A 113081-nucleotide genomic window follows, 5' to 3' on the forward strand; every position below is an offset into this window, starting at 1 on the left:
CACGGCTGCGGCGTGACGCCTCCGCCGATCAGACGCTTGCTTGCGCGGCTGATTCACGGCTGCGGCGTGACGCCTCCGCCGATCAGACGCTTGCTTGCGCGGCTGATTCACGGCTGCGGCGTGACGCCTCCGCCGATCAGACGCTTGCTTGCGCGGCTGATTCACGGCTGCGGCGTGACGCCTCCGCCGATCAGACGCTTGCTTACGCGGCTGATTCACGGCTGCGGCGTGACGCCTCCGCCGATCAGACGCGGGCTACGCCGCCCGGAAGGCCGTGGGCGGCGCCTTGTTCAGCAGCGGGTTTTCCGCCGCCGGGCCGTCATGCAGGTGGCAGGCGGCCAGGTGCCCCGTGCCGTCATCCTTCAGCGCCGGCACCTCCTTGCGGCAGCGGTCGAAGGCATAGGGGCAGCGCGTGTGGAAGCGGCAGCCCGGCGGCGGCTTGATGGGGCTCGGCACGTCGCCCTGCAGCACGATGCGCTCGCGCAGGGCGCCGGGCACGGGCACCGGCACGGCCGAGAGAAGCGCCTCGGTGTAGGGGTGGCGCGGCGTGCCGAAGAGCGACTTGCGGTCCGCCACCTCCACGATCTGGCCGAGATACATGACGGCGACCCGGTGCGTCATGTGCTCCACGATGGCGAGGTCGTGGCTGATGAACAGCATGGCGAGGCCGAGTTCCGCCTGCAGATCCTGCAGCAGGTTCACGATCTGCGCCTTCACCGACACGTCGAGGGCGGACACCGCCTCGTCGCAAACGATGATGTCGGGCTCGGCGGCGAGTGCCCGCGCGATGCAGATGCGCTGCCGCTGCCCGCCGGAGAATTCATGCGGCCAGCGGTTCACCGCGTCGCGCGGCAGCCGCACCTTGTCCATGAGCTGGCCGACCTTCTCGTCAATTTCGGCCTCACTGTTGGCCAGGCCGAAATTGCGGATGGGCTCGGCCAGGATTTCCCGCACCCGCAGGCGCGGGTTCAGCGAGGAGAAGGGGTCCTGGAACACCACCTGGATCTGCCGGCGCAGCGGCCGCAGCGAGCCGCTCGGCATGTCGTCAATCCGCTTGCCGTTCAGCACCACCTGGCCGGAGGTGAGCGGAAACAGCCGCAGCACCGACTTGCCGACGGTGGACTTGCCGCAGCCGCTCTCACCCACCAGGGACAGCGTCTCGCCCTGGTTGATGTGGAAGGAGACACCGTCCACCGCATAGACATACCCCACCGTGCCGCCCAGCAGGCCGCCGCGGATGGGGAAATGCTTCTTGAGGTCCGAGACTTCGAGAATCCGCTTGGTCATGCCGCGGCAACCCCTTCCACTTCGGCGTAATGGCAGGCGGCGATGTGGCCCGGCGCCTTTTCCTGGAGCGCGGGCGGCACCGCCCGGCAGAGTTCCGTCACCTTCGGGCAGCGCGTGGCAAACACGCAGCCCGGGATGCGCTGCTTGAGGCTGGGCACCAGGCCCGGGATTTCCGCGAGCCGCGTGGTCTCGCCCGTGAGCGAGGAACCGAGCTTGGGCACGGAACCCAGCAGCCCCTGCGTGTAGGGGTGGCGCGGCGTGCGGAAGAGGTCGCCCACGCGGGCTTCCTCCACCTTGCGGCCGGCATACATGACCACCACCCGCTCGGCCACCTCGGCCACCACGCCGAGGTCATGCGTGATGAGCACGATGGCCGCCCCCACCGTGGTCTTGAGGTCCTTCATCAGGTCCAGGATCTGCGCCTGGATGGTGACGTCGAGTGCCGTGGTCGGCTCGTCCGCGATCAGCAGCTTCGGGTTGCAGGCGAGCGCGATCGCGATCATCACGCGCTGGCGCATGCCGCCCGAGAGCTGGTGCGGGTATTCGCGCACGCGCCGCTCGGGCTCGGGGATGCCCACCAGCTTGAGCATCTCGACCGCACGCGCCTCGGCCTGCTGGGCGTTGAGGCCCTGGTGCAGCCGCAGCGTCTCGCCGATCTGCTGGCCATTGGTCAGCACCGGGTTGAGGCTGGTCATCGGCTCCTGGAAGATCATGCTGATGTCGTTGCCGCGGATGGCGCGCATCTCGCGGTCGGACAGCTTCAGCAGGTCCTTCCCCTGGAACTTGATGCTGCCCGCGATCTTGCCGGGCGGCTCCGGGATCAGCCGCAGGATGGACATGGCGGTGACGGATTTGCCGCAGCCGCTCTCGCCCACGATGGCCAGCGTCTCGCCGGAGCGCACATGGAAGGAGACGCCATCCACCGCGCGGTTGACGCCGTCCATGGTGCGGAAATGCGTCTGGAGGTTGTCCACCTCCAGCAGCATGGGCCGGTTGTCCATTTCGCTCATCGGCTCAGATCCTCTTGGCGAGGCGCGGGTCGATCGCGTCGCGCAGCCCGTCGCCGAGCAGGTTGACGGCGAGCACCGTGATGGAGAGGAACACCGCCGGGAAGAAGACGATGTAGGGCTTCACCTGCCACAGCGCGCGACCTTCCGCCATGATGTTCCCCCAGGAGGGAATGATGGGCGGCGTGCCTGCGCCGATGAAGGAGAGGATGGCCTCCGTGATCATGGCCGCGGCACAGATGTAGGTGGCCTGCACCGTCAGTGGCGCCAGCGTGTTGGGCAGGATGTGCTTGAAGATGATCTTCCAGGTGCGTGTGCCCGAGGCGACCGCCGCCTCCACATAGGGCTGCTCACGCAGGCTCAGCACCACGCCGCGCACCAGGCGCGACACGCGCGGGATTTCCGCCACCGTGATGGCCAGGATCACGTTCTGCACCGAGCCCCGCGTCAGCGCCATCAGCGCGATGGCGAGCAGGATGGGCGGGATGCTCATCATGCCGTCCATCACGCGCATGATGATGCTGTCCGCAATGCGGTTGAACCCCGAGAGCAGGCCGATGATCAGCCCGATCAGCGAGGCGAAGAAGGCGACCGAGAAGCCCACGATGAGCGAGACACGCGCCCCATACAGCACGCGCGAATAGACATCGCGCCCCAGCATGTCCGAGCCGAACCAGAACTGGGCCGAGGGCTCGCGCGTGCGCAGCGCGGGTGCCAGCGCCGTCGGGTCCTTGGTGAAGAGGAAGGGCGCGAAGACCGCCACGAAGACCATGATGAACAGCAGCGAACCGCCGATCGCGATGGCCGGGTAGCGCCCGAGGAAGCCCCATATGCCGCGGCGCGGCTTCACGTCCGAGAGGATGTCGGGCGGGAGCTTGGCGATGGCCAGGCCCGGCGGAATGCTCACGCCGGGGGGGAGGCCCCCAGGGGAGCCAGGAGGGAGTGCGGTGGCGCTCAATACCGGATCCTCGGGTCAAACAGGGTGTAGAGGAGGTCAATCACGAGGTTGACCAGCACGTAGACGAAGCTGAACAGCAGCACGACGCCCTGGATCACCGGGTAGTCGCGCCGCAGGATGGCATCCACCGTCAGCCGCCCGAGGCCCGGGATGGCGAAGACGCTCTCGGTCACCACCGCGCCGCCGATCAGCAGCGCGATGCCGATGCCGATGACGGTGACGATGGGCACGGCCGCGTTCTTCAGCGCATGCAGGAACAGGATGGCGCGCTGGCCGACACCTTTCGCCCGCGCGGTGCGGATGTAGTCCTGGCTCAGCACCTCCAGCATGGTGGCCCGCGTGATGCGCGCGATCAGCGCAATATAGACGGTGCCGAGCGCGATCGAGGGCAGAATCAAATTCTCGAACCACGGCCAAAGCCCCTGGCTCAGCGGTGTGTAGCCCTGCACCGGCAGCCAATCGAGTTCCAGCGCGAACACATAGGCCAGCACATAGCCCACCACGAAGACGGGCACCGAGAAGCCCAGCACGGCGAAGGCCATCACGGCGCGGTCCGCATGCGTGCCCTGCTTCCAGGCGGCCACCACGCCCATGGGCACGGCGATGGTGACCGAGAGCACCAGCGTCACCACCATCAGCGACAGCGTGGGTTCCACGCGCTGCATGATCATGTGGCTGACGGGCAGGTTGGTGAAGATGGAGGTGCCGAGGTCACCGCGCAGGATGTTGAACACCCACTCGCCGAAGCGCACCAGGTAGGGCCGGTCGAGCCCGAGCGAGGCGCGGATGCGCTCCACATCATCGGGCGAGGCCTGGTCGCCCGCGATCACCGCCGCCGGATCACCCGGGGCGAGATACAGCAGCGAAAACACGAACAGCGCGACGATGGCCATGACCGGGATGGTCGCGAGCACGCGCCGGAAGATATAGGCCCACATACTAGGTCGCCTCCGGCGACGCCGGCCGATTCACGCCGAGGCGCCGATTGGCGCCTCGACGATCGGACGGCGGCACCCTTAGGGGTTAATGACCGCCGGTCAGGACTTGGACACGCCCCAGAACCAGGGCAGCGGGCCGGCGGTGACGCCGGAGACATTGCTCCGCCAGGACTGGTAGGCACGGTAGAAGCCCGTCGGCACGAAGGGGAAGCTCTGGCAGGCGGCGCGGTTGATTTCCTCGCAGGCGGCCTTTTCCTCGGCGGCGTTGGCGGCGGCGAACCACTTGTCGCGGCCGGCCTCGATCGCGGGGTCGGAGGGCCAGCCGAACCAGGCGCCATCGCCATGGGCGCGCAGGCCGAGGTAGCTCGCGGGGTTGGTGCAGTCCGCACCCGCGAACCAGGTGAAGAAGATGTTCCACCCACCACGCGCCACCGGCTCACGGCTCGCGCGGCGCGCACCCACCGTGCCCCAGTCGGTCGCCACGAAGTCCACATTCATGCCGATGGAGCGCAGCGCCGCATTGGCCACCTGGCCCATGGCGGACAGGGCCGCGATATCCTGCGCCACCAGCATGGTCACGGGCTGGCCGTTGTAGCCGCCTTCCTGCAGCAGGCGGCGCGCGTCCGCCACGCTGCGGGGGCGCGAGAGGATTTCGCCGCCGGCCTCGGTGTAGTTGGGCGTCTCGGGCGTGAAGAAGCCGTTCATCTGCTTCCACAGCGCGGCGTCGCCGCCCACCACGGCACCCATGAAGTCGGGCTGGTTCACCACCCAGGCCACCGCCTGGCGCACGCGCGGGTCATTGAAGGGCGCGTGCAGGTGGTTGAAGCGCAGGCAGCCCACATTGCCCAGCGGGTCCGCGACATCAATGCGGATGTTGCGGTTGCGGCGCAGCACCGGGATCAGGTCGTTGAGCGGGGTTTCCCACCAATCCACCTCACCCTGCTGCAACGCGGCCGAGGCCGTGGCGGGGTCGGGCTGGATGATCCACTCGACACGGTCCACCATCATGCGCTTGCCGCCCGAGAGCCAGTTGGGCGCCTCGTCGCGCGGCACATACTGGTCGAACTTCGTCCAGGTCGCGCGCGCGCCGGGCACCCACTCGTTGCGGTTGAACCGCATGGGGCCGGAGCCGACATATTCCGTGATCTGCTGGAAGGGGTCGGTGCGGGCGATGCGCTCGGGCATCATGAAGGCGATGGGCGTGTTGTTCTTGCCCAGCGCCAGCAGCATCTTCGGGTAGGGCGCGGACAGGCGCAGGCGGAAGGTGCGGTCGTCGGTCGCGACCAGCTCCTGCTTCAGGGCGCGGATCATCTGGCCCATGCCGTCGCGGACCATCCAGCGCTCGAGGCTGACCACGCAGTCCTGCGCGCGCACCGGCTCGCCATCATGCCAGCGCAGGCCGGAGCGGAGGCGGAAGGTCCAGGTCAGGCCGTCGCTGCTGACTTCCTCGCTCTCCACCATCTGGCGGCGAGGGGTGAAGGTGTTGTCGATGCCATACAGCGTGTCCCACACCAGCATCGAGGCGTTGCGGACGACGAACTGCGTGCCCCAGATCGGGTCGTAATTGGCCAGGTTCGCCTGCGGCACGAAGCGCAGCGTGCGCGCGGCGGCACCCTGGCTCAGCGCGGGGGCGGCCAGCGCCCCGCTGGCGGCGACCACGGCGCCCGTCTGAAGAAAACTCCTGCGATCCATCTACTCTCTCCCTGTTCCAGGCCGGTTGCTTCCGGCTTGGGCGAAGCGTGCAACACACATGGGCAAAGCGCCACCAAAGAAGGGCCCATCGCTCCGCGCATTCGGGTGGAATGCACGGAACGTGCCAGAGCGGCGCATCAGGCCCGGCGAATGCCCCAAAACTGCGCGAAGCCGGGCACGCGGCCCGTCAGGTTGCGCCGGTGCGCGGTGATGGAGGCCACCGCCCCCACCGGCACGAAGGGCAGCTCCTGCATGGCGATGCCCTGCATCCGCCGCGCGATGGCCTGCTGGGCGGGCACGTCGGGCGCGTCGAACCAGCTGTCGCGGAGCGTCTCCAGCTCCGGCACATTGGGCCAGCCGAACCAGGCGCCATTGCCATTGCCGCGCAGGGGGAAGTGGCTGACGGGGTCCATCACCTCGAAGCCCGCGAAGGTGGTGCAGGTGATGGACCAGCCGCCGCGATCGAGCGGCTCGCGGCTCGCGCGGCGCTGCACCACGGTGCCCCAGTCGGTCAGCACCACGTCGAGGTTCACCTGCAGGCGGCGGAACAGATCGGCCGCCACCTGGGTGAGGGCCGCGGGGTTCAGGATGTCGGTGGGGCCCAGGATGCGGATGGGCTCGTTGTTGTAGCCGGCCTCGCGCAGGAGCTGGCGGGCGCGCTCGATGCTGCGCGGACCCTTCAGCGGGTCCAGCCCCTCGTCATTGGCGAAGGGCGAGCCGGGGGTGAAGCAGCCCACGCCGTCGCGCCAGTTCTCGGGCTCCGGCCCCTGCGCCGCGATCATGAAGTCCGATTGCTGCACCGCGGGCAGGATGGCGCGGCGGATGGCCGGGTTGTCGAAGGGCGGATGCAAATGGTTGAACCGCATGATGCCCACGGACATGAAGGGCGTCAGCATCTCCACCACCACGTTGCGGTTGCGGCGCAGCAGAAGCTGGTTCTCGGGCGTGGGCTGCTCGAACCAGTCCATCTCGCCGCGGATCAGCGCGGAGGTGGAGGTCGAGGTGTCGGTGATGATGTGCCACTCGACCCGGTCGAAATGCACTTCCTTGGGGCCCGCCGTCAGCGAGACGGGGCCGGCATTGGGGTTGGGCACATAGCGCGGGTTGCGCTCATAGACCGCGAGGCTGCCCGAGTTGAACTCGTTCTGCACGAAGCGGAAGGGGCCGCTGCCGATGGTCTCGCGGATCTGGGTGAAGGCGTCGGTCTGGGCCAGGCGCTCGGGCATGATGAAGGGGGTGGGGGTGGCCACCGAGCCCAGCGCGTTCAGCAGCAGCGGGAAGGGCCGCTTGAGGCGGAAGCGCAGGCGGCGGTCATCCAGCGCCACCAGCTCATCCGTGTATTCGTTCAGCTTCTGGCCGATGGGGCTGCGGCGCATCCAGCGCTTGAGGCTCGCCACCGCGTCCGCCGCGCGCACCGCCTCGCCATCATGGAAAAACAGGCCCGGGCGCAGCGTGATGGTGGCGGTGCGGTTGTCGTTTTCGAAGGACGTGCCCTCGGCCATCTGCGGGAAGGGGCGGAACTGGTCGTCGAGGCCGTAGAGGCAGTCAAAGACCATGTAGCCGTGGTTGCGGGTGACGGTGGCCGTGGTCCAGACCGGGTCCACGCTGGTCAGATTCGCCTGGGGGACGAATTTCAGCACGCGGTTCTGCGCCGGCTGCGCGAAGGCGGGCGCGGCCAAGGGGGCAGAGACCAGGGCCGCGCCGCCCCCCAGCACGAGGTCACGACGTTTCATATGTTGTCTCCCGTCACGTTGACGCGACCGACCCGCCTCCCCTGGCGTTGCGCGGATAGAAGCCAGAGCGTGCTCCGGTTGTCCAGCGGATCAGGGCAGGTGCCCGAAGCCCGCCGGTGCTGCCTGCCGCGTTTCCACCCAGACGGCCTTGGCCTGTGTGTATTCCGCCAGCACCTCCGCCCCCGAGGACCGCCCGTGCCCCGAGGCGCCGAAGCCCCCGAAGGGCACGCTGACATGGATGGTGCGGTAGCCGTTCACCCAGACGGTGCCGGCGCGGAGCCCCGCAGCGACCCGGTGCGCGCGGCCGACATCGCGCGTCCAGACGGCGCCGGCCAGGCCGAAGCGCGTGCCGTTCGCGAGCGTGATGGCCTCCGCCTCATCCGCGAAGCGCTGCACGGCGACCACGGGGCCGAAGATTTCCTCCTGCACGGCGCGCGCCTGGGGCGGGAGGCCATCCAGCACGGTCGGCGGCACGAAACAGGCGCCCTCATTCAAGGTCAAGGGATTTGGCGCGGCGGTGAGCACCTGCCCCCCCTCGGCCGTGGCGGCGTCCAGCAGGGATTGCACATGGGCGTGCTGGCGGGGGTGGGCGACGGGGCCCATCTCGGTCGCCTCGTCCAGCGGGTCGCCCAGCCTGATCTTCGCCATGCCCGCGCGCAGACGGGCTAGGAAGGCGTCGGCGATGGAGGCCTCCAGCAACAGCCGCGACCCGGCCACGCAGGATTGCCCGGCACCGGCGAAGATGGCCTGCTGCGCGCCCAGCAGCGCCGCGTCCAGGTCCGAATCGGCGAAGACGATGTTGGCGCTCTTGCCGCCCAGCTCCAGCACATGCGGCAGGGTGCGCGCGGCGCACAGCGCCGCGATCCGTGCCCCCACGGCCGGGCTGCCCACGAAGCAGAGCTTGCCCACCTCGGGGGCCGCCACCAGCGCCTCCACCGCCGCCGGCCAGCCCGCCACCACCATCAGCGGCACATCGAGGCCCTGCGCCAGTTGCCCGAGCCGCAGCGAGGTCAGCGGCGTCATCTCGCTGGGCTTCAGCACCACCGCATTGCCGGCGGCGAGTGCCGGGAAGGCGTTCCAGCCCGCGGTGAACAGCGGCGCATTCCAGGGGGTGATGGCGAGGATCACGCCATAGGGCTCCGGCCGCACCGTCACGAAATGGCCGGAGGGGACCGCCACGACGCGCCCCTCGATCTTGTCGCACCAGCCGGCGAAGTATTCGGCCATCTCGGCCACGCGGGCCATTTCGGCGCGGGCGTCGCGCAGGGGCTTGCCGGTGTTGGCGCATTCGGCGCGGGCGAGAGGTTCGGCCTCCGCACGGATGGCCGCCCCCAGCGCCCAGAGGCGGCGGCCGCGCTCGGCGCCCGGAAGGGCGGCCCAGGCGGGGGCCGCGCGGGCGGCGGCGGCGGCGGCCTCGGCGGCCAGGGCGGCATCGGCGATGGGGTAGGAGAACAGCGGCTTGCCGGTCACGGGGTCGGTGAGCGGCAGGGCCTCGCCGGCGCCGGGGTGGGTCGTGCCGTCCAGCACGGCCCCCGGCACGGCGCCGCCGAACCAGGCCTTGATATGGGTGGCGGCCTCGGCGGCGGCGCGGGAGGGGTCAGCCATGGGAACGGTCCTGGAAGAGGGCGGCGGGCACGCGGTTGAATTCCTCGGCATCGGGCACGGGGCTCGCTTCCCACAGGCTCGCGGCGGCGGCGCAGACGGGCAGCGGCGTGCCCGCGGCCTCGGCCAGTTCCAGCGCCAGCCGCACATCCTTGCGCATCAGCCCCGCCGCGAAGCCGCTGTCGAAGCCGCCGGGCAGGATCCAGCGCGGCCAGTTCACCTCGGTGGCGGCCGAACGGCCGGAGGCGGCGTTCAGCACCGGCAGCAGGGCGGCCGGGTCCACGCCGGCCGCATCGGCCATCCGCAGCGCCTCGGCCGCCGCCATCAAATGCGTGGCCACCAGCAAATTGTTGGCGAGCTTGGCCACCTGCCCCGCCCCCGGCCCGCCCACATGGGTGATGCGGGTGGCGACCAGTTCCAGCACCGGCCGCGCGGCCGCGATGGCCTCGGGCGCACCGCCCAGCATCATGGCCAGCGTCCCCGCCGCCGCCCCGGCCGGCCCGCCCGAGACTGGCGCATCGAGGTAGCCCACGCCCGCCATCGCGGTCTGTTCCGCGAATCGCCGCGCGGCGCCCGGCGCGATGGTGGAGGTGTCCACGACCACGCCGGCCTTCGGCATGGCCGGCAACAGCGCGGCCAGGACGGCCTCCACCGCCGCCTCATGCGGGAGGGACAGGATCACCACCGGCGCCGCGCAGTCGGCCACGGACGCCACTCCACCCGCGCGCGTCCGCAGCCCCGCATCCTGGTCGAAAGCCGCCACATCCTGGCCCTGGTCGCGCAGCCGCCCCAGCATCGCGCCGCCCATGCGGCCCAACCCCACCAACCCGATCACGAATCGCCCTCCTGCGCTGCGGGGAAAGCATAGGTGGGCGCCGCAATTGCGCCATCCGGGACGCCTAAGCGCCGCCGATGCCCCCGATCCTCCTGCAATTCTTCCGTTTCGGCGTGGTGGGGACGCTGGGCTTCCTGCTGGACTACGCGGTGCTGAGCGCCGCCGTGGCCCTGGGCACGGGGCCCTATTGGGGGCGTGTCATCTCCTATGTGGTCGCCGCCACCGGCGTCTATGCGCTGAACCGCGCCTGGACCTTCCGCGACCGGCAGGGCGGCGGCGGCATCGGGCGGCAATGGGGGTTGTATCTCGCGCTGAACCTGGTCGGTTTCGCGGTGAACTACGGCACCTATGCCGCCATCACCGCCTGGACCGAACTGGGCGCGCGGCACCTGGTGCTGGGGGTGGCGGCGGGGTCCATCGCGGGCATGTTCGTGAACTTCGCGCTCAACCGGCAGGTCGTGTTCCGGGCTCGGTAGAGCGGGATGCGTTGAGGTGGAATCACCGAAAACGCTGAATTCCGCCCTCAACACAGGTTGGAGCAGGCGGCGCGAGCGCATGTGAACGCCGCATGCGCTAAGCCCGCCGAACCAACTTCACGTTTCGTTAAGCGCCTGCCCGCACAGTCATGTGGCCGGGGCGGCGCGCCAAGAATTGGCGGTCGTCCCGGCGATGCGGCGCTCCTGCGGGCGTCGTCCCAAAATGGGACAGGGACTGACATGATGGCGGCAAGGACGGAGACCACCCCCTTGGGCGAGGCGCTGGCGGCCAGCCGCTGGCAATTCGCCAGCGTGGGCGCCTTCTCGGGCGTCGCCAACCTGCTGCAGCTCACCGTGCCGCTCTACATGATGATGGTGTTCGACCGCGTGCTGGCCGCGCGGAGCGGCGACACGCTGTTCTTCCTCACCGCCATCGCCCTCTTCGCCCTGCTGGTGCTGGCGCTGCTGGAGGGGGTCCGCAGCCTGGTCATGCAGCGCGTGGCGGCCTGGATGGAGATGCGCGCGGCCCCCGAGACCTTCCATCGCGGCCTGGAAGCCCAGCTGCGCGGCCTGCCCTACCGGATGGAGGCGCTGCGCGACCTCGCCGCCTGCCGCTCCTACCTCGGTTCGGGGGGCGCGCTCGCCCTCTATGACCTGCCCTGGGTGCCCGTCTACCTCGCGGTCATCTTCCTGCTGCACCCTCTGCTGGGGCTGGTGGCCTTGGCCGGCGCCCTGCTGCTCTTCGGCCTGACCGTGCTGAGCGAACTCGTCACCTCCCGCCTGCTGCGCGAGGCCGCCACCGCCGCCCAGCGCACCCAGTCGCGCACCGAGGCGATGGCGCGCAACGCCGAAGTCATTGACAGCATGGGCATGGCGCCCGCCGTGCTGGCCCGCTGGCGCGCCGGCATCAACGAGGTGCTGCCCGCCCAGACCCGGGCGGGCGACCGCGCGGCCGTCATCCTGGCCGCCACCAAGTTCTGCCGCCTGGCCGTGCAGCTGGCGGTGCTGGGGGTGGGCGCCTGGCTCACCCTGCGCCAGCAGGTGACGCCGGGGGCCTCCATCGCGGCCTCCATCGTCATGGGCCGCGCGCTGGCCCCGGTCGAGCAGGTGATCGGCGGCTGGCGGCAGCTCGTCCAGGCACGGCAGAGCTTCCAGCGGTTGCAGGCCTTCCTCCGCATGCCGCCCGGACGGCCCGCCGGCACCGCCCCGCCCCCGCCCCGGGGCCGCCTGGAGCTAGAGCGCGTGACCTACGGCTTCCCCGGCACCGCCGCCCCCCTGATCAAGGGCATCAGCCTGCAACTGGAGCCAGGCGAGGCGCTGGCCGTGATCGGCCCCTCGGCCGCGGGCAAGACGACGCTGATCCGCCTCATCATGGGCACGCTGCCGCCCAATGCCGGCACGGCACGGCTGGATGGCGCCGATGTCTTCCTCTGGCCGCGCGAGGATTTCGGCCGCCATGTGGGCTACCTGCCCCAGGCCGTCGAACTCTTCGACGGCAGTGTGTTCCAGAACATCGCCCGCATGGGCGCGGCCGCGCCCGAACAGGTCTTCGAGGCCGCGCGCCTCGCCGGCTGCCACGAGATGATCCTGCGCCTGCCCCGCGGCTACGACACCGAGATCGGCGAGGGCGGGCAGCACCTCTCGGGCGGGCAACGGCAGATGATCGGCCTCGCGCGTGCCCTCTTCGGCAACCCGAAGCTGATCGTGCTGGATGAGCCGAATTCCAACCTGGATGGCGAGAGCGAGGCCATCCTTCTTCATTCGCTGGCGCGGGCGAAGCAGGCGGGGGCGACGCTGATCCTGGTCTCGCACCGGCCCGGCCTCGTGCAGGTGGCCGACAAGGTGCTGGTGCTGCGCGACGGCGCGGCCGAGCTCTACGGCCCCCGCGCCGAGGTGATGAAGCGGCTCATGGCCCCGCCCCGCCCCACCGAGATGCCACCCCCGGGCGCCAAGCCCGCCCTGACCGGGACGCTCTGACATGTCCATGCAGCCTGCCAGCCCCACCGCCATGTTGGAGGCGCCCCACCCGCCCACGCGCGGCGTGATCCTCTGCGGCATGTTCGTCATGCTGGGCTGCTTCGGCGGCTTCATGGCCTGGGCCACCCTCGCACCCCTGGCCGAGGCCACGGTGGCATCCGGCGTCATCACCGTGGAGGGCACGCGCCGCACCGTGCAGCACCTGGAGGGCGGCGTCGTCCGCGCCATCCTGGTCCGCGACGGCGACCGCGTGCGGGCCGGCCAGGTGGTGCTGCGGCTGGACGATGTGCAGGCCGGCACGGCGCGCGAGACGCTGCGGGCGCAGCAGGCCTCGCTGCTGGCCCATGCGGCGCGGCTCTCGGCCGAGGCCGCGGGCCATGGCGCGCTGTCCTTCCCCGCCGCGCTGCAGCACATGGGCAACCCCCGCGCGCGCGAGGCCATGGCGGGGCAGGTGGCTCTCTTCACCGCCCGGCGCGCGGCGCTGGACGGCCAGCTCGCCATCGTCGCGACGCGCGAGGCGCAGGGGCGCGCCAGCCTCGAATCCGCGCAGGGGCAGCTTCGTGCCACCGAACGGCAGCGCGACCTGATCGTGCAGGAGGAGGCGATGCGCCGGGGCCTGGTGAACCAGGGCCTCTCCCGCCTGCCCGAATTGCTGGCCGTGCAGCGCGGCCGCGCGGCGGTGGAGGGCAGCATGGACGAGTTGCAGGGCCAGGTCGCCCGCGCCCGCGCCACCATCGAGGAGGCGGAGCGCCAGGCGCAATCCCTGCTGAGCCAGCGCAGCCAGGAGGTGAACGCCGAGGCGCGGGAGGTGGCCACGCGCCTCGCCGAGGTCGAGGAACGGCTAATGGCCGCCGATGACGTGGCGCTGCGCCGGGACATCCTGGCCCCCGCCGACGGCACCGTGGTGAATTCCCGCGTCTTCACCCTGGGCGGCGTGGTCCGCCCGGGCGAGTCGCTGCTGGACATCGTGCCCAGCGCCGACCGGCTGGTGGCCGAGGTGAACATCAGCCCCACCGACATCGACGCCGTGCGGACGGGGTTGCCGGCGCAGCTGCGCCTGCCCGCCTTCCGCCAGAATATGGTGCCCTACCTCTCGGGCGAGGTGATCTTCGTGGCGGCCGACGTCACCACCGACCCGCAGACGCGCATGAGCCACTACCGCGCCCGCATCGCGCTGGACGAGGCGGCGCTGGCGCGCATGCCCGGCGTCTTCCTCTCGCCCGGCATGCCGGTGGAGGCGCATGTCATCACCGGCGCGCGCAGCTTCTGGCGCTACATGACCCAGCCCCTGCGCGAGAGCCTGCGCCGCGCCTTCACCGAACCCTGAGCCAAGGTCTCATTCGTCGTTCAATCTGGCGTTCAGACGCAAATATGTTACATCGGCGCCAAATCTGTTGGGGGGACAGGTCATGCCGCTGCAGTTCGTCAGTCGCCGGGACGCGGTCACGATTTATCGCGTCGAGGCCGCTACGGGGGCGGAGCGGTCGCCGCGGGTGCTCCTGGGCAGCGTCTCCCGCCATGACTTTCAGCTTCGCCCTTCCGCCAAGGTCACGATGACGCAGGCGGAGCGGGAGGAGGTGGAAAGCCGTCGTCTCTACCTGCAATTGCGTGATGGTATCCGCCAGAAGCTCGCCGCGCATGAGATCGAGGACACGGTCAGCGATGTGCTGGCTTATTTCACCAGCGTGACCGACGAGGCCGAGCGGGACATCCTGCGCCGGGCCATGACGGAGGCCGCGCGCCGGTTGCAGTGCGCCGCGCGGGCCGCCTGAGGCCGGCGCCGAACACAGGCCTTTCTTCCGCCGCGCCGCCATGGCATCCAGGGGGCATGACGTGTTTTCCGCATCGCGTGGCTTTGGCCGCCCTGCTTCTTGCCGTGCCCTCCTTGGCCCAGGCCCAGGGGCCGACGCGGCTTCCCGGCAGCCAGCCCGGCGCGCCCGTTCAGCAGCGCGAGGCCCCGCCCGCCCTGCCGGGGCTGCAAGGCCGCCAGGGCGCGGTGGCGCCGTCCGAGGTGCCGCCCTCGGCCATGAACCCCAATGACGCGCTGTTCGACGGCATCGCCCGCGGCGACCTGCCGGCGGTGCGCGACGCGGTGAACCGCGGCGCGGACCTGCGCGCGCGCAACGCGCTGGGCCTGACCCCGGTCGAAGCCGCGGTGGACCGCGCGCGGGCGGATGTCACCTTCTACCTGCTCTCGGTGCGGGGTGGGGCGGGCATGGCCTCCTCCGGCCCGCCGCGCGAGGCCGCGCCCGCGCCGCGCGCCCGTCCGCAGCCCGCGCCCCGCCCGGTGCGCGCGGCGCCGACGCCCGCCCTGCGGCCGGGTCCCACCCTGCGCGCCGATCCCGGCCAGCCCATCCCTTCGCTGGGCTTCCTGGGCTTCGCCCCGCGGGGCTGAGCCGCCGCCCGCGGATCAGGCGCGAGCGACACGACGCCCGCGCCAAGTCCGGTCAGGCCCTGCCACGAATCCCGGCCCATGCGACGGCGAGACGGTCCATCCCGCCACGATGGACCGCCTGCCCGCGCGCGAGCCGCCGCAAATCCCGCCGCGCCAGCACCAGCGGCAGCGCGGCCGCGACGGAATCGCGCGGCAGGCCCGACAGGTCGGGCACGGGCGGGGCCTCGGCGGCGAGGCGGCGGATGGCGGGGGCGGCCACGGCCGGGTCGTGTAGCACCGCGTGCGGGTCCACGAGATCGGCGGGCAGCAGGCAACGCCCCTGCGCGGCCAGCGCGGGCACCGCGCGCAGCACGCCGGTCAGCCCGTAGAGCGCGCCGGCCTGCTGCAAGGCCGGCATGACGGCGGGCGGCGCCCCCAAGAGCCTCCCCGCCGCCACCGCGAAGCCGCCCGCCGTGCCGCGCAGATAGGCGTGGAAGGCGCCGGTGGAGAGGATGGGGTCCTCCTCCATCTCGGGCTCGCGCGCCTCGGTCATGGCGATGAGGTCGGCAGGGGAGAGCGCACCTTCGCGGATGGCGGCGTGCAGCGGGGCCGCGACCTCATGCGCGCGCGGGGCGGCGCCGGCCGCCGCCTGCTCCACCGCCTCGCGCCACCAGGTCAGGCGCATCAGCGCCAGCATGGGGTTGGTGGCGGCCTCTCGCGCGCGGGCGAGTTCGTGGTTGAAGGCGATCAGGGTGAACAGCGCCTCGCGCCGCGCGGGCGGCGCGAAGAGGGCGCAGAGGAAACGGTCCGGGTCATGGCGGCGGGCCAGCGCGCCGCAGGGGCTGAGTTCGGGCATGGACCGCACCTCCATGGGGGTGAACCCTGTGCTTCGCAAGCGGTTGACGCCTTGCGGGCGCGGACCTTAGCTGCGCCCCAGTCCCCGCAGCCATTTCGGAGAAGCCCCCATGGCCTTCAGCCTCCCCCCCCTGCCCTACAGCACCAACGCCCTCGCCGGCCAGGGCATGTGCCAGGAAACCCTGGAACTGCACCACGGCAAGCACCACAACGCCTATGTCACGGCGCTGAACGGGCTGGTCGAGAGCAAGGGCCTCGCCGGCAAGTCGCTGGAAACCATCGTGGCCGAGGCGGGTGCCGCCGGCGCCGATGGCCTGCCCGTGCTGAACCAGGCCGGCCAGCACTGGAACCACATCCTGTTCTGGCAGGTGATGAGCCCCAATGGCGGCGGCGACAAGCTGCCGGGCAAGCTGGCGGCCAAGATCGACAGCGACCTGGGTGGCCTCGCGGCCTTCAAGGAGGCCTTCAAGCAGGCCGGCGTGACCCAGTTCGGCTCGGGCTGGGCCTGGCTGATCCTGAAGTCCGACGGCAAGCTGGCCGTGACCAAGACGCCCAATGGCGCCAACCCCGTCTCGACCGGCGAAGGCACGCCCATCCTGGGCGTGGACGTGTGGGAGCACGCCTACTACCTGGACTTCCGCAACGTCCGCCCGAACTACCTCGACAACTTCCTGAACAAGCTGGTGGATTGGTCGGTGGTGGAGAGCCTGATGGAGCAGGGCGGGCTGAAGAGCGGCCAGAGCGCGTAATTACGCGCGCACGAAGGCTTCGCCTTCGTGCCCCTCAGTTGCCGGGCGCCGCGCATCCGCGCGGCTTGGCTTCGCGGCATAAGCCGCGGGCCGCGTTCGCGGCCTCGGCCCTTCGGGCCGCTTTATGGGTGGCTCGCGTGAGGGAACCCCCCTCACGCATCCACCAACTCCGCATCCAGCCCCGCCGCATTGTCCTGGATGAACTTGAAGCGCAGCTCGGGCTTGCGGCCCATCAGCGCCTCCATCAGCTCCGCCGTCGCGGCGCGCTCCTCGGGCGGCAGCACCACCTGCAGCAGGGTGCGCTTGCCGGGCGCCATGGTGGTCTCGCGCAGCAAGGCGGGCGGCATCTCGCCCAATCCCTTGAAGCGGCTGACTTCCACCTTCTGGTTCGGCTTGAAGTGGCGCTTCATCTGGCGCTCACGGTCGGCGTCGTCCATCGCATAGACGCTCTTTCCCCCGTGCTGGAGGCGGTAGAGCGGCGGCTGGGCCAGGAAGACCCTCCCCGCCCGCACCATCTCCGGCAATTCCTTGTAGAAGAAGGTCATCAGCAGGGCGGCGATATGGGCGCCGTCCACATCGGCGTCCGTCATGATGACGACGCGGCCATAGCGCAGGCGGGCCAGGTCGAAGCGGTCGCCCACCCCGCAGCCCAGCGCCTCGATCAGGTCCTTCAGTTCCTGGTTGCCGCGCAGCTTCTCCGCGCTGGCGCTGGCCACGTTCAGGATCTTGCCGCGGAGCGGCAGCACGGCCTGGGTCTCGCGGTCCCGCGCCTGCTTGGCGCTGCCGCCGGCGCTGTCGCCCTCCACCAGGAAGATTTCGGTGCCCTGGGCGCTTTCACGCGAGCAGTCGGCCAGCTTGCCGGGCAGGCGCAGCTTGCGCGTGGCCGTCTTGCGGGGCGTGTCCTTGTCGGCGCGGCGACGCAGGCGTTCCTCCGCGCGCTCGATGGCGAAGGCCAGCAGGTTGTCGGCCATGGCCGGATGGCCGGCCAGCCAATGGTCGAAGCGGTCGCGCAGGGCGGTTTCCACCAGGCGCTGCGCGTCGGCGTTGGTCAGCTTCTCCTTGGTCTGGCCCTGGAATTGCGGCTCGCGGATGAAGACGCTGAGCATGCCGGCGAGGCCCGTGAACACGTCCTCGGCCGTGATGGTGGCGGCGCGCTTTTCCTTCTTGAGCTCGCCATAGCCGCGCAGGCCCTTCACCAGGGCCGCGCGCAGCCCAGCCTCATGGGTGCCGCCCTGCGGGGTCGGGATGGTGTTGGCGTAGGTGGAGAGGAAGCCGTCGCCCTGTTCCAGCCAGGTCAGCGCCACCTCGCAGCGGCCGGCACCGGCGGGGAAATCCAGCAGGGCGGCGAAGGGCTCGGGCACCACCGTCCCCCGCCCCTCGATGGCGGCGGAGAGGAAGTCCGCGAGGCCGCCCGGGAAGTGCAGCGTGGCCTCGGGCGGCGTGTCGGTGCCGGCGACGAGCTTGGGCTCGCAGCGCCAGCGGATTTCGACGCCGCGATAGAGATAGGCCTTGGACCGGCAAAGCTTGAACAGCCGCTCGGCGCGGAAGGCGAGCTGGCCGAAGATCTCGGGGTCGGGCTTGAAGCGGATGAGGGTGCCGCGGCGGTTGCGGACCTCGCCCTCGCGCTTGAGCTTGGTGACGGGCTTGCCGCGGGCGTAGCCCTGGCGGAACAGCTCGCCGCCGCGCGCGACCTCCACCTCCAGCGATTCGGAGAGGGCGTTCACCACCGAACTGCCCACGCCGTGCAGGCCGCCCGAGGTGTCATAGGCCTTGCCCGAGAACTTCCCGCCGGAATGGAGGGTGGTGAAGATCACCTCGAGTGCCGACAGCTTGGGGAATTTCGGGTGCGGGTCCACCGGGATGCCGCGGCCATTGTCCCGCACGGAGAGCAGGTTGCCGGCCTCCAGCACCACCTCGATGCGGTCGGCGTGGCCCGCCACCGCCTCGTCCATGGCGTTGTCCAGGATCTCGGCGGCGAGGTGGTGCAGGGCGTTGTCATCCGTGCCGCCGATATACATGCCGGGGCGGCGGCGGACGGGCTCCAGCCCCTCCAGCACCTCGATGTCGGCGGCGGTGTAGGCGGTGCCGGGCTTGGCCGGGCCGGGCTTTCCGAAAAGGTCGCTCATGGGGCGGGCATAGAGGAAAAGCGGGGGCGAGGGTATGGCGGCCGAGCAACCCTCACAGGATCAGGCGCGCGCACCTAGAATCCGGCCGCAAAGCGGCCGGCGCCGCCCACCCGCGCGCCGGGCCAGCGCACCCGCCGCGCGGCGTAGCCAAGCCGCCGGAGGCGGCGCCCGGCGCTTGAGGGCGCAAAAAAGCCCGCGCCCGGCGCCTGAGGCCGTTAACATCCCAGAATCCGGCCGCACAGCGGCCGGCGCCGCCCAACTGACCGCGCGGCCAGCGCCCCCGCCGCGCGGCGTAGCCAAGCGCGCGGAGCGCGCGCCCGGCGCCTGAGGGCTAAGAAATATGCGCCTCCAGCATCCACAGCGCCTTGTCCAACATGCGCGAGGTGCCGGTCAGCAGATCGGCCGTGTCGGCATCGCCCGCCTCGGCGGCGGCGTCCACGGCGGCGCGGGTGGTGCGGGCCAGGGCCGCGTAGCGCTCGGTCAGCGCGGCCACATGGTCCAGCCCGTCGCGCGTCGTCTCGGAATAGGGAGCGAGGCGCGTGCGGCTGGCGGCGAGCTGCGTCGTGCCATCGGGCGTGCCGCCGAGCTGCACCACGCGCTCGGCCACGTCGTCCACCGTCTCGCTCAGCTGTTCGTAGAAGGTGCCGAACTGCGCGTGCAGGGCGGCGAAATGCGGGCCGCGCACGGTCCAATGCGCCATGCGGACGGCGTTGGTCAGGTCCATCAGGTCCACCAGCGCGGCGTTGAGCAGGCCCACGCTGGTCAGCCGGGCATTCTCGCCCAGGTCGTTGCGGGTGGCGGCGAGCTTGGCCATGGTCTTGTCCTTCCTTCGGTTCTCCACGTCAGATAGGCAGGCTGGGCCGCCGCTTCACCGCATATTGGCGCATTGCTGCCCTCACACCGGAACATTCACATAACGCGCCGCCTCCGGCCCCTGCCCGCCGCCCTCGTGGAAGGTGGCGGCGTGGCGCAGCACGGCGTGGTCCTGCTCGGTCATGCGGGCGGCCTCGCGCAGGTGCTCGGCCCAGTTCTCGATGGTCCAGAGTTCGACCCAGCGCTCGGGGTGGGCCACGTCCTCGTAGAGGCGCCACAGCGCCGCCCCCCCGCGCAGGCGCGCGCGCCGCACCTCGCGCATGGCGGCCAGGAAGGCGGCGCGGCGGGCGGGCGGCACGCGGTAGCGCACCACCTCCAGCACGCGGTTGTCGCCGCCGGCCAGCAGGGCCTGGAGTTCGGCGGATTCGGGCTCGGGCATCACGAAGGGCGGGGTGGCGGCGGGGGCCTCGCGCAGCGCCTCGCCATCAATCCGCGCGCCGCGCACCAGCACCGCGGCCGCGGCACCGCCGAGCGCGAAGAGGCCGAGCGTGGTCGGCACGCCGATCAGCCCCGCGATCCAGCCCGCGCCGGCCGCACCCCCGGCCAGCGCGCCGAAGAAGCACATCTGGTAGATGCCGATGGCCCGCGCCCGCACCCAGGCCGGGGCCGCGATCTGCGCCGCCGCCTGCAGGGTGGAGGCCGCGGAAATCCAGGCCACGCCGTAGATCACCATGGCCAGCGCGGCAAAGACCCAGTGGTGCAGCGTGGCCATCATGGCCATGGCGAGCGCGCCGAGCAGCGAGCCCACGAAGACCATTCCCGACCGGTCCAGCCGCCGCCGCGCCATGGGGAGCAGGAAGCCCGCGGCCACGGCGCCCGCGCCCATGCAGCCCAGCAGCAGGCCGAAGGCCTCGGGGCCGAGGCCCAGCTCCTCGCGCACCAAGAGCGGCAGCAGCCCCCAGACGGCCGAGGTGAACAGGAAGAACACCACCGCGCGGAGGATGGCCGCGTGCATGGCGGGCGAGGCCGCGACATAGCGCGCCCCGGCCCGCACGGCGGAGAGGAATGGCTCCGGCGCCGGACGGTTCACCGCCACCGGCCGCTTCCAGCGCCACAACGCCCCCACCAGCACCAGCACGCAGAGCGCGTTCAGCAGGAAGGCCGCCCCCACCCCGGCCCAGGCGATGGCCAGCCCGCCAATGGCGGGGCCGATCGCGCGGGTGATGTTGAAGCCGATGCCGTTCAGCGCGATGGCGCCCATCAGGTCCTCGCGCGGGACCAGCTCCGGCGTGGTGGCGGCCCAGCCGGGGAAGCTCATGGCGAGGCCCGCCCCCAGCCCGAACGTCAGCGCCACCAGCCCCCAGGGGCCCAGCATGCCCGTCCAGGACAGGATGCAGAGCAGCAGGGCCACGAAGGTCATCCAGAGCTGCGCGCCGATGAGGAAGTGGCGGCGGTCAATGATGTCGGCCAGCGCGCCGGCCGGCAGGGCCAGCAGGAAGACGGGCACCATGGAGGCGGCCTGCACCAGGCTCACCATCATGGGCGAGGGGTCGAGGCCGGTCATCATCCAGCCGGCGGCCGTGTTCTGGATGAACAGCCCGATGTTGGAGACGAGGTTGGCGAGCCAGAGGGTGCGGAAATCGGCGTGGCGCAGCGGCGCCAGGGCAGCGGGTCTTTGCATCGCGGCGCACAATGCCCGGGAAAAGGCTACCCGGGTGTTACCCTTCGTTCACGGGAGGGGCAGCAAGGCCTCCGCCTCCGTCCACCAGCGCGCCACCAGTTCCGCGGCCGGCTCCGCCCGCGCCAGCGCCGCCCCCTGCCCCGCCCAGGCCTGCATGCGCGACACATCGCCCGCCGCCACGGCCTCGGCCCGCATCGGCGCGCTGAGGGTCCGCTGCACGGGATAGGGCGCGGCCGGCAGGTGCGCGAAGGCCTCGGTGGCGGAATTGCGGATGCCCCGCCCGGCGCGGCCCGAGAAGGCGCGGGTCAGCACCGTGTCCTCGGGGGCGGTGCGGGCCAGGGCATCGGCCCAGGCGGGCGCGATGGCCGCCTCGGGCGTGCGGAGGAAGGCCGTGCCCATCTGCACGGCGCTCGCGCCCAGGGTGAGCGCGGCGGCGATGCCGCGCCCGTCCATGATGCCGCCCGCCGCCACCACGGGCACCCGCAGCGCATCGGCCAGGCGGGGGATGAGGGCAAAGAGGGGGATGGCCTGGGCCTCGCCCCGCGCCGGGTCGAAGCTGCCGCGATGCCCGCCCGCCTCGGCGCCCTGGGCCACCACGGCGTCGGCGCCGGCGGCCTGGGCTGCCAATGCTTCGTCCAGCGTGGTGGCGTTGGCGATCCAGAGGATGCCGGCCGCCTTCAGCGCTGCCACGAAAGCTGCGTCCCACAACCCCATGATGGTCGAGACCACGCCAGCGCGCACCGCCAGCAGGGCTTCGCACTGCGCGGCGAAGTCCGGCAGGAAGGGGCCCTCGCCCGGCGCGGGCGGCAGGGGGCCGAGCGTGCCCAGCGCCTGGCGCGCGGCCTCCTCCCGCGCCGCGTCGCGCGGGGGCGGCGGGTCGGGCGTCCAGAGGTTCACCTGGAAGGCGCCGTTGCTGGAGGCGCGGAAGGACGCCGCCCAGGCCGCGATCTCGGCCGGCGAGGATTGCAGCGCGCCGAAGCCGCCCATGCCGCCGGCATTTGCGACGGCGGCGGCCAGCGCGGGTGGCGCGGCGCCGGCCATGGGCGCCTGCAGGATGGGGACCCGCAGGCCGAAGCGGGCGCAGAAGGCATCGGCACGGGCGCGGGCGGACATCATGCGGCCAGGGTGCGCCGCCCGGCTGGCCCGTCAAGATGGACGCGCGAACAAGCCGGCGGTAGCACTTACCCAGTTACAGCGGCCAGATAGGAATGCCATGAGTCCCGACAGCCTGCCGCCCGCACGCCCGCGCAAACTCTTCGGCACCGATGGAATCCGTGGCGTGGCCAACCGCCCGCCCATGGATGCCGGCACGGCGCTGCGCCTGGGCCAGGCGGCGGGGCGGTTCTTCAACCGAGGCACGCACCGGCATCGCGTGGTCATCGGCAAGGACACGCGGCTGTCGGGCTACATGCTGGAACCGGCGCTGACGGCGGGGTTCATCGGCGCGGGCATGGATGTGGTGCTGGTGGGGCCGCTGCCCACGCCCGCCATCGCGCTGCTGACGCGTTCGCTCCGCGCGGACCTGGGCGTCATGATCAGCGCCTCGCACAACCCGCACGAGGACAACGGCATCAAGCTCTTCGGCCCGGACGGCCTCAAGCTGTCCGATGAGCAGGAGGGCGAGATCGAGGCGCTGATGGGTGGCGACCTGAGCGCGGCACTCGTCTCGCCGGAGAAACTCGGCCGCGCCTCGCGCCTGGAGGATGCGCCTGGCCGCTACATCGAGGCCGCGAAGGCGAGCTTCCCGCGCGGCCTGACGCTGGAGGGGCTGCGCGTCATCGTGGATTGCGCGCATGGCGCCGCCTACAAGGTGGCCCCCACCGTGCTGTGGGAATTGGGCGCCGAGGTGGTCTCGGTCGGCGTGCAGCCCGATGGCTTCAACATCAACCGCGGCGTCGGCTCCACCTCGCCCAAGCAACTGGCCGAGATCGTGCGGGAACGCCGCGCCGATATCGGCATCGCGCTCGATGGCGACGCGGACCGGCTGGTGCTGGTGGACGAGGCCGGCGCGCCGGTGGATGGCGACCAGATCCTGGCGCTGATCGCGGAATCCTGGGCGCGCGAGGGAAGGCTCAAGGGGGGCGCGGTGGTGGCCACCGTCATGAGCAACATGGGGCTGGAACGCTTCCTGGGCCGCAAGGGCATCACCCTGCACCGCACCCCGGTGGGCGACCGCTATGTGGGCGAACGCATGCGCGAACTGGGCTGCAACCTCGGCGGGGAGCAATCCGGCCACATGATCATGAACGACTTCGGCACCACGGGCGACGGGCTGGTGGCCGCCCTCCAGGTCCTGGCCGTGCTGGTCGAGGAGAAGCGCCCCGCGAGCCAGGCCTGCAACCGCTTCACCCCCCTGCCCCAGCGCCTGGTGAACATCCGCTTCGCCGGCCCCTCGCCGCTGAAGGACGCCGGCGTGCAGGCGCTGATCGCGGAGGAGGAGGAGCGGCTGGGCACCCAGGGCCGCGTGCTGATCCGCGCCTCAGGCACCGAGCCCTTGATCCGCGTGATGGTGGAGGCCGAGGAGGAAAGCTTGCTGAACGAATCCCTGGACCGGCTCTGCGGCCCCATCCGCGTCAAGGCGGGTGCGGCATGAAGGGCCGCGTCCTCATCTGCGCGGGCTCCGATTCCGGGGGTGGCGCGGGCATCCAGGCCGACATCAAGGCGGTCACCGCGCTGGGCGGCTTCGCCATGACGGCCATCACGGCGCTGACGGCGCAGAACACGCTGGGCGTGCAGGGCGTGTTTCCCGTCCCCACGGATTTCATCGCGGCGCAGATCGCCTCCGTGATGGATGACCTGGGTGCCGACGCCATCAAGACCGGCATGCTGCACGACACGCCCACCATCAACCTGGTCTGCGACGAGCTGCTGGCGCGCGCCCCCGGCGTGCCCCTGGTGGCGGACCCCGTGATGGTGGCCAAGGGCGGCCACCGCCTGCTGGACCCCGAGGCGGTGGAGACGCTGATGCGCCGCCTGATGCCGATGGTGACGGTGCTGACGCCGAACATCCCCGAGGCCGAGGTGCTGGCGGGCATGGACATCCGGACCGAGGCCGACATGCTGCGCGCGGCCGAGGCGCTGCTGACGCTGGGCGTGCCCGCGGTGCTGCTCAAGGGCGGGCACATGGAGGGCGAGGTGCTGGTGGATTTGCTGGCCACGCCCGACGGCGTCACCCGCTTCGAAGAGCTGCGGATTGATACGCCGCACACCCATGGCACGGGCTGCACCCTCGCCTCCGCCATCGCCACCGGCCTCGCCCAGGGGATGCCGCTGCTGCCGGCGGTGGAGCGCGCGCGGCGCTATGTGCGCGCGGCCATCCAGTCGGCGCCGGGCTTCGGCGCGGGGCATGGGCCGCTGGACCATGGGGTGACGGTGGACCCGGCGCGGATCACCGCCGGCGGGGTCTGACCGGGGCGGTGCAACTGCGTCACCTGCCTTTGCCGCTGCTCGCCATGCCGATTGGGCTGGGCGGGCTTGGCCTCACCTGGCGCGACGCGGCGCGCAACCACGGCGCCTCGGCCCTGGTGGGCGAGGCGGTGATGGTGCTCGCCGTGCTGGCCTGGGGGCTGCTGATCGGCCTGCATCTGCTGCGCGCGCTGCGCCACCCCGATGCGGTGGCCGAGGATTGGCGCCACCCGGTGCGCGCCAGCTTCTTCGCCGCGGGCAGCATCGGCGCCATGGAGGTGGCGGCCGCCTTCATCCCCTGGGCGCCGGGCCTCGCGCGCTGGCTGCTGCTGCTGGCCATCGCCGCGCATGTGGGCGTGGCGCTGGCGTTGCTGGCGCGCTGCATCCGCGGCCATGGCCATGTGGACATGCTGGCCCCGCCCTTGCTGCTGCCGCTGGTGGGGCATGTGGTGGGGGCGATGTTCTGCGCGGCACTCGGCATGCAGGTGCTGGGCTGGATGCTGCTGGGGGTGGGGGGGCTGCTGTGGCTGCTGGTGATGCCGCTGCTGCTGTGGCGGCTGATCGCGCGGCCCGACCTGCCGCCGGCGCTGCGCCCCTCGCTGGCCATGTTCCTGGCGCCGCCCACGGTGGGCAGCCTGGCCGTGGCCTCGCTCGCGGGGGTGGGGCCATGGGTGCTGGCCCTGTTCGGGCTGTCCTGCTTCCTGCTGGCGCTGCTGGTGCTGGGGCTGCCCTACATGCTGGCGGCGGGCTTCACCCCGGCGCTGTGGTCCTTCACCTTCCCGCTGGCCAATTTCGCGGCGGTGATGGCGCTGGTGGCGCCGGGCGCCCCGGCCTGGGCGGCGCTGCTGGTGGTGACGGGCGTGATCGGGGTGATCCTGGCGCTGACCTTGCGCGCGGCCTGGGACGGGCGGCTGCTGGCGCCGCCTTGAGCGCACCTCAGCGCAGCTCCACCGCATAGCGCAGCGCGTCCGTCCGCAGCAGGGTGTGACGGTGCTCCACCCGCCGGTCCAGCACATCGAAGGCGACGCGCGAGATGGCGAGCAGCGGCGTGCCTTCCGGCACATCCAGACGCGCGGCGGCCTCGGCGGGGGCGGCGATGGCCGTCAGCCGTTCCTCCACGCGCAGCACCGTCACGCCGTGGTGACGCTGGTAGTGGACATAGAGCTCATCCTCCAGCACCTGGCCGAGCGGCAGGGCGAAGCCCGCGAAGAGCGTCGCCGGCAGGGCGATGGCCTCCAGCACCACGGGCCGGCCTTCCACCAGGCGCAGGCGTTCCATGGCCACCACGCGGGCGCGGGGCGCGAGGGAGAGCGCGGCCGCCTCCGCCCCGCGCGCGGGGCGGGTTTCCAGGAGATGCGCGATGGAGGTGGGCACGGGGCGCGCGCCGCCCGGCGTCTCCACGCGGAAGAAATGGAACAGGGCGCGGGCGGAGGTGGCCTCGGCCACATAGGTGCCCGCCCCCTGGCGGCGCTCGATGACGTGCTGCGCCTCAAGTGCCGCCAAGGCGCGGCGCAGCGTGCCCTGGCTGATGCCGTATTCGGCGGCGAGCACGGGCTCGGTCGGCAGCGCCGCCCCCGGCGCCCATTCGCCCGCGGCGATGCGCGCGCGCAGCGCGGCCTCGATACGGGCGTAGAGGGGCGCCGGCTGGGCCTTCAAGCAGGGCGACGCAGCCCGGGGGCGGGCTGCCCTTCGATCAGCACGTTCACCACCGCGGGCTTGCCGCTGGCGAAGGCGCGCTCCAGCGCGGGGTGGAGTTCCTCGAAGCGCGTCACGAACTCCCCATGGCCGCCGAGTGCCGCCGCCACCAGGTCGTAGCGCGTGGCCTTCCCCAGGTCGCAGCCATGGGCGCGGTCGGCGCCATAGTCGCGCTTCTGGATCTGGTATTCCGCGTTCCACACGCCGTCATTGCCGACGACGCAGACGAAGGGGAGGTTGTGGCGCACGGCGGTGTCGAACTCGGCCATGTGGAAGCCGAAGGTGCCATCGCCCATGCAGGCCACGACCTTGCCTTCCGGCCGCGCCGCGCGGGCGGCGATGGCGAAGCAGGTGACGGCACCGATGGCGCCCGCCACGCCATTCGTGATGCGCTCCCGCCCCTTCAGGATGGCCTGCATCCACTGCCCCACCTCGCCGCCATCGAGCATGAGGGAGGTGTCGTCGCCCAGGTGCTGTTGCAGCGCCATGGCCAGCGTGGCGGGGTGGATGGGGCCCTCCGCGCGGTCCTGATATTGCGCCCAGCCGGGTGGGCGATACGCCAGCACCTCGCGCGTGAAATCACCCCAGGCCGCGTTGGGGTGCGCGGTGGCGGCGGCGGCGAGTGCCGTGCAGGCCTCGATGGGCGAGGCCATGGCCACCAGGGCCAGCCTCTCACCCAGCCCCTTCTGCGCGCGGGTGACCAGCGCGGCATCGGGCTCGATGGCGATGAAGCGGGCCTTCGGCGCCGCGTTGCCGAACTTCAGCGTGAAGTCGAGCGGCTTGCCCAGCAGCACCAGCAGGTCCGCCTGTTCCAGCGCCTCGGCGATGGAGCCGAGCGAGGGGTCGTTCAGCCCGCGCGGGCTTTCCATCATGATGCTGGGCAGGCCGGTGGCCTTCTCCAGCGCGGCGCGGGCCTTGCTGCCCTCGGGGTTGTTCAGCGCGGAACCCACCACGATCAGCGGCTTTTGCGCGGCATTGATGACCCCCAGCACGGCGGCGCGGCTTTCGGGCGCGAGCGGCATGGCGGGTGCCGCATAGGCGGCCTCGTCGGGGAGGATGGGCTTGGCCTTGCCCTCCAGCACATCGGTGGGCAGCGAGATATGCACGGGACCGGGCCGCCCGCCGCGCGCGATGGAGAAGGCGCGCGCCACGTCCTGCGCCAGGCCCGCCGTGCTCTCGGCGAGCCAGGCGGCCTTGGTCAGCGGCGCGGCCATGGCCACCTGCGGCGTCTCCTGGAAGGCGCCCATGCCCAGCTGGTCCGTCGGCGCATGGCCGGACAGCAGCAGCACCGGCACCTCGCCCGCCATGGCCGTCGGCAGGGCCGCGCAGGCGTTGGAATGGCCCTGGCCGCCGGTGACCAGCGCCACGCCCACCTCGCCCGTCAGCCGCGCCCAGGCCTCGGCCATGTGGACGGCGGCGGCCTCGTGGCGGACATGGATGATGCTGATGTTGTCGCCGAAGGCCGCGTCATAGACCTCCATGATGTGGTTGCCGGAGAGGCTGAACACGCGGGTCACGCCGCCGCGCTTCAGTGCCCCCCAGAGGATGTCCGCGCCGCGGAGTTCGTGCTGCATCTTGGCTTTCCCCTTCGTCGAGGGGCGCAGCCTGCCCCGGTCTTGTATAAGACTCAAGCCCGGGGCAGAGTGCGGGGATGGAAACGGTCCCGAAGGGCGAAAATGCCCAAACTTCCCTGAAAGTCAGGGTCTGGCGCGGGGATGCGGCGGGCGGCGAGTTCCGCGAATACGCCGTCCCCGCGCGCGAGAACCAGACGGTGCTGGACGTGGTGACGCAGATCCAGCGCGAGATCGAGCCCGACCTCGCCTACCGCTTCGCCTGCCGCGTGGGCATGTGCGGAAGCTGCGCCATGGAGGTGAATGGCCGCGCCCGCTGGACCTGCCGGACCCATGTGAAGCGGGTCGCGGCACCCGGCGAGGCATTGGAAATCCGCCCGCTCGCGAACCTGCCCGTGATCCGTGACCTCGCCACCGACATGGCGCCCTTCTTCGACAAATGGGCAAGGGCGGGCGGCACCTTCCAGCCCAAGGACGCGCCCGATGGCGCGGTGCCGGCGGAGTTTTCCGTGGTGCCGCCGGAGAGCAAGCAACGGCGCGAGGCCGATGCCGGCATCGAGTGCATCGGCTGCGGCGTCTGCTACGCCTCCTGCGACATCGTGGCCTGGAACCCGGACTATCTCGGCCCCGCCGCCATGAACCGCGCCTGGACGCTGGTGAACGATGTGCGCGACGGCGCGCGGCGTGAGCGGCTGGAGGCCGTCAGCGGCGATGCGGGGTGCCATTCCTGCCACTCCACGCAATCCTGCACGGAGCGGTGCCCCAAGAACCTCGACCCCTCCTCGGCCATCGCGGGGCTGAAGCGCACGCTGTTCTGGGACAGCCTGTGGGGCCGGCTGCGATGAGCGCGCGGGCGGGGCGGCACCTGTGGGTGGCGCAGCGCGTCACGGCCATGTTCCTGGGCGTGGCGGTGCTGGTGCACCTGGTCACCATCATGGTGGCGGTGCGAGGCGGGCTGACCGCCACGGAAATCCTGGCCCGCACGCAAGGGGCCACGCTGTGGTTCGCCTTCTATGCCGCCTTCGCATTGGCCGCGGGGCTGCATGGCGCCATCGGGCTGCGCAACATCGCGATGGAGTGGCTGGGCTGGCGCGGGCGCGGCTTCGACTTCGCGTGGCTGGGCATCGGCGTCGTCACCGCGCTCTTCGGCGTGCGCGCCGCCTGGGGGCTTTATGTCTCCTGACATGCGCGGCCGCTCGCACCCCACCTACATCGCCTTCATCCTGCACCGGGTCTCGGGCCTGCTGCTGGCGCTGTTCCTGCCGCTGCATTTCTGGGCGCTGGGCCAGGCCATCCAGGGCGAGGCCGCGCTGGACGGCTTCCTGCGCTGGGCCGACAACCCGCTGGTCAAATTCGCCGAATGGGGGCTGGTGGTGCTGCTGGCGCTGCACCTGGCGGGCGGCCTGCGCGTGATGGCGCTGGAATTTCTCGGCTGGCGCGCGCGGCAGAAGGACATGGTGGCGATCAGCGCCGGCGTGGCCTTCGCGGCCGGCGTGCTCTTCCTGCTCAATGTGGGCTGAGATCCTCCTCGTCTCGGCGGGCGGGTTTCTCGCCGCCTTCTGCGCGAGCATCGCAGGCTTCGCCTTCGTGCTGGTGGGAGCGGCCGTGCTGCTGCAATTCATGGCGCCGGCGCTGGTGGCGCCCATCCTCGTCATCGGCAGCCTGATCGTGCAGGGCATCGGGACTATCGCCGTGTGGCGGGACATCCCGTGGCCGCGCATGTGGCTCTATGTGGGCACGGCGACGCTGGGCATCCCGATCGGGCTGGCGGTTCTGGCGCTGGGGCCGGCGCGCTGGATCGTGGCGGGTGTCGGTGTGCTGCTGGTGGTCTATGCGGGCTATACGCTGGCGCGCATCGCGCTGCGGATGGCGCCGCCCGCGCTGCGCGCCACGCGCGGGCATGATGTGGCGGTGGGCTTCGCGTCCGGCATATTGGGCGGCATCGGCGGCTATGTGGGCGCGCTGGTGGGCATGTGGGCCGACATGCAGGCCATGCCACCGCGCGACACGCGCGCGCTGATGCAGCCCTTCATCGCCATCATGCAGGCCATCACCATCCTGGGCCTCGCCTTCACCGGCTTCTTCACGCGCGAGGCCGCCATCCTGACCGCGACCGCCGTGCCCGCCTTGCTGCTGGGCACCTGGCTTGGCCTGCGCGCGGGCAAGCGCCTGCCCGCGCAGGGCTTTCGGCTGGTGCTGCTGAGCCTTCTGCTCGTCTCCGGCATCTTTCTGCTTTTGTGAGGGAAACGCCCATGTCCGTGATCACGACCCCCGACAAGCTGCGCGTCACCCCCGATGCCATCGAGGAGGCGGCCAAGCTTCTCTACATCCGCGCGCTGAAGATCTTGCCCGACGACATCAAGCAGGGCTTCTTCCGGCTGGACTCCACAGAAACCGATGGGCTGGCCAAGTCCGTGCTGGCCACCATGATCGAGAACATCGCGGTGGCCGAGCGTACGGAAAACCTGCTCTGCCAGGACACGGGCATTCCCATCTTCAACGTGCAGATCGGCCGCGACGTCGAGGTGGATGGCTGGGCGCTGAAGCAGGCCATCGCGCGCGGCACCGAGCGCGCGACGCGCGAACACCCGCTGCGCAGTTCCGTGGTGCACCCCATCACGCGGGTGAACGCGCACACCTCCTGCGGGGCGCATGTGCCGGTGATCCATGTTGATTTCGTGGAGACGCCGCGCACGCTGCGGCTGGAGATGATCCCGAAGGGCAGCGGGTCCGAAAACGGCTCCTTCCTGCAGATGCTGATCCCGGCCGATGGGCTGTCTGGCGTGAAGCGCTTCGTGGTGGATGCGGCGATCAAGGCCGGCGGGAAGGTATGTCCGCCCACCATCCTGGGCGTGGGCGTGGGCGGCACCAGCGACCTGTGCATGCACCTGGCGAAGGTAGCGGCGACGCGGCCGCTGGGCTCGGTCTGCGCCGATGCGGAAGGGGCGAAGCTGGAGGTGGAATTGTCGGAGGCGGTGAACTCGCTCGGCATCGGCCCGCAAGGCCTGGGCGGCGACAGCACCGCCTTCGCCGTGCATGTGGAGGTGGCGGCGACGCACATCACCATGAACCCTGTCGCCGTGAACGTGCAGTGCCATTCGGCGCGGCGGGCGTCGGCGACCTTCACGCCCGAGGGCGTGGTGGTGGGGTTCTGACGCCATGGCCCACCACATCCTCCACATGCCGGCAACCGAGGCCGACATCCGCAAGCTGCGCGTGGGTGACACCGTCACCTTGCAGGACACGCTCTTCGGCATCCGCGACGCCACGCAGATCCACATGTTCGACCGCGGCCGCCGCACGCGCTTCGACCTCAACGGTCATGCCGTGATCCACACCGCGCCCAACGTGCGAAAAGTGGACCCGAACCCTTCCGCTTCGCTGGCTCAAGAGCCAGCTACGCGCGGCACCAACCACTCCGGCTACGAAGCCGTCTGCATCGGCACCACCACCAGTGACCGCATGGAGCGCTTCACCCGCCCGCTGATGGAACGCGAGGGCGTGCGCATCATCATCGGCAAGGGCGGGCTGCGCGAGGACAGCGCGCGCGCCTTCCAGGAGCTGGGCGGCTGTTATCTCGCCGTCATCGGGGGTGCCGCGGCGCTCGAGACCACCTGGATCACGGCCATCGAGGACGTGGACATGGACGACCTCAACCCCGAAAGCCTCTGGCGCTTCGCCATCCGCGACTTCGGCCCGCTGATCGTGGGCATGGATAGCCATGGCGGCAGCCTCTACCGCGACGTGCAGGCGAGCGTGGAGGCGAAGCGCGCGGCCGTGCTGGCGAAGCTGGGGGCGGGGTGATGCTCCGCGCCACGCTGCTGTTGCTGGCCCTCGCCCTTCCCGCCGCCGCGCAACCCGCGCCCGCCCCGCCCGCCGCCGAGGATTGCGGCTGCGGCGTCCCCACCAATCCGCGAGGCCCGCGATGACCCACATCACCCGCCGCAGCACCGACATCCTCATCCTCGGCTCCGGCGGCGCCGGGCTGCTCGCGGCACTCCACGCGAAATCCGCGAACCCGGAGCTGCAGGTCACCGTCGCCGTGAAGGGGTTGCTCGGCAAATCCGGCTGCACGCGCATGGTGCAGGGCGGCTACAACGTGGCCCTCGCGGCCGGCGATTCCGCCGAGCGCCACTTCATGGACACGCTCGACGGCGGGAAATGGCTGAACGACCAGGACCTGGCCTGGACGCTGGTCACCGAGGCGCAGACCCGCATCCGCGAACTCGAAAACCGCTGGGGCTGCTTCTTCGACCGCAACCCGGACGGCACCATCCACCAGAAGGCCTTCGCCGGGCAGACCTTCGACCGCACCGTCCACAAGGGCGACCTGACCGGCATCGAGATCATCAACCGCCTGGCCGAACAGGTCTGGGCGCGGGGTATCGAGCGGCTGGAGGAACACCGGGCGCTCGCCCTCATCCGCAGCGCGGATGGCACGCGGATCAGCGGCGTGCTGCTGCTGGACATCCGGCGCGGTGGCTTCGTCTTCGTGCAGGCCAAGGCGGTGCTGCTCGGCACCGGCGGCGGGCCCACCATGTACAAGTACCACACCCCCTCGGGCGACAAGTCCTGCGACGGGATGGCGATGGCACTCCGCGCCGGCCTCGAACTGCGTGACATGGAGATGGTGCAGTTCCACCCCACGGGCGTGCTGGCCGGCCCTGGCACGCGCATGACGGGCACCATCATCGAGGAAGGCCTGCGCGGCGCCGGCGGCTATCTGCTGGACGGCAGCGGCCAGCGCTTCATGCACAACTACGACCCGCGCGGCGAGCGCGCGACGCGCGACATCGTCTCCCGTTCCATGGAGCGCGAGATCCAGGCCGGGCGCGTGAACGAGGCGGGCGGGCTGTGGCTGGAGATGAAGCATCTCGGCCCAGAGAAGGTCGCCAAGATGTTCAAGGGCATGGTGGAACGCTGCGCCGACATGGGCTTCGACCTGGCGGGTGACCGCGTGCCCGTCGTCCCCACCGCCCACTACATGATGGGCGGCGTGGTGTTCCGCGCCGATGGGTCCACCGCTCTGCCAGGCCTGTTCGCCGCGGGCGAGGACACGGGCGGGGTGCATGGCGCGAACCGCCTGGGCGGCAATGGCGTGGCCAATTCCACGGTCTTCGGCGGGCTGGCGGGCGATGCCATGGCGCGCTTCATCCCCCGCGACGGCGAACTCGCCCCCCCGGACGAGGCCGCGCTGGACGCCGCCATGGGCACCGCACTTGCCCCCTTCGGCCGCCGGCCCCAGCCGCTGGGCCCGCTGCGCGACGCGCTGGCAGCGCTGATGTGGGACAAGGCCGGCATCCTGCGTGACGCGGGCGGCCTGGCCGAAGCGCGCAGCGGCCTGGATGCGCTGGAGGCCGAACTCCAGGCGGCCGGCGTGGCGGACGGGATGCGCGGCTTCAACCTCTCCTGGGCCGACTGGCTGAACCTGGAAAGCCTCATCCTCATCAGCCGCGCCATCGTGGCGGCGGCCGAGGCGCGCGAGGAAAGCCGCGGCGCCCATTGGCGCGAGGATTTCCCGCAGACGAATGACGACGCGGCGGGCCTGAGCCACACCCTGGTCACGCTGGACGGCGGCGAGGTGCGGCTCGGCTGGCGCGACGTGGCCTTCACGCGCGTGCGCCCGGGGCAAAGCCTGCTCACCCCCCAAGCGGCGGAGTAGCCTTGCCCCGTGCGGGAAGGTCGGGCCAGATACCGCCATGCCCGACACCCACCTGCCCGCCGAGGCCCCGCCCCTTCCGACCTTCGGCGAGGCGCTGCGCGTCTGGGCGCGCATCGGCCTGCTCTCCTTCGGCGGGCCGGCCTCGCAGATCGCGCTCATGCAGCGCGAGGTGGTGGACCAGCGCCGCTGGGTCAGTGACGCTCGTTTCCTGCACGCGCTGAACTTCTGCATGCTGCTGCCGGGGCCCGAGGCCATGCAGCTCGCCACCTATCTCGGCTGGCTGATGCATGGGGTGAAGGGCGGCATCGCGGCGGGGCTGCTGTTCATCCTGCCCGGTGCGGCCGTGATCCTGGCACTCTCCTTCATCTATGCCTGGGCGGGCGAGGTGCCCATCGTGGCCGGCCTCTTCTTCGGGCTGAAATGCGCGGTGCTGGTGGTGGTGCTGGAGGCGCTGCTGAAGGTGGCCCGCCGCGCCCTGCATGGCGCCATCCCCTGGGCGGTGGCGGCGGCGGCCTTCACGGCGCTCTTCGTCTTCGGCGTGCCCTTCCCCGTGGTGGTGCTGCTGGCCGCCGGCATCGGCGCGGCCCTGCCCCAGGCCTTCGCGGGCGGCGGGCATGGGGGCGGGCGCGGCGGGGCCTCGGCGCTCGATGCCGCGCTGGCGGCCGACCCCGGGCGCATCGGGCTGATGGCGGCGGCCGCGCGGCGGGCCGGGCTGGTGTGCCTCGCCATGTGGATCTGGCCCGTGGCGCTGCTCTGGGTGCAGGGGGGCGTCTTCGCCGACATCGCGGGATTCTTCTCCGTGATGGCCGTGGTCACCTTCGGCGGCGCCTATGCGGTGCTGGCCTATGTCGCGCAGCAGGCGGTGGAGAACTACCAATGGCTCACCGCCAGCGACATGCTGGTGGGGCTGGGGCTCGCGGAGACCACCCCCGGCCCGCTCATCCTCGTGCTGCAATTCGTGGGCTTCCTGGCGGGGTTCCAGGCGGGCGGCGGCCTCTGGGCGGTGCTGGGCACGGTGCTGACGCTCTATATCACCTTCCTGCCCTGCTTCGCCTGGATCTTCCTGGGCGCCCCCTATGTGGAACGCCTGCACGACCAGCCGCGCCTCAAGGGCGCGCTGGCGGGTGTCACGGCCGCGGTGGTGGGCGTCATCGCGAACCTCGCCCTCTGGTTCGCGCTGCGCGTCCTCTTCGCGCGGATGGAGCCAGGCCCCTTCGCGCTCAGCCTGCCGGACCCGACCTCGCTGCAGCCCCTGGCGCTGGCGCTGGTGGTGGTGTCGGGTGTCGCGCTGTTTGTCCTGAAGCTGGGGCTGGTGCGGACGCTGGCGGTCTCGGCGGGGCTGGGCCTCGTGCTCAGCCTCCTCGTGGGGCTCTGAGCGCCCGCCAGACCTCGCGCAGCCCCTCGCCCTGCTGGCGCAGCCAGCCGCCGCTGACATAGGCGGCGGGTGCGCCGGGGTCGCCGGTGCGGGGGTAGTGGTCGCGCTTGAAATCCGCCGTGCCGAAGAGCCAGTCCCAGACGGGCAGCAGCACGCCGTAGTTCTTGCCGGAATTGCCCACGCTCAGCACGCCATGGTGCAGCCGGTGGAAGCGGGGCGAGACCAGCAGCCTCTCCCCCACCCGCCCGAAATCGAGCCGCACATTGGCGTGGCTCAGGCTTTCCGCGAGGCGCAGCACCAGCAGGATGACGGGGAACTGCGCCGGTGGCACGCCGATGGCGACCGCGATGATGCCGATCCAGGCGGCCGCGATGACGTCGTCCAGCACATGGTTGCGGTCATCGGTCCAGAAGGTCATCTGCGTCTGGGCGTGGTGAATGGAATGCAGCGCCCACCACCAGCGGAACTGGTGCTGGAAGCGGTGGCGCCAGTATTCGCCGAAATCCAGGATCACGATGTAGAGGGCCAGGGCCAGCAGCGGCCATTCGCGCAGGCCGGGGAGCAGCGTCTCCAGCGTGGGGGGCACGAAGCCGCTGTCCGCGATGGCGCCCTCGATGGCCACCGCCGCCCCCGAGAAGACCACGAATCCCAGCAACGGCAGCAGCCCGAGGCGCGCCAGCAGCGTGTAGGTGATGTCCGTCCAGACCACCCGGCGCGAGTCCCAGCGCTCCACCGGCCGCCAGCGTTCCAGCGGCAGGCAGACCAGGGCCACCACCAGCACCTGCACCACGCCGAACAGAAAAAAGCCCACCCAGTCGAAGGCATCATCCGCCCAGGCCATGAGGCCCAGTTCATACATCACCGGCTGGACCCAGGCGTGGAAGATCCAGGCCGTGACCTGGTCGTAGAGATCCTCGATGGCGGCGATCATGTGGGAATGCCCCCAATGGAAATGCCCCCAGGTGGGATGGGGGCGAAGCGGAAGCCGCGGGCGAGGAGGCCCTCGACCAGCGCGTCGAAGATGCCGGCGAAGGGTTCGCGGCGGGAGCGCACGCCCCAATGCATCACCAGCACCTCGCCATCGCGGATATTGGCGAGGTTGCGGCGCAGCAGGGCAGCGTTGGGGTGGGCGTCGGCGGGCAATTCGTCGCCCAGGAAGCCGCGCGGCGTCCAGCCCTGGTGGCGCAGCCCGCAGGCTTCGGCCATGCGGCGGGCGTTGGGGGTCAGGATGCCACCCGGCGCGCGCCACAGCGGCAGCACCTCGGCGCCGGGGGCCAGGGCGCGCAGGGCCGCGATCGGCCGCGCCAATTCGTCGCAGAGCGCCGCCTCGTTCAGCACCTCGCTGCCCTCGTTCTGGCGCGAGGTGTAGGTCACGCGCCCCGGCCCCGGGTCGCCCCGGAAATACCAGTGGCGCCAGGTGTGGCTGGCGAAGACGTGGCCCTCATTCACCCGGGCGCGCCAGAAGGGCGCCCAGCTTTCTTCCAGCTGCCGGTCGCCGCGATGGGTGCGTTCATTGGCGACGAAGAGCGTGGCGCGGATGGCGTGGCGGCGCAGCGTGGCGGCGATCTGCTCGGCCTCGCGCGACCAGCCGGTGTCGATGGTGAGGTAGAGCGTGCCACCCGAGGTCTGCGCCCGCGCGAGGGCCGGCGCGGCCAGCAGCGCCGCAAGCGCCCGGCGCCTCACCTGGGCGGGGCCGCGTTCACGCGGGTGGTGGGGGCGGGCTGCTCGGCCAGGGCCAGCTCCATCGGGCGTGGGCCGCTGGCCGCACCCGGCATGCGAAGGGCGAAATCCGCCCCCACGCCGGGCCGGCGCGGCATGACGAAGATCCCGTGCGGGCTGCGCCCCACCCGGATTTGCGCGTGGTCGCCGGTCGCGGGGTCCAGGATCAGCACGCGGCCGATCCAGCGCAGCGTGGCATAGATGCGCCCGTCGGGGTCGAAGGCGATGCAGTCCGGCCCGCCCGGCACCTCGAAGATGCGCCGGACCTCCAGCGTCTCGGCATCAATTTCCGCGATGCGGCTTTCCACGCGCGAGGTCGCGTAGAGGAAGCGCCCATCGGGCGAGGGAAAGACGTTGTGCGCGCCCCGCCCCACCCGGAAGGCGGTGGTGACGGCACGCGTCTCGGGGTCCAGCGCCACGAAGTCATCGCGGCCCATCAGCCCCACCAGCAGCCGCCCGCGGTGCCAGATGATGCCCGCGGGCTCCGGCCCCACATCCTGGATCCAGGCGGTGGTCATGCTGGCCATCTCGATCGCCGCCACCTGCCCGCGCCCCTGCAGCGTCACATAGGCCCAGCGGCTGTCGGGGCTGAAGGCGATGTGGCTCGGCATGCCCGGGTGGCGCAGCCGCTGCTGGAGCTCCAGCGTGGCGGCGTCATAGATGTCCACCTGGTTGCGGCGCAGGCTGGCCACGACGAAGTGCCTGCCATCGGGGCTGAATTCCAGGTGGTAGGGGTTGCTGATGCGCAGCCGCCGCAGCACCTCGCCGCCCACGGGGTCGAGGAAGAGCAGCTCGTTCCCCCCGGAATCGCCCACCACCACCTCACGCCCATCAGGGGTGACGACCAGGTGGTGCACCTCCCGCAGCACGGGGATACGGCGGATTTCCTCGCGCGCCACGGCGTCGATCACCGAGATGGAGGCATCGCCCGAATTCAGCACGAAGATGGTGTCCGCCCGGGCCGGCAGAAAGGCCGCGCCGAGGAACAGGAAGGCAAGGAACAGGTGCCGCATGGGCAAGGCTTTCAACGGGCGGGAGTGGCACCCATCCATAGCATGGCGCGCGCCATGTCACACCGGCTTGAATTCCAGCGCGGCGCCATTGATGCAGTAGCGCAGCCCCGTGGGTTCCGGGCCATCGGGGAAGACATGGCCCAGATGCCCGCCGCAGGCGGCGCAATGCACCTCGGTGCGGCGCATGAAGAAGCTGTTGTCCTCCGTCTCGCCCACATTGCCCTCGATGCGCGAATGGAAGGAGGGCCAGCCCGTGCCGCTCTCGAACTTGGTGTCGCTCTCGAACAGCGGCGTGCCGCAGCCGGCGCAGTGGAACACGCCCTCCCGCTTCTCGGCGTTGAGCGGCGAGGTGCCGGCGCGTTCGGTCGCGTGCTGGCGCAGCACGCGGAAGGCCATGGGGTCCAGCGCCGCGCGCCATTCCTCCTCGCTGCGCTGGATGGGGAAATCCGTGGTGGCGGGCTTGGATTTGAAGAACATGGCTCAGGCCCCCACCGGGTTGAGGCGCGCGGCGAAGCTCTTGCGGAACTTGGCCACCTTGGGCGCGATGACGGCGCGGCAATAGCCGGACCAGGGGTTCAGGCGGAAATAGTCCTGGTGCTCGGGCTCGGCCGGCCAGAAGGCGCCGGCGGGGACGAGTTCCGTGACCAGCGGCGCGCCCCAGATGCCGGCGGCCTCGATCTCGGCCATCACGGCGCGGGCGGTTTCCATCTGGGCCTCATCCTCGGCCAGGATGATGGAGCGGTATTGCGGGCCCACATCCGCCCCCTGGCGGTCCTTCGTCGTGGGGTCGTGCAGGGTGAAGAACATCCGCAGCAGGTCGGAATAGGAGACGACCTCGGGGTCGAATCCCACGCGCACCACCTCGGCATGGCCGGTCTTCTTGCCGCAGACCTGCTCATAGGTCGGGTTCTGGGCATGGCCCCCGGCATAGCCGGACACCACCTGCCGCACCCCGGAGACGTCGCGATAGGCGGCGTCCAGGCACCAGAAGCACCCCCCGCCCAGCGTCGCGTATTCCATGATGCCCTCCTTCCTGCTCAAGCCCTTTAGATGGGGAAGAGGGGCCATGCGCGTAAGGCCCCCCACAAGACCCTGGACGGATCGCGCGCGCTCTTCCACATGGCGATGCATGACGACCGACGACCTCTCTCCTTCCCAGGCTCACGACATCCTCGTCATCGGCGGCGGGGTGAATGGCGCGGGCATCGCGCGGGACCTGGCCGGGCGCGGCTATTCCGTGCTGCTGGCCGAGCGGGGGGATCTGGCGGGCGCCACCTCCTCCAACTCGTCCAAGCTGATCCATGGCGGGCTGCGCTACCTGGAGCATTACGAATTCCGCCTGGTGCGCGAGGCGCTGGCCGAACGCGAAGTGCTGCTGCGCGTGGCCCCCCACATCATCTGGCCGCTGCGCTTCGTCCTGCCCCACCGGCCCGAGATGCGCCCGCGCTGGATGATCCGCGCGGGGCTGTTCCTCTATGACCACCTGGCGCGGCGCGTCTCCCTGCCGGCCGCGGAGGGCTTCCGCACCGACGCGAACCCGCTGGGCGCCGCGCTGAAGCCCGCCATCACCCACGCCTTCGCCTATTCGGACGCCTGGGTGGAGGACAGCCGCCTCGTGCTTCTGCTGGCGCGCGACGCCGCGCTGCGCGGGGCCGACATCCGCACCCGCACCGAATTCGAGGGCGCCACCCGCCATGAAGGCCATTGGGAGGTGCGGCTGCGCGGCTCCGACGCCCAAGGGCAGCGCTTCCGCGTCCGCGCCATCGTCAACGCCGCCGGCCCCTGGGTGCAGGAGGCGCTGGATTCCACCGCCGTGCCCCGCCCCGGCGCGGTGCGCCTGATCCGCGGCAGCCACATCATCGTGCCGCGCCTCTACGAAGGGGAGCACGCCTTCATCCTGCAGAATGACGACCGGCGCGTGGTCTTCGTCATCCCCTATGAGGGGGAGTTCTCCCTCATCGGCACCACCGACGTGCCGCATGAGGGCGGCCCCGCCCTCTGCACGCCGGAGGAGACGGCCTATCTCTGCACCGCCGTCTCGCGCCAGCTCCGCCGCCCCGTCTCGCCGGTGGATGTGGTGCACAGCTATTCGGGCGTGCGCCCCCTCTATGATGACGGTGCCACGGACCCCTCGGCCGTCACGCGCGACTATGTGCTGAAGCTGGACACCAAGGCGGCGCCGCTGCTCAGCGTCTATGGCGGCAAGATCACGACCTTCCGGCGCCTGGCGGAGGAGGCGGCGGGCCAGGTGGGCGCCGCCCTCGGCCGGGCCGGCACGCCCTGGACCGCCACGGCCACCCTGCCCGGCGGCGACATCACCGACCGCGCGGCTTTCGCGGCCGAGATGGCGCGTGCCCTGCCCTTCCTCGATGCGCGCCATCTGCCCCGCCTGATCCGCACCCATGGCAGCCTGCTGCCCGAGGTCTTCGCGGGGGGCAGCGCGGGGGCCGATCTCGGCGCGGGGCTGACCGAGGCGGAACTGGACTGGATGCTGCGCCACGAATGGGCGCGCACGGCCGAGGACGTGCTGTGGCGCCGCACCAAGCTCGGCCTGCACATGACGCGGGCCGCGCAGGACCGGCTGGCCCAGCGCCTCACGCCCGTGACGGCCGCCTGAGCCTCAGTCCGGCCGCACCAGCGCGCCGATCTGGAACAGCAGCCCGCATTCGTCGATGCTGTTCCACTCCTCGGCCACCTTGCCGTTCTCGAAGCGGTAGATGTCGGTCGCGCTGAAGGTGACCGGCCGGTGCGTGGCCGCATAGGTGCGCGAGGGGTCCGTCAGGTCGGTGAAGGGGCCCTCATGGCTGCCCACCGCGCTCCAGCGGCAGACGACGCGGTCGCCGTCGCCCAGCAGGTGCTCGACCGTGTAGCGGGCGGGGAAGGCCGTGAGGAAGCCGCCGATGGCCGCCTTGCAGGCCGCGAAGCCGATGATGGGCGGCAGGCCCGGGAAGCGGCAGACGTAGTTCTCGGCAAAGACCTCGTCCATGATGTCGATGTCGCCGGCGGTGAAGCCGACCTCATAGACCTTGCGGATCAAGGCCATGTTCCGCTGGGTCTCTTGCATTCTGGTACACCTGAAGTGGGAAGTGTGACCTACACCCGAAGTGGTTATGTTTCCATGAGGGAATGAGTCCGCGCTTGAGGCCGGGCGGATGACCCGGCCGCCGATCCGCGCTATCGCTCATCCAGGCAACAAGGGCGGAGGATGCGCGATGGACGGCATGACGGATGAGGCGACCACGCCGATCCTGACGGTGGAGGGCGCCATCGCCACCATCCGCCTCAACCGCCCCCGCGTCCACAACCGCATCGAACCCGCGGACCTGCTGGCGCTGTCCGGGCACCTGGCCGCCATCGAGGCCGACGCTGGCATCCGCGTCGCCATCCTGACGGGCACGGGCAAGTCCTTTTCCTCGGGCTACCACCTGGGCGACCTGGCCGCCCGGCCGGGGGCGGAGGTGACGGCGCGGGCGGATGGCCCCTCCTTCGAGGGGGTGGCCACGCAGTTGGAAAACCTGCGCGTGCCCGTGATCTGCCGGCTGAATGGCGGGGTCTATGGCGGCTCGACCGACCTGGCCCTGTGCTGCGACTTCCGCATCGGCGTGGACACGGCCGAGATGATGATGCCGGCGGCCAAGCTGGGGGTGCATTACTACCCCTCGGGCATGCTGCGCTATGTCAGCCGCCTCGGGCTGAACGCCGCAAAGAAGCTGTTCCTGACGGCCGAGACCATCAAGGCGCCCGAGATGCTGGCCATCGGCTATCTCACCGAGATGCTGCCGGCCGAGGCGCTGGACGCGCGGGTGCGGGCGCTGGCCGAGCGGATCGCGGCCATGGCGCCGCTGGCCGTGCAGGGCATCAAGCGCAGCCTGAACGAGATCGCCCGGCAGGATTTCGACGAGGCGGGGGCGCTGGCGCGGGCCAATGCCAGCCAGGCGAGCGAGGATCTGAAGGAAGGGCTGGCGGCGTTTAGGGAGAAGCGGGCGCCGGTGTTCCACGGGCGGTAGGCCCATCGGGGCGACGGGTTCACCGCCCCGGCGGGCCAGACGCCGCTGTCAGAACCGCCCCTGCAACCTGAGCTGCACCACCGTCTCATCCCAATTCGCCGACTTGTCGTACTGGAACCCGGCGCCGAGGTTGATCCGCGGCGTGATCGCGTAATCAATATTCCCCCGCAGCCCCGCGATGAAGTTCTGCTGGCTCTGCCCCGGATAGCGGCTGATCAGCGTCGCCGTCGCATCCTGCGCCGCCGCCGCGATCAACTGGTTCTGCAGGAAGCGGTTGTTGGGGAACACGTCGCTCGGGTTCTCGCGCCACACCGCGAAGCCCGCCGTGCCGCCGAGGCGATAGGTGAAGTCCCCCGCCCGCCCGCGATAATCCACCGGGATATTGGCCGCGAAGAAGCTCTGCGGGCTGTAGTAGCCGCCATGGCCCAGCGTGAAGAAGCGCAGGTTCCGCTGGTAGCCGAAATAGACCAGGTCGCCGCCCACCGTCAGCTCGCCGCCCTCGCTGCGGAGGATGGGGTAGGAAATGCCCGCCCCCGCCTCGACGCGCGTGTTGCGCGCCACCTCCTGCCCCTCGAAGATCGAATAGCCGCCGCCGACATAGGCGAAGCCCGGTCCCACCGGGATTTCCACCTGCGCGCGGCCCCCGGTGCGGACCACCATGCCGAAGTCCCGCCCCGCCAGCCGGTCGCGCTGCCCGGCCCAGGAGAGCAGGCTGTCCTGCACCGACCGCCGCTCGCCCACCACGCGCACCCGCACGCCGCCGATCTGCGGCGCGAGTTCCACGCCGCCCAGGATGGTCGCGCGCGGAAAGCCGATGGGCGAGGAGGTCACATCCGCCCGCAGCCAGTCATCCCGCCGATAGGCCACGCCCACATTCACGCCCGCCGCATTGCTGCGCGGCGTGCCCGCCCCCGCCCCCAGCAGCGGGTTGCCGCCGAAGCGGATGCGCGTGGCCACATCGGTGCCCAGCGTGCCGGAATCCAGCGAAACCCCCGTCATCCGCGCCGTCAGCCGCCCGCCGATGCCCGGCGGCGTGATCTCCGCCTCGACGGGCGCGATGACGGATTGCATGCGGTCCAGCCCCGCGCTGCCCGAACGCTGGCGGAAGCTGGGCGTGGCGGTGACGATGAAGCCCGTCTCCCGCTCCAGGCTGGCCAGTTCGGTCGCGATCTCGCGTGAGACGCGGTCCTGCGGCACGCCCGGCGCGGGCGTGCTGGTGGCCACCGCGCCCGCGCGCGCGAAGGGGTTGGGCAGCATGGCCGGCGGCAGGCCGGGGGTGCCCGGCACCACCTGGAAGCCGAGCTCCGCGCGCCGCGCCTCGGCCGCCTGTTCCAGGGCGCGGCGGGCGCGGGCCTCGTTGTTGGTGGCGCGGGCATAGCGCGCCTCCAGCACGGACATGCGGCTGTCGCGCGGGTGAAGGCGCAGGCCTTCGGTCACCAGCGCCTCGGCGCGGTTGAAGTCGCGCAGGGCCACGGCGGCATCGAGTGCGGCTTGCCGCGCGTCGAGGCTGCGCGGGTTGCGGGCGAGGATGCCGTCGGCGATGCGCAGCGCCTCGGCCGGTTCGCGCGCCCCCTGGTGCAGGCGGGCCAGCGCCAGCCGGGCCTCGGTGTTGTCCGGGTCGCGTTGCAGCACGGGGCGGAGTTGCTCGAAGGCCTGGGCCTGGTTGCCCTCGTTGTTCAGCCGGTCGGAGGCACGGATGGCCGCGCCCGATCGCAGCGAGGCGATGTCGCGCCGCTGCTCGGCCGTCACGCGGCCCTGCTCGATCTGGTCGGCCAGCGCCAGCGCCTCGGCATCGAGCCCGGCGGTCAGCAGCGCGCCCGCGATGGCGAGCCGCGGCGTGGCGCCGGCGGCGCGGTTGGCCGCCTCGCCCACGCGCGCCGCCTCGGCCGCGCCGAAGCGGTCATTGGAATCGGCGAAGGCGCGGATGACGGCGGCGGCGGTCGCACCCGTCGGGTCCGGCCGGGCGGCCAGCGTCACAAGCTGCACCCGCGCTTCGGGCGCGCTGCGCGCAAGGCCCTGGGCCGCGCGCTGCACGTCGCGCTGGGCGCGGATGCCGGTGGCCAGACGCCCCATGTCGGCGCTGCGCTGCGCGGGCGGGATGCGGTTGAGGAAGCCCTCCGCCTCGGTCAACCGGCCCTCCTCATCGGCGAGCAAAGCGGCGGCGAAGAGGTCGTCGCGGCCACCGCGCCGCGCGGCCAGCTCCTCCATCAGCGCCCGGCCCTCGATGGCGCGGCCCTGGCGGCGCAGCACCCGCGCGAGATCCAGGCGCAGCCAAGTGTCGTCGGGGGCGAGTTGCACGGCCTGGCGCAGCAGGGCGGCGGCGACGCCCGCATCGGTGGCGCGGGCGGCCTCGGCGCGCAGGCGCCCGGCCTCGCCGGGGGTGGTGGCGGGGCCGGCGCCCTCGCCGCCGCCGGCGGTGCGCGGCAGCGCGATGCCCGGGCGCCCCTGGCCACGCAGGGCCGCGTTCAGCCCGACCTGGGCGGGGGCGAAGGCGGGGCGGCGGGCGAGTGCCGCGCGGTAGCGTTGCTCGGCCGCCTCGAAGTCGCGGCGGCGCAGCGCGATGTCGCCCAGCAGCACCTCGATGTCCGTGCGGTCCTCGACGGTGCGGCGGGCGGCGCTGCGGGCGATCTCATCGGCCTCGTCCAGATTGCCGCGGTTCAGCGCGGCGCGCCCGGCGGCCAGCTCCAGCCCATAGGCGGCGCCGTCCAGCGCGGGCTGCCATTGCGTGGCGCGCGAGGGGTCGGCGGCCACGGCCTGTTCCAGCAGGCGCCGCGCCTCGGCGGCGCGCCCCTCGCGCAGGCGCACGATGCCGAGCCCGCCCAGCGCATCCGCATCGTTGGGGTTGGTGGCGAGGATGCTCTCGAAGCGCCGCGCGGCATCCGTGGCGGCGCCGGCCTCCAGGCGCTGGAAGGCCTCCTGGCGTGCCTCGGCCGTGGGGTCGGGGCGCGGGATGGCGGCAAGGGACCGCCGCAGTTCCGCATCGGCGGGAAAGCGCTGGAGATAGGCCTGGGTGGCGTCCACGAAGGCGGCGTCGCCCGCGCTCCAGACCAGGGCCTGGCGCCAGGCGGCGCGCGCTTCGGCCGCCACCTCGGGGTTGTCGGCCAGGGGCACGAGGCGGCGGATGCCCTCGGCGCGGGTGCCGGGCTGGAAGGTCAGGGTCTGGGCGGCGGCGAGGCGCACGCGCGGCGAGGCATCGGGCCGGTCGGCCAGGGTCTCCAGGCCGCGCCGCCCCTCGGCGGCACCGGCCCGGGTGGCGGCCAGCGCCTGGAAATACTCCTGGGCGAAGGGGGGCGTGGGGCCCTGCGCGCCGAAGATGGCGCGGTAGCGGGCGACGGCCTCCTCCGCGCGGCCGGCGCGGGCCAGGGCGCGCGCCTCCTCGATGGCGTTGCGGTCAATGGCGGCGCCACGAACGGCCTGTTCGGCGGCCCGGGTCTGCTCGGGCGTGGCACCCGCGTCGCGCAGGCGCTGGGTGAAGGCGGCCGCACCGGCCTGGTTGCCGCGCGCGGCCTCGATGCGGGCGGAAAGCGCCAGCGCCTCGGCATTGCGGGGGTCGGCGGCGAGCGCCCGCTGCACCGCGGCCGCGGCCTGCTCGTTCTGTTCGAGGGAAAGCCAGCGTTCGGCCTGGCGCAGCAGGATGTCCACGGCGCGCGAGGCACCGGCCTCCGCCGCCACGCCATTGGTGACCGGCGGCACGGCCTGCGCCAGACCCGAGGCCGGCACCAGCACGGCGCCGCCCAGCAGCAAAGTGGCCCGCAGCCTACGCATCACATCCCCCCGGCGCCGAGCCACGGCCCGCGCGTTCGGCCTCGGCCATCCCCATGGCAAAGCCGGACCGCAGGATAACGGCCGTGCCCCCGCTTCGCCACCATCAACTGCGGCTTCTGAGGCGCGTCACCTCGCGCCGCCGCAGGATCCAGTAGACCGGCAGGCCCAGCAGCGCGCCCACGGCCAGCAACAGCAGCAAAGCCCGTTCGGGACGGTCGCCCAGCCAGATCTGCGGCAGCAGCCACCAGGGGGCCTCGCCCACATGATAGGGCGCCATGGTGCGGAAGGATTGCAGCGTGCCCCCCGTCAGCACCGCGGTGTCGCCCTGGATGGCCGGCGCCAGCACCGGGTCGCGCAGGGCTTGCACCATCTGCGCGACGGCCGCCGGCGTGGCGCCCGTGATGGCCACGACGGAACGCCCGGATTGCAGCGGGCTCTCCGCGCCCAGCACCGCGCCGAACCCCTCGCCCAGCGTGCCGAGGGCGGCCGAGGCGCGGCTGCGTTCGTCGCGCGAGGGCGCGCTGAGCACCAGCGCCCGCGCCTCCTGGAAGGCGTCCGGCAGGGCGATGGACAGGCGCTCGCCCTCCACGCGCACCGGCGCGTCGCGCAGCAAGGTGGTCAGCGCGGGCTGGCGCCCCAGCGCGCCGATCACCAGCAGGTCCCGCGCGGCGGCGGAGGCGAGCTGCGGCGGGGTGACCACCTGCAGCCCCGTGGCCGCGATGCCCGTGATGGCCGAAAGCTGGCCGATGGCGTCGAGGAAGGCCCCCTGCTCCACCGTGCTCGCGCGCTCGGGCAGCACGGCGGCGGTGCCCGAGAGGTCCGCCATGCGGGTGAAGGGGAAGCCCGCGCTCGCGAAGAAGCCGAGATTGGGCATCTGCGCGAAGCGATGGATGCGGCGCAGGTCTATGGTGCTGTCAGGCTCCAGCGCCGCGCGCACCTGGGCCGGGATGTCCACGCATTCGCCGCGGTTCATGGGGCGCATGTCGAAGCGCAATTGCAGCTCGTCCCGGCCCAGCAGCAGGTAGGGCGGGATGATGGCGCGGCCGCTGCGCCGCGCGGTGTCGAAGCCCAGCAATTCCCAGAACGGGTCGGTGGCCCAGCGCGTCGGAATCCAGGGCTCCGGGTCCGCCAGCCGGAAGGAGCGCAGGTAGGAGCCCGAGACCGACACATCGAGCCGCGAGGACGAGACATCAATGATGGGCCCCTCCGGCGCGCGGAAAGAGAGGTCCACCGGGAAGCCGCGCCCGCGGAAGGTCAGGATGTCGGGCGAAGTGCGCAGCGGCACGCGGATGGCGCCGGTGGAGAAACCGGTCGCCTGCAGGGCATCCCGCTCCACGAGCGAGCCCAGCATCAGCGGCTGGTCGGTGCGGACCCAGCGCGGGCTGTCATAGGGCTGGCGCGGCGGGATGGTGGGGGCGACGACGCGCGCCATCTCCCCCGCCAGCGTGCCGCGCGCGGCGACCAGGGCGAGGGCCGCCGGGACCAGTTCGGCCTCGCTGCGCCCGCCCAGCACCAGCAGGGTGCCGAAGGGGTCGTCCGGGTGGGGCAGCATGGCGAGCGTCGGCCCGTCCATGCGCGGCATGGTCAGCCCCGGCACGGCATCGGGCCCGGTGGCGAGGATGATGGCATCGCCCTCGCGCGGCAGCGCGCGGCCCACGGGGAAGGTGGCGCCGCGATAATCGGCCTGCACCGCGAACCAGGAGGCGGCGATGCCCGCGGCCCGCAGCGCGGAGGGGCCTGCACCCTCCGGGATGACCACGGGAATGGTCACCTGGCCTTGCAGCACGCGGCGGTCGAACAGCGGCTCGGGCAGGCGGGAGAGGTCGCGCTGGGGCGGCAGCCGCTCGATGCGCATCCGCATGGTCGAGAGGTCGGACACATTGGCCCAGAGCAGGCCCGAATTGGGGTCGTTGCACTCGTTGGTGTAGCGGCCGGAGAAGCGGAAGTTCAGCCGGTTGATCTCGGAGAAGAACAGCGGGTCCAGCGGGAATTCCAGCGGGCCGAAGGCCTGGCGCGCGGCATCTATCGGAATGGCGCCCACCGCCTGCTCGTTCAGCGTCACCGCCACCTGGCTCAGCGAGGGGATGAGCGAGGGCGAGGCGGCACCCGAGACGATCAGGCTCGCCTCCGTCACCACCTCGTCGGCGCGCAGGCCGAACAGCACGCCCTGCAGATCCTGGATGCCGCGCAGCTGCATGGGGCCGGTCAGACCCAGGTCGCGCAGGGTGCGCGTCACCACCCGCGCGCCGCTGGGCGGGGGCGGCAGGCCAAGGGTAGGGCCCAGCGGCGGCGCCAGGATGGGCGCGGGCTCCGGCAGCGGCGCCGGCGCCAGCAGGGGAGCGGGGGCCACCAGGGGCGGCGGCGGCTCGGGCGCGGGCTGGGCCTGGGCGGGCGCGGGGGCACGCTGCGCGGGGCGCGGCTGCTGCGCGAAGGCGCCACCCGCGCCCAGCAGCAGAAGCAGGCCGGTGAGGCCCGCCACCACCCGCGCACCCGCGGTCACCACCGTGGCGGTACCCGGGGCCTGCGGCCGGCGCGGGGCCAGCACGCCCGAGGCACGCGCCTCGACGGCGGGCTTGGCCACCTCGGGCGGGACCGGCTTGTGGCCCACCCGCACGCGGCCGAAGCGATACTTGTTGAACACCACATCGGCCGTGGCCGCGACCACGTTCGCCAGCGAGCGCAGCGGGCGGTCCTGCGGCCACTTGTCCCAGTAGAGCCAGGCATCGGCGCGGCCGAAGAAGGCGCGGACCACGTTGGATTCATCCTGCAGGTCCTCGACGAGGAATTGCAGGTAGGCGTCATTGCCCTCCCAGCGCACCACCGTGGCCTTCAAGGGAATTTCCTCGCCGCCCGAATGCAGCAGCAGCTCCACCCGGTCCCCATCGGCCAGGCCAAGGGGGCGGTCGAGGCGCAGCCGCGCGCCGGAGAGCGAGAGGTCCTGCGTCATGGAGGGCAGGCGCGTGCCGTCGGCCAGCACCAGCTCGCCCGGCACATGGGCGGCCACGCGCGCGCGCAGGCGCGACTGCTCGCGCTCCCGCCCCACCGCCACGCCGGCCGAAAGCGGCACCAGCGCCAGGCCCGCCCAGATGGTGTTCAGCAGGTAGGCGCGCGCCTCCAGGCTGCCGCTCTCGGCCAGGATGTAGCCCACCAGACCAATGACGAAGCCGATGCCCACCAGCACCAGCAGGATGAGGTTCGCCAGCACCGCCTGCACGTCGAGATAGCCTTCGTCGAGGGTGCCGCCCTTGTCGGTCACGTTGAACTTTCCCTTCCTGGGGTCGAGCAGGGTGAGGATGGTGACCGGGACGAGCTGCGCCGCGAGCGAGGCCTCGTAGATCTCCGACCAGAAGGAATGCCGGTGCGGCCCGTTCAGCCGCGCCGTGGTGGCGATGGCGTGGAAGATATGCCCCCCCGCATAGGCGATGATGGCGAGCGGCGAGGCCGCGATCACGCTCTCGCCCAAAAACAGGAAGACCAGCGGCGAGGTGAGGAAGACGATGCGCGGAATGGCGAACATGAAGCCGAACTGCGCGATGAAATAGCAGAGCCGCTGCATCATGGTCAGGCCGCGGGCGAAGAGCGTGTTCTCGATCCGCATGATCTGGAGCATGCCGCGCGCCCAGCGCATCCGCTGGCCGATGTGCAGCGCGAGGCGCTCCGTCGCCAGGCCCGAGGCCAGGGGGATGCGGATATAGGCCGTGTCCCAGCCCTTCTGCTGCATGCGGAAGGCGGTGTGGGCATCTTCCGTGACGGTCTCGTGGGCCACACCGCCCACCTCCTCCAGCGCGGAGCGGCGGATGACGGCGCAGGAGCCGCAGAAGAAGGCGGCGTTCCAGAGGTCGTTGCCCGGCTGGATCAGGCCGTAGAACAGCAGGCCCTCATTGGGCACGGCGCGCTTGCGGGCGAGGTTCCGCTCGAAGGGGTCGGGGCTGTAGAAGTGGTGCGGCGTCTGCACCATGGAAAGCTTCTTGTCCCGCACCAGCCAGCCGAGTGTCAGCTGGAGGAAGGCGCGCGTGGGCGCGTGGTCGCAGTCGAAGATCGCGATGAACTCGCCCGGCGTGTGCTTCATCGCGTGGTTGAGGTTGCCGGCCTTCGCCCCCTTGTTGTCGGGGCGGATGATGTAGCCGCAGCCAACTTCTTCCGCGAAGTCGCGAAAGGCGGGGCGGCGGCCGTCATCCAGGATCCAGACGTTCAGCTTGTCACGCGGGTAGTCCATGTTCATGGCGGCCAGCACGGTGGGCCGCACGAGGTCCAGGTCCTCGTTGTAGGTGGGGATATAGACATCCACCATCGGCCAGCTGTCCACGTCGCGCGGGAGCGGCACGGGCTTGCGGTCCAGCGGATAGGTGGTCTGGATGTAGGACAGCGCCATCAGCAGCCCCGCGAAGACCTCCGCGAGAAACAGCAGGGAGCCGAAGATGGTCTGCAGGAAGGTCTCGAACTCCAGCGTCTCGGTGGCCCGCCAGTAGAGGTAGCGGCTGGTGATGGTGACCGAGAGCATCACCAGGATGACGCTGACCAGGCGCGACTTGTTGCGGTTCAGCAGCAGGAAGACGCCGATGCCCGCCACCGTCAGCCAGGCCTGGGCGGCAGCACCCATGGGAAGGGTGATGAAGACGAGGGCCAGCAGCAGGCCCAGCGCGCCCGAGGCGCCGCGCAGCAGGCGCATCTTGCGGTCGGGGGGGGCGGGGAAGCTCATGCCCGGCCCCAGGGGGTGCCGTTCGGTGGGGCGGCGCCGTAGCCGGGCGCGCCATGACCCGGTGCCGCGGTGCGCAGCCGCTTGGCCAGCGCCTCGGTCAGCACCAGCAGGTCCTCGCCCGCGCCGGGCTCGCCCTCCAGCAGCATGCGCCGGTCGGCCAGGGCCTCGGCCACGCCGAGATCACGGCAGACCACGCCCAGGAAGCGCGGCCCGAGGGCATTCTGGGCCATGTCCAACACCGCCTCGCTCAATGGATTTCCGTTCTCCACCTGGTTCAGCACCATCACCGCGCGCTCACCCACGCGGGCGGCGAGCGTGCCGCGGCCCAGGATGCGGTTGCTCGCGATCTGCGGAATGACGGCCGCACTCCCGGCATCGGCCAGCAGCACCATGACCAGGATGTCCGTCAGCGCGGAGATGGCGGCCAGCGCCGGGTTGGGGCCGGGCGGGCTGTCCACGATGACGACGAGGCCCGGCACCGCCAGCATCTCGCGCAACGGTTCGGCCAGCAATTCGGGGCTGGTGGTCAGCGCCTGCGCGACCCCCATGGCCCGCACGGCATCGCCCGGGCCGAAGGGCAGGACGCGCACGCCGGATTCCGTCTGCACCAGGCATTCGCGCCAATTGGGCCGCTGGGCGATATGGGCGGTGAAGGCGGCGGGCTCCCAGAGCGGCAGGCCCAGATGCAGGCGCAGCGCGTTCTGCGGGTCGAGGTCCAGCGCCACGACGGGCAGGCCGGCGCGCGCCAGCAGCGCGGCCACATGCGCGGCCAGCGTGGTCTTGCCCACTCCCCCTTTTGGGGATGCGAAGGTGATCAGAGGCATCAGCCGGTCATGCCGGAGGGTCGCGCCGCCCAGGGGGCGCAAAAGGGGCGACGGGCGGGGTGCGGCCGGCCAGCTCCGCATGGACATCCTGCAGCAGGGCGTAGCTGCGGGTGCCGGCGGGGCGCGGCGGCGGCGGGGGTGGCGGGGCGAGGCCCTGCAACTCCGCCAGGCGGCGCAGCCGTGGCGCCTCGGGCAGGGCGGCGGGGGCGAAGGGGTCGGGCCAGGCGGCGGGCGGCGCTGCCACAGGCGCGGGAGTGGCCGCGGACGGCGGCGCCAGGGGCGCCGGAGCGGCGGCATGCGCCGCCAGGGGCGCGGGAGCGGCGGCGTGCGCCGCCTGGGGCGCCTGAGTGGCAGGCAGCGACAGCGCGGGGGATGGGCTGGGCGCGGTGTCGGCCCGCGCGGCCGGCACCACGAAGGCCGGGGCCGGGCTGGAAGGCGGCGGGGCGGTGAAGCTTGGCGCGGAGGGCTGCGGCGCGAAGAGTCCCCCGCCGGCAATGCTGTCCGAGGACGAGGCAGGCGCCCCGGCCGGCAGGGCCGTGACGCCGAAGCGGGGCAGGCCATCGGCGAAGCGGGCGGGCGCGGCAGGTGGGGAGGGTGCCGCGGCCGGCATGGTGGGCGTGGCCTGGACCACATCCGGCGGCCGCGCGGCTTCCGGCGCCGGAGGTGGAACAGGGGCCGCCACCGGTGTCAGGTCCGGAATGAGGGCCGGCGCTGGCGCCTCCTTGACCACCGGACGCGGGCGCGTCTCGAAGAGCACGGGCGGGAAGCTCAAATAGCGGAACGCTCTGAGGCCCACATCCGCCACGACATTGCCGATCTCACGCTCCACGCCCGCCTGTCGCCCCCTACCAACACCATGCCCGTGCCGCGGGCCATGCCGTCCGCGGCCTCTCAACCTCCGCCCGAACGATAGGCGCCATTACGTCTGGCGCAACTCACACCCGCTGCCTCTCTCGTGGCGACAATAACATGAAAATGCGTGATGGGCACCGAGTCGCGTGCGTAACCTTCAGAACAAGCCCTCTATGCGGCCCTCCGCGTCCAGGCGGATGCTCTCGGCCGCCGGCACGCGCGGCAGGCCCGGCATGGTCATCACATCGCCGCAGATCGCCACCACGAAGCCCGCCCCGGCCGAGAGCCGCACATCGCGCACCGGCAGCACATGGCCCTCGGGCGCACCCAGCGCGGTGGGGTCGGCGCTGAAGGAATATTGCGTCTTGGCGATGCAGACGGGCACCTGGCGGAAGCCCTGCGCCTCGAAGCGCGCCAGCTTCGCCCGCACCGCGTCCGGGATCGCCACCTCCCGCGCGCGGTAGATCTCGCGGGCGATGGTGCCGATCTTGTCGGCAAGCGGCATGTCGTCGGGATAGAGCGGCGTAAAGCGTGCCTCGCCGGCCGCGATGCGGCGCATCACCGCCTCGGCCAGCTTCACCGCGCCGGCCGCGCCATCCGCCCAATGGGTGCAGAGGATGGCCTCCACGCCGAGGGCCGACATCGCCTCCTGCACGGCCTGGATTTCGGCCGCCGTGTCGCCATTGAAGCGGTTCAGCGCCACCACGGGCGGCAGGCCGAACTTGCGCATGTTCTCGACATGGCGGGCGAGGTTCACCACGCCGCGCTTCACCGCCGGCACATCCTCATGCCCCAGCGCCGATTTCGCGACACCGCCATGCATCTTGAGCGCGCGCACGGTGGCCACCACCACGCAGGCATCGGGGGCGAGGCCCGCCAAGCGGCACTTGATGTCGAGGAATTTTTCCGCCCCCAGGTCGGCGCCGAAGCCCGCCTCCGTCACCACCACATCCGCGAGGTGCAAGCCAAGCTTCGTCGCCACCACGCTGTTGCAGCCATGGGCGATGTTGGCGAAGGGCCCGCCATGCACCAGCGCGGGGCTGCCCGCCAGCGTCTGCACCAGGTTGGGCGCGAAGGCGTCGCGCAGCAGCACCGCCATGGCGCCATCGGCCTTGAGGTCGGCCGCCGTCACGGATTTCCCCTCGCGCGTCTGCGCCACGATGATGCGGCCCAGGCGCTGCTGGAGGTCATCCAGGTCATGCGCGAGGCAGAAGGCCGCCATCACCTCCGAGGCGACGACGATGTCGAACCCGTCCTCGCGCGGAAAGCCGTTCGCCGTGCCGCCCAGCGAGCCCACCACCGAACGCAGCGCGCGGTCGTTCATGTCCAGCGCGCGCCGCCAGGTGATCCGCCGCGCGTCAATGCCCAGCGCGTTGCCCCAGTAGATGTGGTTGTCCAGCATCGCGGCCAGCAGGTTGTTGGCGGCGGTGATGGCGTGGAAATCCCCGGTGAAATGGAGGTTGATGTCCTCCATCGGCACCACCTGCGCGTGGCCGCCGCCCGTGGCCCCGCCCTTCACGCCGAAGCAGGGGCCGAGCGAAGGCTCGCGCAGGCAGATCATGGCGCGCTGGCCGATATGGTTCAGCGCATCGCCCAGACCGACCGTGGTGGTGGACTTGCCCTCGCCCGCGGGCGTCGGGTTGATGCCCGTGACCAGCACCAGCTTGCCCAGTGGCCGTTCGGCCCGCACGCGACCCACGAAATCCAGGCCCACCTTGGCCTTGAACTTCCCATAGGGTTCCAGCGCCTCCTCCGGGATGCCGGCGGCGGCCGCGATGCGCGTGATGGGCGCGAGGGTGGCCGCGCGGGCGATCTCGAGGTCTATGGACATTCCGGATGCTTCTCCCTGGGTTGGGGCGCTAATGGCGCCACGCGGCGCGAGGGGCAAGACCCGGGGCGCGGCGACGGCACCGGGAAGCGCGCGTAATTCCACCGTATTATTCTGTTATTTATCGTGGAATTTACCCGGCTCTGGCCTTAAATTTGCGTCCTGTGGCGCGTATATACTTACGAAGAATCTGCAACGCCGCGCGCACAAACCCCGCGCCCAGGGAGACCAGCCCATGAGCCTCCAATACGGAATGCCCCTCACCCTCGGCCAGGTCGCGCCCGATTTCGAGGCCGAGACCACCGAAGGCCGCATCCGCTTCAGCGACTGGGCGCGCGATGCCTGGGTGGTGATCTTCTCCCACCCCAAGGATTTCACCCCCGTCTGCACCACCGAACTCGGCGAGGCCGCGCGCCTCAAACCCGAATTCGACAAGCGCGGCGTGAAGGTCATCGGCCTCTCGGTGGACCCGCTGGACCGCCACGCCGCCTGGGCCGAGGACATCGCCGACACCCAGGGCCATGCGCTGAACTTCCCCATGATCGCGGACCCCTCGCGCCATGTCTCGCAGCTCTACGGCATGATCCACCCGGAGGCCGACCCCTCCGTCACGGTCCGCACCGTCTATGTGCTGGACCCCGCGCGGAAGGTGCGGCTCACGCTGACCTACCCGCCCAGCACCGGCCGCAACTTCCACGAGGTGCTGCGCGTCATCGACAGCCTGCAGCTGACCGACCGCGCGAAGGTCGCGACACCGGTGAACTGGCAGCCTGGCGGGGACGCCATCATCCTCCCCTCCATCCCCGACGAGGACGCGAAGGCCCGCTTCCCCCAGGGCTGGAAGGCCGAGCGGCCCTATCTGCGCTGGGTGAAGGTGGACTGACGCGCGCGAACCGCCAAACCCGTTGATTCACATCAAAGTCCAGCTCCCTTCCCGGGCGTAGTGCTCGGGCGCGGCGGGATGCCGCGATAGGGAGTTTGGACATGCGTGGTTTGGGATGGCTGGCCGGTGCGGCGCTGTTGGCGACGACGGGTCTGGCGGGGGCGCAGGAGGTGCGCGGCCTGCGCGCCGGCGACTTCATGGTGGGCTTCGGCGCCGTGGGCGTCCTGCCCACCAATGGCGGCAGCGTGGGCGTGATCGGCGGCCGCCCGGAGGCGACCAACAGCGCGAGCCCGCTGCTCGACTTCACCTATTTCGTGACGCCCAACTTCTCGGCGAACCTCATCGCGGCCACCACGCGGCATGACATCCGGGTGCGGAACTCCGCGCTGGGCGATGTCAGCCTCGGCCATGTCTGGGCGCTGCCGCCCACCCTGACGGTGCAATACCACCCGATGCCCACTTCGCGCTTCAGCCCCTATGTGGGCCTGGGCCTGAACGCCACCTGGTTCTACGGGCATGGCGGCAGCCGGGCGGGCGCGGTGAACCGCGTGCGGGTGCAGCCGAGCGTGGGCGTGGCCCCCAGCATCGGCTTCAACTACGAGATCTCGCCCAACTGGGTCGCGAACCTCGACCTGAAGTGGATCATGATACAGCCCGATGTCAGCGTGAACAGCGGCACCATCCGCGCGCGGGCGGACATCAACCCCTTCGTGCTGGGGGCGACGCTGCGCTACCGGTTCTAGTAGCGCGGACCAACTATGCGGCGGCGGGCAGCTTGCCCATCGCCGCCAGGGTCTCGGCGATGGCGGCCACCGCGCGGTCCATCTCCGCCAGCCCCACATCGCCGATGGCGCCGACGCGGAAGGTCGGCGCCTCGGTCGTGTAGTAGGCGCTGATGTTCACGCCGCGCGCCTTCAGCGCCCCCACGAAGCCATGGAAATCCATGCCGTCCGGCTGGTGGAAGGTGACGACCACCGGCCCCTGCTCGGCCTGGTTCAGGTAGGGCCGCAGGCCCAGCGCGCACAGCCCCGCATAAAGCCGCGCCGCATTGGCCCGGTAGCGCGTGAGCCGCTGCGCGGGCCCGCCCTCCGCATCCAGCCGGTCCAGCGCCACTTCCAGCGCCCGCAGCGTCTGCACCGGCCCGGTGAAGCGCAGGCTGCCCCAGCCGCTGCGCCTGGCCTGGGCCAGCACGTCCGAGAGATCGAGGCTCCAGGACCCCGCCTGCCCCGCGCATTCCTCGGTGCGGTCCATGCGCGCCACCGCGAAGGCGAAGCCCGGCACGCTCTCCAGGCACTTGTTCGAGGTGAACACCACCGCGTCCATCTCGGGCTGGGCCGCGAGGTCCATGGGCAGCGCGCCGAAGGCCGAGACCGCGTCCACGATCATCCGCCGGCCCGCCGCGCGCACCACGGCGCCGATCACGGCGGGGTCGTTCACGATGCCGCTGCCCGTCTCGCTCTGCACCATGGCGAGGTGCGTCGCCTCCGGGTGGGCGTCCAGCGCGGCCGCCACCGCCCCGGGGGTGATGGCGTGGGTGTCCTCAGCCGGCAGCTCGACCACCACGCGCCCCGCCTCGCGTGCCAGCCGCGCGATCCGCACCGCGTATTCCCCGTTCATCGGCACCAGGATGGTGGCACCCGGCGCCACATAGGTGCGGATGGCGGCCTCCAGGATCATGTGGCCGGAGCCCTGCAACGGCAGGGTGGCGTGCACCCCCTCCACGCCGCCCGCGATGTCCCGCAGCCGCTCGCGCAGGCTGGTGTAGAAGGGGCGGAACTCCGCATCCCAGGGGGCGATGTCCTCGTCCATGGCGGCGCGCACCGAGGGGTGGGTCTGGACGGGGCCGGGGGTGAGCAGGAGCATGTCGGGCATTTCCTGCCCTTGCCTGGAATCGGCGCCGGCGAAAAGGGGTTTTGCCCTGCTTCCGGCGCGGTGCTGGCCACCCTACCCTGCGCGCCATGGCAGGAACACGCACCACCGCGATCATCGTCGCCTCGGCGCTGTTCATGCAGAACCTCGACAGTTCGGCCGTCGTCACCGCACTCCCCGCCATGGCGCGGGATCTGAACGAGGACCCGGCGCGGCTGGGCGTGGCCATCACCTCCTACCTGGTGGCGCTGACGGTCTTCATCCCGGTCAGCGGCTATGTGGCGGACCGCTTCGGGGCGAAGCGCGTCTTCCTGATGGCCATCCTGCTGTTCGGCACGGCGTCCGCCGCCTGCGGCTTCGCGAACAACCTGGGCGAGCTGGTGGCCGCGCGCATCTTCCAGGGCATGGCGGGGGCCATGATGGTGCCCGTGGGGCGCCTGCTGCTGCTCAGCGGCATCCGCAAGGACGAGATGCTGACCGCCATGGCCTGGCTGACCATGCCCGCCATGCTGGGCCCCATCACCGGCCCGCCCCTGGGCGGCATCATGACGGACCTCTTCGGCTGGCGCAGCGTATTCTGGCTGAACGTGCCGGTGGCGCTGGTGGGCTTCGCGCTGGTGGCCTGGAAGATCACCCCCCTGCCCGCGCAGAATCCGGGCCCGCCCGACATCAAGGGCCTGGTGCTGGTGGGCGGCGCGCTGGCCACCCTCATGGCGGGGTTCGAGACGGTGGGCCGCGGCGTGCTGCCCGCCGGGATGCCGGCGGCCCTGCTGGTCCTGGGCGGCGTGGTCGCGCTTCTGGCGCTGCGCCATTGCCGCCGCGCGCAGAGGCCGGCCATTGACCTCACGCTGCTGCGCTTCCCCTCCTTCCACCACGCGACGCTGGCGGGCAGCCTGTTCCGCGCGGGCGCCGGCGGCGTGCCCTTCCTGGTGCCGCTGCTGCTGCAACTGGGCTTCGGCTGGAGCGCCACCCAGGCGGGGCTGGTGGCCTTCGCCACGGCCTTGGGCGCCTTCGCCATGAAGCCGCTGGCCCGGCCCGTGCTGCGGCGCTGGGGCTTCCGCAACGTGCTGGCGGTGAATGGGCTGCTGGCGGCGGCGGGGGTGGCGGTGGGCGCCGCCTTCTCGCCCGCCTGGCCGGTGGCGGCGCTGTTCGTGGCCCTCGCACTTGGCGGGCTGTTCCGCTCGCTGCAATTCACCTCGCTGAACACGCTGGCCTTCGCGGACATCCCGCGCGAGCGGCTGAGCGCGGGCACCAGCTTCTATGGCACCGCCCAGCAATTGCCGCCGGCCATCGGCGTGGTCATCGCCTCCACCGCGCTGGAGGTCAGCCAGCACCTGGCGGGCCGCGACGCGCTGGCGGTGGCGGACTTCACCACGGCCTTCCTGGTGGCGGGGCTGGTGGTGGCCAGCGCGGCACCGCTGGCGCTGCGCCTGCCGCGCGATGTGGGGGCGGAGGTCAGCGGCAAGCGATGAACCGGCGCATCGCCTTGAGCCCGGGGCGGCGGCTGATGGGCGACCTATCCGCCGCCTCGCGCGCCGTGCCGCGCTTTCTCATCCGCGGGAAGCTCAGCATTCCGCGCGCGCGGGCCGCCCGCGCGGCGCTGCCGGCGCCCCGCCCGCCCTGGACCACGCTCTTCGCCAAGGCCTTCGCCATGACGGCCCAGCAGCACGCGCCGCTGCGCCGGGTGCATGCCAGCCTGCCCTGGCCGCACCTGATCGAGGCGCCGCACGCCCAGGGCTGCGTCATGGTGGAGGCGCGGGAGGGAGAGGAGACCCTGCTCGCCCCCGCCCGCCTGTTCCGCGCGCATGACGCGCCCCTGCCGGACCTGGCCCAGCGACTCGCCGCGGTGAAATCCAGCCCGCGCGAAGCGAGCGCCGCGCTGCGCTGGATGCTCATGGCCGGGCGCCTCCCCTGGCCGCTGCGGCGCGCGGGCTATGCGCTGGCCATGGGCCTCGGCTGGCCCGTGCTGCGGCTGGGCGGCAACTACGCCATCTCCGTGCTGGGCGAGCATGGCGTGGACGTCATGGACAGCGTCAGCATCGTGCCCGTCTTCCTCAGCTTCGGCCCCATCGCGCCCGATGGCGGCGTGACCGTGCATTTCGCCATGGACCACCGGGTGCTGGACGGGTCGGACGCCATCCGCGCCATGGCCGCCATGCAGGAGGCGCTGGAAGGACCCATCGCCGACGAGCTGGCCGCCCTGGACGCGCCCCCGCCACGGGATTAGCCACTCCCCGCGCCGCCCTTTTGGCGGCCTGGAGTTCCGCCTGATGTCCGCCCCGGACCTGATCCCGCCGCGCCCCGCCTTGCCCGCCCGCTTCCCCGGCCCCTGGGCGATGATCCGCACCTCGGCGCAGGATTTGCTGCGCTTCTTTCCCGAGACGGGCTTCCGCCACCGCCTGATCCCCATCCGCACCCTGCGGCAGCGCACCCTGGTGGTGAACGAGCCGGATCTGGTGCGCCACGTCTTCATCCTCCGCGCGGCCGACTACGAGGCGAAAAGCCGGCATTTCCGCTCCGCCGTCTCGCCCGTGCTGGGCGACAGCATGTTCGGCAACCACGGAACCCTCTGGGCCGAGCGGCGCGCGGTGGTGATGAAGCTGCTGCACCCGGCGCGGACGGCGGGCTTCTTCCCCCTCTTCGTGCAGGGGGCGGAGGAGGTGGCGGCACGCTGGCGCGGGCAGGTGGATGTCTCGGCGGAGCTGGCGGGCACCACCGCGCTCGCCGTCATGCGCGCGCTGTTCCCGCGCACCGGCACCGAGGACGCCGCGCGGCGCATCGCCTCCAGCTTCGCCGAATACGAGCAATCCGTGCTGGCGGTGGATTTCGCGCACCTGATGGGCCTGCCGGACCGCCTCTCGGGCTTCCAGCTGCGCGGCGCGATGCGCCATGCGCGCGACATCCGCGCCACCATCGCCGCCTGCATCGCCGCCGCCGACCCGGAGGAGGGCGGGCTGTTTGCCGAGATGCGCGCGGCCCTCGCCCCGGATGGCGCCCCCCTGCTGGACGCCGAGGATCTGGTCAACGAACTGGGCATGATGCTGCTGGCGGGCAGCGAGACCTCGGCCAATGCGCTCTCCTGGTCGCTCTACCTCATCGCCCGCCACCCGCCCACGCTGGAACGCCTGCGTGCCGAACACGCCGCGGTGCTGGGCGGCCGCGCGCCGGACCACACGGACCTGCCCCGCCTGCCCTTCACCAAGGCCGTGACGCAGGAGGCGATGCGCCTCTACCCCCCCGTGCCCTATCTCTCGCGCGAGGCGGCGAAGGCCGACCGCATCGGCCAGGTGACGGTGCGCGCGGGGGACACCGTCATGGCCCTGCCCTGGCTGCTGCACCGCCATGAGCAGCTGTGGGACGCACCGCACGCCTTCCGCCCCGAGCGCTTCCTGCCCGACGCGCCGCGCAAGCCGCCGCGCTTCGGCTACATCCCCTTCTCGCTGGGGCCCCGGATTTGCGCCGGCGCCGCCTTCGCCCAGGCCGAGATGACGGCCTTCCTGGCCATCCTGCTGCAGCGCCTCGACTTCGCCGTGCCGGAGAGCACGCGCCCCATGCCGCGCGCGCGCCTCAGCGTGCGGCCGCGGGGCGGGATGACGCTTTCCGTCACCCCGCGCTGAGGCCCTCGCGCCGCGCCGCTTTCATGCCATGCTGGGGGGAACCGGGGGACGCCTCCCCGGGGGCGTCCGATCGGCTTCGGTGACATCGCCGAGGCCGTGAATCAGCCGCCCGGCAATGGTCGAGGAAGCCTGCCCATGTTCCGGCGCCTGTTCCTGCTGTTCCTGCTGGCCTTCACTTTGCCCGCCCTCCCGCTGGCCGCACAGGGCTTCGAAATCCCGGGCCTGTGGCAGGATTCCCAGCGCTACCGGGATGAGCTGGAACGCCGCCACCCCGCCGGCGGCACCGCCGCTCAGCGCCAGGCCGCCGAGTCCCGCGCCGCCACGGCCCAACGCCAGAACAACTGGGCCGCCGCCGCCGAGGCCTGGGAGGCCCGCGTGGCCCTCGGCCAGGCCACGCCCGAGCAATGGCTGGCCCTGGCCCGCGCGCAGCTGCGCCGCACCCCGCCCGATGGCGTCCGTGCCCTGCGGGCCGCCTGGCAGAACTTCATCGAGGTGCCGGGGGGCGCGCCGGAAATCCCCTCCCTGCTGGTGATGGCCGACGCGCTGGCCGCGCAGAACCGCCCCCTGCCGCGGCTGGCGGCCCTGGAGGCCGTGCTGCAGCGCGACCCCGGCAACCCCGCGCACCAGCAGGCGCTGGCCGCCGCGCGGCGGGAGGTGGGCGTCCTGGTCCGCCGCCTCAACACCGAGCCCGACGCCGAGCCGGCTCGCGCCTGCCTCGGCTTCACCACCCCGCCCGCCCGCCGCGACGACTGGCGCCCCGAGGACTGGCTGCGCGCCGAACCCGCCCTCCCCGGCCTCGGCTTCACGCGCGAGCGCGACTCGATCTGCATCCTGGGCCTGCCGCTCGGCCGCAGCACCCGCGTGATCCTGCGCGCCGGCATGCCCGGCGAGGACGGGCTGCGCGTGAACCAGGACCAGGTGCTGAACATCGCCATGCCCGACCGGGCGCCGCGCCTCGCCTTCGACCCCGGCCACTACCTGATGCCGCGCGACCGCGCCGAGGCGCGGGTGCCCATGGCGCTGATGAACATCTCGGCCATCGAGATGCGCGTGATCCGCCTGACGGAGCGCAGCCTCATCCCCTTCTCGCGCGAGGCGCGGCTGGGCGAGGCCATCTCGGGCTGGACCGCCGGCTACCTGCACGAGGAATGGGGCCAGGTGGTGTGGGAGGGCGCCATCGAACTCCCGCGCGGCGAGGCCAATCGCTTCCAGCGCCTCTCCGTGCCCCTGCCGGACGCGGTGCGGACGGCGGGCCCCGGCCTCTACATCATGGTGGCCCGCCCGGCCGATGGCGCGCGGGATTCGCGCGGGCTGACGGCGGCCCAGCCGCTGATCGTGACGGACCTCGGCCTCTCGGCCTGGCGCGGCGCGGGGGGGCTGGCCGCCCAGGTGCGGGGCCTGGCTTCCGCCGCCCCGCGCGAGGGCGTGCGCGTGGCGCTGATGGCCCGCAACAACGACATCCTGGCGGAAGTCACCACCGGCCCCGACGGGCTGGCGCGCTTCAACGCCCCCCTGCTGCGCGGCGAGGGGCCCATGGCGCCGGTGGCGCTGCATGCGATGACGGAGGATGACCTCGTCACGCTCAACCTGGAGGCGGCCTCCTTCGACCTGTCGGATCGCGGCGTGGCGGGCCGCGCCCATCCGGGGCCGCTCGATGCCTTCCTCTGGCTGGATCGCGGCATCTACCGGCCGGGCGAGACGGTGCAGGCCATGGCGTTGCTGCGCGATGTGGGCGGCGCGCCCTCGGACGCGCCGCTCCGCCTGCGGCTGCGCCGCCCCAACGGGCAGGTCCTGGCCGAGCAGGTGGTGCGCGATGGCGGCCACTGGCCCGTTGCCCTGCCCCTGGGCGCCCAGGCCGGCGCCTGGACGCTGGAGGCGGTGACGGACCCCAACGCGCCGCCGGTCGGCCAGCTCACCTTCCGGGTGGAGGCCTTCGTGGCCGAGCGCCTTGCCGTCGAGGCCGGCCCCGCCCCAGGCCCGCTGCGGCCGGGCCAGCCGCTGGACATCCCCGTCACGGCGCGCTTCCTCTATGGCGCACCGGGCAGCGGGCTGTCGGGCAGCGCCGAATTGCGCCTCACCACCCAGCGCAGCCCCTTCGCCCAATGGCCGGACTTCCGCTTCGGGCTGGAGGACGAAACCTTCGCCCCCGACCTGATCCCAGCCGAACTCCCCGAGACCGACGCCGATGGCCGCGCCACCCTGCGGCTTGAGTTGCCCAGCGCGCCCGACACCACGCGGCCCCTTCGCGGCGAGGTGACGGTGCTGGTGGAGGAACCGGGCGGCCGCGCCTCGCGCGCCACGCTCGACCTCGCGATGGCGGCCCAGCCGCGCTTCCTGGGCCTGAACGCCCCCGCCGCCGTGGATGCCGGCGCCGAGGCCGCCGTGCAGGTCATCATGACCGATGCCGAGGGCAACCCCCTCGCCGGCGAGGTGAACCTGCGCCTGGTGCGCGAACGCCCCGACTGGCGCATCGTGGTGCGCGGCGGCACGCCCCGCTACGAGACGGTCTGGACCGATGAGCCGGTGGACAGCACCCCCATCCGCCTCACCGGCACCGAGCCCGCCCGCTTCACCCGCACCCTCCCCTTCGGCCGCTACCGGCTGGAGGCGCAGGAGGCGGGGGGCATGGCGCTGGCCTCCATCCGCTTCCGCGCCGGCTGGGTGGCGAGCGAGAGCGCCGAGGTGCCCGACCGCGTGGACGTGGCCACCGACCGCGCCAGCTACGCGCCGGGCGAGACCATCACGCTGCGCGTCACACCCCCCTTCGCCGGCCGCGCCGCCGTGGCGGTGCTGACCGACCGCCTGCTCTCCCTGCGCGAGATGGAGGTGCCCGAGGCGGGGGCCGAGATCACCCTGCCCGCCGACGCCGCCTGGGGGGCCGGCGCCTATGTGGCTGTGACCGTCTTCCGCCCCGAGGCCGGGCCGCAGCTTCCGGGGCGCGCACTCGGCCTCGCCTGGGTGCAGATGGCGCCCGACAGCCGGGCGCTGGCGGTGACGCTGGACGCGCCCGACCGCGTGCGGCCCAACACGCGCCTCGACCTGCCCGTGACCGTGGCGGGCGCCTCCGGCCCCGTGCGGCTGACCTTGGCCGCCGTGGATGAGGGCATATTGCGCCTGACCCGCTTCGCCAGCCCCGACCCGCTGACGCACTACATGGGCCGCCGCACCCTGGGTGTGGACATCCGCGACGATTATGGCCGCCTGATCGCGCCCCCCGAGGGCGCGCCCGTCACGCTGCGCCAGGGCGGCGATGACATGGATGGGCTGGCCAACCTCACACCGCCCCAGCGCAATGTCGCGCTGTTCAGCGGCGTGGTGGAGACGGACGCCCAGGGCCGCGCCGTGATCCCCCTCGACCTGCCCGATTTCGCGGGCGAACTGCGCCTGATGGCCGTGGCCTGGGCCGAGGCGCGCGTGGGTGCCGCATCCCGCCCGCTGACCGTGCGCGACCCGCTGCTGGCCGAACCGCTGCTGCCCCGCTTCCTCGCCCCCGGCGACGAGGCCGATGCGGCGTTGCTGCTGCACAACCTGGAACTGCCCGCGGGCGAGGTGGTGGTGAACCTCACGGCCGAAGGCGCGCTGGCCCTGCGTGGCGAGGCGCGGATCACCACACGGATGGAGGCGGGCGCCCGCGCCCAGCCGCCCCTGCCGCTCAGCGCCGTGGCGCCGGGCGAGGGCGTGCTGCGCCTCTCCGTCACCGGCCCCGGCGGCTTCACCGCGACGCGCGAGGCGCGGATCACCGTGCGCTCCTCCCGCCCCATCGCGACCGCGCTCTCCACCCTGGACATCGCCCCCGGCGCCGAGGCGCGCCTCGCCCCCGATGCCCGCGCCTTCCTGCCCGGCTGGCGGGCCGTGGCGCGGCTGGGTTCACCCGTGCGCTATGACGCGGCGGGCATGCTGGCGGCGTTGCAGGCCTTCCCGCTGGCCTGCCTGGAGCAGGTCTCCTCCCAGGCCATCGGCATGGCGGCCGCGATGAACGAGGGCAGCCCCGTCCGCGACGCCGTGGCCCTGCAACGCGCCGTGGACGGCATCCTGGCCCGGCAGCGCTTCGACGGCAGCTTCGGCCTGTGGTCCGCCCAGGGCGAGCCGCAATACTGGACCTCCGCCTATGCCGTGGAGGCCCTGCTGCGCGCCCGCGCCGCCGGCGCCACCGTGCCCGAGGCGCCCCTGCAGGCGGCGCTCGCGGACCTTGAGGAGCGGCTGGAACAAAGCCCCTCCGAACCCACCCAGTTCGCGGCCCAGGCGGCGCGGCTGAACGCGCTCTCGCTCGCCGGGCGGCACCGGCTGGGGGCGGCGCGGCGGCTGCTGGAGGTGGCGCCGCGCCTGCCCACGCCGCTGGCCCGCGCGCAGCTCGCCGCCAGCTTCGCCCGCGCGGGCGATGCGGAGCGCGCGAACGCGGCCTTCGCCGAGGCCCTGGCCCTGACCGACCGCCGCGACTGGCTCTACGACTATGGCAGCGCGGCGCGCGACGCCCTGGCCCTGGTGGTGCTGGCGCGCGAGGCCGGGCTGCCCGCCGCCCAGATCAGCGCCGCCGCGGCCCGCCTGCCCGGCCCGGAACTGACCCCCGCCCGCGCCTCCACCCAGGAACAGGCCTGGGCCGTGCTGGCGGCCGTGACCCTCGGCCAGGACGCTCGGCCCGTCCGCGCCGCCTGGAACGGCAGCGCCACTGAGGCGCGCGTTCTGGACGTGACCGGCGGCGGCGTTCTCCGCAACGCGGGCGAGGCGCCCTTGCCGGTGCAGGTCGCCATCTCCGGCACGCCGGCCCAGGCCGCCCCCGCCGGCCGCCAGCAGATGACCATCCGCCGCCGCTTCCTGGCGCTGGATGGCCAGGCGCTGAACCTCGACACGATGCGCCCAGGGGTGGAATTCCTGCTGGTGCTGGATGCCCGCGCCGAGAGCGGGCAGGAGCACATGGCCATGCTGACCCAGGGCCTGCCCGCGGGGTGGGAGATCGTGACCCGCCTCGCACCCGGCCCCGTGCCCGGCCAGCCGGACCTCGGCCCGCTCACCGAGGTGGACGCCATGCCCGCCCTGGATGACCGCCTGGCCGCCGCCCTCACCTTCACCCGCGAGGCGCGGGAGGCGCGCATCGCCGCCCGCATCCGCGTGGTGACGCCGGGCCGTTTCGAGCTGCCGGGGGCGGAGGTGGTGGACATGTACCGCCCCGCCTTCTTCGCGCGGCAGAACGCCGCGCGCATCACGGTCAATCCGTGAGCTGATCCAGCACCGCCGCGCGCTGGGCCTCGCCCGCGCCGGCAGGGGGCGGCGCCAGCAGGCGGCAGCCGGCGATGATGGCGGCCTCGCGCCCCGCGGGTGCCGCGGTCAGCAGCGCATCCGCCGGGGTCAGCACGGCCGGCCCCTCGGGCGGTGGCAGGCCGGGCAGGGAGAGCTTCTCCCAGGCCCAGCCATGGGCGGTCACGAAGCCGCCCGCGGCAAGGCGGCAGGGCTCCGGACGGAAACGCCCCGCGCCCTCGCGCAGCAGCGCGGGCAAGCCCGGCTCGAAACCCGGGGCGGCGATGTCGAGCCACAGCCGGGGCCGGCGCGCCCCGGGCCAGGCGCGGGCCATGGCGACGCCGCCCGCCGCCGCGTCCTCGGCCGAGAGCGGCAGCTCCGCCGCCCAGCGGGCCACGTCATGGCCGCCCGCGCCGGGCCCGAAGAGATAGGCCTCCTCGATCTGCTGCCGGTGCCGCCTTCCCACATCCTCGGGCGCCAGGGCGGCCTGCGCCCAGGCGCGGCCCGCCTGCCCCAGCGCCTTCCGCGCCTCGCCCGAGGCCAGGAGCCGGCCGATGGCCTCCGCCAGCTCCGTCTCGGTGAAGCTGTTGGGAATGATCCGGCAGGCCCCCTCCGGCAGTTCCGCCATGGCGCCATGGGCGTTGACCACCACGGGCAGCCCCGCCATCAGCGCGTCCTTCACGGCGCCCGACGTCTCGCCGGTGCTGTCGGCGCGCAGCTGCACGGCGAGGTCGGCGGCCGCGAGCCAGTGGCGATATTCGGGCAGCGGCAGGCGCCCCGTGACCCTGACGCGCGAGGCGAGGCTCAGCCGCCGCGCCAGATCGCTGATGCGCCGGTCCAGCGCATCCTGGGCCCCGCCCACGAAGACCAGCCGCGCCTCGGGAAACTGCGCCGCGATGCGGGCGAAGGCCTTCACCAGCTCGATCGGCTCCTTGCGGATGGTGACAAGGCCGAAGGCCGCAACGACCAAGGCCCCCCGCCCCAGCCCCGCCGCGCGCCGCGCGCGCGCCCTTGCCGGCAGGCCGGACCCGGCGCGCAGATGCGGCAGCACCCGCACATGCTGGGTGGCCTCCATCCCGTACTCGTCCTGCAGGCGCCGCCGCGCATGGGCGGAATGGACCAGCACGCCGAGCGCCTGGGCCAGCACGCCCGCGCTGCCGGCGCCGGGCTTGCCGGCCAGGGCCGCGGGGTAGCCTTCCTCCTCCACCCGCCGCGCCAGCGCCGCCTCGCGCTCGGCGCGGTCGGTCATCATCCAGTTGCGCAGGTCGGTCAGCACGGGGTCGTGCAGCGTCACCATGCCCGGGTGGCGCGGCAGCAGGCGGCGCAGGGTCGAGGCGTGCAGCGCATTGTTGCCCAGCTGGTAGAGGATGCGGTCGAAGCGCGCGCCCTCGGCCAGGAACTCGGTTTCCGGCATCCAGGGGAAGCGGCCGCGCAGCGCGCCCTCGGGCGGAGTGTCGGAAACGAGCGTCACGGCATAGTGCGGCGCCAGCGCCGGGGCGAGCTCCGCCGTGTAGTCCGCGATGCCGGTGGGCGCGGGCGGAAGGGGGGCCACGAGAGCGAGGCGCGGGCGCGGCAGCGGGCGCCAGTAGCCGCGCTCCGCGCCCATGGCGTCCAGCGCCGGCCAGGCGCGGGCGGCGGCGGCGTCCCAGCTGAACTCCCGCGCGCGGCGCAGCCCATAGGCGCGCATCTCGGCCAGGCGGTCGGGATCGCGGAGCAGCGCCTCGATCATGCGGGCCAGGGCGGGCGCGTCGTTCGGGTCGAACAGCGCGTCGGCGCGGCCCATCACCTCGGGCATGGCCGAAAGGCTGCTCGAGATCACGGGCGCGCCGCAGGCCATGGCCTCCATCAGCGGCAGGCCCAGCCCCTCGGCCAGCGAGGGGAACACCAGCAGCGCGCATTGCGCGTAGAGGCCGGGCAGGTCCGCCTCGGCCACGAAGGGCAGCGTGATGACCTCGCGCGGGGTCAGGCCGCGCGCCTCGGCCATGGCGCGCAGATGCGGCGGGTTCACATGCCCGATGGCGAGCGGGTGGCGGGCGCGCAGCGCGGGCGGTAGCAGGGCCAGCGCGTCCAGCAGAACGCCCTCGTTCTTGCGCGGGTCGCCCGCGCCCAGGAAGAGCAGGTAGTCCGGCGGCAGGCCGTAGCGCGCGGGCAGGCCGGGGTCCGTCACCTCGGGCGGCACGAAATGCGGCTCGACGCCGCCACCCAGCACGGCCAGGCGCTCATGCGGCTTGCGCAGGTGCCGCAGCGCCTCCTCCCGCGTGGCTTCGGAGAGGCAGAGCAGCGTCTCCGCCTGCGCCACCTCGTCCAGCGCGCGATGATACCAGGGCAGCAGCCCCGCCTCGCGCCACAGCCCATCCAGGTACATCGGCCGCAGCGAGAGCGGGATCAGGTCATAGAGCACCGCCGCCGTGCGCGGCCGTTGCAGGCTGGCGGGCCAGGTGGTGACGGCCTCGTCGCGCCAGCCCTCGAAGACGGAGCCGACCAGCAGCAGGTCGGGCGTGGCGTCATGCACCGCCTCGGCGCGCAGCAGTTCCGCGAGGCGCCGGCGTGGGGATTGCGGGTCGCCGCCCGCCGCGCAGCCCTCGGGCGGCGTGAAGAGGTGCAGCGCCTCGCGCCCCAGGATGGGCGTGAACTCCTCCACCAGCCTGGCGGCGGATTCGCGCAGCCGCGCATTGACCAGCAGGTGCAGTTCCCGTCCGCCCCGGGCGCGGGCCATGCCATGCGCGAGCCCCCGCAGATAGCGCCCCACGCCCGAGGAGCGCGACGCCCCCTGCGCGCCCTGCATGTCGAGCAGCACGCGCATGGTCAGGTGCGGCGCGCGCCGGCGAGGCGCAGCGCGGCCCGCCCCGCCTCGCCGCCCGGCAGGGGTGCCACGCCAGCGTCGCGTTGCAGCCGTGCCTCGATCTGCGCGATGCGCTCGGCGCCCGACAGACCAAGCCCCTCGCCGCCGGCCATCAGCAGCCCCTCCAGCAGGGCGAGCCGGCCTTCCGTGTCGGTCTCCGTCGCCCATTGCAGGCCGACAAGGCGCAGCGGCGGCATGCCGCCCTCGGCCATGGACAGGCGCAGCCGCACGAGGCCGCCCTCGCCCGCCTCCACCCGCTGCGGCAGGATGAGAGGCCCGCCCGCCTGGGGCAGCGGCAGGTCGCCCCCCGCATGGCGCAGCACCCCGCCCGCGCCGGGCTGGACCGCCAGGTGCAGCAGCACGCGCAGCCCCTCGCCCGCCTCCACCCCTTCGGCGGCGAAGGCGATGACGGGGGCGACGGAGAGGGGCTGCACCCCCACCATGTCGGGCGAAAGATCCCAGCCATCGGCCAGCATGGCGGCCCAGGCGGGGTTCTCGGCCAGGGGGCCGAGCTGGATGCCGCGGCGCGGCGGCAGGCGCGCGGCACCCGGCGCCACCGCCGCCACCTCGCGCAGTGCCACGCGGATGGGTCGCGGGTCGGGGTGGCCGGGCGGCGGCTCCAGCGGGCCTTCCAGCAGGAGGCCGATCTGGTGGGTGCCGGCGGGCAGGTCCAGCACCGCCGCCGCCTCCTGCCCCGGCATCAGGCCGAACCAACGCGGCGCGGCGCCCTCGGCGAAGGCGCCCAGGCGGTTCATCTCCGCCCAGGGGCGCGCGGCCAAGCGCAGCAGCAAGGTGGCGGGCGCATCCAGCGTCACCTCCAGGCTGCCATGGGCGCCGAGCAGGGGCGCGCCGCCATCCTCCGGCGGCTCGAAGCCCGCGCCCAGCAGCATGCAGGCGGGCGCGCCCTGGGCCAGCACCCAGCGCTCGCCGGGGGCGAGGCGCGGTGGCATGGGCGTCTCGCGCTGCGGGGGTGGGGCGGCGGTGAGTTCGGCCATGCCCGCCAGGAAATCGGCCGAGACCTCGGCCCAGCTTCGCGCGCGGAACCCTTCGCGGATGCGCGCCTCGGCGGCGGCGAGTGCCGCGCGGTCGGTCACGAAATGGCGCACGCGCTCGGCGATGGCGCGGGGGCTGTAGGCGTCTATGGGTTCGGCGAAGCCCGCGCCGGCCTCGGGCGTGGCGCCCTCGGGGGCCGCGAGGCAGAGCTTGCCAAGTGCCAGCGATTCCCCCACCGGCAGCCCCCAGCCCTCGGTGAAGGAGGGGAAGATGGAGAACAGGCAGCCGCGATACAGCGCGTCCAGCTCCGGGTCCGAGATGCCATGGACGATGCGGATGCGCCCATCCAGGTAGCGGGTGGCTTCGAGCTGCGCCATCAGGTCATCCACCCGCCAGCCGGGCCTGCCGACAATCACCAGCGGCGGCGGCTCGAACCCCTCGGCCAGCAGCAGCCGCCAGGCCTGGAACAGCGCCAGGTGGTTCTTCCGCGCCTCGATGGTCGAGACGGAGAGGATGTAGTCCTGCCCGCGCAGCCCCGCCAGCGCGGAGGGCCAGGCCTCGCCCCCTTCCGGCAGCGTCGCGTTCATGCGGTGGGCGAGCGGCACGGGGCGGATCGGGATGGCGGGCGCGCCCAGTTCCGCCAGGGCGCGCCGCAGCTCGCGCGCCGTGTATTCGCTGATGGTCAGCGCGAAATCCCAGAGCTGGGCGCCCTCGGCCAGGCCCTGGCGGAAGGCCAGCACCGTGCCCTCGCTGGTGTATTCGGGGTGGGTCGCGGGGATCAGGTCATAGACCAGCACGCCGATGCGCAGCCCCGCCGCGCGCAGCCGCGCGAGTGCCGCCGGCGCCCCGGTCCAGAACCAGAAGGCGCCCAGGATGACGAAATGCCGCGCGGCCGCGAGGTCGGTGGGGCGGGCGCGGTCATAGGCGGCCTCCACCAGGGCACGGGCGCGGTTGGGGTCGTGCCGCTCGGCCAGGCAATAGGTGAGGATGGCGCGCAGATCGGCCACCTCCAGCGTCCAGAGCGGGCCCATGCGCTCGGCCAGCACCACGAAGCGCGCCTCGGCCGCCGCGGCGGGGTCGGCCAGGATGCCCTCGGCGAGGCCGAGCTGCACGCGCTGGATGCCGGTCGCGCGGCCGGTCTGGCGCACGAGGCTCAACAGGTCCGTCACGTCGTAGAGGGTGCCGCCGGACGCCGCCTGGCCGGAGGGTGGTGGCGGCGCGCCGGTGGTGCGGCGCGCGAGCTGCCAATGGCGCCGGTCGGGCTGGGCGGTCCAGCAGGCCAGCGCCGCCTCGCGCGCCAGCAGGTGTTCATGCGCGGCCAGCGCCGCCTCGGCCAGGGCGCGGCGGGCCTCGCGGTCCTCGGGCGCGGCCTCGGCGGCGCGCTGGGCGGCGGCGAGCGCCTCGCGCTCCACCACCCGCGCCATGGGGGCGGGGCGGAAGAGGCCGCGCGGCGTATCGGACTCCGGCTCGGGGCGGAGCGCGCGCAGTTCCTGGGCGGCGTGGTTGACGGGGGCGAGGCGGGCCGAGAGGTCATAGGCCTCCGTCGCCTCCACGAGGCGCCCTTGCAGCTTCAGCGCATGGCCGAGATGCAGCGGCGCGTCATGGTCCTCGGGGCGCAGCCGCATGGCCTCGCGATAGGCGGCCTCGGCGCGCGCATGCTCGCCGCCCTCCTTCTCGGCATGGCCAAGCTGGACCCAGACGGGCGCGTCCTGCGGCCTGTCCTGGAGATAGCGGCGGTAGCGTTGCGCGGCCTGTGTCCAGCGCCCCGCGTCACGCGCCGCGTCGGCCTCGCGCAGGGCCCGAAGGGCCGGGCGCAGGCGCCAGCGCCGCAAGGCGCGGGCGATCACGCCCGCATCACCCGCGATGAACCAATTGACTCCGGTTGCACGGCGTTTGGCTCATGCATGTTCCGCTTCACCTCCGGCTGCCCCCTGCATTCCAGCGCAGGGCGCGGCCGTCAAGGCTTTGCGCGTGATCCCGGCACGCGGAATCGAAGGAACAGCGAATTACGCCGGACGTAAAGTTACGCCCGGTTGTTCACTGTCGCCTCGTAGTCCTTCATCAGCGTCTCGGTGATGCGGCCCGGCGTGAAATCCTGGGTGCCGATGCGGCGGATGGGCGTGACCTCGGCCGCCGTGCCGGCCAGGAAGGCCTCGGTGGCGCGGGGCAGTTCCTCGGGCTTGATCACCCGCTCCACCACCTTCATCTGCCGCTTGTGCGCGAGACCCATGACGGTGCGCCGCGTGATGCCGTCCAGGAAGCAGGTGGGGGTGGGCGTGTGGATCTCGCCGTCGAAGACGAAGAATGCGTTGGCGCCGGTGGCCTCGGCCACATCGCCCTTCCAGTCGAGCATCATGGCATCGTCGGCGCCCTCATCCATGGCGGCGTGCTTGCTCATGGTGCCGATCATGTAGAGGCCGGTGGCCTTGGAGGCGGTGGGCGCCGTCTCGGGGTGCGGGCGGCGCCACTTGGCCATGGCGAGGTTCACGCCCTTCATGCGCTGCTCCACGCCGAAATAGGCGCCCCATTCCCAGACGGCGATGGCCATGTGGACCTTCGTGGCCTGCGCGGCCACGCCCATCTCCTCCGCGCCGCGCCAGGCGATCGGGCGGACATAGGCGTTGGTGAGGCCGTTCTTCGCCACCGTCTCCTGGCAGGCGGCGTCAATCTGCTCCACGCTCCAGGGAATCTCGAAGCCCAGGATGCGGCCGGAGTTGATCAGGCGTTCGCTGTGCTCGCGCAGCTTGAAGATCTGCCCGCCATAGGCGCGCTCGCCCTCGAAGACGGCGGAGGCATAGTGCAGCCCGTGCGTCAGGACGTGCAGCTTGGCGTCCCGCCAGGGGCGGAATTCGCCATTCCACCAGATGAAGCCGTCACGGTCGTCATAGGGAACCAGGGCCACGGGCGTCTCTCCACCGCTTGTCTGCACATTGCGCTTGCGCCGTGGAGGATGTTCGGAAAGGAATGCCCGGACACCTTGCGGCGCAGCATCATTGCGTGATGCCCCTTGCTTCTAGAATGTCCGGAAAAAATGTGTCAATGAACCTGACCGAAAAGAGGAGCATGGCAGCCATGCCGGACCGCCCCCCCAGCCTGCACCAGGACATGATGCGCCCGGACAGCGCGCCGGCGCGCAGCCTGCTCTTCCTGCGGGAAGAGGAGCTGCGCCTCGCCCAGGACCTGCTCTATTTCGGCTATCGCGACTTCACCGCGGGGGCGGACCGCATCCTGGCGCAGCTGGACATGGGGCGCGCGCATCATCGCGTGCTGCATTTCGTGGGCCGCGCGCCGGGGATGAAGGTGGGCGAGCTGCTGGCCATCCTCTCCATCACCAAGCAATCCCTGGGGCGCGTGCTGCAACCACTGATCGACCAGGGCTATGTCCACCAGGCGCCCGGCCTGAAGGACAAGCGCCAGCGCCTGCTGCGCCTGACGCCGCAGGGGGAGGCACTGGAACGCCGCCTCTTCGACGCCCAGCGCGAATGGGTGCTGCGCGCCTATCGCGAGGCCGGGCCCGAGGCGGTGGAGGGCTTCCGCCGCGTCATGCGCGGGCTGATGGGGCCCGAGGCCCGCACCCAGTTCGAGGAGCTGGAACGCGCCGCCGCCCCCGGCCGCACCACCCCGGCCTTCTCCCCCGCGCCCAACACGTCCCCCCTGGCCGCCCGCCGGAGCGCCTGACCCCATGGCCGAGCCCGCCGCCGACATCCTGGTCGTGGACGATGACGCGCGGCTGCGCGCCCTGCTGCAACGCTTCCTGGCCGAGCAGGGCCACCGCGTGGCCGGTGCCGCCGATGCCGCCGCCGCGCGCTCGGCGCTCGCCAGCATGGAATTCGACCTGCTGGTGGTGGATGTGATGATGCCGGGCGAGACGGGTCTCGAATTCGTCGAATCCCTGCGCCGCGAGGGCAGCGACACGCCCGTGCTGATGCTGACCGCCCGCGGCGACCCCGATGACCGCGTGGCGGGCTTCGAGCACGGCGCCGACGACTACCTGGCCAAGCCCTTCGACCCGCGCGAACTGGCGTTGCGCATCCGCACCATCCTGCGCCGCGCCCAGCCCGCGGCCCCGGCCGCCGCCCCCTTGGGCCTCGTGCAGCTCGGCGATCGCTGGTTCGACGCGGAGCGCGCGGAGCTGCGCACGCCCGACGGCGTGCAGCGCCTGACGGGCGGCGAGACGGCGCTGCTGACGGCGCTCGCCCGCCGCGCGGGCGAGGTGCTCTCGCGCGAGGACATCGCGGCCGCCCTGGGCACGCCCGATGCCGGGGAGCGCAGCGTGGACGTGCAGGTGACGCGCCTGCGCCGCAAGATCGAGGCCGACCCGCGCGAGCCGCGCTTCCTGCACACCATCCGCCACCGCGGCTACGTCCTCCGGCCCGGGCCGTGAGCGTGAGCCGGCCCGCGCGCGCCACCTGGCTTGCGGCGCTGCTGCGGCCGGACAAGTCGCTCGCGCGGCGGCTTTCGGCGGTGCTGCCGCGGGGCCTGCTCGCGCGCGTGCTGCTGATCCTGCTGCTGCCGCTGGTGGTGCTGCAGGGGGTGGCCTTGCAGCTCTTCTACGGCGGGCACCTGGACGTGATCTCGCGCCGCCTCACCTCGGGCCTCGCGGGCGATGTGGGCTTCGTCTCGGTGATGGTCGAGGCCGCCTCGCCCGAGACGCGGCCCTTCGTGATGCGCGAGGCGCAGTGGCGGCTGGGCCTCGCCCTGAGCTTCGAGCCGGACGCCGCCCTGGGCCCCATCCCCCACCGCCCCGCCTGGATGCGCCTGCTGCCCCTGGAGAGCGACCTGCGAAGCGCGCTGAGCGAGCGCCTGGCCCTGCCCTTCGACGTGGACTGGCACAGCGACCCCAACGTCATCATCATCCGCGCGCAGCTCGATGACGGGGTGCTGACCTTCGAGGCCTCGCGCCGGCGGCTGATCACCACCACCCTCTATGTCTTCGTGATCTGGCTGGTGGGCTCGGCCGTGCTGCTGGCGGTGGTGGCGGTGCTGTTCATGAAGAACCAGGTGCGCGCGATCCGCAGGCTCGCGGAGGCGTCGGAGACCTTCGGCCTCGGCCGCGACAACGGCCCCATCAAGCCCGAGGGTGCGCGCGAGGTGCGCCAGGCGGCGGTGGCCTTCAACGCCATGCGCGAACGCATCCTGCGCTTCGTGAACCAGCGCACCGAGATGCTGGCCGGCATCAGCCACGACCTGCGCACGCCACTCACGCGGATGCGCCTCGAACTCACCATGCTGCCCCGCACGCCCGAGACCGAGGCCGACATCGCGGCCCTGACGCAGGATGTCGAGGAGATGGAGCGGATGGTGGAGGCCTATCTCGCCTTCGCCCGCGGCGAGGGGACGGAGGCCGCGCGCTCGGCCGACCTCGTCGCCATCGTGAGCGAGGCCGTGGCCAAGGCGCGGCGCAGCGGGGCCACGGTGGAGCTGGAGATGCCCGAGGCGCTGCCGCTCAGGCTGCGGAGCGACGCCATGGCGCGCGCCCTGGGCAACCTGCTGGACAATGCGCGCCGCCACGCGCGGCGCATCGCGGTCACGGTGCGCCCGCCCGCCGGCGCCGAACGCGGCTGGGCGGAGGTGCTGGTGGATGATGACGGGCCGGGCATCCCGGCCGCGCAGCGCGCCGAGGCCTTCAAGCCCTTCACGAGCGGCTCGGCCACCGGCACGGGGCTCGGGCTCGCCATCGCACGCGACGTGGTGCGGGCGCATGGCGGGGAGATCGCGCTGGAGGAAAGCCCGATGGGGGGGTTGCGGGCGCGGATGCGGCTGCCGGTGTAGCGCCGGCCCGCCTCAGCCGATGCGGTCCGTCCCCATCCACGGCCGCAGCACCTCCGGCACGCGGATGGAGCCATCGGCCTGCTGGTGCGTCTCCATCACCGCGATCAGCGCGCGGCCCACGGCCACGCCGCTGCCGTTCAGCGTGTGCAGGAACAGGTTCTCCTTGCCGCGCTTGAAGCGCGCCTTCATGCGCCGCGCCTGGAAGTCCCGGCAGTTGGAGCAGGAGGAGATTTCGCGCCAGGCGCGCTGCCCGGGCAGCCACACCTCCAGGTCATGGGTGCGGGCGGCAGAGAAGCCCGTATCGCCCGCGCAGAGGATGATCCGCCGCCAGGTGAGGCCGAGTTCGGTCAGGATGGCCTCGGCGCAGCGCGTCATGCGCTCATGCTCGGCGGCGCTGTCCTCGGGGCGGGTGATGGAGACCATCTCCACCTTGGGGAACTGGTGCTGGCGCAGCATGCCGCGCGTGTCGCGCCCCGCGCTGCCGGCCTCGCTGCGGAAGCAGGGGGTGAGGGCGGTGTAGCGCAGCGGCTGTTCGGGCTCGGGGATGATCTGGTCGGCGACGAGGTTGGTCAGCGGGACCTCGGCCGTCGGGATCAGGTAGTGGTCGCCGGCGCGGAACAGGTCCTCCTCGAACTTGGGCAACTGGCCCGTGCCGTAGAGGGCGGGTGCCTGCACCAGCAGCGGCGGGTTCACCTCGGTGTAGCCGTGGCGGTCCACATGCACGCCCAGCATCCATTGGCCCAGCGCCCGCTCCAGCCGCGCCAGCGCGCCCTTGAGCACAACGAAGCGGCTGCCGGAGAGGCGGGCGGCGGTGGCGAAGTCCATGAGGCCCAGCGCCTCGCCCAGCTCGAAATGCTGCTTCGCGTCCGTGATTTCGGCGGGCTCGCCGTGCTGGTGCAGGACGACGTTGGCGCTCTCATCCGCGCCGTCGGGCACCTCGGGGTCGAGCGTGTTGGGCAGCACCGCCAGCGCCTCGGAAAGCGCGGCCTCACGCGCGGCGGGGTCGGCGGCGGCGGCCTCGGCCATCGCGGCCGCGACCTCGGCCTTGAGGCGCTCGGCCTCCGCCGTGTCACCGCGCTTCATGGCGGCGCCAATCTCGCGCGAGAGGGCATTGCGCCGGGCCTGGGCGCCCTCACCCAGGGCGATGGCCGCGCGCCGCGCCTCGTCCAGCGCGAGAAGCGCGACCGATTGCGGCGGAAGGCCCCGCCGCGCCAGGGCCGCGTCGAAGCCCGCCGGGTCCGTCCGGACCGTCTTGATGTCATGCATGGGTCAGGCGTTCCGGAAAATCAGTCGGGATCGAGCTTCGCGGGCTTGGGCGCCATCCAGGCCGCCAGCAGGATCGAGACCTCGTAGAGCAGGATCAGCGGCACCGCGAGGCCGACCTGGCTGATGATGTCGGGCGGCGTGATGACGGCCGCCACCACGAACATCCCCACGATGGCATAGCGCCGCCCCTTGCGCAGCGAGGCCACGCTCAGGATGCCCACCTTGCACAGCAGCACCAGCAGGATGGGCAGCTGGAAAGCGAGACCAAAGGCCAGGATCATGTGCATGACCAGCGAGAGGTATTCGCTGACCTTCGCCTCCAGCTGGATGGCGACGGTGCCGGCCCCGGCCGGCGTCTCGAAGCTGATGAAGAAGTGCCAGGCCAGCGGGAAGATGAAGTAGTAGACCAGCGCCGCCCCCGCCACGAACAGCACGGGCGAGGCCAGCAGGAAGGGCATGATCGTCCGCTTCTCGGAGCGGTAGAGGCCCGGCGCGATGAACAGCCACAGCTGCGTGGCCCACATCGGAAAGCTGAAGAAGACCGCGCCGAAGAAGGCCACCTTCAGGTAGGTGAAGAAGGCTTCATAGAGGGCGGTGAAGATCATCCGCCGGTCGCCGGCACCTTGCGACATCAGGATGTCGGCCAGCGGGCGGGCCAGGAAGCCGTAGATCTGCGCGCTGTAGTAATAGCACAGCATGAACATCACGATGAAGGTGCCCACCGACCAGAGCAGGCGCGAGCGCAGCTCCATCAGGTGTTCCATCAGCGACATGGGCTTGTCGTTGATGGGATCGTCCTTGGTGATGTCCGACACGGCGGGGCCTCAGGCGGTCTTGGCCGGCACGGGGGCCGGCGCGGGGGCTTCGGTGGCGGCGTTCTCGATGCGCGGTGCTTCCGCCGGCGGGATTTCGGCGGGCGCGTCCTGGGCCGCGGGCGCCACCACGGGCGCGGGGTCCGTCGCCACCATGGGCGCGGGCTCAGTCGCAACCACGGGCGCCACCACGGGGGCGGGCGGCGGCGGAGGCGGCGCCATGTTCAGCGGCGCGGGCGTGGACGGCGGCAGGAAGGCCGGCACCTCGGGCTTGGGGGGCTCCGGCGGCGGCTTGTAGGGCGCCATGGTCTGCGGCGGGATCATGGCCGGCGCATCGGGCGTGTCGCGCGCGGTGGGCGGCGGCGTCCAGGCGGGCGTGCTCGCGGTGGTGGTGGAGCCCGTCATCGGGTCCTCGTTGAAGGTCCGCGTCAGCGTCCCGTCCTCGTCCACCGCCTTCTGGATATGGCCCTTCAGGTCGAAGCTGCGCATCTCGTTGATGGCGCCCTTCACATCCGCGATCTGGTCGCGCACGCCTTCGAGCTTGGCTTCGCGCACCAGCTCATCGGCCTGCTGCTGGAAGGCCGCCAGTTGCCGCTTCGCCTTCTTGATGCCGTCCGCCATGCCGCGGATGGCGCCCGGAAGCTGCGTGGGCCCGATGACCACCACCGCGACGATGATGATCAGCAGGATCTCTGTCCAGGCGAGGTTGAACATCAAGTCCTCTGCTTAGCCCTCAAGGGGGCCATCGATACCAGCCGGGCCGCGCCGCGCCAATGCGGCAGCCCTACTACTTAGTCGCGCCAGCGCCCGCTTGCACCCCGCCCCCCCGGATTCGGATCATGAGGTTTCGGAAGGAAAGGCGAAGGCGCGCTCGGGGTCCAGCGCCACCCCCACCCGATCCCCGCGCGAAAGGCGTGCCCCGGGCGGCAGCCGGGCATGGAGATGCAGGACCCCCCCCTCCCCGTCCGCCACCGCCATATGGACCAGGGTGGTGGCGCCCAGCAGGCGGCAGGCCTGCACCTCGGCCAGCGCGCAGCCCGAGGTGCCGGCTTCCATCACGCGCAGCCCCTCGGGGCGCAACAGCAACTCGGCGGCGCTGCCCTCGGGCAGGCCGCGGGCGGGGGCGGCGCCGATCACGGTCTCTGCGGCACCCTGGCGGATGCGGGCGGGCAGGCGGTTCACCTCGCCCAGGAAGGTGGCGACGAAGGGGGTGGCGGGGTGGAGGTAGAGCTGTTCGGGCGTGCCGAGCTGCACCACCCGCCCCTCGCGCATCAGGGCGATGCGGTCGGCCATGAACATGGCCTCCTCCGCGTCATGGGTGACGATGAGGGCGGGGATGCCGGCCTGTTGCAGCACATGCAGGGTGTCGTCGCGCACCTGCTCGCGCAACCGGGCATCGAGGCTCGCGAAGGCCTCGTCCAGCAGCAGGGCCTCGGGGCGCGGGGCGAGCGCGCGGGCCAGCGCCACGCGCTGCTGCTGCCCGCCCGAGAGCTGGTGCGGCCAGGACTGGGCATAGGCTTCGAGGCCCACGCGCGCCAACGCCTCGGCCACCCGCCAGCCGCGATCCCCGCGCGGGATGCGGCGCAGGCCGAAGGCGACGTTGTCGGCCACCGTCAGATGGGGGAACAGCGCGTAGTCCTGGAAGACGAAGCCCACATGGCGGGATTCGGGCGGCACATCCTCGCCCGGGGCGGCCAGCACGCGGCCACCCAGCGAAATGCGCCCCTGTTGGAGCGGTTCCAACCCCGCCACCAGCCGCAGCAGCGTGGTCTTGCCATCGCCCGAGGGGCCCAGCAGGCAGACGATCTCGCCCGGCGCCACCTCCAGGCTCACGCCGCGCAGGACCTGCTTGGGGCCATAGGCGTGGTGGATGTCGTCCAGCCGGAGGCTCATGCGGGGGCGGGATGGGCGGGCATGGGGGCCTTGTGGCGGGGCGTGCGGCGCCTGTCCATGCCGGGCCGCGTCACGCCGCCCGCTGCGCGCCCCCATCCGGCACCAGCGGCGGCGCGCCGTCGCGCGGGCCCACCGCCAGGTCGCCCGAGACCAGCTCCTCCCGCCGTGGCAGGTCGTTGAGCGATTTCAGCCCGAACTGGTCCAGGAAATGCTTCGTGGTCCCCCAGAGCGTGGGCCGGCCGGGGCTTTCCCGCCGCCCGCGGGGTGTCACGAGATCGGCCTCCAGCAGCGCGTCCAGCGTGGTCTGGGAGAGGGTGGCGCCGCGGATTTCCTCGATCTCGGCGCGCGTCACGGGCTGATGGTAGGCAATGATGGACAGCGCCTCCATGGCCGCGCGCGGCAGGCGGCGCGGCACCTCCACCACGCGGGTGATGGCGGAGGCGAGGTCGAGCGCGGTGCGGAAGGCGAAGCCGCCGGCCACCTCCACCAGTTCCACCGCGCCGCCGGCGGTGCGGGCGGCGAGTGCCGTCATCACGGTGGCGGCCTCCACCCCCTCGGGCAGCGCGGACTGGATGCGCGGCAGGGGCACGGGCTTGTCCGAGGCGAAGACCAGCGCCTCCGCGACCCGCAGCGCGCGCGCGAAGCCCGGATGGGCGACATCCGGATGGGCGTCCTGTTCAGGCGACATGCGGCAACTCCCCCTCGCCTTTTCGCAGATGGATGGGTCCGAAGACGGTGTCCTGTCGAAGTTCGACGGCCCCGCCCCGCGCCGCCTCCAGCGCCGCCACCAGCGTGCTGGCCATGGCGGCGCGGCGATCGAGCGGCGAGAGCATGTCCGGCGGCAGGAACTGGCCCAGCGTGGACCAGCCCGTGCCGGCGTCGCCCAGCAGGGCGCGCAGCCGGCCCAGCGCTTCGGCCACCGACCACAGCTTGCGCGGGCGCGGCGTGAAGGGCCGGGCGGCCACGGCGCGGCGCCGGGCGGCGGCATAGGCGCGCAACAGGGTGGTGAGGTCCGTCACCAGCCCGGTGCGGTCCTCGACGCGCAAGGATTCGGGGGCGCCACGGGCGAAGGTCTCGCGGCCCAGCTGCGCGCGGCGGCCCAGCCATTCGGCGGCGGCGCGCATCCGGTCGAGTTCGGCCAGGCGCTCCGTCAGGCGGGCGGCGGCCAGCAGGGGGTCTTCCTCGTCCGGGCCGCGCTCCTCCTCGGGCAGCAGCAGGCGGGATTTCAACCAGGCGAGCCAGGCGGCCATCACCAGCCAGTCGGCCGCGAGTTCGATCCGCACGCCGCGCGCGCCCTCGATCACGGCGAGATACTGGTCCACCAGCGAGAGGATGGAGATGGACCGGATGTCCACCTTCTGCGCCCGCGCCAGTTCCAGCAGCACGTCGAGCGGGCCCTGGAAGCCCTCGATGTCCAGCAGCAGCGCGTCGGGGCCGGCCGCCTCGCTCATAGGCCGCCGTTGCCGGTCAGCCAGACCACGAAGTCGAAGACGGGGCGGACGATCTCGAAGATGAACCAGTCCATCGGGCGGAAGGACGGGATCAGCATGGGCAGCAGGAACAGCACGCCCAGCACCAGGAACAGCCCCGCATGCTCCAGCCGCGCATAGGCCATGGCGGCGCGGTAGGGCAGCAAGCCCACCGCGATGCGCCCGCCATCGAGCGGCGGCACGGGAATGAGGTTGAACAGGCCGAGCACGAGGTTCACCAGGATCGCGAAGCTGACGAAGCGATAGACCCAGGCGAGCGATTCGGCCGAGAGAAAGTCACCGCCGGCCACCGCCACATGGATCAGCAGCCCCGCCAGCACGGCCAGCGCGAAGTTCATGGCCGGCCCCGCGATGGCCACCCACATCATGCCCAGGCGCGGATTGGCGAAGTTGCGGACGTCCACCGGCACGGGCTTGGCCCAACCGAACATCATCTGCACGCCCCCGGTGGCCATGAGCTGCGAGACCAGCAGCACCCCCGGCACCAGGACCGTCCCCACCGGGTCCACATGGCGCAGCGGGTTGAAGGAAAGCCGGCCCAGCATGGCCGCCGTGGGGTCGCCCAGGGCGCGGGCGGCCCAGCCATGCGCCACCTCATGGAAGGTGATGGCGATGATGGTGGCCAGCACGATCGCCGTGACGTCGGGGAACCAGTCAGGCATCAGGCGTCGGCCGTCACCGGGCAGGCGTCCAGCACGGCGGCGCTCTCCGCCAGCACGCCCGAGCAATGCAGCACCGCGTCGCACCCCGCCGCCAGCGCCTGGGCGGCGAGCGCGCCGGGCGAGCCGTCCAGCGCCTTCATCGCGAGGTCATCGGAAATCAGGAAGCCCGTGAAGCCGATCTCGCCGCGGATCACCTCAGCGATCACGCGGGGGGAGAGGGTGGCGCAGCGTTCGGGGTCGAGTGCGGGGTAGAGGATATGCGCGGTCATCGCCCAGAGATCGGGTGCGGCCAGCGCGCGGAAAGGGGTGAAGTCGGCCGCCAGCGTGGCGCGGTCCGCCGTCACCACCGGCAAGGCGAGGTGGCTGTCCAAAGTGGCGCGGCCATGGCCGGGGATGTGCTTCAGCACCGGCATGACGCCCCCGGCCCGCAGCCCCGCGACCCAGGCGGCGCCAAGGCGCGCCACCTCCTCCGGTTCGGCCGAGAAGGCGCGGTCCCCGATCACGTCATGGGCGCCGGGCAGGCGCAGGTCGAGGCAAGGCGCGCAGACCACGTCGAGCCCCTCGGCCAGGCACATGCGGGCCAGGGCCTCGGCATTGGCGCGGGCGGGTTCGGCGGCGCCGTGCTCGAACACCGAAGGCGGCGGAAATTCCGGCCAGTGCGGCGCACGCAGCCGGGCCACGCGCCCGCCCTCCTGGTCCACCAGGATGGGCGTGGCCGCGCCGAGAATCTCGCGGATGGACGTGGTCAGTGCCCGCAACTGCGCAGGGTCCACGACATTGCGCCGGAACAGGATGACGCCGAGCGGGCGTTCGGCCCGCAGCAGCGCCACCTCCTCCGGTGCCAGGGTGGGGCCCGCCAGCCCGATGATGGCGGGCTTGCGGCCCCCTGCCCTCAACTGCCCAGCACCGCGCAATTGCCGCCGCTGGCGCGCACCCGTTCGCACAGGGCCTGGGCCGCGTCGCGGTCGGGCACGCCGCCCACGCGCAGGCGCCAGAAGGTGGGCCGCCCGTCGCGGTCGAAGCGGACGACGTTGGGGCTGAAGGGGCCGAGTTCCGGCACGCGGCCGCGCAGGCGGTTCCATTCGGCCATGGCGCCCTCCTCGCTCGGCAGGGCGCCGAGCTGGACCTGCACCCCTCCGGCCACCGGGCGCGGCGCGGCGGCGGGTGTGGGCGCGGGCGCCGCGATGGGCGGGGCCGCGGGCTGTGCCGTGATGGCCGGCTGCAGGCCCGACCCGCCGGGTGCGGCGGCCGGCGGCAGCGGCGTGGGCGGCGGCACGGCCGCCTGGCGCCAGCCATCGGGGAGCGGACGTTCGGGGCCGGGGGCGAGGCGCGCCTCGCCCACGCGCTCCGGCCGGGCGCCGGGACGTTCGAAGATGGTTTCGGAAGGCCTTGGGGCGGGTGCCGCCACGAAATTCTCCGGACGCACGCGGAAGGGCCGGTCATCGGCCTCGATCAGCGGCACCCCATTGGGCGAGAGCGCGTTGCTCCCCCACAGGAGCAGCACGCCCAGCGCGCCGACCCCGATCAGGCCGCCCCCCAGCAGCCAGACCAAGGGCGGGATCCCCCATCCCGCCCGCGCCCTCTCCGGCGGGCGAACCCGCCAGGAGGGCAATGTCGTGTCACTCATCGCATCTCCTCGACCGGCGCGACCCCCATCACGCCAAGCCCGGACCTGATCACCGCGGCCGTCGCGGCCACCAGGGCCAGGCGCGCCCGTGTCCCCTCGGGGTCGCCTTCCTGGATGAATCGCAGGGAAGAATCTTCCCTGCCCTTGTTCCACAATAGATGAAAATCACCCGCGAGGTCATTCAGAAAAAACGCAACCCGGTGCGGTTCCCGCGCGGCGGCGGCGGCCTCGACCACGCGCGGCCAGCCGGCCATGCGGCGGATGAGCGCCAGTTCGGCCGGGTCGGTCAGCGCGTCGAGCGGTGCAGCCGCCAGATCAGCGGGTTCGCCCGCCGCCCGCAGCACCGAGCGGCAGCGCGCATGGGCATACTGGACATAGAAGACCGGGTTGTCGCGCGATTGCTGGACGACGAGGTCCAGGTCGAACTCCATCTGCGCATCGGCCTTGCGCGTCAGCATGGTGAAGCGCACGGCGTCGCGGCCGACCTCGTCAATCAGGTCGCGCAGGGTGACGTAGGTGCCGGCGCGCTTGGACATGCGCACCGGGGCGCCGTCCTTCACCACATGGACGATCTGGGCCAGCACCACGTCCAGGCTGACGCGCCGGTCGGACAGCGCGGCCACCGCCGCCTGCATCCGCTTCACATAGCCGCCATGGTCGGCACCCCAGACATGGACCAGCGCGTCGAAGCCGCGCTCGATCTTGCCCAGATGGTTCGCGATGTCATTGGCGAAATAGGTGCCGGAACCGTCGGACTTCCGCAGCGCCCGGTCCACCTCGTCGCCGAACTGGGTGGCGCGGAAGAGGGTCTGTTCGCGCGGTTCCCAATCGTCCGGGGTCTTGCCCTTGGGGGGTTCCAGCACGCCGCGATAGATCAGGCCCTGGGCATTGAGCTGCGCCTCGGCGGCGTCGAGCTTGCCCTCGGCCACCATGGCGGCCTCGCTGATGAAGATGTCGTGCTGGACGCCCAAGGCCGCCAGGTCGTCGCGGATCATGTCCATCATCATGGCGACCGTGGTCTCGCGCACGGTGGCGAACCAGCGGTCGGGGCCGGCCAGGCCCGGGCCATGGGCGGTGCCGGTTTCGGCGAGCGCATCGCCATGGTGGCGGGCCAGCGCCTCGCCCACCGGCACCAGGTAGTCGCCGCGATATTGCAGCCCGCCCGGGATGAGCTGGGCATACTCATCCTCGGTCAGCGTGGTGCCGAGCGCCTGGAGGTAGCGCCAGTAGGCCGCATAGGCCAAGGCCTGCACCTGCGCGCCCGCGTCGTTGATGTAGTATTCGCGGCAGACCTCATGGCCCGCCTTGGCGAGCAGCGCCGCCAGCGCATCGCCCACCACCGCGCCCCGGCAATGGCCCACATGCATGGGGCCGGTCGGGTTGGCCGAGACGTACTCCACATTGATCCGGCCCGGACGCGGCGCGCCCTGGCCATAGGTCTCGCCGGCGGCCAGAATCACGCCGAGCTGGGCGCGGATGAAGCCCTCATCCAGCCGGATGTTCACGAAGCCGGGGCCGGCGGGGCTGGCCTCCGTGACCTCGGGCAGCGCCGTGAGCTTCTCGGCCAGGGCGGCCGCCAGCTTGGGGGGGGCCTGCTTCGCCGCCTTGCCCACCACCAGCGCCGCATTGGTCGCCATGTCGCCATGCGCGGCCTCGCGCGGGGGTTCGACGGTGACGCGGGCGAAGGCCTCTTCCGGCACCTCGGGCAGCAGGGCGCGGAGCGCCTCCACGATGCGGGCGCGCAGATGGGCGAAGATGTCGGCGGGGGCGGGGGGAAGGCTCATGGGCGGGTTGTGCGGCGCGGGGGGGCGTTTCGGCAAGGGGTGCCCCTACGTCGCGCATGGCCTAAGCTTTGGCCCAGACCATCACCCGGACGGGATTTCATGAGCAACGCACGGCAATTGCTGGAAGAGCGCTTCGCGCGCGGCGAGATTTCCGCCGCCGAATACCAGGAGCGGCTTTCGGTGCTGAACAACCTCTCGGGTGGCCAGGTGCCGCCGCAGCGGGTGGTGGGCTTCGGCCAGGCCATCGCGCTGGCGTTGCGGAACTATGTGAATTTCAGCGGGCGGTCGTCGCGCGCCGCGCATTGGTATTTCGTGCTGGCGACGGTGCTGCTCGGCATGGTGACCGGTACCATCGACGGCAACAATTACGGCTATTACTGGGGCGCGCCGCAGCCGGTCAGCAACGTGACTTCGCTGCTGCTGATCCTGCCCTCGCTCGGCCTCGCGGTGCGGCGGCTGCATGATGTGAACCGCTCCGGCTGGTGGCTGCTGCTGATCCCGACCGTGATCGGCATCCTCCCGCTGCTGTTCTGGCTGTGCCAGCAGGGCGACCGGTTCACGAACCGGTATGGGGATGACATGGAGGCGGGGCGGTAGAATTCTGCGCGGCCGGTTCACGCCCCCGGCTGCGCCTGGGACGATCGGACGCTTCGCACGCGGCCGATTCACGCCCCCGGCTGCGCCGGGGACGATCGGACGCTTCGCACGCGGCCGATTCACGCCCCCGGCTGCGCCGGGGACGATCGGACGCTAACCTCCGACATGCGGGTCGGTCAGCCGCCGGTATTCCTCCAGGGCATAGCGATCCGTCATGCCGGCGATATAGTCGCCCACCGTCTCCGCGGCCTGGGGGCTGCCGGCCTCGCCCGCGCGGGCGCGCCATTCATCGGGCAGCATCTGCGGGCCGCCATGCAGAAGCTGGAACAGGATCTGCACCACCCGCTTCGACTTCTGCGAGGCCCGGTTCACCCGGAAATGCCGATACATCCGCTCGAACAGGAATTCGCGCATCTCGGCATTGGCCCCGCGCATTGCCGCGCCGAAGGCCACCACGGGCTGGGGCGCGGCGCGGATGGCCTCCACATTGGCGGGTGAGAGGGCGGCCAGCCGCCGCTCCGTCTCCTCCGCCACGTCGCGAATCATGGCGGCGATCACGCGGCGCACCATCTCGGGCGCCGCGCGGTCGGCCGGAAGGTCAGGGTGGGCGGCGCGGGCCTCGGCCAGCGCCTGGCGCGGCAGGGCCATGGCCGCCACCTCCTCGACCGTGAAGAGGCCGGCGCGCAGCCCATCCTCCAGGTCGTGGTTGTTGTAGGCGATGTCATCCGCCAGGGCCGCCACCTGCGCCTCCGCACTCGCATGGGTGCCGAGTTCCAGGTCCTGGACGGCGTTGTAGCGCGCCAGGTAGGGCGCGGGGCGCCGCACCGGGCCATTGTGCTTGGCGAGCCCTTCCAGCGTCTCCCAGGACAGGTTCAGCCCGTCGAAGCCGGCATAGCGGCGCTCCAGCTGCGTGACGTGCTTCAGGCTCTGGGCATTGTGGTCGAAGCCGCCATGGCTGCGCATGAGGCCGTCCAGCGCCTCCTCCCCCGCATGGCCGAAGGGGGGGTGGCCCAGGTCATGCGCCAGCGCCAGGGCCTCGGCCAGGTCCTCGTCCAGGCGCAGGCGGCGGGCCAGGCTGCGGGCGATCTGCGCGACCTCGATGGAATGCGTCAGCCGGGTGCGGAAATGGTCGCCCTCATGGAAGACGAAGACCTGCGTCTTGTATTGCAGCCGGCGGAAGGCGCGGGAATGGATGATGCGGTCGCGGTCGCGCTGCCAGGGGGTGCGGCTCGTGTCCTCAGGCTCGGCGTGCAGGCGGCCGCGGGTGGTGCGCACGGCATAGGGGGCCTTGGGGGTCGAGGTGGGGGCATCCAGCATCGCACCTGCCTATCAGCCACATGGCACAGGTGGAAATCCTTTGTCGGCATGCCTAGATTGGGGTTTGAGGAGATCACCATGCCCGACGGCAGCTTCACCATGACCCCCCGCGCCGCCAAGGAAATCCGCGCCATCGCCGAGCGCGAAGGCCGCCCTGGTGCGGGGCTGCGGCTGACGGTCTCGGCCGGTGGCTGCTCGGGCCTGCAATATGGCTTCGCGCTGGAGGACATCCGCCAGGATGACGACGTGATGGTCGAGATGGATGGCGTGACGCTTTTTGTGGACGAGGTCTCGCTCGACTTCGTGCGCGGCGCTGAACTCGACTGGCACGAGGCGCTGATCGGCGCGCATTTCGTGGTGCGCAACCCGCAGGCGGTCAGCGGCTGCGGCTGCGGGACGAGCTTCGCCGTCGCCTGACGGGCTTGCGCCGGGCGCGCGGCCAGTGAAGATCACGCCCATGCGCCTCGCGACATTCAACGTGAACTCCATCCGCCGGCGCGTGCCGCATCTGCGGCGCTTCCTGGACCGGCATGGGCCGGACGTGGTCTTCCTCCAGGAAACCAAGTGCAAGACGGAGGAATTCCCCACGCTGGAATTCGAGGGCAGCGGCTACACCCTGCACGCGCTGGGCCAGCATGGCGGGCGCAATGGCGTGGCGGTGCTGTCCCGCCTGCCCTTCACGGTCCTGGCCGAATCGCTGCCGGGCGAGGACGCGGACGCCCAGGCGCGCTTCCTGGCGGTGGAGGTGGCCGGCGTGGTCGCGGCGGGCATCTACCTCCCCAACGGCAATTCCGGCGGCGCCGAGGGCATGGAATACAAGTGGCGCTGGATGGACCGGCTGCGGGTGTGGGCGGCGGCGCAACTCGACGCCTTCCGCCCGCTAGCCATCCTGGGCGACTACAATGTCTGCCCGACCGCGTCCGACCTGGCGCCGGGCGCCCTGCCGCCCACCGACGCCCTGGTGCACCCCGAAAGCCGCGCGCGCTGGCGGGCGCTGACCCATCTGGGGCTGGCGGATGCGGTGCTGGCGCTGCACCCGGCCGACGCGCCCTTCACCTATTGGGACTACGGCTCGGCCTTCGAGCAGAACCGCGGGCTGCGGATTGACCACGCGCTGCTGAGCGCGGAGCTGGCCGAAAGACTGGTTTCGTGCGGCGTGGATACGGAGGCGCGGGCGGAGGAAAGCCCGAGTGATCATGCGCCGGTGTGGGTGGAGGTGGCCGTCTAGTCCCCGGCAGGCCTGACCGCGAAAGGCGCGCGGCCCCCCTCCGCTTCCCGCTTCGGTGCCCTGCCGAGGCCTTGCCTCGGCAGGCGGCGCCCGTCACCACGACCCACGCCTCTTCGGGGCCCCCGCGAAAGCGCGAAGCGATTTCGTGGGGAGTGGAGGCGGGGCCCCCGCGAAGGTTTCGACGCCGCGGTGGCGCCGAAGGTGCCATCGCGGCGGCGAAAACTTCGTGGGGAGGATCAAAAATCCAAATCCGCATAATGCGCCGGCGGCTCCAGCCCACTCACCCTGTCGGCCAAAAGCCCCCTGAACGCCGGCCGTGACTTCACCCGGCTGTACCAGTCCCGCGCCGCCGCGTTGTATTCCCAATCCACGTCATTCGCGTAGTCCAGCGCCGACAGATGCGCGGCCGCCGCGAAATCGGCCAGCGAAAGATGGGGGCCGGCCAGCCAGGGCCGCTCCTCCGCCAGCCAGCCGATCACGTCCAGATGCGGCTTGAGGTTCGCATAGCCCGCGCGAATGGCCGCCGCGTCCGGGTTGCCCTTGCCCAGCGCCCGCTTCAGGTGCCGTTCCCAAATCAGGTTGCGCGTCACTTCGCCCGCGAAGCGCGTGTCGAACCAGGCCACCAGGCGCCGCACCTCGGCGCGTTCGCCGAGCGTGCGGCCGATCAGGGGCGTGTCGGGATAGGCCTCGTCCAGGTATTCGCAGATGGCGTAGCTGTCGGCGATGACGAAGCCATTCTCCTCCACCAGCACCGGCACGGTGCAGGCGGGGTTCAGGGCGAGGAACTCCTCGCGCCGCTCCCACACGCGTTCGGTCTTGAGCTCGAAGGGAATCCGCTTCTCCGCAAGGGCGAGGCGCACCTTGCGCGAATAGGGCGAGAGGGGGAGGTGATGGAGAATCCGCACGGCGGACTCTATGCCACCTCGCCCCTTTCGCGTGAAGGACGCTACTCGGCCGCTTCGGCCACCTCGCGCATCGGACGCGGCAGATAGCGGGCGTATTCCTTGGGCACGATGTGCCAGAAATGCCCCCGCTCGCTCGACCAGTCATTGAGCAGGCGGGCGGCGTGACGGCTGCCGGTCTCGGCGACATGGCGTTCGATCAACCGCTTGAGCTCACCCTCCCAATGGGCGCTCTCCATGCGTTGCCACAGGAGGGTGTCGGGGTTCACCCGCCGCTCGAAGGTGCCCGCGGGGTCGTGGATGAAAGCCTGTCCACCCGTGAAACCCGCGCCGAAATTGTCGCCGACCTCGCCCAGGATCACGACGGTGCCGCCGGTCATGTATTCGCAGGCATTGGCCCCCGCGCCCTCCACCACCGTCACCGCGCCGGAATTGCGGACGGCGAAGCGCTCGCCCGCCTGGCCGGCGGCAAACAGGGCGCCGGCCGTGGCTCCATAGAGGCAGGTGTTGCCGATGATGGTGTTCTCGTTCCAGACGAGGCCCGAGGAAGGTGCCGGCCGCACCACGATGGTGGCGCCGGACAGCCCCTTGCCCACATAGTCATTGGCGTCGCCAAACACCTCCAGCTTGAGGCCCCGCACCCCGAAGGCCCCCAGCGACTGGCCGGCCGAACCCCGCAGCCGCACCGACAGGTGGCCGTCCTGCAGCCCGGTCATGCCGTATTGCCGGACGATGCGCGACGACACCTTGGTGCCGATGGCGCGGTGGGTGTTCCGGATGTTGTAGGCGAGCTGCATCTTCTCGCCCCGCTCGAAGAGGGGGGCTGCGTCGCGCAGCATGTCGGCGTCCAGCGTCTCCGGCACCTCGTTGCGGCCTTCCAGCGTGCAGAAGGGCGCGTGGGGCCCGCTGTCGGCCTTGACCAGCAGCGGGTTGAGGTCGAGGTCGTCCAGGTCCTCCGCGCCGCGGCTCACCTGCTTCAGCAAATCCGTGCGGCCGATCACGTCCTCCAGCTTGCGGAAGCCGAGTTCGGCCAGGATTTCCCGCACCTCCTCCGCCACGAAGCTGAACAGGTTGATGACCTTCTCGGGGCTGCCCGCGAACTTGGCGCGCAGCGCCTCGTCCTGGGTGCAGACGCCCACGGGGCAGGTGTTGGAATGGCACTGCCGCACCATGATGCAGCCCATCGCCACCAGCGAGGCGGTGCCGATGCCGAATTCCTCCGCCCCCAGCATGGCCGCGATGACGACGTCACGCCCGGTCTTGAGGCCGCCATCGGTGCGCAGCTTCACCCGGTGCCGCAGCCGGTTCAGCAGCAACACCTGGTGGGTTTCGGACAGCCCCATCTCCCAGGGCAGGCCCGCATACTTGATGGAGGTGAGCGGCGAGGCGCCCGTCCCGCCCGAATGGCCGGAAATCAGGATGGCGTCCGCCTTGGCCTTGGCCACGCCCGCCGCGATGGTGCCGATGCCCGAACGCGACACCAGCTTCACGCAGACGGTCGCCTCGGGGTTGATCTGCTTCAGGTCATAGATGAGCTGCGCCAGATCCTCGATCGAGTAGATGTCATGGTGCGGCGGCGGCGAGATCAGCGTCACACCCGGCGTGGAGTGGCGCAGCTTCGCGATCAGCCCCGTCACCTTGAAGCCGGGCAACTGGCCGCCCTCGCCGGGCTTGGCACCCTGGGCGACCTTGATCTCGATCTCGCGACAGTTGTTGAGATACTCCGCCGTGACGCCGAAGCGGCCGGAGGCGATCTGCTTGATCGCGCTGTTCGCGTTGTCGCCGTTCGGGCGGGGCTTCGCGCGCTCCGGGTCCTCGCCGCCCTCGCCGCTGTCGCTGCGCGCGCCGATGCGGTTCATGGCGATGGAGAGCGTCTCATGCGCCTCGGGGCTGAGCGCGCCCAGCGAAATGCCTGGCGCCAGCAGGCGCTTGCGGATTTCCGTGATGCTCTCGACATCCTCGATGGCGATGGCGCGGCGACCCTCGGCGCGGAAATCCAGCAGGTCGCGCAGCGCCACGGGCGGCTGGCGGCGCACCGCCTCGCTGTAGCGCTTGAAGGTCTGGTAGCTGTCCGTGTCCACCGCCTTTTGCAGCATGTGGATCAGCGTGCCGCCGAAGGCATGCGCCTCGCCCCGCTGGCGCAGCTTGTAGAGCCCGCCCACCGGCAGCGTCACGACCTCGGAGCCGAAGGCGCGCTCATGCAGCGCCATGGCGCGCCGCGCGATGCCGGCCAGCCCGATGCCCGAGATGCGCGAGGGCACGCCCGGGAAGAACTCCGCCACCAGCGCGCGGGAGAGGCCGATGGCCTCGAAGTTCATCCCTCCGCGATAGGAGGACAGGACCGAGATGCCCATCTTGGACATCACCTTCAGCAGGCCCTTGTCCACCGCCTTCTTGTAGCGACCGATGGCCTGGTCGAGCGTGAGTTCCCCGAACAGCCCGCGCCGGTGGCGGTCCGCCACTGAGGCTTCCGCGAGATAGGCGTTGACGGTGGTCGCACCAGCGCCGATCAGCACCGCGAAGTAGTGCACATCGAGGCATTCCGCGCAGCGCAGGTTCAACGAGGTGAAGGTGCGCAGCGAGGTCTTCACCAGATGCGTGTGAACGGCACTCACGGCCAGGATCATCGGCACCGCCACGCGGTCCGCCCCCTGCGCCTCATCGGAGAGGATGACGTGCTGGCAGCCGGAGCGCACGCCGTCCTCGCTCTCGCGGCGGATGCGGTCGAGCGCGCGGCGCAGCCCGGCCTCGCCCTCGCTCACGGGGAAGGTGCAGTCCACCTCGCAGGCGGAGGCGCCCATGTGGGCCCGCATGGCGCCGAACTCCGCACTCGACAGCACGGGGCTGTCGAGCATGAGCATGTCGCACTGCGTGGGGTCTTCATCCAGGATGTTGCCCAGGTTGCCCAGCCGCGTGCGCAGCGTCATCACCCGCGTCTCGCGCAGGCTGTCGATGGGCGGGTTGGTCACCTGGCTGAAGCTCTGTCGGAAATAGTGGTGCAGGCCGCGGTATTGCGACGAGAGCACCGCCACCGGCGTGTCGTCGCCCATGGAGCCCACGGCCTCGGCCATGTCCTCCACCATGGGGTGCAGGATGGTCTCCAGCTCCTCCAGGGTGAAGCCGACGGCGAGCTGGGCGCGGCGCAGCGCCTCGCCCGCCAGCGGCGCGGGGGCGGCAGGCTGCGCCTTCACGATGCCGTCAATGCGCGTGGTGCGGTTCACCCATTGGCCGAAGGGCTTGCGGGCCGAGAGCATGTCCTTCAGCTCATGGTCGAGGTAGAGGCGCCCGGTGTCGAGGTCCACGCCCATGAACTGGCCGGGACCCACGCGGCCCTTCGCCTTCACCCGGTCCTCGGCCACCTTCACCATGCCCGTCTCGGAGCCGATGATGAGCAGGCCGCCATCGGTCACGGTGTAGCGCAGCGGGCGCAGCCCGTTGCGGTCCAGCCCCGCCACCACCCAGCGCCCATCCGTGCCGCACAGCGCCGCCGGCCCGTCCCAGGGCTCCATCACCGCGTTGCAGTAGAGGAAGAGGTCGTGATGCGCCGGCGGCATCGTCGCGTTGTTGCCGAGGCTTTCCGGGATCAGCATGGCCTTGGCCATGGGCGCGTCGCGCCCGCCGCGGACCAGCAGCTCGAAGACATTGTCGAGACTCGCCGTGTCGGACCCGCCCGCCTGAATCACGGGCTTGATGTCGTCCAGATAGGCGTCGAGCAACGGGTGGGAGAGGCGCGTCTCGTGCGCCTTCATCCAGTTGACGTTGCCGTGCAGCGTGTTGATCTCGCCATTGTGCGCGATCATCCGGAAGGGCTGCGCCAGGCGCCAGGTGGGGAAGGTGTTGGTGCTGTAGCGCTGGTGATAGATGGCGAAGCGCGACACGAAGCGCGTGTCCTGCAAATCCGGATAGAATTCGCTCAGCGCCTCGGCCAGGAACATCCCCTTGTAGATGATGGACCGGCTGGACAGCGAGCAGAGATACAGCTCCGGGATCTGCGCCGCGATGGCCTGCTTCTCGATGCGCCGGCGGATGACGTAGAGGTCGCGCTCCATCGTCTCCACGTCGCGCAGTTCCGGGTCGTGGATCAGGATCTGCTCGATCTCGGGGCGCGTCGCGTTCGCCTTCTCGCCGATGACGGCGGTGTGGATGGGCACCTGGCGCCAGCCATAGATGCCGTAGCCCATGGCGAGGATCTCGGTCTCGACGATCTGCCGGCAGCGCTCCTGCGCGCTGAAATCCGTCTTGGGCAGGAACACCTGGCCCACCGCGATGGCACCGGGCTTCAACTTGTCGCCGCCATTGCGGACGGCCTCGGCGAAGAACTCCTGCGGGATCTCCACATGGATGCCCGCGCCGTCGCCGGTCTTGCCATCGGCGTCCACCGCGCCGCGGTGCCAGACGGCCTTCAGCGCCTCGATGCCCGCCTGCACGACCGCGCGCGAGGGCTTGCCGTCCAGCGCGGCCACGAGGCCCACGCCGCAGGCGTCATGTTCGGTGGTGTCAATGCCCGCCGCGTTCAGCAGGGACTGGTTGCGGGCGTAGCCCTCGACGAACTGCGCGCCGGTCTCTTGCGTCATCTCGGTCACTCCGCCGCCTGCTGGAGGCTGGCCTTGGCCAGCACGTATTGCGCGATCTGCTCGGCCGCGTCGCGGCCATCCCGGATGCCCCACACCACCAGCGAGGCGCCGCGGACGATGTCGCCGCCGGCGAAGACACCCGGCAGGTCGGTCATCATGGTGCGGTGGTTCACCTTCAACGTGCCCCAGCGGGTCACGGCCAGGGCGGGCTCGTTGAACATCACGGGCAGCTCCTCGGGGTCGAAGCCCAGCGCCTTGATGACGAGGCTGCCGGGGACGACGAAATGGCTGCCCTCGATGGGCGCCACCTGCTGGCGGCCGGTGGCGTCGGGCAGGCCGAGATGCATCTTCGCGGCCCGCACGCCGGTGACGGACCCAGCGCCGAGAAACGCTTCCGGCGCGGAGAGCCAGAGGAAGCGCACCCCCTCCTCCTCCGCATTGTGCACCTCGCGCATGGAGCCGGGCATGTTCGCCTTGTCGCGGCGATAGAGGCAGGTGACGAGTTCGGCGCCCTGGCGGATGGCGGTGCGGACGCAATCCATGGCGGTGTCGCCGCCGCCGATCACCACCACCTCGCGCCCCGCCGCGTTCAGCGCGCCGTTCTCGTATTCGGGCACGGTGTCGCCCAGGTTCTGGCGGTTGGAGGCCGTCAGGTAGTCCAGCGCCGGCACCACGCCCGCAAGGTCCGCCCCCGGCAGCTCCACGTCGCGCGCCTTGTAGACGCCGGTCGCGATGAAGATGGCGTCGTGCCGCTCGCGCAGCTCGGCCAGCGTCACGTCCTGGCCGACAGCGGTGTTCATGTGGAAATGGATGCCGCCCGCCGCGTATTGCTCCCAGCGCCGCAGCACCACCTCCTTCTCCAGCTTGAAGTTGGGGATGCCATAGATCATCAGCCCGCCCACGCGGTCGTAGCGGTCATAGACATGCACCTGGAAGCCCTGCACGCGCAGGCGCTCGGCCGCCGCCAGCCCCGCTGGGCCCGCGCCGATGATGCCGACGGAATGGGGCAGCTCGCGCGAGGGCGTGGGCGGCTTCACCCAGCCATTCTCCCAGGCCGTGTCCACGATGTACTTCTCGACCGAGCCGATGGTGACGCTCTCGAAGCCCTTCTCGATGACGCAATTGCCCTCGCAGAGACGGTCCTGCGGGCAGACGCGGCCGCAGATCTCCGGGAAGGTGTTGGTGGCGGCGGCGACCTCATAGGCCTCCTCCATCCGGCCTTCGGCGGTGAGTTTCAGCCAGTCGGGGATGTTGTTCTGCAGCGGGCAATGCACCTGGCAGAAGGGCACGCCGCATTGGCTGCACCGGCTGGCCTGCTGCTTCGCGCGCTCCGGGTCGAAGCGGGCGTAGATCTCGTCGAAATCCTCGCGGCGGGCGCTGGCGGGGCGCTTGTCCGGCGTCTGCTGCTGCAGGCGGACGAATTGGAGCATGCGCTCGGCCATGGGCGATCCTTGCAACCTGGGGTCCGGCGGGGGCCGGCCTGGGATTTGGGCAAGACCGCGCAGCCGTGCGCGGCCTTCTCCCTTGCAGGATGCTTAACGAGTTGTTTTTGCCCGCGCCAGAGCAAAAACAACATTTGAGTCAGTCTCACTTACCTATTTTTCCACTCCGTTGCGCCGACGGTGCGAGGCTCAGGACCTTGGGCAAGTATATATGTCCGTTATGGACCTAAACCCCCGGCCGCTCCCTGCGGTTCCCGCCCGGCCGGAACCGCGCGAGGTAGGCCGGCACCAGACCCTCCACCGCGGCGGGGGTGATGCCGAGGTCCCGCAGGGTCAGCGCACCCGGCGACACCACATTGTCCTGTTGCAGCAGGATCAGCTGGTCACGCGTGAGCGGCGGGTTGGGTAGCAGCTCCGCCAGGCGCGCCTGCAACCGCGCGACCCCCAGCGGAATGTTCACCAGCCGGCGCTTGCGCTGCGTCTCCTTCAGGATGAAGGCCAGCAGTTCGCGGAAGGTCCAGGCGCGCGGCCCGCCCAGCTCATAGGTCCGCCCCGCCGCCTCGGGCCGGGCGAGCGCCGCCATCACCGCATCGGCCACATCGCCCACATGCACGGGCTGGAAACGCGTCTCGCCGCAGATGACGGGCATGATGGGCGAGACCATGGCCATCTGGCCGAAGCGGTTGAAGAAGGCGTCCTCCGTGCCGAACACGATCGAGGGCCGCAGGATGGTGGCGTTCGCGAAGGCGGCGCGCAGCCCTTCCTCGCCCGCCGCCTTGCTGCGGGCATAGCGGCTTTCGCTGGTCGCGTCGGCGCCGATGGCCGAGATGTGGACCAGCCTCTCCACCCCCGCCGCGGCCGCGAGGCGACCTATGCGGGCGGGGCCTTCCGCCTGCACCGCCTCGAAATTGCCGTGCAGGATGCCCACGCAGTTCACCACCACGCCGGCCCCTTCCACCGCGCGCGCCACGCCCGAATCGCGCGTCACATCGGCGGCGAGTGCCGCCACCTGCCCCACGCGCCCCATGGTGTGCATGCCATGCGCCCGCACCGGGTCGCGCATGGCCACCCGCACCGTCCAATCCTCGCGGACCAGGCGCTGCACGATCTGCCGCCCCAGGAAACCCGCCCCGCCGAACACCGTCGCCACCTTGCGCATCGCACCATCCTCCGGTCGCGCCGGACCATATGGGCCCGGCGCGCGCGGGGCCAGGGGGAGATGCGGCACACCGCCTGACGAATTCCTCGGGGGGTGGGATTGACGGCCCCCCGGGCCCCCTTTATCTCGCCGCTCACCCCATCGTGCCCAGGTGGTGGAATTGGTAGACGCGCTGGCTTCAGGTGCCAGTGACCGCAAGGTCGTGAAGGTTCGAGTCCTTTCCTGGGCACCACCCCTTTCCTGACAATATGGTTCAAATCAACGCGACGCGGCGCCCGCCCCGGCGCTCGTTAACGTTTGAACCTATGCCGTGCATTCCTTTCGAACGTTGTATGGTGGCGCCAGTCCACAAAGTGCGACATTCGACAAGGAACGCTGCCGATGTTTCTCTCCCGCGACACTTTCGCCGCGGAGGCGCCGGCCCTCAGCCCCGCGCCAACCCTCCGCAACCCCCGCGAAGTCATGGCCACACGGCTTCCCGCGGCGTTGCAGCCCTTCCTCACCTGGCTCACCGCCATGCCGGCCCCGGGCGAGACGCGCGCCGACCGCCCGGCCGCGCATTTCGTGGCGGGCGCCCTGGCCCTGGTGCTGGGCGGCATGGCGCTGGGCGCGGTGCCCCTGATGCTGGCGGCCCCGCCGCTGGCGGCCTGGCTGCTGCTGCCGCTGGGGCTGCTGCTCACCTCCTCCGGCCTGGGGCTGTTCCAGGTGGTGATCTTCCACCATTGCTCGCACGGCACCGTCTTCGCCAACCGCGGCCGCAACCGCCAGGTGGGGCGGATGGTCTCGGCCTTCCTGCTGTTCAAGCGCTTCGACGACTACCAGCGCGAGCACATGATGCACCACAGCGCGAAGAAGCTGCTGACCGAGGAGGATGAGTTCGCGGATTTTGTGCTGGGCCTATGCCGGCTGGAGCCCGGCCTGCCCAAGGCCGAGCTGTGGCGCCGCGTGGCCTGGATCACCGTCTCGCCCGCCTTCCACCTGCATTTTCTCCGCCGCCGCATCCAGGCCTCGCTCTTCACCGGAGACCGCGGGCATGACTGGATGGGCCGCGCCTTCTGGACCAGCCTCATCGCCCTGGCCGCCGCCACCGGCACGCTGGTGGAATTGCTGGTGCTGTGGGTGCTGCCCGTCACCGTGCTGCTCCAGGTCGCGACCATCTACCGCATCCTCTGCGAGCACCGCTTCCCGGACGCCCATTTCATCGCGCTGCGCGACAAGCACTTCGTCTGCGAGGCGACCACGGGCGTCTTCGCCGGCCGCCCGGTGCCCGAGGCGCGGGCCGACACCGCGCGCGGCCTGGCGCAATGGGCCGGCTGGTGGCTGAACATGCTGACCGTGCAGCTCTTCGTGCGGCTCTTCGTGCTGGTGGGCGACGCCCCCTGCCACGATTTCCACCACCGCCGCCCCGCGACGCGCCGCTGGACCAACTACATCCATGCGCGCCAGCAGGATGCCGAGGCCGGCTCGCCCGGCTTCCCACAGGGCTACACGGAATGCTGGGGCCTGTTCGAGGCGGTGGACAGCAACCTCGCCACGCTCGCCGCGACGGCGCCGGCCAGCATCGGGCGCCAGACCGGCCACGCCTTGGCCTGAGGCAAGGCCTCAGCCGGGGGCGGGCCCGCCCTCCCCCGACCGTCGCACCGCCTCGGGCGGCAGCGAGACGGTGACGCGGGTGCCCTCGCCCGGCACGCTCTCGATGGCGAGCGTGCCGCCATGCGCCTCCACCAGCGTCTTCGCGATGGGCAGGCCGAGGCCGGTACCGGGAAACTTCCGGCTGTGCCCGTCCGAGACCTGCTGGAAGGGTTCGAGCGCGCGCTGGATGTCACCGGGCGCGATGCCGATGCCCGTATCCGTCACGCGCACCATGGCGCCCCCGTTGGGGGCCCCGCCCTCGGGCGTGGCCAGGATGGCCAGGCTGACGCGGCCGCGGGCGGGCGTGAACTTCACCGCATTGCCCAGCAGGTTGGACAGCACCTGGCGGAAGCGCAGCCGGTCCACATGCAGTTGCAGCCCCTCCTCAGGCGGATCGCAGGCCAGCTCCACCCCATGTCGCAGCGCGATGGAGCCCGCCTCGCCCATCGCCGCGTCCAGCAGCGACCGCCCCGCGATCCATTCGCGCCGCAGCTTGGGCGTCGCGTTCTCCAGGCTGGCGTAGTCCAGGATGTTGTCGATCAGCTCCAGCAGCATGCGGCCGGAATCATGGATCTGCGCGATATAGGCGCCCCGCTGCTGCGCCGTCGCGCGGATGGTGGAGTCGGGCGCCAGGATCTCCGAAAACCCGATGATGGAATTGAGCGGCGTGCGAAGCTCATGGCTCAGCGTGGCCAGGAAGCGCGCGCGGGCGGCGCCGCTCGCCTCCGCCGCCAGCTTGGCCGCGCGCAGCTCCGCCTCCGCCGCCTTGCGGGCGCGCACGTCGATGTAGACGGAGAGCGCGCCCTCCACCAATTCCTGATCCCGCGTCTCGAAGGGGCGGGAGACATTGCCCTCGCTGTGGTTGCCCAGGATGAGCGCGACGCCGCTGCCCGGGTCATGGGCCCAGAGGATGTAGGGCGTGCGCAGGATGGAGGTCAGCTCATAGGCGGGCGGCTCGATGGGCGTGCGCGAGGTGGTGAAGAAGAAGCCGGGGGCGGCCGGCAGCACCACCTCCCGCGGCCAGCTCTCGCCGCCCATGCCGATCATGTGGCTGACGCGGAAGCGCGGTGGTTCCTCCTGGCCGATACGCTCCAGGAAGGCCGCGCGGTCGCAGAGCGCGTTGTCCACCACCACTTCCAGCATCGGCTCGCCGATCTCGTCGGGCAGGTTGCAGACATCGGTCAGCCGGTGCGCCTCGCGGATCAGCTTGGCGACGGTGCGGCTGCGGCGGGCCTCGCGGAAAGCCTGGCTCTGCTCCTCCTGCAGGCGCAGCAGCCTGGCACCCAGGTCATTGCATTCGCGCCGGTAGTAGGCGAGTTCGCGCTCGATCGGGCTTTGGGGCGGCGGGTGGTGGGTCATCGGCGGCGCAACACGGCCAGCACGCCGGTCCAGTCGAGGGAACGCCCGATGCCGCCGCCCACCTGCGCCACCTCCACCCCCGAATAGAAGCCCAGCAGCGGCACCTCGGGGGCGAAGCCCTGCGTCACCAGCTCCGCCTCCTCGATGGCGGCGCCGCTGCGCGCACTCGCCCGGCCCGCGCAGTCAATGTAGAGGGCGAAGAGGGGGTCGGTGCCCACAAGCCCCGCATTCATCGCGGCAACACCCCGGCGCACGGAATCGAGCATGAGCGAGTTGTCGCGGCTCATGATCTGCACCTGGGCGCCAAGGGCGAAGTCCGGCTCGAACAGCGTGACCGAGCCCGCCTCGGGCGTGGCACGCAGGATCAGGCGGTTCACGTAGTCGCCCTCCTGGTAGGGGGCGTAGGGGTCGCCCAGCTTCTGGCCCAGCGTCACCGTCAGCGAGAGTTCCTGCCCGCGCACTCCGCCCGGCGGCAGGCCCAGCATGCGCTCGATGACGGTGAGTGCCGGTTCGCCATCCAGCTCGAACACCTCGGCGCCCTGGATGCGCGTGATCTCCATGAAGGAGCTGATGGGCCGGCAGCCATGCATGATGACCGTCTCGACCGCGACACCGGGCGGAAAGACCAGCGCCACGGCGGCATGCTTCAGCACGCGGTCGCCGGCGAAGACCCAGCCGCCGGTCAGGTTCATGTCCGTCAGCAGCCCGCCGCCGAAGAGCTGGAGCGGCGTGTTGCCGAAGCCGTCATGGAAGCCCTCCACGATGGAGCTGGCGAAGTGCAGCAGCGGCGGCGCGCGCGAGGCCACGCTGTCGAACAGCAGCATCACCGCCGCATCGGGGCTTGCGATGGCGCCCACCGCCGCACCCAGCTCCGCGCCGGCCGCCACCTCGTCCCGGCGCAGCGCCTCGGTCAGCACGGCCCGGGGGACGAGGCCCGGGTCCATGATGGCGAGCACGCCCAGCTCGAAGCCGCCATAGCCGCAGCCCTCGCGGCCGATGACGCCGGCCGCGGAACCGCCATGGATGGGCACCGGGCCGAATTCCGCGCGCAGGGCCGCGAGCATGGCCACGGGGTCATGCTTGCCGCCGCAGAAGACCAGCAGCATGGCGGGCGCTTCCGGCCCGACGCGCAGCCGGCACTGGCGCGCGGCGACATCCGGATGGGTGTGGCGGACGGAGGCGACGCGGATCGCTTTCATCACATCCGCACGTGGCGCCGCACGGCCCCGCTTGCAACCGGAGGCATCATTGGCCGGAACGCCATGTCCTTGTTTCCTTTCCTGCCGTGCTCGCCGCAACCGAATAATACCACGGCAGGTCGTTGATGCCAGCTTGGGAAGGTGCGTGTCGCGGCCGGCAATTCCCAGCCCATCGCCGCTGATCTAGCCTCGCGCGCGGAAAGCGGAGACCCCTGCATGAGCGAACAAGTCGCGCGACACCTGGCCAGCCAGCGCGAGGCCATCCTCGACCGGCTTCTGGCGCTGATCCGCCTGCCCTCGGTCAGCACCGACCCGGCCTTCGAGCACGGCATGCGCGGCGCGCGGGAATTCCTGCTGGAGCGGCTGCGCGCGCTCAGCCTGCAGGATGTGCGGCTGCTGGACGCACCCGAAATGCCCAGGGGCGGCCAGCCCGCCGTCTATGGCGCCTGGCTGGGTGCGGGGCCCGACAAGCCCACCATCATGATCTACGGCCATTACGACGTGCAGCCGGCGGACCCGATGGAGCTGTGGCACTCGCCGCCCTTCGAGCCCACGATCCGCGACGGGCGGATCTACGCGCGCGGCGCCTCGGACGTGAAGGGTTCCACCACCATCGCCATCGAGACGGTGGGCGCCTTCCTCGCCGTCGAGGGCGGCTGCCCCGTGAACGTGAAGCTCTTCCTGGAGGGCGAGGAGGAGGTGGGCAGCCCGAGCCTGCCCGCGCTGATCGAGGCGAACCGCGAGCTGCTGGCCGCCGACGCCATGCTCTCGGCCGATGGTGGCGGCGCCTCGGGGCCGCAGGCGATGCTGAACATCGGCTGCCGCGGCATCACCTCGCTGCGCTTCAGCCTGCGCACGGCCAAGAAGGACGCGCATTCGGGCAAGGTGGGCGGCGCGCTGCGCAACGCCCTGCACGAGATGGCGCGCCTGATCGCGACCCTGCACGACGAGCATGGCCGCGTGGTGGTGGAGGGCTTCGAGGCCGGCGCGCCGCCCATGACCAACGCGCTGCGCGCCGAGGCCGCCACCCTGCCCTTCGACGAGGCCGCCTGGTACGCGCTCTATGACGCGACCCCCTTCGGCGATCCCGCCTATACGGTGCGCGAGCGCACGACCCTGCGCCCCACCGTAGAGGTGAACGGGATGTGGGGCGGCTATACCGGCGAGGGCGGCAAGACCGTCACGCCGGCCGAGGCCCATGCGAAGCTGACCATGCGCCTCATTCCCGGCCAGGACCCGGAGGGCGCGCAGGCCGCGGTGAAGGCGCATCTGGAACGCCACGCGCCGGCCGGCGTGGCGCTGGAATTCGACTACACGCCGGGCGGCACCCGCGCCTACACGCTGGGCAGCGACCACCCGCTGCGCGCCGCCGCCACCGCCGTGCTGCGCCGCGAGAAGGGCGGCGAACCGGCACTCACGCGCCTCGGCGGCACCGTGCCCATCACGACCATCTTCCAGGAGATGCTCGGCATGGACAGCCTGATGTTCGGCCTGTCCAGCGCGGACGAGGACGCGCACGCGCCCAACGAGTTCTTCCGCCTCTCCTCCTTCGACGAGGGGCTGCGGCTGTGGCCGCTGCTGCTGACGGAACTCGGCCGGATGGACCGCGCCGCCTTCCGCCGCGAGGGCTGAGGCACGACGCGCCGGGCGGTGCGCCGCCTGGCATATTTCCCATTGACAGCAATCCCCTCGCCCGCTGCACTCACTCCCGGAACGTCCAACGGCCAGCAGAGCCGCACAATCAGAACGACAGGGAGGGACAGGATGCACCATCATCTGAGCCGGCGTGGATTGCTGGGTGGCGCGAGCGCGCTGTCCCTCGCCCCCGCCGCGGCCTTCGGGCAGCAGCGCGAGATCAAGCTCGGCGTCATCTACGACTACACCGGACCCTTCGCGGGCGGCGGCTCGCTCGCCTCCGCCATCGGCACCAAGCACGCGATCGACATGATCAATGAGCGTGGCGGCGTGGAGGGCCATCGACTCAACGCCATCTACGCCGACGCGCAATCCCGCACCGAGGTCGCCATCAACGAGATGACGCGCCTGCTGGAGCAGGAACGCGTGGACATCATCATGGGCGTCTTCTCCTCGGCGCATTGCGTGCCCATGGCGCAGCGCGTGAACCAGCAGCGCCGCTTCATGTGGGCGAATGTCTGCGTGGCGTCCTCGGTGTTCAAGGACCGCAACCTCGAATACGTCTTCCGCGCGCAGGTCCACAGCGACCAGTTCGGCGAGGCCTCCTGCCGCTTCGTGGCCGAGAACGCGCAGTCGCGCCTGGGCAAGCCGGTGCGCGACGTGCGCGTCGCGATCATCTACGAGGATGGCCCCTATGGCGCGGGTGTCGCCGCCGGCAACGAGGCCACCGCGCGCGAACTCGGCCTGCGGATGGTGCTGAAGGAGGGCTATGCGGCGACGGCCCCCGACCTCTCCTCTCTCGTCACGAAGCTGCGGCGCGAACGGCCGGACGTCATCCTGCACACCGGCTACAACCCGGACATCACGCTGTTCCTGCGGCAGTCGCGCGAACTGGGTCTGCGCTGGCGCGCGCTGATCGGGCATGGGGCGGGCTATGGGCAGATCGACCGCCTGCAGCAGACCTTCCGCCAGGATGCGAACTTCATCTACAACGTGGACCCGGTGGCGGCGCAGCTGCTGAACCCGGCCTCGCTGGCTTCGGGTCTGGGCGACGTGACGGCCGAGATGGTGCGCCGCTACCGCGCCGAGACCAACGTGACCGAGGTGCCGCCGCACACCTCCATGGGCTTCAACCAGACCTGGATCCTGCTGACGGACGTGCTGCCGCGCGCCATCCGCAACCATGGCGGCTTCACGCCCGATGCGCTGCGCCAGGCCGCACTCGCCACCGACATCCCGGTGGGCGGGACCATCCAGGGCTATGGCGTGCAGTTCAACCCGCCAGGCCACCCGATGGCGGGGCAGAATGCGCGCTCCACCCCCGTGGTGATGCAGTATGTGGACGGGCAGACGAAGATCGTGTGGCCGGAGGCGCTCAAGACCGCCGACCCCGTGCTCCCGCTGCCCGCGGGCCATGCCTACGCCGCCCGCTGAGGGCAGCGGGGCATGCTGCAGGTCGAGAACCTGACCAAGCGGTTCAGCGGCTTCGTGGCCGTGAACCGCATCTCCTTCGCGCTCGAACAGGGTGAGATCCTGGGGCTGATCGGCCCCAACGGGTCGGGCAAGAGCACGACCTTCAACATGATCGCGGGGCTGCTGAAGCCCAGCGAGGGTTCCATTCGGCTGGAGGGGCGCGAGATCGGCGGTCTCGCCCCCATCGAGATCTGCCACAGCGGCGTGGGGCGCACCTTCCAGATTCCCCGCCCGTTCAAGCAGCTCACCATCCTGGACAATGTCATCACCGCCGCCTTCTACGGCCAGCGCGGCAGCGTGACGCGCGCGAAGGCGCTGGACCAGGCGGAGGAGGCGCTGACCCTGGTGGGCCTGCCCACCGACCCGCAGGCGGAGGTGGCATCGCTGGGCGCAGCGGGCCTCAAGAAGCTGGAACTGGCGCGCGCCATCGCCACCCAGCCGCGCCTGCTGCTGGCCGATGAGAGCCTGGGCGGGCTGGACGAGACCGAGATGAACGCGGCCGCCGACATGCTGGGCCACATCCGGCGCGAGAAGAACATCACCATCATCTGGGTGGAACACATCATGGGCGTGCTGATGCGCGTCGTGGACCGCGCCATCGTGCTCGACCATGGCGAGAAGATCTTCGAGGGCCTGCCGCGCGAAGTGGCGCGCGACCCGCGCGTGATCGAGATCTACCTGGGCTCCGAGAAGATCACCTTCGACGAGGCCGCGTCTTGAGCGGCCCCCCGATGCTGGAAGTGCGCAACGTCTCGGCCGGCTATGGCAGCTTCCGCGCGCTGTTCGACGTGAGCCTGGAGGTGCGCGCCGGCGAGGCGGTGGGCGTCATCGGCCCCAATGGCGCGGGCAAGACGACGCTGCTGCGCGTCATCTCCAAGATCATCGCCCCTACCTCCGGCAGCGTGGTGATGGAGGGGCAGGACCTCTCGCGCGTGCCCGCGCACCGCGTGGTGGAAATGGGCATCGCCCATGTGCCCGAGCACCGGCGCCTGTTTCCCCGCCTGACGGTGGAGGAGAACCTGCGCATGGGCGCCTTCCACCCCGAGGCGAGGCGCCGCCATGCCGAGCGGCTGGACTTCGTCTATGAGCTGTTCCCCCGCATGAAGGAGCGCCGCCTGCAGATGGCCGGCACCATGTCGGGCGGCGAGCAGCAGATGTGCGCCATCGGCCGCGGGCTGATGAGCGGGCCGAAGCTGCTTCTGCTGGACGAGCCCTCGGCGGGCCTCGCCCCGGTCATCGTCCAGCAGGTGTTCAGCCTGGTGCGGCGCATCCGCGCGGAGGGCTACACCGTCCTCATCGTGGAGCAGAACATCCAGCAGGTGCTGCAGGTGGTGGACCGCGCCTATCTGCTGGAGGTCGGCACCATCAAGCAGTCCGGCCCCTCGGCCGAGCTGCTGGCCTCGCCCGAAATCCGCCGCGCCTACCTCGGTTTGTAGGGGATACCCATGTTCGACAGCTTCCTGCTCGAATCCATCATCAACGGGCTGCTGCTGGGGGGCGTGCTGGCGCTGCTGGCGCTCGGCCTGAACCTCGTCTTCGGCGTGATCGACGTGGTCTGGATCTGCTATGCCGAGCTGGTGATGGTAGGCATGTACGCCATCTTCTTCCTGTATGTGTACTACGAGGTGCCCTTGGCGGGCGCCATCGCGGCCGCCGTGCTGGGGGTGGCGCTGCTGGGCATGATCCTGCACCGCTTCGTGATCGAACCCGTGCTGGGCACGGCACCCATCAACCAGCTGCTGGTGACGGGTGGCGTGCTGTTCTTCCTGCAAGCGGCCGCGACGCTCGCCTTCGGGATCGAGTTCCGCAACATCGGCATCCGCATGCCGGTGGTCGAGTTCGGGGACATGTTCTTCAGCTTCGCGCGCATCCTGGCCTTCGCGACCGCCCTGGTGGGCGTGCTGCTGCTGTGGCTCTTTCTCACGCGCACCTATCTGGGCACCGCCATCCGCGCCATTTCCCAGGACCGCGAGATCATGCCGCTGATGGGCGTGGACCCGAGGCGCATCTACCTGATCACCTCCGCGATCGGCGGCGGCATGGCGGGCGTCGCGGCCAGCCTGCTGGTGCTGCAGTACGACGTGCACCCCGCGATCGGCCTCAGCTTCGGCCCCATCACCTTCATGGTCTGCGTGATGGGGGGGCTGGGCAACATGCTGGGCGGCTTCGTCGCCGCCTTCATCTTCGCGCAGTTCATCTCGGTGGGCGGCTACCTGTTCCAGATCGAGTGGGGCTATGTCATCGCCTTCTGCTTCTTCATCGCCATGATGTTCGTCAGGCCCAAGGGCCTGTTCAGCCGCTGAGGGGAGCAGGTTCATGAACACGCGCATCCTGGGCGGCATCGGCATCGCGGCCCTGGCGGTGGTGCCGCTGCTGGGGCTTGGCAACTACCACCTGCACATCCTCATCACGGTGCTGATCTGGGGCTTCGTCTACACCTCGTGGTCCATCATGGGCCGCTTCGGGATGGTGTCGCTGGGCCATGGCGCCTTCCTGGGCGTCGGCGCCTACGTCGCCACCATGCTGTGGAACACCATGGGCCTCTCGCCCTGGGTGGGAATTCCCGTGGCCATGCTGGTCTCGATGGCGATGGCGCTGCTGGTGGGCTATCCCTGCTTCCGCTTCCGCATCGTGGGCCACTATTTCGCACTGGTGACGCTGGCGCTGGGCGAGGTGGTGCGCCTCACCATCGTGGGCCTGCGCGACCAGACGGGCGGCTCGCTCGGGATGACGGTGACGGGCGTGCCCGAGGGCACCTCCCTCCTCGCCCTGCAATTCGGCGACCGATCCACCTTCTTCTACGTGGCCCTGCTGGTCTGGCTGGGCGGGCTGGTGATCTGGCGCCTGGTGGACCGCTCCATGCTGCGCTACGCGCTGGAGGCCTCGTCCGAGGATGAGGACGCGGCGGCATCCGTCGGCGTCAACGTCACCCGCGCCAAGCTCATGATCCTGATGATCAGCGCGGCGATGACCACGCTGGGCGGCGCGCTCTACGCGCAGTACCAGATGTACATCAACCCCGAGACCGTCTCGGGCATCGCCATCTCGCTCCAGATCGTCTTCGCCGTCATCGCGGGCGGGCTGTTCACGCAGCTCGGCCCCACGGTCGGCGCGGTCTTCACCCTGCTGCTGGCCGAGACGCTGCGCGTCACCTTCGGCCATGACATCCATGGGCTGGACGGCACCATCTACGGGCTGCTGCTGGTGCTGTTCATCATCTACATGCCGAAGGGGATCACGGGGTCCATCATGGCGGGGCTGACGAGGCGGCGGCGGCCCACGCCGGCGGCGGCCCCGGCCGAATAAGGTTCAGCGAAGACCCTCGGCGGAGGCGATCCTTCGCTGCAAGGCCACGCTGAAGCGGGCCAGGGCCGCGCCGTCCAGCACGGCGTGGTCCATCGCACCCCCCAGCAGCACGACATGGCGCGGCGGCCCGCCTTCGGGGCAGGGCCGCCGCGTGATGCCGCCCACCGCCACAGTGATGGTGAAGACATTGGGCGGGAAGGCGATGAAGGGAAAATCCAGACCCGGCCGTTGCAGGCTGGTCAACCCGATTGTCCCCTGCACGCGGCGCAGCAGATGCGGGTCCCGCGCGATGCGCCGCAGGATCAGCTTGCGGAGGAACTTCGGCAGGCGCCCCAGCATCCGCCGGCGCTTCACCTCCGCCGTGCTCGTCAGGTCGCCGCGGATGGCGGCGCGCAACTCGTCATGGATCTGCATCACGGTCTTGGTCTGGGCCGCGCGGATGGTCAGGCCCATGGGCAGGCGCGTGCCGTCCGGCTGCCTGCGGTCCACCACCGTCGCCACATCCGCGTCGCGGAAGGTGACCAGGCGGCTTCCATGCCGGAAGGTCAGCACCTCCGGGCACTCGGCCGCCGCATGGGCCAGCGCGTGCAGCAGGAAGGCGTGCAGCGAGACGGGCTGCCGGTCCTGGCGCCGGCGCGCGCGGATCAGCGCCAGCGCCTCGGTCAGGTCGGCCTCCATCGCGCCATGGCAAGTCAGCGGCCGCGCGAGCGAGAGCATGTCCAGCACCACGTCGCGCAGCTTCGGCCAGGGCTGGGTGGTGAAGTCGTCCGTCATGCGCCGCCCTCGCGGCGGGGCACGAACCAGCTGCGGCGGAAGTCGAAGCGCAGCAGGAAGCGCGTCTCCCCCTCCAGCTCCCGCCGCTCCACCACCTCGGCCCCGAAGCGGCGATAGATGGGAAGCGGGCGCGGCGCCGTGGTGCCATAGCCGATGACGAGACCCAGTGTTTGCAGATCCGCCGCGCAGCGCGCCCAGAAGCCCACCGTGCCCGCGAAGCTCCAGGCGCCGTCAATGAAGAACACCAGGATTTCCGCGCTGCCCGGCTCGTGCAGCGGCAGGGTGAAGCCGAAGCGCCCCGCCTGCTGGATACGGCCCGTGAGGTTCACCGCCATGCCGCGCCGCACCTGGCCCGCGGTATCCTCCTCCACATAGACGCGCTGCTCGGCATAGGGCACGGGCGAGGCAAGGCGCGCCCCCGCGTCATCCCACTGCCAGAGCCGCCGCAACAGCCCGTCGGGGCGGATGTCGCGGAAGGCGCGGTGGAAGGCGCGCTCGTATTCCGCCACGGCGGCCGCGTCTTCGGTGTCCAGGATGCGCCATTGGGCCGGCGCCTCTTCCGCACGCGCGCTCATGCCGGCGGCACCTCTCCGCGCGCCAGGGGCGCGCCCCCTCCGCGCGCCAGGGGCGCGACCTTCAGCCGGATGGGCCGGTCGGGCACCAGGGTGGTGCGGCCGAGCAGCCCCACCTCCCCCTCCTCCACCGGCAGCAGCCGTCGCGCGCCCACGATGCGCGCCAGCACCAGCGCCAGCTCCAGGTCCGCGAAGTGGTTCCCGATGCATTGGTGCCGCCCCCAGGCATAGGGCAGCAGCGCGCGCCGCGCCGCAGCGCCCTCGCCCAGGAAACGCTCGGGGCGGAACCGCGCGGCCTCCTCGAAGGCGGCCGGGTCGCGATGGATGGCGAGGATGGAGACCAGCACCGTCACCCCTTCGGGCACGGCGTGTCCGTCCAGCAGATCATCCTGCGCCGCCTCGCGCCCCATGTTGTAGACGGGCGGGTAGAGGCGCATGGCCTCCTCCACCGTGGCCGCGATGCGGGGCAGTTGCCGCAGGTCCGACAGGCCGGGCGGGCGGCCCAGCGCGCGTGCCTCCTCGCCCAGCGAAGCCGCCCATCCAGGGTGGCGCGCGAGCAGGTGGAACAGCCAGGTCAGCGCCGTCGCCGTCGTCTCGAAGCCCGCCACGAACAGCGTCTTGGTCTCGTTCACCAGCGCCGCGCGCGACAAATGGCCGCGCCCGGCCATGATGGCGGCCAGCATGTCATCCGGCGCGGCGCCGGGGTCAGCCAGGCGCGCGTCGATCACCGCGCCCACGAAATCATCCAGCGTGCGGCGCGTGCCCAGAAGGGCGCGGTGGAGCGGCGTCGGCACCCAGAGCGGCAGGCGCAGCAGCGACCAGTTGCGGCGCGAGAGATGCAGGAGGCTCTGCTGCACGGCTGCCGTGAACGCCGCCCCCCGCGCCTCGTCAATGTCGAGCGAGAGCAGCGCGCGGCCGATCACGCGGATGGCGATGCGCCGCGCCTCCGTCAGCGCGTCCAGCACCTCGCCCACCTGCCACCGCGCCAGCACCTCGTCCATCACGGCGTGGGTGGCCGCGGCCAGCGCGTGCAGCCGGTCGGGCCGGAAGGCGGGTTGCAGGGCGCGGCGCCGGGCGAGCCAGGGTTCGCCCTCGGTCGCCAGCAGGCCATCGCCGATGACGGTGCCGAGGTTGCGGTTCACCGCACCCCGCGGATAGCGGTCGGCCGCCGTCACCAGCACATGCCGCGCGAGGTCCGCCCGCCCCACCGCCACCACACGGCGCGGCCCCACCCGCCAGGCGGCGAGCCCACCATGCGCGGCCAGCGCGCGCACCGGAAAGAGGTGTGGCGCGGCGGCCATGGCGCTGAGATGCCCCAGCAGCGGCGTGCCGCCGGGCAGTTCGGGGATGGGCCGCGGGCTGTCGCGGCCCAGGTCAGGGTGCAATGCGAGCCCTCCTGGCGATCGCCTCAGAGTAGCATCGCCTTTCCTTACCAGCACCCTGAGATTGGCACGGCCGTCTTCACGTCGCGCCCGCGGCATGGGACGCTGCGCCAGGAAGAGGAACGTCATGCCCAGCATCACCGTGGACGATTACCCCATCGCCTATGCCGAGGCCGGCGAGGGCCCGCCCCTGCTGCTGGTGCACGGCACGCTGGGCGACCAGCGCAGCTTCTCGCCCCAGATGGAAGCCTTCGCCGCCGCCGGGTATCGCGTGATGGCGCTCAGCATGCGGCATTGCTGGCCGGGCCAGTGGGGGGAAGGCGGCGACTTCACCATTGACCGCCACGTGGCCGATGTGGCGGGCGTGATTGCGGCCCTCGGCGCGGGGCCGGTGGCGCTGCTGGGCCATTCGCGCGGCGGGCACATCGCCTTTCGCGTGGCCGAACGCCACCCGCACCTCGTCCGCAAGCTGCTCCTGGCCGAGCCGGGCGGCGAGCTGGACGAAAGCCTGGGTGGCGCGCCGCCCTCCGGCGCCCAGGGGGCCGCCTTCGCGCGGGCGGCCGCGATGATCGGCTCCGGCGATGTCGAGGGCGGCCTGACCCACGCCGCCGAAGCCACCGGCGGCCCCGGCGCCTGGGACCGCCGCCCGGAGGACCGCAAGCGCATCAGCCGCGACAATGCCCGCACCCTGCTGGGCCAGGTGGATGAGCGCCGCGCGCCCTATTCCCGCGCGGCGGCCGAGGCCATCCAGGCCCCCACCCTGCTGCTGGGCGGCGAGCAGAGCCAGCCGCAGTTCGGGCGCATCATGGACGCGCTGGAACGCGCCATTCCCCATGTGCGGCGCGTGACCATCGCCCGCGCCACCCATGGGCTGAACAACGACAACCCGGCCGATTTCAACGCGGCGGTGCTGTCCTTCCTCGCGGCATGACGCATTCCGCGACCGCGGATTGCGGTCCTCAGAGCTGCGTCCGACCGGATGATTTTATCCGGTCGGATATTGCTCTAGACAACCCCAGGCGCCGTCACGCGCCAGATGGTGTTGGTCAGGTCGTCCGCCATGATGAGTGCGCCGCGCGGGTCCACCGTGACGCCCACGGGCCTTCCGCGCGCATTGCCCTCGGCATCCAGGAAGCCCGAGATGAAGTCCATCGCATCGCCGGCCGGCCTTCCGTCGCGGAAGGGCACGAAAACCACCTTGTAGCCCGAGGGCGGCGTGCGGTTCCAACTGCCATGCATGCCGACGAAAACCCCCTCGGCGAAACTGGCGCCCATGGCGGGTGTCGAGAAATCCACGCCCAGCGCCGCCACATGCGCGCCCAGGCTGTAGTCGGGCGTCAGCGCGGCGGCCACGCGCTCCGGGTCCTGCGGGCGCACGCGCTCATCCACATGGTTGCCCCAGTAGCTGTAGGGCCAGCCGTAGAAGCCGCCCTCCCGCACCGAGGTCAGGTAGTCGGGCACCAGGTCGGGGCCGATCTCGTCGCGCTCATTCACCACCGCCCAGAGCTGGCCCGTATCGGGCTGGATGGTCAGCGCCGTGGGGTTCCGCAACCCGGTGGCATAGGGGCGATGCGCGCCGGTGGCGGCATCGATCTCCCAGACCATGGCGCGGTTCTCCTCGGCCGGCATCCCGCGCTCGGTGATGTTGCTGTTGGAGCCGATGCCGACATAGAGGGAGCGCCCATCGGCACTCGCGGTCAGCGCCTTGGTCCAGTGGTGGTTGATGGCCGATGGCAGCCGCGCCACCAGCCGCGGCGGGCCCGCGGCTTCCAGCGTGCCCTCGACATGGTTGAAGGCCACCAGCGCATCCTGGTTCGCCACGTAGATCGTGCCGTCCACGAGGGCCAGGCCATAGGGCGCGTTCAGCCCGTCCGCGTAGACGCGTCGCGTCTCATAGACGCCGTCGCCATCGGCGTCGCGCAGCAGCGTCAGCCGGTTGCCGCCCGAAACGCCGCTCCTGCCCCAGGACTTGATGATGCCCGCGATGAAGTCCTTCGGGCGCAGCACGGGGGCATTGCCGCCCGACCCCTCGGCCACCAGGATGTCGCCATTGGGCAGCAGCAGCGTCTGGCGCGGGATGCGCAGATCCGTCGCGATGGCGGTGATGGTGTAGCCTTCGGGCACCACCGGCATGTCATTGCCCCACCTGGCGGGGCGAGGAATGGTCATGTCCGGCAGCAGGCCGCGGCTGGGCTGGGGCAGACGGGGCGATTGGCCCATCTCCACCGCGCCCGGCTCCTCATTGCAGGCGGCGAGCGCCAGCGTGGCCACGCCGGTGGCGAAGGTGCGGCGCTTCATCGCACGTCTCCTCGTTCAAAGCGGGAATAGCCCATCCAGCTCGCCAGCAGGGCCAGCAGCACGGTCGCGATGGAAAGCCACAGCCCCTCCGGCATGGTGGCCCATGCGTCCTTGGCGTGGACCAGGGCGTTGACGAAGCCGAGCCCCCACATGACCAGCAGGGCCATGATGTAGAAGCCCTGCCAACGACGCTGCGGGCGCGGCAGCAGGAACAGCTCCACCACCGCCCAGGCCAGCGCGAAGCCGCCCATCACCAGCCCGCCGGCGATCAGCCAGGAGGCGAAGTTGGCCCATTGCTGGTGATAGTTGGCGCCAAAGGCCAGATCACTCAGCAGCGCGCCCAGGAAGAGCGGCAAGGGAAAGGCGAGCAGGATGGCGTGAAACGGATGCAGGGGTCTTGCGAACCCCGGCGTGGCAATGGCGACCATGGCGGTCTTCCTCATCCCGGGGCGGCCCAGGCCGGGCCACCTCAGGTAGAAGCGCGCCATGCGCCCCTTGGTTGCCGGTGCCTCAGACGTCGTAGCCGGGGTTCTTCCGGTCCAGCTGGCGCAGCAGCGCCGGCCACTCCATCACGCCATAGGGCCGGCGCGTCTGGGGCTGGAAGGCGAGCCAGGTCTTCTCCACCACCTCGGGCGAGACCCCCTGCATGGGCGAATTGCAGGCCATGGCGGCCAGCTGCGCCATGCAGCTCTTCTCCATGCGGTGCAGCCAGTTGAAGGCCTCGGCCACCGTGTTGCCGGTCACCAGCAGCCCGTGGTTGCGCAGCACCATGGTGTTGCCATCGCCCAGGTCGCGCACCAGCCGCTCCCGCTCGGAGAGGTCCAGCACCACGGAGTTGAAGTCGTGGTAGCGCACCTTGGCGAAGCGCATCGCCGTCTGGGTCAGCGGCAGCAGCCCGCATTCCAGCGAGGAAATCGCCATCCCCGGCCAGGTGTGGGTGTGGATGACGCAGGCCGCATCCTCGCGCGCCATATGGATGGCGGAATGGATGACGAAGCCCGCGCGGTTGATGCCGAAGTCGAAGTCGCCATAGTCCGGCTTGCCCAGCACATTGCCCTCGGCGTCGATCTTGATGAGCGAGCTGGCCGTGATCTCGTCATACATCATGCCGTAGGGGTTGATGAGGAAGTTGTGCCCCTCGCCCGGCACGCGGGTGGAGATGTGGTTCGCCCCCATGTCGTCCATGCCGTAGAGCGCCACCAGCCGATAGGCGGCGGCGGTGTCCACGCGGGCCTGCCATTCGGCCGGGGTCACCTTGTCGCGCATGGACGAGATGCGCAGTTCGCGGCGGGGATGGGTTTCGAGCATGTTCGTCTCCTCCTGGTTTGCGCCGAAATTGCGCCCCGCGCCCGCAAGGGTCAATCGCGCTGTCGGCGCGCCAGGCGCATGCGGCCGAAACGGCGGAACAGCCCGCGCTTGGCCAGGCTTTCGAAGGCCTCGCCCGGGCCCTCGGGGTCCAGCACCTCATTGTCCGCGAGCCAGGTCTCGACGGCGTTGAGGTCGGGCGTCTCATAGGGCACCAGGCTGCGCCCCGCGCCCCGCAGCGCCTCGATCGCGCCGATGAGCGAGCCGCCCTCCGCGATCCGCGCCGCCACCTCCTCCGGTGTCACGCCCAGATGTTCCGCCAGCAGCCCGTCGCGCACATCCGTGATGGCGGCGCGCGCGGCATCGTCGCGGCCTTCCAGCACCACGTCGCACTCCACATCGAGGCGCAGCGAGCGGTTGTTCATGTTGGAGGAACCCACGCGCAGCACCGCGTCATCCACCACCATCACCTTGGCGTGGACATAGATGTGCCGCCCGCCCGTGGTGACGGGGTGGTAGATGCGGAAACGCCCATGCGGGTCATGCCCGCGCAGCGCCTCGCGCAGCCGCGCGCGGGCGGTGTCCATCGCGATGGGCTCCAGCCAGCCCTGGGCGGTGTGCGGGTTCACCAGCACGATCTCGGGGCCGTCCGGCTCCGCGAGGCGCC

Annotated in this window: 94 protein-coding genes and 1 tRNA gene (1 of these 95 only partly in view); 41 read left to right on the plus strand and 54 right to left on the minus strand. The window is 71.7% G+C overall.

Features of this window, described 5'->3' with window-relative positions; genetic code table 11:
• Positions 1-255: 255 nt before the first annotated feature.
• The 8 genes from GGQ83_RS12295 to GGQ83_RS12330 all read right to left on the minus strand — a co-directional run bounded on the left by GGQ83_RS12295 (position 256) and on the right by GGQ83_RS12330 (position 10052).
• Entirely contained in the window at positions 256-1287 is a 1032-nt protein-coding gene (locus GGQ83_RS12295) for an ABC transporter ATP-binding protein (protein ID WP_184384424.1), read from the minus strand.
• Complete coding sequence (locus tag GGQ83_RS12300) at positions 1284-2288, minus strand: ABC transporter ATP-binding protein (protein WP_375781528.1); 1005 nt, start codon at positions 2286-2288, stop codon at positions 1284-1286. Before GGQ83_RS12300 ends, GGQ83_RS12295 begins: the two co-directional genes overlap by 4 nt.
• 13 nt (positions 2289-2301) lie before the next feature.
• The gene (locus GGQ83_RS12305; RefSeq protein WP_184384426.1) at positions 2302-3201 is read right to left on the minus strand and encodes an ABC transporter permease; all 900 of its coding nucleotides are present in this window, start codon (positions 3199-3201) and stop codon (positions 2302-2304) included.
• A 47-nt stretch (positions 3202-3248) separates the two neighbouring features.
• Positions 3249-4190: an ABC transporter permease gene (locus GGQ83_RS12310; protein WP_184384428.1), complete on the minus strand. Its 942-nt coding sequence runs from the start codon at positions 4188-4190 to the stop codon at positions 3249-3251.
• Positions 4191-4289: 99 nt separating this feature from the next.
• Positions 4290-5882, minus strand: a complete 1593-nt coding sequence (locus GGQ83_RS12315) for an ABC transporter substrate-binding protein (RefSeq protein WP_184384430.1) — start codon at positions 5880-5882, stop codon at positions 4290-4292.
• A 137-nt stretch (positions 5883-6019) separates the two neighbouring features.
• Positions 6020-7615: an ABC transporter substrate-binding protein gene (locus GGQ83_RS12320; RefSeq protein ID WP_184384432.1), complete on the minus strand. Its 1596-nt coding sequence runs from the start codon at positions 7613-7615 to the stop codon at positions 6020-6022.
• A gap of 90 nt (positions 7616-7705) precedes the next feature.
• The gene (locus GGQ83_RS12325) at positions 7706-9220 is read right to left on the minus strand and encodes an aldehyde dehydrogenase family protein (RefSeq protein WP_184384434.1); all 1515 of its coding nucleotides are present in this window, start codon (positions 9218-9220) and stop codon (positions 7706-7708) included.
• The gene (locus tag GGQ83_RS12330; RefSeq protein WP_207018200.1) at positions 9213-10052 is read right to left on the minus strand and encodes an NAD(P)-dependent oxidoreductase; all 840 of its coding nucleotides are present in this window, start codon (positions 10050-10052) and stop codon (positions 9213-9215) included. Before GGQ83_RS12330 ends, GGQ83_RS12325 begins: the two co-directional genes overlap by 8 nt.
• 77 nt (positions 10053-10129) lie before the next feature.
• Here GGQ83_RS12330 and GGQ83_RS12335 point away from each other — a divergent pair, with 77 nt between their 5' ends.
• The 5 genes from GGQ83_RS12335 to GGQ83_RS12355 all read left to right on the plus strand — a co-directional run bounded on the left by GGQ83_RS12335 (position 10130) and on the right by GGQ83_RS12355 (position 14900).
• Positions 10130-10528 carry a GtrA family protein gene (locus tag GGQ83_RS12335; protein ID WP_184384436.1) on the plus strand — a complete coding sequence of 133 codons (399 nt, stop codon included), beginning with the start codon at positions 10130-10132 and terminating at the stop codon, positions 10526-10528.
• Between the two features lie 243 nt (positions 10529-10771).
• A complete protein-coding gene (locus GGQ83_RS12340; protein ID WP_242535140.1) occupies positions 10772-12505 on the plus strand; it encodes a type I secretion system permease/ATPase in 1734 nt (577 codons plus the stop codon).
• Between the two features lies 1 nt (position 12506).
• Positions 12507-13832 carry an HlyD family type I secretion periplasmic adaptor subunit gene (locus GGQ83_RS12345; protein ID WP_184384440.1) on the plus strand — a complete coding sequence of 442 codons (1326 nt, stop codon included), beginning with the start codon at positions 12507-12509 and terminating at the stop codon, positions 13830-13832.
• A gap of 82 nt (positions 13833-13914) precedes the next feature.
• Positions 13915-14277 carry a hypothetical protein gene (locus GGQ83_RS12350; protein ID WP_184384442.1) on the plus strand — a complete coding sequence of 121 codons (363 nt, stop codon included), beginning with the start codon at positions 13915-13917 and terminating at the stop codon, positions 14275-14277.
• Between the two features lie 56 nt (positions 14278-14333).
• Entirely contained in the window at positions 14334-14900 is a 567-nt protein-coding gene (locus tag GGQ83_RS12355; RefSeq protein WP_184384444.1) for a hypothetical protein, read from the plus strand.
• A gap of 52 nt (positions 14901-14952) precedes the next feature.
• On the opposite strand, the gene GGQ83_RS12360 is transcribed toward GGQ83_RS12355, so the two are convergent.
• Positions 14953-15735 (minus strand): squalene/phytoene synthase family protein, encoded by a 783-nt coding sequence (locus GGQ83_RS12360; protein ID WP_184384446.1) that lies wholly within the window; start codon positions 15733-15735, stop codon positions 14953-14955.
• Positions 15736-15844: 109 nt separating this feature from the next.
• Between GGQ83_RS12360 and GGQ83_RS12365 the strand changes: the two genes are divergently transcribed.
• Positions 15845-16483: a superoxide dismutase gene (locus GGQ83_RS12365; RefSeq protein WP_184384447.1), complete on the plus strand. Its 639-nt coding sequence runs from the start codon at positions 15845-15847 to the stop codon at positions 16481-16483.
• Positions 16484-16635: 152 nt separating this feature from the next.
• Here the strand turns inward: GGQ83_RS12365 and parE are convergent, their stop codons facing one another.
• From parE to GGQ83_RS12385, 4 genes are all read right to left on the minus strand, one after another.
• On the minus strand, positions 16636-18609 hold the full coding sequence (parE, locus tag GGQ83_RS12370; RefSeq protein ID WP_184384449.1) for a DNA topoisomerase IV subunit B: 1974 nt from the start codon (positions 18607-18609) through the stop codon (positions 16636-16638).
• Between the two features lie 331 nt (positions 18610-18940).
• A complete protein-coding gene (gene dps, locus GGQ83_RS12375; protein ID WP_184384451.1) occupies positions 18941-19423 on the minus strand; it encodes a DNA starvation/stationary phase protection protein Dps in 483 nt (160 codons plus the stop codon).
• 81 nt (positions 19424-19504) lie between these two features.
• Complete coding sequence (locus GGQ83_RS12380) at positions 19505-21103, minus strand: MFS transporter (RefSeq protein WP_184384453.1); 1599 nt, start codon at positions 21101-21103, stop codon at positions 19505-19507.
• 48 nt (positions 21104-21151) lie between these two features.
• Positions 21152-22216 (minus strand): NAD(P)H-dependent flavin oxidoreductase, encoded by a 1065-nt coding sequence (locus tag GGQ83_RS12385; protein WP_184384455.1) that lies wholly within the window; start codon positions 22214-22216, stop codon positions 21152-21154.
• Between the two features lie 100 nt (positions 22217-22316).
• On the opposite strand from GGQ83_RS12385, the gene glmM reads away from it, so the two are divergent.
• From glmM to GGQ83_RS12400, 3 genes are read left to right on the plus strand one after another with little or no spacing between them, the layout of a single operon-like run.
• Positions 22317-23696: a phosphoglucosamine mutase gene (gene glmM / locus GGQ83_RS12390; RefSeq protein WP_184384457.1), complete on the plus strand. Its 1380-nt coding sequence runs from the start codon at positions 22317-22319 to the stop codon at positions 23694-23696.
• Positions 23693-24511, plus strand: a complete 819-nt coding sequence (thiD, locus tag GGQ83_RS12395) for a bifunctional hydroxymethylpyrimidine kinase/phosphomethylpyrimidine kinase (protein WP_184384458.1) — start codon at positions 23693-23695, stop codon at positions 24509-24511. Before glmM ends, thiD begins: the two co-directional genes overlap by 4 nt.
• An 8-nt stretch (positions 24512-24519) precedes the next feature.
• Positions 24520-25437, plus strand: coding sequence for a TDT family transporter (locus GGQ83_RS12400; protein ID WP_184384460.1), 918 nt, complete (start codon positions 24520-24522; stop codon positions 25435-25437).
• A gap of 7 nt (positions 25438-25444) precedes the next feature.
• On the opposite strand, the gene GGQ83_RS12405 is transcribed toward GGQ83_RS12400, so the two are convergent.
• Both GGQ83_RS12405 and GGQ83_RS12410 read right to left on the minus strand, forming a co-directional pair.
• The gene (locus GGQ83_RS12405) at positions 25445-26164 is read right to left on the minus strand and encodes a GntR family transcriptional regulator (protein ID WP_184384462.1); all 720 of its coding nucleotides are present in this window, start codon (positions 26162-26164) and stop codon (positions 25445-25447) included.
• Positions 26161-27777, minus strand: coding sequence for a thiamine pyrophosphate-binding protein (locus tag GGQ83_RS12410; RefSeq protein WP_184384464.1), 1617 nt, complete (start codon positions 27775-27777; stop codon positions 26161-26163). The genes GGQ83_RS12405 and GGQ83_RS12410 overlap by 4 nt, the downstream gene beginning before the upstream one ends.
• 77 nt (positions 27778-27854) lie before the next feature.
• Between GGQ83_RS12410 and GGQ83_RS12415 the strand changes: the two genes are divergently transcribed.
• Genes GGQ83_RS12415 through chrA form a run of 9 tightly spaced genes read left to right on the plus strand, consistent with a single transcriptional unit; the run spans position 27855 to position 34811 of the window.
• Positions 27855-28619: a succinate dehydrogenase/fumarate reductase iron-sulfur subunit gene (locus GGQ83_RS12415; RefSeq protein ID WP_184384466.1), complete on the plus strand. Its 765-nt coding sequence runs from the start codon at positions 27855-27857 to the stop codon at positions 28617-28619.
• Positions 28616-28957, plus strand: a complete 342-nt coding sequence (locus GGQ83_RS12420; RefSeq protein ID WP_184384468.1) for a succinate dehydrogenase — start codon at positions 28616-28618, stop codon at positions 28955-28957. Before GGQ83_RS12415 ends, GGQ83_RS12420 begins: the two co-directional genes overlap by 4 nt.
• A 1-nt stretch (position 28958) precedes the next feature.
• Positions 28959-29294 carry a succinate dehydrogenase, cytochrome b556 subunit gene (gene sdhC, locus GGQ83_RS12425; RefSeq protein WP_184384470.1) on the plus strand — a complete coding sequence of 112 codons (336 nt, stop codon included), beginning with the start codon at positions 28959-28961 and terminating at the stop codon, positions 29292-29294.
• Positions 29284-30015: a sulfite exporter TauE/SafE family protein gene (locus tag GGQ83_RS12430; protein ID WP_184384472.1), complete on the plus strand. Its 732-nt coding sequence runs from the start codon at positions 29284-29286 to the stop codon at positions 30013-30015. The genes sdhC and GGQ83_RS12430 overlap by 11 nt, the downstream gene beginning before the upstream one ends.
• An 11-nt stretch (positions 30016-30026) precedes the next feature.
• A complete protein-coding gene (locus GGQ83_RS12435) occupies positions 30027-30929 on the plus strand; it encodes a fumarate hydratase (RefSeq protein WP_184384474.1) in 903 nt (300 codons plus the stop codon).
• A 4-nt stretch (positions 30930-30933) separates the two neighbouring features.
• A complete protein-coding gene (locus GGQ83_RS12440; RefSeq protein ID WP_184384477.1) occupies positions 30934-31578 on the plus strand; it encodes a fumarate hydratase C-terminal domain-containing protein in 645 nt (214 codons plus the stop codon).
• Positions 31578-31703 (plus strand): hypothetical protein, encoded by a 126-nt coding sequence (locus GGQ83_RS20160; protein ID WP_260170821.1) that lies wholly within the window; start codon positions 31578-31580, stop codon positions 31701-31703. Before GGQ83_RS12440 ends, GGQ83_RS20160 begins: the two co-directional genes overlap by 1 nt.
• Positions 31700-33436 (plus strand): L-aspartate oxidase, encoded by a 1737-nt coding sequence (locus GGQ83_RS12445; RefSeq protein ID WP_184384479.1) that lies wholly within the window; start codon positions 31700-31702, stop codon positions 33434-33436. Before GGQ83_RS20160 ends, GGQ83_RS12445 begins: the two co-directional genes overlap by 4 nt.
• A gap of 37 nt (positions 33437-33473) precedes the next feature.
• On the plus strand, positions 33474-34811 hold the full coding sequence (gene chrA / locus GGQ83_RS12450; RefSeq protein ID WP_184384481.1) for a chromate efflux transporter: 1338 nt from the start codon (positions 33474-33476) through the stop codon (positions 34809-34811).
• On the opposite strand, the gene GGQ83_RS12455 is transcribed toward chrA, so the two are convergent.
• From GGQ83_RS12455 to msrA, 5 genes are read right to left on the minus strand one after another with little or no spacing between them, the layout of a single operon-like run.
• Positions 34789-35742 carry a sterol desaturase family protein gene (locus GGQ83_RS12455; protein WP_184384483.1) on the minus strand — a complete coding sequence of 318 codons (954 nt, stop codon included), beginning with the start codon at positions 35740-35742 and terminating at the stop codon, positions 34789-34791. The two genes, chrA and GGQ83_RS12455, sit on opposite strands and share 23 nt — an antisense overlap.
• Entirely contained in the window at positions 35739-36494 is a 756-nt protein-coding gene (locus tag GGQ83_RS12460) for a polysaccharide deacetylase family protein (protein ID WP_184384485.1), read from the minus strand. Before GGQ83_RS12460 ends, GGQ83_RS12455 begins: the two co-directional genes overlap by 4 nt.
• Positions 36491-37543: a YncE family protein gene (locus tag GGQ83_RS12465; protein ID WP_184384487.1), complete on the minus strand. Its 1053-nt coding sequence runs from the start codon at positions 37541-37543 to the stop codon at positions 36491-36493. Before GGQ83_RS12465 ends, GGQ83_RS12460 begins: the two co-directional genes overlap by 4 nt.
• A 57-nt stretch (positions 37544-37600) precedes the next feature.
• Positions 37601-38020, minus strand: coding sequence for a peptide-methionine (R)-S-oxide reductase MsrB (msrB, locus tag GGQ83_RS12470; RefSeq protein WP_184384489.1), 420 nt, complete (start codon positions 38018-38020; stop codon positions 37601-37603).
• Positions 38021-38023: 3 nt separating this feature from the next.
• Positions 38024-38563 (minus strand): peptide-methionine (S)-S-oxide reductase MsrA, encoded by a 540-nt coding sequence (msrA, locus tag GGQ83_RS12475; protein WP_184384491.1) that lies wholly within the window; start codon positions 38561-38563, stop codon positions 38024-38026.
• Positions 38564-38672: 109 nt separating this feature from the next.
• Here msrA and glpD point away from each other — a divergent pair, with 109 nt between their 5' ends.
• Positions 38673-40160, plus strand: coding sequence for a glycerol-3-phosphate dehydrogenase (glpD, locus tag GGQ83_RS12480; RefSeq protein ID WP_184384492.1), 1488 nt, complete (start codon positions 38673-38675; stop codon positions 40158-40160).
• Positions 40161-40163: 3 nt separating this feature from the next.
• On the opposite strand, the gene GGQ83_RS12485 is transcribed toward glpD, so the two are convergent.
• Positions 40164-40607, minus strand: coding sequence for an ester cyclase (locus GGQ83_RS12485; RefSeq protein ID WP_184384494.1), 444 nt, complete (start codon positions 40605-40607; stop codon positions 40164-40166).
• A 148-nt stretch (positions 40608-40755) separates the two neighbouring features.
• On the opposite strand from GGQ83_RS12485, the gene GGQ83_RS12490 reads away from it, so the two are divergent.
• Positions 40756-41550, plus strand: a complete 795-nt coding sequence (locus tag GGQ83_RS12490; RefSeq protein ID WP_207018202.1) for an enoyl-CoA hydratase/isomerase family protein — start codon at positions 40756-40758, stop codon at positions 41548-41550.
• A 48-nt stretch (positions 41551-41598) separates the two neighbouring features.
• Here GGQ83_RS12490 and GGQ83_RS12495 read toward each other — a convergent pair whose 3' ends face one another.
• The 5 genes from GGQ83_RS12495 to GGQ83_RS12515 form a co-directional block, all read right to left on the minus strand.
• Entirely contained in the window at positions 41599-45315 is a 3717-nt protein-coding gene (locus GGQ83_RS12495; RefSeq protein WP_184384496.1) for a cellulose synthase subunit BcsC-related outer membrane protein, read from the minus strand.
• Between the two features lie 103 nt (positions 45316-45418).
• Positions 45419-50014 carry a UDP-forming cellulose synthase catalytic subunit gene (bcsA, locus tag GGQ83_RS12500; RefSeq protein WP_184384498.1) on the minus strand — a complete coding sequence of 1532 codons (4596 nt, stop codon included), beginning with the start codon at positions 50012-50014 and terminating at the stop codon, positions 45419-45421.
• Positions 50011-50838: a nucleotide-binding protein gene (locus tag GGQ83_RS12505; RefSeq protein ID WP_184384500.1), complete on the minus strand. Its 828-nt coding sequence runs from the start codon at positions 50836-50838 to the stop codon at positions 50011-50013. Before GGQ83_RS12505 ends, bcsA begins: the two co-directional genes overlap by 4 nt.
• A 7-nt stretch (positions 50839-50845) precedes the next feature.
• Positions 50846-51667: a hypothetical protein gene (locus GGQ83_RS12510; RefSeq protein WP_184384501.1), complete on the minus strand. Its 822-nt coding sequence runs from the start codon at positions 51665-51667 to the stop codon at positions 50846-50848.
• 180 nt (positions 51668-51847) lie between these two features.
• Positions 51848-53521, minus strand: coding sequence for a formate--tetrahydrofolate ligase (locus GGQ83_RS12515; protein WP_184384502.1), 1674 nt, complete (start codon positions 53519-53521; stop codon positions 51848-51850).
• 250 nt (positions 53522-53771) lie between these two features.
• Here GGQ83_RS12515 and GGQ83_RS12520 point away from each other — a divergent pair, with 250 nt between their 5' ends.
• Positions 53772-54401 carry a peroxiredoxin gene (locus tag GGQ83_RS12520; RefSeq protein ID WP_184384937.1) on the plus strand — a complete coding sequence of 210 codons (630 nt, stop codon included), beginning with the start codon at positions 53772-53774 and terminating at the stop codon, positions 54399-54401.
• Positions 54402-54502: 101 nt separating this feature from the next.
• Entirely contained in the window at positions 54503-55144 is a 642-nt protein-coding gene (locus tag GGQ83_RS12525) for an OmpW/AlkL family protein (protein WP_184384504.1), read from the plus strand.
• A 13-nt stretch (positions 55145-55157) separates the two neighbouring features.
• Here the strand turns inward: GGQ83_RS12525 and GGQ83_RS12530 are convergent, their stop codons facing one another.
• Entirely contained in the window at positions 55158-56264 is a 1107-nt protein-coding gene (locus GGQ83_RS12530) for a 2-aminoethylphosphonate--pyruvate transaminase (RefSeq protein WP_184384506.1), read from the minus strand.
• Between the two features lie 95 nt (positions 56265-56359).
• On the opposite strand from GGQ83_RS12530, the gene GGQ83_RS12535 reads away from it, so the two are divergent.
• The 4 genes from GGQ83_RS12535 (at position 56360) to GGQ83_RS12550 (ending at position 65101) form a co-directional block, all read left to right on the plus strand.
• On the plus strand, positions 56360-57742 hold the full coding sequence (locus GGQ83_RS12535; RefSeq protein ID WP_184384508.1) for an MFS transporter: 1383 nt from the start codon (positions 56360-56362) through the stop codon (positions 57740-57742).
• Positions 57743-57777: 35 nt separating this feature from the next.
• On the plus strand, positions 57778-58497 hold the full coding sequence (locus tag GGQ83_RS12540) for a 2-oxo acid dehydrogenase subunit E2 (protein WP_184384510.1): 720 nt from the start codon (positions 57778-57780) through the stop codon (positions 58495-58497).
• A gap of 43 nt (positions 58498-58540) precedes the next feature.
• Positions 58541-59887 (plus strand): cytochrome P450, encoded by a 1347-nt coding sequence (locus tag GGQ83_RS12545; RefSeq protein WP_184384512.1) that lies wholly within the window; start codon positions 58541-58543, stop codon positions 59885-59887.
• A gap of 135 nt (positions 59888-60022) precedes the next feature.
• Positions 60023-65101 carry an alpha-2-macroglobulin family protein gene (locus GGQ83_RS12550; protein ID WP_184384514.1) on the plus strand — a complete coding sequence of 1693 codons (5079 nt, stop codon included), beginning with the start codon at positions 60023-60025 and terminating at the stop codon, positions 65099-65101.
• Here the strand turns inward: GGQ83_RS12550 and GGQ83_RS12555 are convergent.
• From GGQ83_RS12555 to GGQ83_RS12565, 3 genes are all read right to left on the minus strand, one after another.
• Complete coding sequence (locus GGQ83_RS12555; protein ID WP_184384516.1) at positions 65091-67922, minus strand: glycosyltransferase; 2832 nt, start codon at positions 67920-67922, stop codon at positions 65091-65093. The genes GGQ83_RS12550 and GGQ83_RS12555 overlap by 11 nt on opposite strands.
• Positions 67923-67924: 2 nt before the next feature.
• Positions 67925-70801, minus strand: a complete 2877-nt coding sequence (locus tag GGQ83_RS20315) for a glycosyltransferase family 4 protein (protein ID WP_184384518.1) — start codon at positions 70799-70801, stop codon at positions 67925-67927.
• Between the two features lie 176 nt (positions 70802-70977).
• A complete protein-coding gene (locus GGQ83_RS12565; protein WP_184384520.1) occupies positions 70978-71856 on the minus strand; it encodes a branched-chain amino acid aminotransferase in 879 nt (292 codons plus the stop codon).
• Positions 71857-72026: 170 nt separating this feature from the next.
• Between GGQ83_RS12565 and GGQ83_RS12570 the strand changes: the two genes are divergently transcribed.
• The 3 genes from GGQ83_RS12570 to GGQ83_RS12580 are packed head-to-tail and all read left to right on the plus strand — an operon-like array spanning position 72027 to position 74726.
• Positions 72027-72632, plus strand: coding sequence for a MarR family winged helix-turn-helix transcriptional regulator (locus GGQ83_RS12570; protein ID WP_375781523.1), 606 nt, complete (start codon positions 72027-72029; stop codon positions 72630-72632).
• Between the two features lie 4 nt (positions 72633-72636).
• Positions 72637-73338, plus strand: coding sequence for a response regulator (locus tag GGQ83_RS12575; RefSeq protein ID WP_184384524.1), 702 nt, complete (start codon positions 72637-72639; stop codon positions 73336-73338).
• Complete coding sequence (locus GGQ83_RS12580; RefSeq protein WP_184384526.1) at positions 73335-74726, plus strand: ATP-binding protein; 1392 nt, start codon at positions 73335-73337, stop codon at positions 74724-74726. The genes GGQ83_RS12575 and GGQ83_RS12580 overlap by 4 nt, the downstream gene beginning before the upstream one ends.
• 12 nt (positions 74727-74738) lie before the next feature.
• Here the strand turns inward: GGQ83_RS12580 and serS are convergent, their stop codons facing one another.
• From serS to argS, 10 genes are all read right to left on the minus strand, one after another.
• Positions 74739-75992 carry a serine--tRNA ligase gene (gene serS, locus GGQ83_RS12585; protein WP_184384528.1) on the minus strand — a complete coding sequence of 418 codons (1254 nt, stop codon included), beginning with the start codon at positions 75990-75992 and terminating at the stop codon, positions 74739-74741.
• Positions 75993-76012: 20 nt separating this feature from the next.
• Positions 76013-76765 (minus strand): twin-arginine translocase subunit TatC, encoded by a 753-nt coding sequence (gene tatC, locus GGQ83_RS12590; protein ID WP_184384939.1) that lies wholly within the window; start codon positions 76763-76765, stop codon positions 76013-76015.
• 51 nt (positions 76766-76816) lie between these two features.
• A complete protein-coding gene (locus tag GGQ83_RS12595) occupies positions 76817-77518 on the minus strand; it encodes a twin-arginine translocase TatA/TatE family subunit (protein WP_184384530.1) in 702 nt (233 codons plus the stop codon).
• 123 nt (positions 77519-77641) lie between these two features.
• The gene (locus tag GGQ83_RS12600; protein ID WP_184384533.1) at positions 77642-78697 is read right to left on the minus strand and encodes an ABC transporter ATP-binding protein; all 1056 of its coding nucleotides are present in this window, start codon (positions 78695-78697) and stop codon (positions 77642-77644) included.
• Between the two features lie 70 nt (positions 78698-78767).
• The gene (gene scpB, locus GGQ83_RS12605) at positions 78768-79385 is read right to left on the minus strand and encodes an SMC-Scp complex subunit ScpB (protein WP_184384535.1); all 618 of its coding nucleotides are present in this window, start codon (positions 79383-79385) and stop codon (positions 78768-78770) included.
• The gene (locus tag GGQ83_RS12610) at positions 79375-80148 is read right to left on the minus strand and encodes a segregation and condensation protein A (RefSeq protein WP_184384537.1); all 774 of its coding nucleotides are present in this window, start codon (positions 80146-80148) and stop codon (positions 79375-79377) included. Before GGQ83_RS12610 ends, scpB begins: the two co-directional genes overlap by 11 nt.
• Positions 80145-80849 (minus strand): site-2 protease family protein, encoded by a 705-nt coding sequence (locus GGQ83_RS12615; protein WP_184384539.1) that lies wholly within the window; start codon positions 80847-80849, stop codon positions 80145-80147. Before GGQ83_RS12615 ends, GGQ83_RS12610 begins: the two co-directional genes overlap by 4 nt.
• Entirely contained in the window at positions 80849-81745 is an 897-nt protein-coding gene (gene nagZ / locus GGQ83_RS12620; protein WP_184384541.1) for a beta-N-acetylhexosaminidase, read from the minus strand. Before nagZ ends, GGQ83_RS12615 begins: the two co-directional genes overlap by 1 nt.
• A complete protein-coding gene (locus tag GGQ83_RS12625) occupies positions 81742-82401 on the minus strand; it encodes an SPOR domain-containing protein (protein WP_260170838.1) in 660 nt (219 codons plus the stop codon). Before GGQ83_RS12625 ends, nagZ begins: the two co-directional genes overlap by 4 nt.
• A gap of 71 nt (positions 82402-82472) precedes the next feature.
• Entirely contained in the window at positions 82473-84260 is a 1788-nt protein-coding gene (gene argS / locus GGQ83_RS12630; RefSeq protein WP_184384545.1) for an arginine--tRNA ligase, read from the minus strand.
• Positions 84261-84359: 99 nt separating this feature from the next.
• Here argS and GGQ83_RS12635 point away from each other — a divergent pair, with 99 nt between their 5' ends.
• The gene (locus GGQ83_RS12635) at positions 84360-84857 is read left to right on the plus strand and encodes a DUF805 domain-containing protein (protein WP_184384547.1); all 498 of its coding nucleotides are present in this window, start codon (positions 84360-84362) and stop codon (positions 84855-84857) included.
• Positions 84858-85010: 153 nt separating this feature from the next.
• Here GGQ83_RS12635 and GGQ83_RS12640 read toward each other — a convergent pair whose 3' ends face one another.
• A complete protein-coding gene (locus tag GGQ83_RS12640) occupies positions 85011-86174 on the minus strand; it encodes a deoxyguanosinetriphosphate triphosphohydrolase (protein ID WP_184384549.1) in 1164 nt (387 codons plus the stop codon).
• A gap of 78 nt (positions 86175-86252) precedes the next feature.
• On the opposite strand from GGQ83_RS12640, the gene GGQ83_RS12645 reads away from it, so the two are divergent.
• Complete coding sequence (locus GGQ83_RS12645) at positions 86253-86591, plus strand: HesB/IscA family protein (RefSeq protein ID WP_184384551.1); 339 nt, start codon at positions 86253-86255, stop codon at positions 86589-86591.
• Positions 86592-86631: 40 nt separating this feature from the next.
• Positions 86632-87402: an exodeoxyribonuclease III gene (locus tag GGQ83_RS12650; RefSeq protein ID WP_184384553.1), complete on the plus strand. Its 771-nt coding sequence runs from the start codon at positions 86632-86634 to the stop codon at positions 87400-87402.
• A 236-nt stretch (positions 87403-87638) separates the two neighbouring features.
• On the opposite strand, the gene GGQ83_RS12655 is transcribed toward GGQ83_RS12650, so the two are convergent.
• From GGQ83_RS12655 to GGQ83_RS12670, 4 genes are all read right to left on the minus strand, one after another.
• On the minus strand, positions 87639-88307 hold the full coding sequence (locus tag GGQ83_RS12655; RefSeq protein WP_184384555.1) for a glutathione S-transferase family protein: 669 nt from the start codon (positions 88305-88307) through the stop codon (positions 87639-87641).
• Between the two features lie 41 nt (positions 88308-88348).
• On the minus strand, positions 88349-92878 hold the full coding sequence (gltB, locus tag GGQ83_RS12660) for a glutamate synthase large subunit (protein WP_184384557.1): 4530 nt from the start codon (positions 92876-92878) through the stop codon (positions 88349-88351).
• A gap of 5 nt (positions 92879-92883) precedes the next feature.
• Entirely contained in the window at positions 92884-94320 is a 1437-nt protein-coding gene (locus GGQ83_RS12665; RefSeq protein WP_184384558.1) for an NAD(P)-dependent oxidoreductase, read from the minus strand.
• 226 nt (positions 94321-94546) lie between these two features.
• A complete protein-coding gene (locus tag GGQ83_RS12670; protein ID WP_184384560.1) occupies positions 94547-95479 on the minus strand; it encodes a complex I NDUFA9 subunit family protein in 933 nt (310 codons plus the stop codon).
• A gap of 145 nt (positions 95480-95624) precedes the next feature.
• On the opposite strand from GGQ83_RS12670, the gene GGQ83_RS12675 reads away from it, so the two are divergent.
• Positions 95625-95711, plus strand: a tRNA-Leu gene (locus GGQ83_RS12675).
• 149 nt (positions 95712-95860) lie between these two features.
• Positions 95861-97072, plus strand: a complete 1212-nt coding sequence (locus GGQ83_RS12680) for a fatty acid desaturase (protein ID WP_184384562.1) — start codon at positions 95861-95863, stop codon at positions 97070-97072.
• A 9-nt stretch (positions 97073-97081) separates the two neighbouring features.
• Here GGQ83_RS12680 and GGQ83_RS12685 read toward each other — a convergent pair whose 3' ends face one another.
• Together GGQ83_RS12685 and GGQ83_RS12690 are read right to left on the minus strand one after the other, a co-directional pair.
• Positions 97082-98470, minus strand: coding sequence for a sensor histidine kinase (locus GGQ83_RS12685; RefSeq protein ID WP_184384563.1), 1389 nt, complete (start codon positions 98468-98470; stop codon positions 97082-97084).
• A complete protein-coding gene (locus tag GGQ83_RS12690; protein WP_184384565.1) occupies positions 98467-99669 on the minus strand; it encodes an FIST signal transduction protein in 1203 nt (400 codons plus the stop codon). The genes GGQ83_RS12685 and GGQ83_RS12690 overlap by 4 nt, the downstream gene beginning before the upstream one ends.
• A gap of 216 nt (positions 99670-99885) precedes the next feature.
• Between GGQ83_RS12690 and GGQ83_RS12695 the strand changes: the two genes are divergently transcribed.
• The 6 genes from GGQ83_RS12695 to GGQ83_RS12720 all read left to right on the plus strand — a co-directional run bounded on the left by GGQ83_RS12695 (position 99886) and on the right by GGQ83_RS12720 (position 106083).
• Positions 99886-101301, plus strand: a complete 1416-nt coding sequence (locus GGQ83_RS12695) for a M20/M25/M40 family metallo-hydrolase (RefSeq protein ID WP_184384567.1) — start codon at positions 99886-99888, stop codon at positions 101299-101301.
• A gap of 132 nt (positions 101302-101433) precedes the next feature.
• Positions 101434-102738 (plus strand): ABC transporter substrate-binding protein, encoded by a 1305-nt coding sequence (locus GGQ83_RS12700; RefSeq protein ID WP_184384569.1) that lies wholly within the window; start codon positions 101434-101436, stop codon positions 102736-102738.
• A gap of 12 nt (positions 102739-102750) precedes the next feature.
• Complete coding sequence (locus GGQ83_RS12705; protein ID WP_184384571.1) at positions 102751-103497, plus strand: ABC transporter ATP-binding protein; 747 nt, start codon at positions 102751-102753, stop codon at positions 103495-103497.
• 11 nt (positions 103498-103508) lie between these two features.
• The gene (locus tag GGQ83_RS12710) at positions 103509-104213 is read left to right on the plus strand and encodes an ABC transporter ATP-binding protein (RefSeq protein WP_184384573.1); all 705 of its coding nucleotides are present in this window, start codon (positions 103509-103511) and stop codon (positions 104211-104213) included.
• Between the two features lie 9 nt (positions 104214-104222).
• The gene (locus GGQ83_RS12715; RefSeq protein ID WP_184384575.1) at positions 104223-105080 is read left to right on the plus strand and encodes a branched-chain amino acid ABC transporter permease; all 858 of its coding nucleotides are present in this window, start codon (positions 104223-104225) and stop codon (positions 105078-105080) included.
• A gap of 13 nt (positions 105081-105093) precedes the next feature.
• Complete coding sequence (locus tag GGQ83_RS12720; protein ID WP_184384577.1) at positions 105094-106083, plus strand: branched-chain amino acid ABC transporter permease; 990 nt, start codon at positions 105094-105096, stop codon at positions 106081-106083.
• A 3-nt stretch (positions 106084-106086) separates the two neighbouring features.
• Here the strand turns inward: GGQ83_RS12720 and GGQ83_RS12725 are convergent, their stop codons facing one another.
• From GGQ83_RS12725 to GGQ83_RS12735, 3 genes are read right to left on the minus strand one after another with little or no spacing between them, the layout of a single operon-like run.
• The gene (locus GGQ83_RS12725; RefSeq protein ID WP_184384579.1) at positions 106087-106857 is read right to left on the minus strand and encodes a 2-oxo acid dehydrogenase subunit E2; all 771 of its coding nucleotides are present in this window, start codon (positions 106855-106857) and stop codon (positions 106087-106089) included.
• Entirely contained in the window at positions 106854-107432 is a 579-nt protein-coding gene (locus GGQ83_RS12730; RefSeq protein ID WP_184384581.1) for a hypothetical protein, read from the minus strand. Before GGQ83_RS12730 ends, GGQ83_RS12725 begins: the two co-directional genes overlap by 4 nt.
• Positions 107429-108814 (minus strand): cytochrome P450, encoded by a 1386-nt coding sequence (locus GGQ83_RS12735; RefSeq protein WP_184384583.1) that lies wholly within the window; start codon positions 108812-108814, stop codon positions 107429-107431. The genes GGQ83_RS12730 and GGQ83_RS12735 overlap by 4 nt, the downstream gene beginning before the upstream one ends.
• A gap of 124 nt (positions 108815-108938) precedes the next feature.
• Between GGQ83_RS12735 and GGQ83_RS12740 the strand changes: the two genes are divergently transcribed.
• Complete coding sequence (locus tag GGQ83_RS12740; protein ID WP_184384585.1) at positions 108939-109742, plus strand: alpha/beta fold hydrolase; 804 nt, start codon at positions 108939-108941, stop codon at positions 109740-109742.
• A gap of 74 nt (positions 109743-109816) precedes the next feature.
• Here GGQ83_RS12740 and GGQ83_RS12745 read toward each other — a convergent pair whose 3' ends face one another.
• The 4 genes from GGQ83_RS12745 to GGQ83_RS12760 form a co-directional block, all read right to left on the minus strand.
• The gene (locus GGQ83_RS12745) at positions 109817-111109 is read right to left on the minus strand and encodes a PQQ-dependent sugar dehydrogenase (RefSeq protein ID WP_184384587.1); all 1293 of its coding nucleotides are present in this window, start codon (positions 111107-111109) and stop codon (positions 109817-109819) included.
• The gene (locus tag GGQ83_RS12750; protein WP_184384589.1) at positions 111106-111537 is read right to left on the minus strand and encodes a DUF2231 domain-containing protein; all 432 of its coding nucleotides are present in this window, start codon (positions 111535-111537) and stop codon (positions 111106-111108) included. Before GGQ83_RS12750 ends, GGQ83_RS12745 begins: the two co-directional genes overlap by 4 nt.
• 82 nt (positions 111538-111619) lie before the next feature.
• Positions 111620-112417 (minus strand): class II aldolase/adducin family protein, encoded by a 798-nt coding sequence (locus GGQ83_RS12755; RefSeq protein WP_242535143.1) that lies wholly within the window; start codon positions 112415-112417, stop codon positions 111620-111622.
• A 50-nt stretch (positions 112418-112467) separates the two neighbouring features.
• Positions 112468-113081, minus strand: partial view of a phospholipase D-like domain-containing protein gene (locus GGQ83_RS12760; RefSeq protein ID WP_184384590.1) — the end only. 853 nt of this gene lie beyond the right edge of the window; the window shows 614 of its 1467 coding nt (coding positions 854-1467); the start codon falls outside the window, past its right edge; the stop codon is at positions 112468-112470.

It is taken from the genome of Roseococcus suduntuyensis (assembly GCF_014196305.1).
Lineage (GTDB): Bacteria > Pseudomonadota > Alphaproteobacteria > Acetobacterales > Acetobacteraceae > Roseococcus > Roseococcus suduntuyensis.

Coding starts and splice junctions, on each gene's coding strand:
- GGQ83_RS12325 (WP_184384434.1), bottom strand. CDS start 9,220: ATGGCTGACCCCTCCCGCGCCGCCGCCGAGGCCGCCACCCATATCAAG.
- GGQ83_RS12515 (WP_184384502.1), bottom strand. CDS start 53,521: ATGTCCATAGACCTCGAGATCGCCCGCGCGGCCACCCTCGCGCCCATC.
- bcsA (WP_184384498.1), bottom strand. CDS start 50,014: ATGAGCTTCCCCGCCCCCCCCGACCGCAAGATGCGCCTGCTGCGCGGC.
- GGQ83_RS12355 (WP_184384444.1), top strand. CDS start 14,334: ATGACGTGTTTTCCGCATCGCGTGGCTTTGGCCGCCCTGCTTCTTGCC.
- parE (WP_184384449.1), bottom strand. CDS start 18,609: ATGAGCGACCTTTTCGGAAAGCCCGGCCCGGCCAAGCCCGGCACCGCC.
- msrB (WP_184384489.1), bottom strand. CDS start 38,020: ATGTTCTTCAAATCCAAGCCCGCCACCACGGATTTCCCCATCCAGCGC.
- GGQ83_RS12465 (WP_184384487.1), bottom strand. CDS start 37,543: ATGCGGCACCTGTTCCTTGCCTTCCTGTTCCTCGGCGCGGCCTTTCTG.
- GGQ83_RS12645 (WP_184384551.1), top strand. CDS start 86,253: ATGCCCGACGGCAGCTTCACCATGACCCCCCGCGCCGCCAAGGAAATC.
- sdhC (WP_184384470.1), top strand. CDS start 28,959: ATGCGCGGCCGCTCGCACCCCACCTACATCGCCTTCATCCTGCACCGG.
- GGQ83_RS12705 (WP_184384571.1), top strand. CDS start 102,751: ATGCTGCAGGTCGAGAACCTGACCAAGCGGTTCAGCGGCTTCGTGGCC.
- GGQ83_RS12360 (WP_184384446.1), bottom strand. CDS start 15,735: ATGCCCGAACTCAGCCCCTGCGGCGCGCTGGCCCGCCGCCATGACCCG.
- GGQ83_RS12520 (WP_184384937.1), top strand. CDS start 53,772: ATGCCCCTCACCCTCGGCCAGGTCGCGCCCGATTTCGAGGCCGAGACC.
- GGQ83_RS12595 (WP_184384530.1), bottom strand. CDS start 77,518: ATGTTCAACCTCGCCTGGACAGAGATCCTGCTGATCATCATCGTCGCG.
- GGQ83_RS12385 (WP_184384455.1), bottom strand. CDS start 22,216: ATGTCCGCCCGCGCCCGTGCCGATGCCTTCTGCGCCCGCTTCGGCCTG.
- GGQ83_RS12610 (WP_184384537.1), bottom strand. CDS start 80,148: ATGAGCGAGGCGGCCGGCCCCGACGCGCTGCTGCTGGACATCGAGGGC.
- scpB (WP_184384535.1), bottom strand. CDS start 79,385: ATGTCGCCTGAACAGGACGCCCATCCGGATGTCGCCCATCCGGGCTTC.
- dps (WP_184384451.1), bottom strand. CDS start 19,423: ATGGCCAAGCTCGCCGCCACCCGCAACGACCTGGGCGAGAATGCCCGG.
- GGQ83_RS12340 (WP_242535140.1), top strand. CDS start 10,772: ATGGCGGCAAGGACGGAGACCACCCCCTTGGGCGAGGCGCTGGCGGCC.
- GGQ83_RS12295 (WP_184384424.1), bottom strand. CDS start 1,287: ATGACCAAGCGGATTCTCGAAGTCTCGGACCTCAAGAAGCATTTCCCC.
- GGQ83_RS12715 (WP_184384575.1), top strand. CDS start 104,223: ATGTTCGACAGCTTCCTGCTCGAATCCATCATCAACGGGCTGCTGCTG.
- GGQ83_RS12310 (WP_184384428.1), bottom strand. CDS start 4,190: ATGTGGGCCTATATCTTCCGGCGCGTGCTCGCGACCATCCCGGTCATG.
- thiD (WP_184384458.1), top strand. CDS start 23,693: ATGAAGGGCCGCGTCCTCATCTGCGCGGGCTCCGATTCCGGGGGTGGC.
- GGQ83_RS12485 (WP_184384494.1), bottom strand. CDS start 40,607: ATGCAAGAGACCCAGCGGAACATGGCCTTGATCCGCAAGGTCTATGAG.
- GGQ83_RS12535 (WP_184384508.1), top strand. CDS start 56,360: ATGGCAGGAACACGCACCACCGCGATCATCGTCGCCTCGGCGCTGTTC.
- GGQ83_RS12555 (WP_184384516.1), bottom strand. CDS start 67,922: ATGCGCGTGCTGCTCGACATGCAGGGCGCGCAGGGGGCGTCGCGCTCC.
- GGQ83_RS12575 (WP_184384524.1), top strand. CDS start 72,637: ATGGCCGAGCCCGCCGCCGACATCCTGGTCGTGGACGATGACGCGCGG.
- GGQ83_RS12320 (WP_184384432.1), bottom strand. CDS start 7,615: ATGAAACGTCGTGACCTCGTGCTGGGGGGCGGCGCGGCCCTGGTCTCT.
- GGQ83_RS12365 (WP_184384447.1), top strand. CDS start 15,845: ATGGCCTTCAGCCTCCCCCCCCTGCCCTACAGCACCAACGCCCTCGCC.
- GGQ83_RS12540 (WP_184384510.1), top strand. CDS start 57,778: ATGGGCGACCTATCCGCCGCCTCGCGCGCCGTGCCGCGCTTTCTCATC.
- GGQ83_RS12740 (WP_184384585.1), top strand. CDS start 108,939: ATGCCCAGCATCACCGTGGACGATTACCCCATCGCCTATGCCGAGGCC.
- GGQ83_RS12545 (WP_184384512.1), top strand. CDS start 58,541: ATGTCCGCCCCGGACCTGATCCCGCCGCGCCCCGCCTTGCCCGCCCGC.
- GGQ83_RS12615 (WP_184384539.1), bottom strand. CDS start 80,849: ATGCCTGACTGGTTCCCCGACGTCACGGCGATCGTGCTGGCCACCATC.
- GGQ83_RS12550 (WP_184384514.1), top strand. CDS start 60,023: ATGTTCCGGCGCCTGTTCCTGCTGTTCCTGCTGGCCTTCACTTTGCCC.
- GGQ83_RS12650 (WP_184384553.1), top strand. CDS start 86,632: ATGCGCCTCGCGACATTCAACGTGAACTCCATCCGCCGGCGCGTGCCG.
- GGQ83_RS12680 (WP_184384562.1), top strand. CDS start 95,861: ATGTTTCTCTCCCGCGACACTTTCGCCGCGGAGGCGCCGGCCCTCAGC.
- GGQ83_RS12300 (WP_375781528.1), bottom strand. CDS start 2,288: ATGGACAACCGGCCCATGCTGCTGGAGGTGGACAACCTCCAGACGCAT.
- GGQ83_RS12695 (WP_184384567.1), top strand. CDS start 99,886: ATGAGCGAACAAGTCGCGCGACACCTGGCCAGCCAGCGCGAGGCCATC.
- glmM (WP_184384457.1), top strand. CDS start 22,317: ATGAGTCCCGACAGCCTGCCGCCCGCACGCCCGCGCAAACTCTTCGGC.
- GGQ83_RS12495 (WP_184384496.1), bottom strand. CDS start 45,315: ATGCGTAGGCTGCGGGCCACTTTGCTGCTGGGCGGCGCCGTGCTGGTG.
- GGQ83_RS12505 (WP_184384500.1), bottom strand. CDS start 50,838: ATGCCTCTGATCACCTTCGCATCCCCAAAAGGGGGAGTGGGCAAGACC.
- GGQ83_RS12410 (WP_184384464.1), bottom strand. CDS start 27,777: ATGCAGCACGAACTCCGCGGCGCGGACATCCTCTGGGGGGCACTGAAG.
- GGQ83_RS12335 (WP_184384436.1), top strand. CDS start 10,130: ATGCCCCCGATCCTCCTGCAATTCTTCCGTTTCGGCGTGGTGGGGACG.
- GGQ83_RS12430 (WP_184384472.1), top strand. CDS start 29,284: ATGTGGGCTGAGATCCTCCTCGTCTCGGCGGGCGGGTTTCTCGCCGCC.
- GGQ83_RS12600 (WP_184384533.1), bottom strand. CDS start 78,697: ATGAGCCTCCGGCTGGACGACATCCACCACGCCTATGGCCCCAAGCAG.
- GGQ83_RS12525 (WP_184384504.1), top strand. CDS start 54,503: ATGCGTGGTTTGGGATGGCTGGCCGGTGCGGCGCTGTTGGCGACGACG.
- GGQ83_RS12725 (WP_184384579.1), bottom strand. CDS start 106,857: ATGACGGACGACTTCACCACCCAGCCCTGGCCGAAGCTGCGCGACGTG.
- GGQ83_RS12315 (WP_184384430.1), bottom strand. CDS start 5,882: ATGGATCGCAGGAGTTTTCTTCAGACGGGCGCCGTGGTCGCCGCCAGC.
- GGQ83_RS12755 (WP_242535143.1), bottom strand. CDS start 112,417: ATGCTCGAAACCCATCCCCGCCGCGAACTGCGCATCTCGTCCATGCGC.
- GGQ83_RS12720 (WP_184384577.1), top strand. CDS start 105,094: ATGAACACGCGCATCCTGGGCGGCATCGGCATCGCGGCCCTGGCGGTG.
- glpD (WP_184384492.1), top strand. CDS start 38,673: ATGACGACCGACGACCTCTCTCCTTCCCAGGCTCACGACATCCTCGTC.
- GGQ83_RS12710 (WP_184384573.1), top strand. CDS start 103,509: ATGCTGGAAGTGCGCAACGTCTCGGCCGGCTATGGCAGCTTCCGCGCG.
- GGQ83_RS12700 (WP_184384569.1), top strand. CDS start 101,434: ATGCACCATCATCTGAGCCGGCGTGGATTGCTGGGTGGCGCGAGCGCG.
- GGQ83_RS12440 (WP_184384477.1), top strand. CDS start 30,934: ATGGCCCACCACATCCTCCACATGCCGGCAACCGAGGCCGACATCCGC.
- GGQ83_RS12685 (WP_184384563.1), bottom strand. CDS start 98,470: ATGACCCACCACCCGCCGCCCCAAAGCCCGATCGAGCGCGAACTCGCC.
- GGQ83_RS12345 (WP_184384440.1), top strand. CDS start 12,507: ATGTCCATGCAGCCTGCCAGCCCCACCGCCATGTTGGAGGCGCCCCAC.
- GGQ83_RS20160 (WP_260170821.1), top strand. CDS start 31,578: ATGCTCCGCGCCACGCTGCTGTTGCTGGCCCTCGCCCTTCCCGCCGCC.
- GGQ83_RS12665 (WP_184384558.1), bottom strand. CDS start 94,320: ATGGCCGAGCGCATGCTCCAATTCGTCCGCCTGCAGCAGCAGACGCCG.
- GGQ83_RS12455 (WP_184384483.1), bottom strand. CDS start 35,742: ATGATCGCCGCCATCGAGGATCTCTACGACCAGGTCACGGCCTGGATC.
- GGQ83_RS12690 (WP_184384565.1), bottom strand. CDS start 99,669: ATGAAAGCGATCCGCGTCGCCTCCGTCCGCCACACCCATCCGGATGTC.
- GGQ83_RS12530 (WP_184384506.1), bottom strand. CDS start 56,264: ATGCTCCTGCTCACCCCCGGCCCCGTCCAGACCCACCCCTCGGTGCGC.
- argS (WP_184384545.1), bottom strand. CDS start 84,260: ATGAGCCTTCCCCCCGCCCCCGCCGACATCTTCGCCCATCTGCGCGCC.
- GGQ83_RS12670 (WP_184384560.1), bottom strand. CDS start 95,479: ATGCGCAAGGTGGCGACGGTGTTCGGCGGGGCGGGTTTCCTGGGGCGG.
- serS (WP_184384528.1), bottom strand. CDS start 75,992: ATGCATGACATCAAGACGGTCCGGACGGACCCGGCGGGCTTCGACGCG.
- tatC (WP_184384939.1), bottom strand. CDS start 76,765: ATGTCGCTGATGGAACACCTGATGGAGCTGCGCTCGCGCCTGCTCTGG.
- GGQ83_RS12415 (WP_184384466.1), top strand. CDS start 27,855: ATGGAAACGGTCCCGAAGGGCGAAAATGCCCAAACTTCCCTGAAAGTC.
- GGQ83_RS12380 (WP_184384453.1), bottom strand. CDS start 21,103: ATGCAAAGACCCGCTGCCCTGGCGCCGCTGCGCCACGCCGATTTCCGC.
- GGQ83_RS12750 (WP_184384589.1), bottom strand. CDS start 111,537: ATGGTCGCCATTGCCACGCCGGGGTTCGCAAGACCCCTGCATCCGTTT.
- GGQ83_RS12570 (WP_375781523.1), top strand. CDS start 72,027: ATGCCGGACCGCCCCCCCAGCCTGCACCAGGACATGATGCGCCCGGAC.
- GGQ83_RS12420 (WP_184384468.1), top strand. CDS start 28,616: ATGAGCGCGCGGGCGGGGCGGCACCTGTGGGTGGCGCAGCGCGTCACG.
- GGQ83_RS12640 (WP_184384549.1), bottom strand. CDS start 86,174: ATGCTGGATGCCCCCACCTCGACCCCCAAGGCCCCCTATGCCGTGCGC.
- GGQ83_RS12730 (WP_184384581.1), bottom strand. CDS start 107,432: ATGAGCGCGCGTGCGGAAGAGGCGCCGGCCCAATGGCGCATCCTGGAC.
- GGQ83_RS12350 (WP_184384442.1), top strand. CDS start 13,915: ATGCCGCTGCAGTTCGTCAGTCGCCGGGACGCGGTCACGATTTATCGC.
- GGQ83_RS12490 (WP_207018202.1), top strand. CDS start 40,756: ATGGACGGCATGACGGATGAGGCGACCACGCCGATCCTGACGGTGGAG.
- GGQ83_RS12445 (WP_184384479.1), top strand. CDS start 31,700: ATGACCCACATCACCCGCCGCAGCACCGACATCCTCATCCTCGGCTCC.
- msrA (WP_184384491.1), bottom strand. CDS start 38,563: ATGGAATACGCGACGCTGGGCGGGGGGTGCTTCTGGTGCCTGGACGCC.
- chrA (WP_184384481.1), top strand. CDS start 33,474: ATGCCCGACACCCACCTGCCCGCCGAGGCCCCGCCCCTTCCGACCTTC.
- GGQ83_RS12635 (WP_184384547.1), top strand. CDS start 84,360: ATGAGCAACGCACGGCAATTGCTGGAAGAGCGCTTCGCGCGCGGCGAG.
- GGQ83_RS12435 (WP_184384474.1), top strand. CDS start 30,027: ATGTCCGTGATCACGACCCCCGACAAGCTGCGCGTCACCCCCGATGCC.
- gltB (WP_184384557.1), bottom strand. CDS start 92,878: ATGACGCAAGAGACCGGCGCGCAGTTCGTCGAGGGCTACGCCCGCAAC.
- GGQ83_RS12745 (WP_184384587.1), bottom strand. CDS start 111,109: ATGAAGCGCCGCACCTTCGCCACCGGCGTGGCCACGCTGGCGCTCGCC.